This is a genomic window from Mycobacterium sp. E2699 (assembly GCF_001666745.1).
Classification (GTDB): Bacteria; Actinomycetota; Actinomycetes; order Mycobacteriales; family Mycobacteriaceae; genus Mycobacterium.
In genome coordinates this window covers 1-111,021 of the sequence record NZ_LZJH01000033.1, presented here as the reverse complement: position 1 = coordinate 111,021, position 111,021 = coordinate 1, and the positions used below count along the sequence as shown (strand labels likewise).

The window sequence follows — 111,021 nt, the reverse complement described above, 5'->3', positions numbered from 1 at the left end:
CCGCGATCAGCAGGGTGGAGACGCCCAGCGCGGTCGCCGCGCGTACCGCCTTTTTGGCCAGCACGTCGGCGACGGCCTCCTGGAAGCCGGCGGCGATGTCGGCGGTCGCGGCGTCGGGGTGGCTTTCCACGTACCGCGCGACGGCGGTCTTCAGCCCGGAGAAGCTGAAGGCGTACGCGTCGTCGCCCGGGCCGGTCATGCCGCGCGGGAACGAGATGGCGTCACGATCGCCGGTGCGGGCGAGGTCGTCGAGCACCTTGCCGCCGGGATAGCCCAGCCCCAGCAGCCGCGCCACCTTGTCGTAGGCCTCGCCGGCGGCGTCGTCGACGGTGCTGCCCAGCTCGACGATCGGTTCGCCGAGGGACCGCACGTGCAGCAGGTGGGTGTGCCCGCCCGACACCAGCAGCGCCACACACTCGGGCAACGGCCCGTGTTCGTAGACGTCGGCGGCCAGGTGTCCGCCCAGGTGGTTGACGGCGTAGAACGGCACACCCCAGGCCGCCGAATACGCCTTGGCCGCGGCGACTCCCACCAACAGGGCGCCGGCCAGCCCGGGCCCGATGGTGGCCGCGACAATGTCCGGTTTCTGGTCCGGCCCGTCCAGGCCCGCGGCCGCCAGCGCGCGGCGCATGGCGGGGCCCAGCGCCTCGAGGTGGGCGCGGGAGGCGATCTCGGGGACGACGCCGCCGAAGCGGACGTGTTCGTCGACGCTGGAGGCCACCTCGTCGGCCAGCAGCGTCACGGTTCCATCGGCGTCGAGCCGCGCGATGCCGACTCCCGTTTCGTCGCACGAGGTTTCGATGGCCAGTACGACCGTCACCGCGGCTCCCTGCGCATCGTGTACGCGTCGGCGCCGCTGACCCGGTAGTAGCGCTTGCGCAGGCCGATCTGCTCGAACCCGGTGCTGCGGTACAGCGCGATGGCGGCCTCGTTGTCGGTGCGCACCTCCAGGTACACGGCGCCCCCCTCGGCGAAGGCGAGCAGCTCGTCGAGCAGGCGGCGGCCGATGCCACGGCCCTGGTAGGCCGGGTCCACGCCGATGGTGTGCACCTCGTACTCGAACGGCGGGGTGCGGCCCAGCCGCGAGATGCCGGCATAGCCGACCAGCGTGCCGGCGACGCGCGCGCCCACGTAGTGGTTGTGCTTGCCGGCCAGTTCGCGGTTGAAGGCCACCGCGGGCCACGGGTCGTCGCCGGGGAACAGCTGGGCCTCCAGCTCGGCGCAGCGCGGTGCGTCCGCCGGCGTCAACGCGCCGATGGTCACCGACTCGCGGCAGGCCGTCATCGGGGGGCCGCCAGGGGCTTGGCGTCGGGCCGGCGCAGGTACAGCGCGACCAGGGGGAGCGGGCGCTCGGACCAGTCGGGTACCGCGGCCACCAGGCCGGCCGGCGTCGGCGAGACGGGCCCGCATACCGGCAGGCCGAACAGCGCCGCGTGCTCGGGCGAGCCGGCCACCGCGCGCGCCGGCCCGGGGTCGACGTCGGCGGGGGCGCCGACTCCGGGTCCGGCCATGCGGAACCCGTCGCGGTAGCGGGCCCAGTACACCTCGCGCCGGCGGGCGTCCGTCACCACCAGGACGTCGCCGGAGGTCCGCACCCCGATGGCGTCCAGGCTGCAGACCCCGCGCACCGGGATGCCCAGCGCGTGGCCGAACGCCGCAGCGGTGGCCATCCCGGCCCGCAGCCCGGTGAACGGGCCGGGGCCGCAGCCCACCACGACGGCGTCGAGATCGGCCATCGTCAGCGCGGCGTCGGCGAGGGCGGCCACCACGTTGGGTGTCAGCCGCTCGGCGTGCGCCCGGGCGTCGACGGTGACCCGCTCGGCCAGCACGGTGTGGACGCCACGCTCGAGCCGTACCAGGCCCGCCGTCACGGCCGGGGTGGCGGTGTCAAGGGCGAGAACGAGATTCACGGCCGCCCCCACTGCCAGGTGGCGATCCGGACGTCGGAGTGACAGACCCGCTCCAGGCGGACGTCGAGGTGCCGCTCGGAGAGGCGTTCGGCGAGGCCCTCGCCCCACTCGACCACGACGACGGCGTCCTCGAGATCGGTGTCCAGGTCGAGCGAGTCGAGCTCGCCGAGCAGGTCGGCGCCGTGATCCAGCAACCGGTACATGTCGACGTGAATCATCGCCGGCGCGCCGGGCCGCCGCGGCGGATGCACCCGGGCCAGCACGTAGGACGGCGAGGTGACGGGCCCGTCGACGTCCATCGCCGCGGCAATTCCCTTGGCCAGCACCGTCTTTCCCGCACCGAGCGGGCCGGAGAGCACCACCACGTCGCCCGCCTTGAGCTGCTCACCCAGCCGCGATCCCAGCGCGACGGTGTCCTCGACGCGCTCGCACGTGGCGGTGCCCGCGTCACCGTCAGCCACGGCGGCGCAGCCGTTGCTTGAGCCGCCGGTAGCGCAGGGCCATCTTGCCCGGGACGGCGCGGTGCACCAGCCGGACCAGCCCGTCGTTGATGGCCTCGGGTTTGTCCAGCAGCGCCAGGTGGCTCGCGCCGCTGACGATCACCAACTCCGACAACGGCAGCGAGGCCGCCATCTTGCGCGAGTATTCGTCCGGCGTGAGCAGGTCGTGGTCCCCGCAAGCGATCAGGGTGGGGACCTTCAGCAGCGTCCACAGCCCGGCGGTTTCGTCGTGCTTTTCCAGGGCGTCCAGGAAGCCGACCATGGTGGCGATCGGGGTGCCGTTCATCATCCGCTGCGAGAACGCGTCCAGGCTCCGGCTGACCTGCAGGTCGCTGTAGGACGCGGCCCGCAGGATCGGGCCGATCAGCGACCGCGACACGTTGCGGCCGCGGTGCATCAGCTTGGGCGCGGACCGGGCGGTGAACCGGAACGCTTCCAGCGCAGGGTTTTTCAGGATCTCGCCCAGCGGGGACCGCGTGACCCCTTCGGCCGCGGAGGAAATGATCGCGGCGCCGACGATCCGGCTGCCGTACTGCTCGGGGAACTGGCGCGCGTGCGACAACACCGTCATGCCGCCCATCGAGTGGCCGACCAGCAGGACAACCCCGCGCGGCGCCACCGCCCTCAGCACTGTCTGAAGGTCCTCGCCCAGTTGCGTCAGCGTGTAGGTCTCGGGCTCGCCGGCGCCCGAGCGCCCGTGTCCGCGCTGGTCGTAGAACACCATCCGCACGGGCGCACCGAGCCGGTTGGGCAGCCGGGTCCGCTGGAAATGGAAGGCGCCCATGCGCAGGCAGAATCCGTGGACGAAGACCATGGTGACCTGCGCGTCCACCGGGCCGGCCTCGCGGACCGCGAGCGCCACCCCGTCGCGGGTGGTCACCACGTAGGCGCGGTCGTCGTCGATCCGCTCGAAATCCTCGTCGGCGTAAGGGTCTTCGCGGGTGGTGGTGCGCTGGGTCATCGATCGGCGGGCCGAGGCTCCGACGATGGTGGCGACGGCGGTCATGCCGGCGCCACCCGCAAGCCAGGCCCTGCCCCGGTGGCGCCTGCGGGTTTCCTCAGGGCTCAACGGTTTCGGCCTCGCGATAGGTTCGCCTGATCCGCCCTCGGGGGCTGGTGACCACTTCGTAGTGGATGGTGCCGAGCAGGTCGGCCCAGTCCTGTGCGGTGGGTTCGCCGCGGGTTCCGGGCCCGAACAGGATGGCCTCGTCGCCCTCGGCCACGTCGACGGGCCCGGGACCCAGGTCGACGACGAACTGGTCCATGCAGATCCGGCCGGCACCGGGCCGGCGCCTGCCGTTGATCAGCACCTCCAGGCGCCCGCCCAGCGAGCGGAACACGCCGTCGGCGTAGCCGATCGGCAGCAACGCCAGGGTGGTGTCGCACCGCGCCGTCCAGGTGTGCCCATAGGACACGCTCTCGCCGGCGCGAATCGACTTCACCAGCGCGACAGGGCATTTCACCGTCATCGCCGGGATCAATCCCATGTCGCCGAGGTCGGGCACCGGGCTCAGGCCATACACCGCGATGCCGGGGCGTACCAGGTCGTAGGCCAGGTCGGGTCGCGACATCGTGGCCGATGAGTTCGCCAGATGCGCCACCTCGAACCGCACACCCTCGGCGCGCGCCTGTGCCAGCGCGTCGGAAAACCGTTGGGCCTGAACGTCGTTGATGGGGTTCTCGGGCTGATCGGCGAACACCAGGTGCGACATCAGCCCCCGCAGCCGGATGGCGTCCTCCGCGACCGCCCGGCGCAGCGTGGTCAGCATAGCCGGGTACTGCGCCGGGGCGACGCCGTTGCGGTTCAGCCCCGTGTCCACCTTGACGGTGACCGTCGCCGTCCGACCGGTTCGGCGCACCGCGTCGGCCACCTCGTCGAGCTGGCGCACCGAGGACACGCCGATCTCCACGTCGGCCAGCAGCGCCGGCCCGAAGTCCATGCCGGGCGGGTGCAGCCATGCCAGCACCGGCGCGGTGATGCCGTCGGCGCGCAGCGCCAGCGCCTCGTCGACGGTGGCGACGCCCAGCTCGGCCGCCCCGGCGGCCAGCGCCGCGCGGGCGACCGGGGTGGCACCGTGGCCGTAACCGTCGGCCTTGACGACGGCCATCACCTGCGCGGCGCCGGCGCGCTCGCGCAGCACCCGGACGTTGTGCGCAACAGCGCCCAGGTCCACCACGGCCTCGGCGAGAACACCGGGCGTCAGGGATATCGGCGTAACGACCACGGGCGCCATTCTCCCAGAACCCCGCCAAGCGTCGCCGAGCGTCGACTTGTTGCGCAGATCACGGCCCTGATTGCCCAACAAGTCGACGCTCGGCGCCAAACGCTCAGTGCGCGAAGTGCTGGGCGTCGTAGTGCCCGCCTGGCTTGAGCTTGTCCAGCGACGCGAGGGCGGCGCGCGCGTCGTCGTGCAGCGCCCGGGCCAGGTCGGCCGAGAGGCCCTCGCGCACGACGATGCGCAGCACCGAGACGTGGGTGGCGTTGTCGGGCATCGTGTAGGCGGGCACCTGCCAGCCGTAGCCGCGCAGCTCGTGGGAGACGTCGAACTCGGTGTAGCCGCGGTCCTTGGCCAGCCGGAAGCTGACCACCGGGATCGCCGAACCGTCCGAGATCAGCTCGCAGTGCTCCCCCTCGCGCAGCTGCGCACCGAGCCAGCGCGCCGTCGACGACAGGCTCTGCATGACCTTGGTGTATCCCTCGCGCCCCAGCCGCAGGAAGTTGTAGTACTGGCCGACCACCTGGTTGCCGGGGCGGGAGAAGTTCAGCGTGAAGGTCGGCATGTCGCCGCCAAGGTAGTTGACATGGAACACGAGATCCTCGGGCAGGTGCTCGGCGCTGCGCCACACCACGAACCCGACGCCCGGATACGTCAGCCCGTACTTGTGGCCGCTGACGTTGATCGAGACCACCCGCGGCAGCCGGAAGTCCCACTCCAAATCGGGGTGCAGGAACGGCACGACGAAGCCGCCGCTGGCGGCGTCGACGTGCACCGGGACGTCCACGCCCCCGCCGGCCGCGAGCTTGTCCAGCGCCGCGCAGATTTCGGCGATCGGTTCCAGTTCGCCGGTGTAGGTGGTGCCCAGGATCGCCACCACGCCGATGGTGTCCTCGTCCACGGCGTCGACGACCTGCTCGGGCGTGATGACGTAGCGCCCCTCCTCCATCGGCAGGTAGCGCGGTTCGACATCGAAGTAGCGGCAGAACTTCTCCCACACCACCTGGACGTTCGAGCCCATCACCAGGTTGGGCCGGCGGCTCTCCCAGCCCTTTCCGACCTTGGCCCGCCAGCGCCACTTCAGCGCCAGGCCGCCCAGCATCACGGCCTCGCTGGAGCCGATGGTGGACACGCCGATGGCGCTCGAGGGGTCGTCGTCCTTGAGATTTTCGGCATGGAACAGGTCGGCCACCATGCAGACGCAGCGCTGCTCGATGGCCGCGGTGGCCGGGTACTCGTCCTTGTCGATCATGTTCTTGTCGAACGTCTCGGCCATCAGCTTGCCGGCCTCGGGATCCATCCAGGTGGTGACGAACGTGGCCAGGTTGAGCCGCGAACTGCCGTCGAGCATCAGCTCGTCGTGGATGAAGCGGTACGCGGCCTCGGGATCCATGGACTCCTCGGGGAGCCGCAGCGCGGGGATCGGCGCGGTGAACATGCGGGTGGTGTAAGCGGGGGCGATCGAGTGGGCCGGCACGGACGGATGGCTGCGGGACACGGCGGATCCTTTCTCTACAGGTCTCTACAGGGCGGCTATAGCGGCCCGGATGTGCGGGATGATGCGCGACGACGACGTCGGCGCCTCGCCGGGGCCCGGGTCGGCGGCCGACATCGCGGCGGCACGGGCGTGCACGAAGGCCGCGGCCGCGGCCGCCTCGGCGGCCGGCAGCCCCGACGCCAGCAGCGCGCCGATCATCCCGGACAGCACGTCGCCCGACCCCGCCGTGGCCGCCCACGACTGCCCGGCGGGGTTCAGGTACACCGGGCCGCCGGGGTCGGCGACGATCGTGACGTTCCCCTTGAGCAGCACGGTGGCGCCGAAGCTGTCGGCCAGCTTGCGGCACGCGCCGACGCGGTCGTCCCCCGGCGGGTTACCCGCCAGCCGGGCGAATTCACCCGCGTGCGGGGTAAGCACCGTCGGGGCGGTGCGGTTGACCACCAGCTCGGGATGGGCCGCCAGGATGGTCAGCGCGTCGGCGTCCACGATCACCGGGAGGTCGGTGTCCAGCGCAAACCACAGCGCCGCCGCCCCGGTGTCGTCGGTGCCCAACCCCGGCCCGACCACCCAGGCCTGCACCCGCCCGGCCGCCGCGGGGCCGGGTGCCGCGATCACTTCGGGCCAGCGCGCCAGCACCTCCTTGTGCGCGCTGCCGGCGTAGCGGACCATGCCGGAGTGGGCGGCGACGGCCGCGCCGGTGCACAAGACGGCCGCACCCGGATAGGTCGAGGAGCCGGCCATCACCCCGGTGACGCCCTGGGTGTACTTGTCGTCGTGCGGGCCGGGCACCGGCCAGCGCGCGACGACGTCGGCGGCCTCGAAGCCGAGCACGTCCGTCTCCGGTAGGTCCAGGCCGATGTCGATCAGCTCGACGCGCCCGCAGTCGGCCAGTGCGTGCACGGGTTTGAGCCCGCCGAAGGTGACCGTCAGCGCGGCGTGTACCGCGGGCCCGGTGATCGCGCCGGTCGCCACGTCGATGCCGCTGGGGATGTCGACGGCGACCACCGGTATCTCCCCTGCGGCCGCGAACACCTGCGCCGCGGCCGGCCGCAGCGGGCCCGATCCGGAGATCCCCACCACGCCGTCGATGACGAGATCCGTTGTCGGCGAGACGCTTTCGACCACACGCCCGCCGGCCTTGCGGAACGCGGCCAGCCCCTTGCGGTGGGTGCGGTCGGGATTGAGCAGCACCGCGTCGGCGACCGCGCCGCGCCGCCGCACGAAGGTCGCCGCCCACAGCGCGTCACCGCCGTTGTCGCCGGAGCCGACGACCGCGCACACCCGGCGCCCGGCGACCCCGCCGGTGCGGGCGGTCAGCTCGGCGATGATCTCGGTGGCCAGCCCGAACGCCGCGCGGCGCATCAGAGCGCCGTCGGGCAGGCTGGCCAACAGCGGAGCTTCGGCGCCCCGGATCGCGTCGACGGAGTAGTAATGCCGCATCATCGCAAGCATTCCATGTCGGGGCGTACCCTCGCGCACGGCTCGAATCAAACGGCGGACGGGGGGCGGTTATGGCACGGACAGACAACGACACGTGGGACCTGAGCAACGGCGTCGGGGCCACGGCCACCGGCGTCGCGGTGGGGCGCGCACTGGCCAGTCGCGGCGAGGACCCGCTGATCGACGACCCGTTCGCCGAGCCGCTCGTTCGCGCCGTCGGCATCGACTTCTTCACCCGCGTCGCCGGCGGTGAGTTGGATCCGGCCGAGGTCGACGACAACGGGGACTTCGGGATGGCACGGATGGGCGCCATGATGGGCATCCGTACCCGCTTCTTCGACGACTTCTTCCTGGCCGCAGCCCGAGACGGGATCCGCCAGGCGGTGATCCTGGCCTCGGGCCTGGACGCCCGCGCCTACCGGCTGCGCTGGCCGGCGGGCACCACGGTGTTCGAGATCGACCAGGCCGCGGTCATCGACTTCAAGACCGCGACCCTGGCCGAACTGGGCGCGGCCCCGACCGCCGACCTGCGGACGGTGCCTGTCGATCTGCGCCACGACTGGCCGTCGGCGCTCCGCACGGCCGGCCTGGACCCCGCCCGCCCCACCGCTTGGAGCGCCGAGGGCCTGCTGCCGTTCCTGCCGCCGGACGCGCAGGATCGGTTGCTGGACAACATCACCGAGCTCAGCCCGCCCGGGAGCCAACTGGCCACCGAGAACTTCCGGGGGCCCGCCGATGCGGTGCAGGCAATGGCCGACCGGATGCGGGACGTCACCGACCAATGGCGCGAACACGGCTTCGACATCGAGATGACCGACCTGTGGTATGCGGGCGACCGCCACGACGTGGTCGAGTACCTGGACGGCCACGGCTGGGCGACCTCGGCCGTGAGCGTTGCGGATCTGTTTGCCGCCCAGGGCTTTCCGCTGCCCGCCGGCGCGGACCGGGAGACGGGCACCGGGTTGCACTACGTCAGCGCCAGGCGTACCTAGCCGCGGCGGGCGCGTGGTTTCGAACGCTGGACCGGCTCGTGGGCGTCGTCGGCGACGAGGTGGGCGCACGCGATGGCGTCGGGCGACGGCTGGGCGCGCGGACCGGCCGCCCCACCGCCTACCCCCCGGAACCGACTCGCCGGAAAGCGGTTCGGAGTCTCGCCGGATTCAAGGCCGGACCCTTGCGTTCCCGCGCCATCGGGTAGAAGCAGAGCCCGATCAGGATCGCGGCGAAGTGACCGATCGCGGTGAAGTTCACCCCGTGGCGACTCATCATCAGCAACGGAAAGCCGAAGATGACGAGCAGCACCCCGAGGTAACCCCACCGCCACGGCCGCGCGATGTGATAGGTCAGCACGGCCATCACGCCGACCAGGAAGTAGCTGACCCCGATGTCGCGGGCGTGCACCAGCCGTTCCGGCGCCTCGTGTTCCTCGATCGCGTAGTACAGGATGCCCTCGCTGATGTAGGTGGCCAGGATGTGAGAGGTCAAACCGATTGTGAGCCAACGCAATTGGCCGAGCCAGTGTTCGGCGGGCGCGAGGAAAAGCGTGAACAGCAGCAGGTAGGGTTCCAGGTCCTTGCCGTCGAGCCACAGCAGGCTGGAGAACAGCACGTCGAGCGGGTCGGTTCCCAGCGCGTGAATGTTGGTGGACCGGTGCAGCAGCACCCAGTGCAGCTGCCGCCCGGGCAGTTCGTTCTGGATGATCGTGGTGATCGTCAGCACGAGCAGCCAGCAGTAGGTCAGCGGCGCTCCGGTGACGAAATGCCACACCGCGAGCCAGATCCGCCGCAGCCGGGTCCCCACCGATGCGTTCGCCACAAGTTCAACTTTTGCACGCCCGGCGTTGCTACGCGACGGTGGCCGGCTCGGGTCTCAGGTGCCGCCACCAGCAGAAGATGTAGAGCAGCATCGCGTTCACCAACGCGACGATCACCCACAACGTGACGGTGACATCGACCCACGACCCGATCGGCGGCGCGTCCGGCAGGGCGTTGCGCAGCGGCATGATGGCGAAAAGCATCGCCGCGTACCACGTCGTCATCGGCGGCTGAAACTTTCGCCGGTCGAGCGCCGTCAGCACGGCGACCGAGAGTCCGATCGCGGCGATCGCGATCATCATGGCGACGATGACGGCGGCGAATGCCGCCGTGCTCGGCGACCGGCGCAATTCCACCCGGTAAGGCGCGGCGATGGGCGCGGCGATACCCGATCTGGCGCTGACCGGTATGTCGACGCGCCAGCCCGGAATGCGGTCGATGAAGGTGACCGACGCCCGTTGCGGCACCGGCGAGGCGCCGCGGAACAGATCGACCGTGATCGGCCCCGAGTGGTAGTGGTCGAAAGGCCAATCCGAAGGGTCGCCCGTGATGGTCAGCGGGACGGGAGACACGCCCGGCACCGTGCCCTTCGCCCAGCTGCGCTTGGTGGGCGTCACCGCGGAGTGGACGGCGACGGCGAGATCTTCGGTGAGGCCGCCGGTCAGCGGATCCAGCAGCTCATGCCCCGGCGAAACGGTGATATTGCCGCTCAGCCCGCCCTTGACCGACTGGAGTTCTTGGAGATCGATCGTCACCGTGGTCCCGTCGGGCGCCGGCTGGCCCTGGGTGACCTGACGCGGGCAGCCGCAGCCGGATCGGGAATACAGCCCCACCGTGATGGCGTACGTCGCGACGAAGAGAACCACCAGACCGACGATCAACACTCGCCCGGAGCGCCTGCCCCGCTGGGCCGAACCACCCGCCGACAATGCGCCTCCCCCTCGCTCGCACGACTTGACCGCCCGGAGATTGTACGGCGGAACCCATTCGGCTATTCGACGGTGACGGACTTGGCCAGGTTTCGCGGCTTGTCGACGTCGTAGCCGCGGGCCTGCGCCACCGACGCGGCGAACACCTGCAGCGGGATGGTCGACAGCAGCGGCTGCAGAAGCGTTGACACCGAAGGGATTTCGATGAGGTGATCGGCGTAGGGGCGCACGGTGTCGTCGCCCTCCTCGGCGATCACGATGGTCACCGCGCCGCGGGTCTGAATCTCACGGATGTTGGACAACAGCTTGGCGTGCAGCGTGGCCTGGCCCTTGGGCGAGGGCATCACGACGATGACGGGCAGGTCGTCTTCGATCAGCGCGATCGGGCCGTGCTTGAGCTCCCCGGCGGCGAACCCCTCGGCGTGCATGTAGGCCAGCTCCTTGAGCTTCAGGGCGCCCTCCAGCGCCACCGGGTAGCCGACGTGGCGGCCCAGGAACAGCACGGTCGAGGACTGGGCGAACCGGTGCGCCAGCGCGGCCACCGGCTCGATCATCGCCAGCACGCGGGCCACCAGGTCGGGCATCGCCTCGAGCTCGCGGTACTCGCGCTCGACCTCGTCGGGGTACTTGGTGCCGCGGGCCTGCGCCAGCGCCAGGCCGACCAGATAATTGGCGGCGATCTGCGCCAGGAAGGTCTTGGTGGAGGCCACGCCGATCTCCGGGCCGGCGCGCGTGTAGAGCACCGCGTCGCATTCGCGCGGGATCTGCGAGCCGTTGGTGTTGCAGATCGCCAGCACCTTGGCCTTCTGCTCCTTGGCGTGCCGGACCGCCTCCAGCGTGTCGGCGGTCTCCCCCGACTGCGAGATGGCCACGACCAGCGTGCTGCGGTCCAGCACCGGGTCGCGGTAGCGGAACTCGCTGGCCAGCTCCACCTCCACCGGCAGCCGGGTCCAGTGCTCGATCGCGTACTTGGCCAGCAGCCCCGAGTGGTACGCGGTGCCGCAGGCCACCACGAACACCTTGTCGATCTCGCGGAGTTCCTGGTCGGACAGGCGCTGCTCGTCGAGCACGATCCGGCCGTTGACGAAGTGCCCCAGCAGGGTGTCGGCCACCGCGATGGGCTGCTCGGCGATCTCTTTGAGCATGAAGTACGGGTAGCCGCCCTTCTCGGCGGCGGCCAGGTCCCAATCGATATGAAAAACGCGGGCACTCGCGGCGTCATCGTTGCCGTCGAAGTCGGTGATGCGGTAGCCGTCCACCGTGATCACCACCGCCTGGTCCTGGCCGAGTTCGACGGCGTCACGGGTGTGTTCGATGAACGCCGCCACGTCGGAGCCGACGAACATCTCGCCGTCGCCGATGCCGACGACCAGCGGGGTCGAGCGGCGCGCGGCCACGATGGTGCCCGGCTCGTCGGCGTTCGCGAACACCAGGGTGAAGTGGCCCTCGAGCCGGCGCAGCACCGCCAGCACCGAGGCGACGAAGTCACCCGCGGTGTCGCCGTGCCGGTAGGCCCGGGCCACCAGGTGCACCGCCACCTCGGTATCGGTGTCGCTGGCGAACTCCACGCCGGCCGCCTCCAGCTCGTGGCGCAGGGCCGGAAAATTCTCGATGATGCCGTTGTGGACGACCGCGATCTTGCCGGCGGCGTCGCGGTGCGGGTGGGCGTTGCGGTCGGTGGGGCGGCCGTGGGTGGCCCAGCGGGTGTGGCCCAGGCCGGTGGTGCCGGCGAGCGCCCCGGGCGTCGTCTGCTCGGTTTCTTCGATGGCCTCTTCCAGGTTGGCCAACCGGCCGGCGCGACGCCGGACGGTCAGTTTGCCCCGGCCGTCGACCAGCGCGATTCCCGCTGAGTCGTAGCCGCGGTACTCCATCCGGCGCAGCGCGTCCATGACGACCTCGCAGGCCGGGCGCTGCCCGACGTAGCCGACAATCCCGCACATCCTGAACAGGGTAGTGCAGCGATCGCCGCGGACCCGCCAGCACGGGCCCGACCTGCGGAACCGCGGGCGCGCCGCCACCAAGCATCCGTTGAGGATCCCTCCAGGCCGGGGCGCGACGCTGTGGTCATCGACACCGGCGCCGGGAAGGACCGCAGGGATGGATTCACACCGATTTAACAAACGATCAGGGCTTATTTCACCGGATGTATTCGTGTCGTTCCCGTTGGCTTCCGGTACCCAGCAACTGCTCGCCTTACACTGCGAAATGTGGGACCCAAGCTGGCAACAACCCACTGCTGGCGGAAGAAACGACGGGGGTGGCTCTCGCCCGATCAGGACCGGGACGAATTTGCGGCGGACTCTATCGGCAAATCAAATGGTCAGCCCCCTATTTGCCACGCCGGGGCACCGCATCAAATTCGGCCGGGAATCCTTACCACGTCACTTTAGATACAAGTCAATGTCAATAGTTCAACTATCCGTAAACCTTACGAAAATAGCCGTCTAGCAAATGTTAAAACCTAATCAGGGAATCGGAGATCTGGCCGCATTCGAATAGATCTCACGGCCCCGGTGGATCTTCCAGGAGGGAACCATGACCGCAGTTCTGATCGACGAGGTGGTGACTGTCCAGGCCGGGTCACGGCCGGCCGTTGCGCCCGCGCCGAAGCGGACCCCTCGCCCGCCGGTCGCCGGCGGCGACCCGATGGTGGACGCGGCCTCTCGTTTGCTGAGCATCCCACTGCGCCACCTGTACGCGGCGTTGTGGCGGGTGGGTCTGATCGAGGTCACTGCCTAGCGGCTCCATGCGCTAACGTCGACGGGTGGCCCGCATCCGCAAGCTCGTCGCAGCCCTCAGCCGCCGTGGCCCGCACCGGGTTTTGCGCGGTGACCTGGCCTTTGCAGGTTTGCCGGGCGTGGTGTACACGCCCGAGGCGGGGCTCAATCTGCCGGGCGTCGCGTTCGGCCACGATTGGCTCGCCGGCGCCGCTCGTTATTCCGGCCTGCTGGAGCACCTGGCGTCGTGGGGCATCGTGGCCGGGGCGCCCGACACCCAGCGGGGCCTGGCGCCGTCCGTGCTCAATTTCGCCTTCGACCTCGGCACCGCCCTCGACATCGTGGCCGGTGTGCGCCTCGGGCCGGGCAACATCAGCGTGCATCCGGCCAAGCTCGGCGTCGTGGGCCACGGGTTCGGCGGCTCGGCGGCCGTGTTCGCGGCGGCCGGCATGCCCGCCAAGCCCGCGGCCGTGGCGGCGCTCTTCCCGTCGGTCACCAGCCCCCCCGCCGAGCAACCCGCCGCGACGCTGAGGGTCCCGGGGTTGATCCTGACCGCGCCGGGGGATCCGAAATCGCTGAATTCCAACGCGCTGGCCCTGGACGCCGCGTGGGACACCGCGACCCTGCGCATCGTGCACAAGGCCGAACCCGGCGGGCTGGTCGAGGGCCGCCGGCTGACCACGGTGTTCGGGCTGGCCGGGCCGGACCGGCGCACGCAGCGCTCGGTGCGCGCGCTGCTGACCGGTTACCTGCTCAACGCGCTGGGCGGGGACAAGACCTACCGCGACTTCACCGATCCCGACGCCAAGCTGCCGCGGACCGATCCGGTGGATCCCGAGGCCGAGCCGGTCGCCCTCGAAGAGAAGGTCGTCGCGCTGCTGAAGTGACACTCCCCACAGGGGCGTGCCACCGACGCCGTGGTATCTGTCGTTGATGCGAATCGGGATCGCCCTGGACTACTCGGGCGGGTTTCACGAAGGCGTTGACCGCATCGTCGAACTCGAAAAGGCCGGCATCGACATCGCGGTGGTGGCCGAGGCATATTCCTTCGACGCCGTGAGCCAGCTCGGGTATCTGGCCGCCAAGACCAGCACCGTCGAACTCGCGTCGGGGGTGTTTCCCATCTACATCCGCACGCCGTCGCTGCTGGCGATGACCGCCGCGGGCCTGGATTTCGTGTCCGACGGGCGATTTCGGCTCGGCATCGGCACGTCCGGGCCCCAGGTGATGGAGGGGTTCCACGGCGTGGAGTTCGACGCCCCGTTGGGCCGCACCCGCGAGATTGTGGAGATCTGTCGGCAGGTCTGGCGCCGCGAGCGGGTGCAGTACGCCGGCAAGCACTACCAGATCCCGCTGCCCGCCGACCGCGGGACTGGCCTGGGCAAACCGCTGCAGCTCATCAATCACCCTGTGCGCGAACGCATTCCGATCACGATCGCGGCGCTGGGCCCGAAAAACGTCGAGCTCACCGCCGAGATCGCCGAGGGCTGGCAGCCGGTGTTCTACCTTCCGGAGAAGGCGAATCTGGTGTGGGGCGAGGCGCTGGCCGCCGGGGCCGCCAAACGCGATCCCGCCCTGGGGCCGCTCGACGTCATGGTGCACGCGTCGCTGGCCGTCGGCGACGACGTCGAGGAGCGGCTGGCCTGGGTCAAGCCGCAGCTGGCCCTCTACATCGGCGGGATGGGCGCCAAGGGCCGCAACTTCTACCACAACCTGGCCACCCGCTACGGCTTCGGCGAGGTCGCCGACCGGATCCAGGAGCTGTACCTGTCCGGCCGGAAGGCCGAGGCCATCGACCTGGTGCCCGACGAGCTGGTCCGCGGGATGTCCCTCGTCGGCCCCCGCGGGTACGTCGCCGAACGCCTGGCCGCCTTCGCCGAGGCCGGCGTGACGACCCTGTTGGTGAGCCCGCTGGCCGCCGACGCGGGCGAAGGCGTGCGCTTCGTCGAGGACGTGCTCGCGCTGCGGCCGGCCTGAGGGCATCAACTTCCCGCCTGCGGGAGCTGGTCCGCGGCGATCTCGCACGGCGTTTTCGACTCGTTGCCAACAGGCGCCGGCGGCGGGGCCGGGGCCGGCGGCAAGGCAGGGGCCGGCGGTGCGTCGACCGGTGCGGGCGGACCGTCCGGTGCGGCTGGCGCGGCGCCCGGCGCCGACGCATCGACCGGCACGGCCCGGTCGGCGGGCTTGAGCGCCTCGTCGTCGGGTGTGTGGTCGGCATCTTTCGGCTCGTCGGGTTGACCGGGCTTGTCCTCGGGGTCATCGTCGGCGTCGTCATCGGGGTGGAACGGCTCCTCGCCATCGACGGTGCCCTCCTCGCCTGATTGGTCCGCCGGACCCAACAGGGAGCCCATGGCCTCGACGATCCGGTTGGCCAGCCCGCCGAGCCCGCCCAGCCCACTCAGGCCGCCGCCCAGGTCGCCCGCCGGCATGCCGGAGGCGGTCCCCAGCTCGGGCAGTGCCGGAGCCGGGATCGCGGGGTTTGTTGCCGGCGCGGCCGAGGCCAATGTCGGCGCGGGTGCAGGATCGACCGGCGGCCCGGCAGCCGCGGCGGGCGCGGGCGCGGCCGCGGGAGCCGGCGCGCCTGCCGGGGGAGCCGGCACGGCTGCCGGGGGCGCCGCCACGCCTGCCGCCGGGCTCGGCGGGCCCGCCGGACGCGGCCGATAGTCGGGCCCGAAATCGCCGGGCACCTCGAAGCGCGCCGGTGGCGTGACCGCCATCCGGTCGATGACCATGTCGTAGGACGTGTCGACACCGTCCACCGTCGAGCGCATCGTCGTCAGCCAGTCGTCGCGAATCTCGTTGTCCACGTAGGGCTGTATCTGCTCACGGACCACCTCCTCGGCGCTCGCCCGGTCCCCCGCGCCGGACGTCACCGCGGCTGCGGCGGCCAACCACGCCGGTTGCTGGGCCCGCGTGCGATCGTCGATGGCGATGGCCGTCGCGACCTTCGAGTCGACGAGGTACCACAGGTTGTCCCGCAGGGACTCACACCGCTGAGCCGCCGCGCGGACCTCGAGGGCCACCGCGCTCGCGGCGTCGCAGTGACGCTCCAGAAACCGGGCCGCGGAGTCCCCGCCCGCGCCCGCCCACGCCGTGGCCAGCTCGGAAATCTGCGCGCGCTGGATCCGCAGCGCCTCCATGACCGCCGCGCCCGCGGCCCGCAGTTCCGCGCAGTCGCGATCGAGGGTGCGAAGGTCGAGGCCATCTTCGCTGTCGTACCAATCGCGAATCCGGAAGGGATGCGACGTCATTTCGGGGTACCGGTAACCGAGCGCGTGGCAGGCCTGCACGTAGGCCTGGGTGTGCTCGACGGCGGGCCGGCCCTCGGCGAGGCGCTCGGCGACGTCCAACCGCTCGGCCACGATCAGGCGATCCGCGCCGCGGTGTACAGTTCGGCGTCGGCGTAGCGGTCGGCGCCGGCGCGCAGCGCGGCCGCGGCCGCGGTTGCCGCCCGGGACCACTGCGTCACCTCGGCCGTCAAGCGGTCCAGCTGGACACGCAGGGCATCCCCGCGAGCGGTGTGCGCCCGGCCGGCGCTCGCCGCGCCGAAAGCCAACCGCGCCAAGTGATCTCCCACGGCACGATCGAGCAGTTCCGCGGCCGCGTCCAGCTGGTCGGAGACCCTGTACACCCCGGGGCTATCGAATTCCATGCCTAATCCGACGCCCGACACCGCGCCGGGGTTCCAGCGGAAGGATCAGCGCGCGGAGCTCACCGCTTCGGCGACACCGGCCGCGACGCGCTGCGCGATGGCCTCTTCGGGGGCCTCCACCATGACCCGGATCATCGGCTCGGTTCCCGAGGGGCGCAACAGGATTCGCCCGGTGTCACCCAGTTCGGCCTCGGCCTGCTCGACGGCGGCCCGCACCGAGGGGGCCGCCGCGGCGGTGGCCTTGTCGGCGGCCTTGACGTTGATCAGCACCTGGGGCAGCGCCCGCATCGCCGAGGCGAGGTCCGCCAGCGACGAGCCGGTCTGCACCATGCGCGTCATCAGGCGCAGCCCGGTGACGATGCCGTCGCCGGTGGAGCCCACCGCGGGCATCACGATGTGGCCGGACTGCTCGCCGCCGAGGCTGTAGTCGCCGGCCCGCAACTCCTCCAAAACGTAGCGGTCGCCGACGCCCGTGGTGCGCACGGTGATGCCGGCCGCGCGCATCGCCAGGTGCAGCCCGAGGTTGCTCATCACGGTGGTCACCAGCGTGTCGGAGGCCAGTTCGCCGGCCTCCCGCATGGCCAGCGCGAGCACGACCATGATGTGGTCGCCGTCGACGAGGTTCCCGTTGGCGTCGATGGCCAGGCAGCGGTCGGCGTCGCCGTCGTGCGCCAGGCCGAGGTCGGCGCGGTGCTCGACGACGGCCGCCTTCAGCGCATCCAGGTGCGTCGAGCCGCAGCCGTCGTTGATGTTGAGCCCGTTCGGCTCGGCGTTGATCGCGATCACCCGCGCGCCCGCGGCGCGGTAGGCGCGCGGCGCCACCGACGATGCGGCACCGTGGGCGCAGTCGACCACCACGGTCAGGCCGTCCAGCCGCAGCGTGCACGTCTTCGACAGGTGGCGCAGGTAGCGGTCGTCGGCGTCCTCGGCGTCGACAAGGCGGCCGATCCCGGCGCCGACCGGGCGCAAGCCGGGTCCCGCCGCAACCAGTTCCTCGATCTGATCCTCGGTGTCGTCGTCCAGCTTGTGGCCGCCGGGACCGAAGATCTTGATGCCGTTGTCGGGCATCGGGTTGTGCGAGGCGGAGATCATCACCCCGAAGTCGGCGTCGTAGGCACCGGTCAGGTACGCCACAGCCGGTGTCGGAAGCACCCCGACCCGCAGCGCGTCGACTCCCTGGCTGGTCAGCCCGGCGATCACGGCCGCCTCCAGCATCTCGCCGCTGGCCCGGGGGTCGCGCCCGATCACGGCGACCCGCCGGCCCGGCCCAACGGAACTCGCCAGTCGCCGCGCCGCCGCGGCGCCCAGGGCCAGCGCCAGCTCGGCGGTCAACTCGCGATTGGCGACCCCGCGAACACCGTCGGTGCCGAATAGTCGACCCATGCCGAAAAACCTCTCACAGTTGGCGGTCGTTCACCTAACGTGCCCGTTCTTTTCTGACCGAAACCATGCGTTTTGGTGCGCAGACACGCCGCTGACTTGCGCAAAAGTTGCCAAGTCGCGGCCGAAAAGCGAGCGTTGATCAGCGCTTGCTGTACTGGGGCGCCTTGCGCGCCTTCTTCAGCCCGTACTTCTTGCGCTCGGTGGCACGCGGGTCACGCGTGAGGAAGCCGGCCTTCTTCAGGGCGGGCCGGTCCTCCGGCGAGGCCAGGATCAACGCCCGGGCGATGCCCAGGCGCAGCGCGCCCGCCTGCCCCGACGGGCCGCCGCCATGCAGCAGGGCGAACACGTCGAAGCTTTCCACCCGGTCCACGGTCACCAGCGGGGCCTTGATCAGCTGCTGGTGCACCTTGTTGGGGAAGTAGTCCTCCAGGCTGCGGCCGTTGAGGTCGAACTTGCCGGTGCCGGGCACGATGCGCACCCGCACCACGGCCTCCTTGCGGCGGCCGACGGTCTGGATGGGCCGCTCGAACACGAACGACTCGGCGGGACGGGCGGCGGGAGCCTCGGCCGGGGTCTCCGGGGTCTCCGGGGTCTCCGGGGTCGCCGGGGTCTCCAAGGCCTCGGTTGTTTCGGTCACTGCGCCACCTGCTTGATCTCGTACGGCACCGGCTGCTGAGCGGTGTGGGGGTGCTCCGGGCCCGCGTAGACGCGAAGCTTGCGCTGGATCTGACGGCTGAGCTTGTTCTTGGGCAGCATGCCGACGATCGCCTTCTCCACGACGCGGGTCGGGTGCTTTTGCAGCAGCTCGCCGGTCGAGCGCTTGTGCAGACCGCCGGGATACCCCGAGTGGCGGAAAGCCATCTTCTGCTGCAGTTTGTCGCCGGACAGGGCGACCTTTTCGGCGTTGATGACGATGACGAAGTCACCGCCGTCGACATTGGGCGCGAACGTCGGCTTGTGCTTGCCGCGCAGCAGGTTGGCTGCCGCGACGGCAAGGCGGCCAAGCACCACGTCCGTGGCGTCGATGACGTACCACGACCGTGTGGTGTCACCCGCCTTTGGCGCGTAGGTGGGCACAGCGCTTACCTTCTCTTCTCGAGGTGGATCCCGGGTCGAGCCGGGTGCCGGTCAGGCGTTCACGGTGGGGTTCATCTCGGCGACCGACGTTGACCCGAGACCCCGGCGTACCGCACGCCAACCGAGCAGCTTACCGATGCGCGTCCCCGCAGGTCAAAATGACTGTGTGGTCCCGGCGGCTCTCCCCCGCCGGGACCACACAGGGGCCATCACGTTTATCGTGCCCAGACGCCGGCCGCCCGCCGGTCGGCGTTCGCCATCTCCTCCGCACCGTCGCGCACCGCATTCCCCAGCTCGACCAGGATCTCGTTCAGCGCCGTGGCCGCCTGGTGCCACTTCAACTGCTCGGCCTGGTACGCGGCGGCCGCTTCGCGGGTCCACAGCTCCCGCAGGGGCGCGACCTGCGAGTTCAACTCTTCGAGCGCCGCGTTGAAGCGGGTCGCGGTCGCGTGGATCTCCCGGCGGATCGAGTATTCGATCTCGCCGAAGTTGTAGGACAGCACCTGGTCCACGTTCCCTCCCTCACACGTTCCCGCCGGCGGCGGCGATGCGGCGGGCGTGCTCCTCGCCCGCCTCCGACAGCGCGGCCTCGTTGTGCCGGATGGTCTCGGCGATCGTGTGCAGGGCGTGGTAAAGCCGCGTCGACTCGGCATTCCAGCGGTCCACCACATCTTTGAACCGCGCGGCCGCGATCCCACCCCACACGGAGCGCGGCACGCTGCCCATGCGTCCGATGAAGGCCTGCAGCATTGCCCGGATCTCGTCGTTGCGCGCGTCCGTCGAGGCCGCCACCGTGCGCATCACGCCAAGGTCGGTGCTGAGAGTGTTCGCCATATCAGATTGGACCGCGCGGGGAGGTATTCGGTTCCGCCCGATTCGCCGACTCATCCGATCGCGTGGGCGGACCGCACCGCCTGCTCGCACGCCTCCCGAACGGCCTCCTCGCCGCCGGGGCGGCTCTGGCAGCCGACGCTGATCCGGACCGGACCGTCCAGCAGCACGGACCAGCGCACGTGGTGTGTGCCGCGCACTTCGCGGTACGTCACCGCCGGGCGGCCCGCGCTGCTCCCGGAAGGGTTGAAATCGACGAACACCCCGGTGGCCTCCGCGTCGATCGCGCGCTTCAGCCGCTCGGCGGTGGCCCCCAGCGTCTCGCCGGGCACCGGCGACTGCGTGACGTGCAACGCCACCTCGGGATCCGTCGGCGAGGTGACCTGTACCCGCGCCGACCCGGGGCCGGTCACCACCCGCTGCGCCAACCAGTTCGCGGGCACCGTCAACGCGACGCGGCCCTCGACGAGCAATGTCGTCGGCACCGGCAGCACCGTGGCCGGGGGCGGTCCGCCCCCGCGGCGGGGCGCCCCGCCCGAGATCGCCAGCGGCAACGCCGTCAGCGCGACGACGGCCGCCGCAAGCCCGGCCACGGTCCGCGCGCGGGACCGGGCGTCTCCGGTTGCGGCGCCTGCCCCGGCCTCGGGTGGGGCGGGCACCTCGTCCGGCACCGACCGAGCCAGCTCGGCGTCACCGATCTCCACCACCGCCCGCCCGCTACCGCGCACCGCCCCGGCGATCAACGCGGCGAGGGTCGGACCCCCGGCAACCGTGCCGGGCGCGTCGATCAGGACGACCGCCGACGGGTGATGGGCATCGCCGGCGATGACCGTGGCCACCTCCTCAGCAACCGAATGCTCGTCGGCAACGCGCGGTATCGCGGCGACCTCGGCGCCGGTGATCGCCACCAGCCGCTCGGCGACCTCCACGACCACCGTCGCCTCGCCGCGGGCGTCCGACGCGCGCGCCAGCAGCCACGACCGCGGACGCGCCAGCGCGTCAACCCCCGGCATGGTGGCGGCCCTGGTCACCACGTCGACACGGGCCGGCGGCCACCAGGACGGATGCACCACGAGCACGCCGTCGCAGTCCGCACACGTCAGTGATCTCAGCGCGGCGCGCCACAGCGAACCGACGGCGACCGGTCGCCCACCGACCAGTGCGACCCGATCGTCAATCGCGCCCAGCGCCACCCGCACGGTCTCCGAGACATCGCCGCCCGCCACACCACTTGTCCCACAACATAATCGGCGGATCGTTCCGGGCCCGGCCTCGATGACGGCCCGATGGCGTGTCACGGCGGCGGGACCCACGCCACCTGGACAAGCTGGTCGTCACCGGCGCGGGTCGCCAGAACGCCACGGCCCGGCGGCAGGCGCTGCGGGCGCCCGGCCCCCCACGGCGTGCTTTCGTCCGGGCGCCCGCTCATCGTCAACGTCATGCAGCCGAGGTCACGCAGCCCCGTCAACAGCGGCTCGAACAGGGCGCGCTCTGCACCGCCGCGGCGCGCCACCACGAGATGCAGCCCCAGATCCTTTGCGTACGGCAGGTAGTCGACGACGGCCCCGAGCGGGTTGCCCGCGGCCGTGGCGACCAGGTCGTGGTCGTCGATCAGGACATAGAGGTCGGGCCCGGACCACCAGGACCCGGCACTGAGCTGCGCCGGGCTGGCGTCCGACGGGGGCATCCGCCGGCGCAGGGAATCGAGCAGATCCGGCACCGTCGCGCCCAAGGCGGCCGGCGACCCGGCGTAGCCCGCGAGGTGTTCCGACTCGACGACGCCCAGCAGGGAGCGGTGGAAATCGACGATCAGCAGCTGGGCCTCCGCGACGGTCTTGGTCCGGACTATCTCATGGCACAGGGTCCGCAACGTGGCGGTCTTTCCGCACCCGGTGTCCCCGAGGATCAGGAGGTGCGCGTGGCGCCCGAAATCGACTGAAACCGGACGCAATCCGCGCTCCTGAAGGCCGAGCAGGACGCACGCACCGATCTCGGCACCCGCTCGCTGCACCACGACGTCGTGGTCGACGTGCCGGGGAAGCAGCGCTATCGGGGGCGCGGCGGGACCATCGGTACGGAACCTGTCGGTGGGCAGCGCGAGGACCATGTGCAGGCCCTCGCGGGATAGTCCGCGGCCCGGCCTGTCGAGGGGTACTTGCTGCGCCCGTTTGCGGTCGATCTCGGAATCCGCCGGGTCGCCCAGCCGCAACTCGATGCGGGTGCCGATCTGATCCCTCAGCGACGGCCTGATCTCGGCCCAGCGCGACGCCGACAACACCACATGAACGCCGAACGAAAGACCCTGGGCCGCAAGGGCGCTGACCGGCGCCTCCAGTTCCTCGAACTCGCGACGCAGGCCCGCCCAGCCGTCGACGACGAGGAAGACGTCGCTGAGGCGATCGCCGTCACCCGAGACAACATTTCGGTGCTCCTGGCGGTACCGGACGATGGCTTCGATCTCGGCGACCACCCGCCGGACCAGCTCGGGTTCGGCCCGGCCGGCGACGGCGCCGACGTGCGGCACGGTTCGCACGGAGCCCAGCGCCCCGCCGCCGAAGTCCAGGCAGTAGAACTGCGCCCGTCCCGGACCGTGGGTGGCCGCCAACGCCGTGATGAGCGTGCACAATGCCGTCGACTTGCCGGATCGGGGCGCCCCGACGAACGCGACATTGCCTGCCGCTCCGGACAATTCGGCCAACAGCGGCGCGCGGCATTGCTCGAAGGGACGGTCGACGACACCGATCGGCACGGTGAGGCCGTCCAGCGCCGGTGCGCGGTCGCGGAGCAGGTCGTCCAGTGCCGGTGCCGCCCCGAGCGGGGGCAGCCAGACTTGGTGCGCGGGCGGCCCGTGTCCGGCCACCCGGTCGAGGACGCACTCCAGCACGGTCCGCGTGCCCTCGGTCCCGACGGCGCGGGTAACCCGGCCGGCCGCCCGCGAGCTGAACACCCGCGCCGGAGGCGTCGGCGCGTGCGCGGGGCCGGTCGCCGTCAACCGCCCCGAAACGAACGCGGCCTGAAACCGAATCGACTCGCCGCTGCCGGTGCTCAAAAACCCCGCGCCCGGCGCGTTCGGCAGCTGGTATGCGTCAAGCGTTCCCAGCACCGCGCGTGATTCGCCGGCGGTCAGGGTCTTCAGGCATATCCGATAGGCCAGGTGGGCTTCCAGGCCGCGCAGGCGGCCCTCGTCGAGCCGCTGGCTGGCCAGCAACAGATGCATGCCCAGCGACCGGCCCAGCCGGCCGATCGCGACGAACATGTCGGCGAACTCGGGATGCTGGCTGAGCATTTCGGAAAACTCGTCGATGATGATCAACAGCGTCGGCAGGGCGGCCAGCTGGCCGCCGGCCCGGCGCGCGCGGTCGTATGCCGCGACGCTGGCACAGCGTGCCGCCCGGAGCAGCCGTTGCCGGCGGTCCATCTCGCCGCCCAGCGCGTCGCGCATGCGGGTGACCAGCGGCGCCTCGTCGGCGAGGTTGGTGACGACGGCGGCGACGTGCGGCGCCCGCGCCAGGTCGAGAAACGTTGCGCCCCCTTTGAAGTCGATCAGCAGCAGATTGAGCTCTTCCGGGGAGTTCCGGGCCACCATCCCCAGCGCGATGGTGCGCAGCAGCTCGGACTTGCCCGACCCGGTGGCTCCCACGCACAGCCCGTGCGGGCCCATGCCATTGTCGGCCGCCTCCTTGATGTCCAGTTCGATCGGTGTGCCGTCGAGCGCGGTGCCCAGCGGGACGCGCAACCGCTCACGGTGGTTCCGGTTGTGCCACAACGTGATCGGGTCGAAGTCGGCGAGATCTCCCAGGGCCGCCAGGTCGGACCACGCGCCGTCCGCCGCGCCCGCCCGATACGCGGCGAGCCGCCGGGCACAGGTCAGCGCGTCGACCAGTTCCATGCGGTCGGGACATGGCAACGGCTGGGGTTCGTCGTCCCGCCGAATCGTCACCGGGGCGCCGGGGCGGTGGCAACCGGCCTCGAGCAGGGTGCACCCCGTGATCGCACCGGACGTCGCCCGCTCACCCAGGTCGACGACCACGATCGCGTGGGGGACCGCATCGGCGAGCGCACGCCGCGCCTCCGGCAGGCTCGGATACACCATCCGCGCGGACCCGACCGCATCGGTGGCCGTCGGATGTTGATTGTGCGGCAGCCACTTCAGCCAGTCCCAGTGCCGCCGATTCGGATCACCGACGGCCGCTGCGATGAGCAAGCGATCCGGCGGATGCAGCACGGCCAGCTGGCAGATCATCGCGCGCAGCAGTGCACGTACCGAGGCCACATCTCCGTCGACCGTCACCGTTGCAACCCCGAACAGGGCGACCGTGACGGGCGCGTCCGCGAGGACCGCGTTGGCTGTCAGGAAGCGATGGAGTGCCGTCGCGGTGACCGGATCCGAGGCATCGCGGGCCGGCGGGTCCGGCGCTACCAACCGGGCGGCAAGCGGTAGGTTCCCGATCCCGACCCGGGCGAGGCAGAAATCCGGATCGGACGCTCTGCGCTCCCACATGCGGGGACCGCCGATCAGGGTCCACAGCGTGTCGGGGTCGGGGTGGCTCCAGCGCAGCGACAGTCGTTGCGCGGTAGCGATTTCGGTGACCGTTGCGCGGAGCCGGCTGAGATAGCCGAGGTACTCGACCCGGTCGGTGTCGATGCCGCGCCCCTGCCTGCGGCCGCGGCCCGCGGCCACCGCGACGGATGCCAGCGTCATCGCCGGGAACGCCAGGAAAATCGGATTGCGGGCGGCGGTCGACCCCGAGAAGAACACGGCCGTCATCACACCGAGACCCGCGATCGAGGCGGCAACCGGCAGCCAGCCGGGCGATCGAGGCGGCGGGGGGCTCGGCGGCGCCTCGACAGCGATGTCCGCGGTTGCGACCGCAGGCGCCGGCCGCCGCCCCACGGGCACAAAGCATTGAGTCATCTCGACCCCTTCCCACCGTCGGGCGACGGTAGCAGCGCCGAAACCGGCCGCAAGTCGGCTGTGGATAACCGGATGCCGGGAGATCGGGAGCCGCCTACGGTGCCGGTAGTCCGACCGAAGGGATCACCATTGCCCGGATCCGATCTGGCGCTGCGCCGCGTGGCGATCCACGCCGGCGCCGCCGTCGCCGACGTCGCCCTGCCGGCCGGCGTCCCGGTCGCCGTCCTGATGCCGTCGATCGTCGACATCCTCGGCGGCCGCGGGAATGAGTGTGCCGGTGAACTGGTGGCGAGGCGCTACCGGTTGTCCCGGCCCGGTGCGGCCCCGTTGGGAGGAACGTTGGCCCAGAACGGGATCCAAGACGGCGAGGTGCTCGTCTTGACCGACTCCGCTGACCCGCCGCCCGCTCCCCGTTATGCGGACCCGGCTGAGGCCGTGGCGGCGACGCTGGACTCGACGGCCCGGCCGTGGAGCCACTCCCGGCAGGCGACCCGCCTGACGGGCGCGATCGCGGCGATCGCGCTCACCGGCATCGGTGCGCTGGCGCTCATCCGAAACGCGTTCAGCGCCAATGTCACCGGCGCCACGCTCGCCGTCACGGCATCCGCGGCCCTGGGGGCACTGATCGGTGCGGCGATCGCGCACCGCACCTACGGGGATGCGTTCGCCGGGCTGGCGCTGAGCCTGATCGCCACCGCCTTCGCCGCGGTCGCCGGTTGCCTCGCGGTGCCCGGCGCCCCCGGGCTCCCCAGCGTGGTGCTGGGTGCGACGGCGGCCGTCGTCGCCTCAATGGCGGCGATGCGCGCATCGGGCTGCGGCGTCATCACATTGACCGCCGTATCGTGCGCCGCAACGATCATCGCCGCGGCGGCCCTGGCCGGCGTGATCACCGCCGCACCGCCGCGCGTCATCGGGTCGGTGTCCGCGTCGGTGTCCCTGGGTCTGCTCGGCGTGGCGGCGCGGGTGTCGATCGTTCTTGCCGGGCTGTCACCGCAGCGCCCGCCCGCCGCGGACCTCGACGCCAAGGCGATCCGTGCCGACACCTGCCTGACCAGTCTGCTCGCCGCGTTCGCGTCCGTGGCCACCGTCGGTGCGGTGGTCACCGTGCTCGGCGGCGCACCGCGGCCGCAGCACATCGCCGTCGGCGCACTCACCGGCGCGGCTCTGCTGCTGCGGGCCCGTTCGGGCAACGGGACCAGGAGGCTGGTGTTCGTCGCCTGCGGGACGGTCATTACCGCAACAACTTTCGCCGTCGTTGCCGCCGGCACGCCACATGGCGCGTGGACGGCGGCGTTGACGGCGGCGCTGGCCGCCGCGGCGATGCACCTGGGGTTCGTCGCGGCGGCCATATCGACCTCACCGTTGATACGCCGCGGTGTCGACGCGCTGGAGGGTCTGACCCTGGTCGCGATGGTGCCCGCGACGTGCTGGGTATGCGGCCTCTACAGCGCCGCTCGCGGATGGCATCTCGGGTGAGCGTGTCACGCCTCATGGCGGTGTCGGCGCTTGCGTCGCTTCCCCTGCTGGGAGTGCCTGCCGCGCAGGCGGTTTCGCCGCCTTCGATCGACGACAAGTGGCTGCCCGAGCCGGCTCTGCCCGCGCCGCCGTGGCCGACCCTGCAGCGCGAGGTTTGCGCGCCGCTGACGGCGGCCTCGGCGAAAGACGGCACCCACCTCCCCGATCTCGTCGACCTGCGCCGGGCCTGGCAGTTCACCCGCGGTGCCGGACAACGCGTGGCGGTCATCGATACCGGCGTCTCGCCCCACCCCCGGCTACCCGCCGTCGTGCCGGGCGGCGACTACGTTTCAACCGGCGACGGCGCCCAGGATTGCGACGCGCACGGCACCCTGGTGGCCGGGATCATCGCGGCTGCGCCCGATCCCGGGGCCGACGGCTTCACCGGGGTGGCGCCCGAGGCCACCGTGATCAGCATCCGCCAGTCCAGTTCCAGATTCGCCCCCGCCACCGACCGCTCCCGCGCCGGGGTCGGCGACGTCGAGACGATGGCCAAGGCCGTCCGAACGGCCGCCGATCTCGGCGCGTCGGTGATCAACATCTCCTCCGTGGCCTGCGTTCCCGTCGGCTCGGCACCCGACGATCGGGCCCTGGGCGCCGTCGCCGGTTGAAACGTAGTCGCCGCCCGGCACGACGGCGGGTAGCCGGGGGTGGGGCGAGACGCCGGTATCGATGACCGCCACGCGTTGTCCGGCACCGCGGGTGAACTGCCAGCCCGGCCTGGTCGACGACTTGGTGCTCACCGTGGGTTCCGTCAACGCCGAAGGCGCACCGTCGGCCTTCACGCTTGCCGGACCCTGGGTGGACGTCGCCGCCACCGGCGAGGCGGTGAGTGTGTTCGGCGCACAACCGGTTTCGGGCACCAGCTATGCGGCTCCGGTGGTCAGCGGGCTGGCCGCGCTGATCCGGGCCCGCTTCCCCGCGTTGACCGCGCGGCAGGTGATGCAGCGCATCGAGTCGACCGCCCACCACCCGCCCGGCGGGTGGGATCCGACGGTGGGCAACGGCGTCATCGACGTGCTGGCGGCGATGAGCACCGACTCCGGCCCGCCCGCGACCGCGATCACCACACCCACACCGGCGCCGCTTCCGGTGATCATGCCGCCGCAGCACCCGCCGGATTCGCGGGCCCGCGGCGTCGCGCTGCGTGGCGCGGCCGTCGGTCTCGTTGCGCTGCTGGGCCTCCTGGCGGCCGGACGGCTACGGGCTTCCCCCAACCGTGTCGCGCGCGACTGACGCGCTCTGCCTGCTCAGTTCCGGCCCCGGCGGCAGGGCCGCCAACACCGACCATGGCGCCGGAATAGGCGCCGGCAGACCAAGATCGCGCGCCGCGTCGTCGTCGCGGATCGCAAAGCGCACCCCGGTGTCGGTGACCAGATAGCGCGCGCCGGCTCGGTTGCCGTCCCGCACATAGGCGCTGTGGCCGGGCGGCAGGAACACCGCGTCCAGCGCCGGACCGCGACCGTCGGCCTGCGACAGGGGCACCGCAGCCCGGCCGGCCGGCACCGGCAGGCCGCTACCGATCAGGAACGCGATGTCGAAATTTCCCGATGTCCCGGGCCGCGCGGTGACGCACAGGATGCTGCCGCCGTCCAGCTCCGGCGCCCGGTCCGGGAAACCCGCCAGCGGCAACGTGTTCGCGACCGCCGCGGCGCGGATCGCATCGGGCGCGACGGTGATGGCGTTGGCGGTTTCGTGCGAATCGCCGAAGCGCAGGAGTTCGGCGGCCACCCGCCCGATCCGCTGGACTCCGACGGGCAAAACGACGTAATACTCGTCGGCATCGCCGCGCGGGACGCGCAGCACGCTGCCGACCGTGAAGCCGGGCAGCCAGGGCACCGCCGCGCCCGACGCGCGAATCCGCGGGGTCCGTATCGGCGAGCCCTCGGGCACCGCGTTCAGCAACGCCTGCGACACGAGCCGCGGCGCGCGGCCCTCCAGCCGCAGCGCGCGCACCACCGCGGCATCGGCGAGGTCCACCACCGCCCGCTGACCGTCGTAAAGCAGGTAGGCCGGCGAGTCCGGCGCGCCCGCGACGAGGAGGGCACGCCCGGAAGCCAGGCGGTGGACCGGCGATTCGGCAGCCGGCCCGACGACGACGGTCGTCGCGCCAGTCGCGTCGGCATCGCAGATCGTCCACACGGACGCGTCCGCGGGCAGCGTCTCGCCGATGAACTGCGGCGCACCCGGAATGCCCAGCAGCGGACCGCGTTTGGTGCCTGCCAAATCCGACTCCCGCACCGGTTGCGGGTTGGCGGCCGTCCCCGCGATCAACCGCGCCGAGGCCAGGTTCGGTACGGGGTGCCAGACGTCGCCCACCCGCACGTAGAGCGCCCCGGATTCCCGGCCCATGACGATCCGGGCCTGCCCGAAATCCGCCTGCGGCCGCAGCGCACCCAGCAACGCGCACCCGGCCAGCGCGACGGCCGCGACAACGCACCCGACCGCGAGCGATGCGCTCTGGGTGCGCAGCGGTTCGTCCGCGGCGTCGATGTCACGCCCCAGCAGGGCGCACTCCAGCCTGCGCAGCAGGAATCGGTAGCCGCTGACCTGCAACCGGCTCGTCGGCCGGCGCAGCTGCGAACTGTCCAAAATACCCCCGGCAAATTTGTGGAATCCGTCTCCCCGCTCCAGTCAAACCGCAGGTAGGCGCGGGCGCCCGCGGTTGTCCACAGGCCGGCGAATTTTCCCCTCTTCGCTGGTTGCGGGTACTATTCCGGCGTGTCTTCCCACCGCATCGGTCGCTGGGTGGGCCCGGGGGTTTCTGCAGTGCTCACCGCCGCCGGCCTGCTCCTGTCCCCGACGGCGACGCCGGTCGCCTCCGCCTTCGACTGCCCGGACGTCGAGGTCATCTTCGCCCGCGGCACCAACGAGCCGCCCGGCCTCGGCCGCGTCGGCGACGCCTTCGTCGACTCGCTGCGCCAGCAGACCGGCCTGAACATCCTGCCCTACGGGGTCAACTACGCGGCCAGCAAGCTGCAGCTGCACGGCGGCGACGGCGCCAACGACACCATCGACCGCGTCAAGAAAAGCGTGGAGACGTGCCCGAACACCAAGATCGTGCTGGGCGGCTACTCGCAGGGCGCCTCGGTGATGGACATCGTGGCCGGCGTTCCCATCGGCGGCATCAACTGGGGCAACTCCCTGCCGCCGCAATACGCGAACAACATCGCGGCCGTCGCCACCTTCGGCGACGTGGCCGACCGCGCCGGCGGAACGCTGCCGGCCCAGAGCGCGCTGCTGGGCTCCAAGGCGATCGACCTGTGCAATCCGCAGGACCCGATCTGCCACGCGGGTCAGGGCAACGAGTGGAGCGGCCACACCGAGGGCTACGTCCCGGCGTACACCACGCAGGCCGCCGCGTTCGTCGCATCCAGGCTGATGACCGGGACCAACCCGCAGGTGCCCGGCTACGGGCCGCAGACGCCCGGCTACCCGCCGCAAGCACCGGGTTACGGCCCGCAGGCGCCTGGTACCAGCCCGTCGGTGCCCGGTAACGTCCCGGCGCCGAACGCGCCGGGCGCGCCGGCGCCGGTGAATCCTCAAGCGCCGCTTGTCTAAATCGTTACCGGGGCTTGATCCTGGGCCCGTAGCCTCGTCGTGTGAGGCTTATCCGCTTGGGGCTGACCGCCGCATTCCTTGCGGCGGTCGCGCTTTTCGTCGTCCCGAAGCTGCTGCCGCTGGCCTCCGCGTCGTGCCCGGACGTGGAGGTGGTGTTCGCCCGGGGCACCGACGAGCCGCCGGGTGTGGGGAAGGTGGGCCAGGCCTTCGTCAACTCGTTGCGCCAGGACACCCGCAAAAGCGTTGGGGCGTACGGGGTTAACTATCCCGCCAACAAGGACTTCCTGGCCGCCACCGACGGCGCGAACGACGCCAGCAACCACATCCAGCAGATGGCCAACAACTGCCCGAAGACGAAGATGGTGCTCGGCGGGTATTCGCAGGGCGCCGCCGTCATCGACATCGTCACCGCCGCACCGCTTCCCGGGCTCGGCTTCCGTCAGCCCCTGCCCGCCGCCGCGGCCGATCACGTCGCCGCCGTCGCCCTGTTCGGAAATCCGTCCGCGCGGGCCGGCGGGCTGATGAGCGCGCTCACGCCGGATTTCGACGGCAAGACCATCGACCTGTGCAACCCCGGCGACCCGATCTGCTCGAACGGCAACAAATGGAGTGCGCACCTGGGCTACGTGCCCGGATTGACCAACCAGGCCGCAAGTTTCGTCGCGGGCAGGGTCTAGCCCCGATGGCGGCGACCCGCGTCGCCCGACTGAGCCGGGCTCCCGATCGCCTCTAGCCCGGCGTGCGGAGGTCCCTGGTGATCAGGATCCGCGCGGCCAGTTGGTCGTCGGGCGGGTAATCGACGCCGACCATCGTCAACCCGTGTGCCGGCGCGGCGGCGAAGTCGCTGGAGCGGTCCGTGGCCGAAAGCAATTCGCGGCACCAGGACACCGGGCGCCGGTGCTCGCCGACGGCCAGCAGCGCCCCGACCAGCGACCGCACCATCGACCAGCAGAACGCGTCGGCGGTGACGTGCGCGGTGACCAGGTCGTCGTCGCGTGACCAGTCCAACCGCTGCAGATCGCGGATGGTGGTGGCGTTCTCCCGCTGACGGCAGAACGCCGCGAAGTCGTGCAGCCCCACCAGGTTTCGCGACGCGACGGCCATCGCCTCGACGTCCAGGTCGCGGGGCCAGGCGGTGACGTAGCGGGCCTGCTGCGGCTGCACCCCATACGGCGCCGTCGACAGCCGGTACACGTAATGGCGTCGCAACGCCGAGAATCGGGCGTCGAAACCCGCTGGGGCGCGGGCGATGTCGAGCACGCGCACGTCGGTCGGCAGGAACCGGCCCAGCCGGCGGACCAGCGGCAGGAACTCCGGCTCACCCGTCCGGAGTGCGCGCGGGTAGGCGTTCGGCAACGCGTCGGCGGGCACGTCGACGTGGGCGACCTGCCCGGTGGCATGGACCCCGGTGTCGGTGCGCCCGGCGGCGCGGAGCCGCACCGGAACGCGGAAGACCGTCGTCAGCGCCTCGTCGAGGACGCCGGCGACGGTCCGCTGCCCGGCCTGGGCCGCCCAGCCCGCGAATTCCGTTCCGTCGTAGGCGATGTCGAGCCGCAGACGGACCTGAGAATCCGGGTCGTTAACTCTCGTCAGCCTCGTCGCTCGCCTCGGCGGCCTCGGCTTCGGCCCTCGCGGCCACAGCCTCGTCATGCTTCTCGGCGGCGGCGGCCTCGGCCTCCGTGGCCTCGCCGGCCCCGGTCTCGGCCGGCTCGACGGCCTCTTCGGCGGGCTCGGTCAGCTCGTCGGCCGTCGGGCCCTCCGCCGCCTCCGGCTCGACCGCCGCCTGCGGCGCCGCCGCGGCCGCCACCGGCGCGTCGGACGTCTTCTTCGACGCCTTCACCCGGCGCGCCCGGTCCGCCTCGGAGGTCACGGTCTTCTCCCGCACCAGCTCGATCACGGCCATCGGGGCGTTGTCGCCCTTGCGCGCCTCGACCTTGATGATGCGGGTGTAGCCGCCGTTGCGGTCGGCGAAGAACGGCCCGATCTCCTCGAACAAGGCGTGCACCACGTCCTTGTCGCGGATCTTCTTGAGCACCTCCCGACGGTTGTGCAGCGTGCCCTTCTTGGCGTGCGTGATCAGCTTCTCCGCGTACGGCCGCAGCGCACGGGCCTTGGGCTCGGTCGTCTTGATCCGGCCGTGCTCGAACAGCGACGTGGCCAGGTTGGCCAGCAGGGCCTTCTGGTGCGAAGACGACCCGCCGAGGCGAGGGCCCTTGGTGGGCTTGGGCATTGCACTATCTCCTCAGTGGGGGCCGACCCCCGTATCAGGTAGGGCCGGGACGGGATTCTGTTGTAGGCCTTTACAGCTGTTCGGTTTCCGCGTAGTCCTGGTCGTCGTAGGCGGCCTCGGTGGACCAGGTGCCGGTGGCGACGTCATAGCCGGCGACCTCCGACGGGTCGAAGGTCGCGGGGCTGTCCTTGAGCGACAGGCCCAGCTGGTGCAGCTTGACCTTCACCTCGTCGATGGACTTCTGGCCGAAGTTGCGGATGTCCAGCAGGTCGGACTCGGTGCGGCTGACCAGTTCGCCGACGGTGTGCACGCCCTCGCGCTTGAGGCAGTTGTACGACCGCACGGTCAGGTCCAGGTCGTCGATCGGCAGCGCGAACGACGCGATGTGGTCGGCCTCGGCCGGCGACGGCCCGATCTCGATGCCCTCGGCCTCGACGTTGAGTTCGCGTGCCAGGCCGAACAATTCGACCAGCGTCTTGCCGGCCGAGGCCAGCGCGTCGCGCGGGGTGATCGAGCTCTTGGTCTCCACGTCCAGGATCAGCTTGTCGAAGTCGGTGCGCTGCTCGACACGGGTGGCGTCCACCTTGTAGGTGACCTTGAGCACCGGCGAGTAGATGGAATCGACCGGGATGCGGCCGATTTCGGCGCCCGAGGCCCGGTTCTGCACCGCCGGGACGTAGCCGCGGCCGCGCTCGACGACGAGCTCGACCTCGAGCTTGCCCTTGTCGTTCAGGGTCGCGATGTGCATGTCGGGGTTGTGCACGGTCACACCGGCCGGCGGCACGATGTCACCCGCGGTGACCTCGCCGGGACCCTGCTTGCGCAGGTACATGGTGACCGGCTCGTCCTCCTCCGAGGACACGACCAGGCCCTTGAGGTTCAGGATGATGTCGGTGACGTCTTCCTTCACGCCGGGCACGGTGGTGAACTCGTGCAGCACGCCGTCGATGCGGATGCTGGTGACGGCCGCGCCGGGGATCGACGACAGCAGCGTGCGCCGCAGCGAATTGCCCAGGGTGTAACCGAATCCCGGCTCCAACGGCTCGATGACGAACTGGGACCGGGTGTCGGTGAGGACTTCCTCGGACAGTGTGGGTCGCTGTGAGATCAGCATGGTGTTTCTTCTTCTCCTTCTCGGCACCCGCTATTTGATGCCGCCGTGTTGTCCGCTCCGACCCGCCGCGCCCGGCTTCGCCGCGCTTGCGATCGTCGCAGACCTGAACCAGGTTGGTACAGGGGTCTTTACTTCGAGTAGTACTCGACGATCAGCTGCTCGGTGAGCGGCACGTCGATCTGCGCGCGGTCGGGCAGCTGGTGGATCAGGATGCGCTGCCGCTCCCCCACGACCTGCAGCCAGCCCGGGATCGGGCGGTCACCCGCGGTCTCCCGCGCGATCTGGAACGGCACCGTGTTCAGCGAGCCGTCCCGCACGTCGACGATGTCGTACTGCGACACCCGGTAGCTGGGGACGTCCACCTTCACGCCGTTGACGCTGAAGTGCCCGTGGCTCACCAGCTGGCGGGCCATCCGTCGGGTGCGCGCCAGGCCGGCGCGGTAGACGACGTTGTCCAGCCGGCTCTCGAGGATGCGCAGCAGTTCCTCACCCGTCTTGCCGGGCTGCCGGACGGCCTCCTCGTAGTAGCGGCGGAACTGCTTCTCCATCACGCCGTAGGTGAAGCGGGCCTTCTGCTTCTCCTGCAGCTGCAGCAGGTACTCGCTCTCCTTGATCCGCGCGCGGCCGTGCTGGCCGGGCGGGTAGGGACGCTTCTCGAACGCCTGGTCGCCGCCGACGAGGTCGGTGCGCAGCCGGCGCGACTTGCGCGTGATGGGTCCGGTGTAACGAGCCATGATTCTTTCCCTAGACCCTTCTGCGCTTCGGCGGACGGCATCCGTTGTGCGGCTGCGGCGTGACGTCGGAGATCGCCCCGACCTCCAGGCCCGCCGCCTGCAGCGAGCGGATCGCGGTCTCACGGCCCGAACCCGGGCCCTTCACGAACACGTCGACCTTGCGGACCCCGTGCTCCTGGGCCTTGCGGGCGGCGTTCTCCGCGGCCAGCTGCGCGGCGAACGGCGTCGACTTGCGCGAGCCCTTGAAGCCGACATGGCCCGACGACGCCCAGGCGATGACGTTGCCCTGCGGGTCGGTGATCGTCACGATCGTGTTGTTGAACGTGCTCTTGATGTGCGCGGCGCCGTGCGGGATGTTCTTCTTTTCCCGCTTCCGGGTCTTGTGCTGCCCCTTCTTGGGGGCCGAGCCGCTCGCCTTCTTCGGTGGCATTGATTACCTGGCCTTCTTCTTGCCCGCGATGGTGCGCTTCGGGCCCTTGCGGGTGCGCGCATTGGTCTTGGTCCGCTGGCCGCGCACCGGCAGGCCGCGGCGGTGCCGCAGACCCTGGTAGCAGCCGATCTCGATCTTGCGGCGGATGTCGGCCTGGACCTCCCGGCGCAGGTCACCCTCCACCTTGAGGTTGGCCTCGATGTAGTCACGCAGGTGGGTCACCTGGTCATCGGTGAGGTCCCGCGTGCGCAGGTCCTTGTCGATGCCGGTGGCGGCCAGGATTTCGTTGGCGCGGGTACGGCCGACGCCGAAGATGTACGTCAGCGCGATCTCCATCCGCTTGTCGCGTGGGAGATCGACGCCTACTAGTCGAGCCATAGGTGGCGTTTCCTCTTAATCTCGTGCGGAGGTCTGATCCCAGCCCGTTCCCGGCCCCTTCGGGGGTGGGGCCCGGCCTCCGTCCGGGCGTGGCTGAACTGGCCCATATCTGGATATGCCAGCCGTTCAGTGGTGCTGGGAGGTCATCATTTAGTTGTTCAGCAGGCGGGAGCTCTAGCCCTGGCGCTGCTTGTGGCGCGGATCGGAGCAGATCACCATGACCCGCCCATGCCGACGGATCACCCTGCACTTGTCACAGATTGGCTTGACGCTCGGGTTCACCTTCACGGCTGGTCGATCCTGTTCTTCTCGTTGTCCGAATTCGGGCTGTCACTTGTACCGGTACACGATGCGGCCCCGGGACAGGTCGTAGGGAGACAGCTCCACCACCACCCGGTCCTCGGGCAGGATGCGGATGTAGTGCTGCCGCATCTTGCCGCTGATGTGGGCGAGCACCTTGTGACCGTTCTCCAACTCAATGCGGAACATCGCATTGGGCAGGGGTTCGACCACGCGGCCCTCGACCTCGATGGCACCGTCCTTCTTGGCCATACTTGTCAGAAATCCTCGTCATTCGTTTCGTTCACGTCAGCGCCCGGATGAGCGCAACATTCGCCCGACTTGAAACGTGAGCCGGTGACAGGAAATTCCTAGGGACTGGGCACGCAAAAAGTCGGCGCGGATGCCGCACCGTTGGTCCACGATACCTGGTAATTCGCCCCCACCAAAATCGCCGGCAGCTGAATCGGCGCCGCCTCCTCGACCCGCCACACGTCGCCTGACGAGCGCATACTTGAGGCCGATGACGAATCCCGCCGCCGCCCCCCGCAAACCCGTGCTGCTGACCGTCGACGACGACCCCGCGGTCTCCCGCGCGGTGGCCCGGGACCTGCGCCGCCAATACGCTGACCGGCACCGCATCGTCCGCGCCGACTCCGGCCCCGACGCCCTGGAAACGCTCAAGGAGCTCAAGCTGCGCGGCGAGACCGTCGCGGTGCTCATCGCCGACTACCGGATGCCGCAGATGAGCGGCATCGAGTTCCTCGAGCGGGCGATGGACCTCTACCCGGCCGCCCGGCGCGTGCTGCTGACCGCCTACGCCGACACCCACGCCGCCATCGATGCGATCAACGTCGTGGACCTGGACCACTACCTGCTCAAGCCGTGGGACCCGCCGCAGGAGAAGTTCTATCCCGTCATCGACGGGCTGCTGGACGCCTGGCGGGCGGCGCCGGAACATCCCATCCCGCACACCAAGGTGATCGGGCACCGGTGGTCGGCGCGATCCTGGCAGGTGCGCGACTTCCTGGCCCGCAACGGGCTGCACTACTCGTGGTTCATGGCCGACGACCCCGACGGCGAGCGGTTGCTGAAGGCCGCCGGCGCGGATTGCCTGCGGCTTCCGGTCGTCGTCACCGAGCGCGGCGACACCCTCGTCGAACCGACCGACGCGCAGCTGGCCGACACGCTGGGCCTCACCACGACGCCGTCGCAGGAGTTCTACGACCTGATCGTCATCGGCGGCGGGCCCGCGGGCCTGGCCGCCGCGGTCTACGGCGCCTCGGAGGGCCTGCGCACGGTGCTGATCGAACGCACCGCGACTGGCGGTCAGGCCGGCCAGAGCTCGCGCATCGAGAACTACCTCGGCTTTCCCGACGGGGTCTCGGGTGGCCAGCTGGCCGAACGCGCGCGCCGGCAGGCCGAGAAGTTCGGCGCGGAGCTGATCACCGCGCGGGCCGCCACGGCGCTGGAGGTCAACGGCTCCAAGCGCACCGTGCGGTTCGCCGACGGCGGCTCCGTCGACGCGCACGCGGTCATCCTGGCCACCGGCGTCGCGTATCGCCAGCTCGGCGCCGACGGATGCAACGAGCTGACCGGCCGCGGCGTCTACTACGGCGCGGCGGTCTCCGTCGCGACGGAGTGCGCGGGCGAGGAGGTGTACGTCATCGGCGGGGCCAACTCGGCCGGCCAGGCCGCGATGTATCTGTCCCGCGAGGCGAAGTCCGTGACCATCGTGGTGCGCGCCCCGTCGCTGGACGCGTCGATGTCGTACTACCTGATCGAACAGATCAAGCAGCGACCCAACATCACCGTGCGCACCTGCACCGAGGTGCAGCGCGCCGTCGGCGCCGACCACCTGGAGAGGCTGACCCTGGTCGACAACCGGACGGGCGCCACCGAGGACGTCACCTGCGCCCGGATGTTCATCTTCATCGGCGCCGCGCCGCGCACCGAGTGGCTCGACGGGGTGGTCGCCCGCGACGACCGCGGCTTCGTCCTCACCGGACCGGACCTGCGCAACGTGTGCGGCTGGACGCTGGACCGCCCGCCGCACCACCTGGAGACCAGCGTGCCGGGCGTGTTCGCCACCGGCGACGTGCGCGCCGAGTCCGCCAAACGCGTCGCGGCCGCCGTCGGCGAGGGATCGATGGCCGTGATGCTGGTGCACCGCTACCTCGCCGAAGCATGACGGCCAAGACGCCCTGCGAGCCCGACGAGCTGCGCAGCCTGTTCCTCTTCGAGGCCCTGTCCGACGAGCAACTCGCGGTGTTGTGCGCCAACGGGCACATCGAGAACTACGAGCCCGGCCCGATCTGTGTCGAGGGTGAGCCGGCGACCTGCTTGTACGTCCTGATCGAGGGCGAGCTGGCGATGTCGAAGCTCTCCGGCGGCCAGGACATCGAGACCAATCGGACCTCGCAACGCGGGGTGTACTGCGGCGCGTGGCGGGCGTTCACCGGTCAGCTGCACCGGCAGAGCTACGACGCGTCGGTGTCGGTCACCAAGCCGTCGCGCTTCTTCGTGCTCGACGCGCCCGCGTTCGCCCAGTTCATGAAGGACCAGTTCCCGATGGCCGTCCACCTGCTCGACGGGATGGCGGTCGGCCTGGAGCGCACCCGCCGGATCATCGACAACCGGGAGAAGCTGCTCGCGTTGGGCCAGTTGTCCGCCGGGCTGACCCATCAGCTGAACAACCCGGCCGCGGCCACCGTCCGCGCGGCGTCCGAGCTGCGCGAGCGGGTCGCCGGGATGCGGCAGAAACTCGCGATGCTCGCCGACGGCACGGTCACCCCGGACGCGCTGCGCGCGCTGGTGCGCCTGCAGGAGGAGGTCGCCGCCCAGGTCGCCAAGTCCGCCTCGGGGGACATGACCGCGATCGAGACGGCCGACCTGGAGGACGCGGTCGGTGAGTGGCTCGAGGACCACGGCGTCGAGGGCGGTTGGGACATCGCACCGACCTTCGTCGAGGGCGGCATCGACACCGATTGGCTGGAACGGATAGCCGCGGCGACGGCGGAGCCCGGCGCGTCGACGTCGCTGGAGAAGGCCGTCCGCTGGCTGACCTACACCGTCGAAGGCGAACTGCTGCTGAACCAGATCCTCGAGGCGAGCAAGCGGATCTCGGCGCTGGTCGCCGACGCCAAGCAGTATTCGCAGATGGACCGGGCGCCCTTCCAGGTGGCCGATGTGCACGAACTGCTGCACAGCACGCTCACGATGTTCGCCGATCGGTTGGGCCGGGACCCGAACAAGGACAAAGCCGTCCGGGTGGTCAAGGAATTCGACCGGTCGCTTCCCCAAATCCCTTGCTATCCAGGCGATCTCAACCAGGTGTGGACGAACATCATCGACAATGCGATCGCGGCGATGCGCGACGGCGGCGGCACACTGACCATCCGCACCGGCCGGCAGGGCAACATGGCCCGAATCGAGATCTGCGACACCGGGCCGGGGATCCCCGACGACGTGCGCGAGCGCATCTTCGAACCGTTCTTCACCACCAAACCGTTCGGGGAAGGCACGGGCCTGGGGCTGGACCTCGCGTTCAACATCGTCGTCAAGAACCATCGGGGCGACCTGCGCGTGGAATCGGTTCCGGGCGACACGCGGTTCATCGTGCTGCTGCCGCTGGACGCGCCGCCGGCCCAGGAGCCGGATCTTCCGGAATAGGGGCGTCGCGGCGCGGGTTGGGGACGACCATTCCCTATCGCTGCGGCAGCGCCACGATCTTGTTGTTGTGGCCGGCCACGTAGACCGTGCCGTCGACGCCAACCGCGAGCCCCCAGGGATAGTCCAGGCTGGCGAACGGCAGGATGACTTGCTCGCTCGAGCCCGGCGGAAGCTTCAGGGCCCGATTGTGCGCACTGTCGGTGACGTACACCGCACCGTGAGTGTCCACCGTCACCCCGCCGGGAGTGGAGAGGCCGGTGAAGGGCAACGTGCTTTGGACGGTCGAGCCGCGGGCCAGTGCCAGGACCCTGTTGTTCCCGCCGTCGGCTACATAGATCGTTCCGTTGTCGGCTACCACCAAACCGGTGGGAGCGTTGAGACCGGTGAAGGGTAGGACGGTTTCCGTGGTCGAGTGGGCGGGAAGGGCAACTACCCGATTCTTTTGGGTGTCGGTGACGTAGACGGTGTGGGCGCGGTCCACGGTCAGGCCGGTCGGGTTGCCGAGGTCGTTGAACGGCAGCTGAAATTGTTTCTTCGAGCCGGCGGCGAGCACCACCACCCGCTTGTTTCCGGCGTCGTTGACGTACACGGCGCCGGTGTCGTCCGTTGTCACACCGGTCGGAAAGCTCAGGTTTTCGAACGGCAGCAAGGTCTGCTCCTTCGAACCCGCGGTCAAGCCCAGCACCCGGTTGTGCAGCGTGTCGGCGACGAACACGGTGCCGCCACGATCCACCGTGACGCCTTCGGGCTCACGCAGGCCGCTGAAGGGCAAGGCCGTCTCCAGGGGGCCGCCACCGCGCTCGCTGACGGCAACCAGAGCAACCACCACGGCAACGACGGCGAGCAGGGCGGCTACCGAGATGCGCACAGATCTGCGCACCCACCACGGGCGAGACGGCGCGACCCGCGAAGACGCCGCAGGTGCGCTCGTCGGGGACGGCCGGTCGACAGAGTTGGCGGGGTTTTCAATGTTTTCGGGGTTTTCACTGTTTTTAGTGGCTGCGTTGTGCGGGGCCGCGAGTGGCTCAACCGGGGGCGGCGAGCTCGGCGTGGTGAGGGCCTCGCGGGCGGCTGCCGCCAGCTCCGGCGCGGTGTCGTAGCGGTCGCTCGGCCTCTTGGCCATGCCCTTGGCGATAACCGCGTCGAAGCCTCGCGGCAGCGCCGGGTTGGAGTCCGACGGCCGTGGCGGCGGGGCGACCACGTGGTTGCCGATCTGTTGCTCCAGGGTATAGCCCCCGATTGCGTGCTCCGCGGTCAAGCACTCATACAGAACGCAGGCCAACGCGTAAACATCCGAGCGGGCGTCAACCGCAGGGGCGCCGGTGTCTTCGGTTTGGAACCGTTCCGGGGCCATGTAGCGGAAAGTCCCCACCATGCCGCCCGTCGTCGTCAAACCCCGCTCGTCGGCGGTGCGGACGAGCCCGAAATCGATCAGGTAGGCATAGTCCTCGTCGTCGAGCAGGATGTTCGACGGTTTCACGTCGCGGTGCAACAGCCCCACCCTGTGGGCCGCATTCAGTCCCTTGGCGATCTGCTCGATGACGTGCACCGCCCGGGCCGGCGTCAGCGGCCCGCTGTCCAAGACGGACTGCAGGTCTCGGCCCTCGACCAGCCGCATGTCCAGGAACAGCCGTCCTTCGACCTCCCCGTGGGTGTGGATCGGGACGATGTGCGGACTGTTCAGTTGCGCAACCGCATGGGCCTCGCGCCGGAACCGATGCTGAAAGACCTCATCGCGGGAAATGTCGGCGGACAATATTTTGAGCGCGACAATCCGGTCGATGACGGTGTCGTAAGCCCGCCACACCAAGCCCATGCCGCCACGACCCAGCACTTCGATGAGCTGGTAGCGCCCGAACGAAATTTCTTGCAGAACGCCTCCCGGAGCACCGTTTCAGCACCATAACGCGCCCCCGACCATGGTGGCAGGTGTTCGGCGGGTCTGCTGTGCGGGGTCGGCGGGAATTGCACCGGGATTTGCCCGACCGCGCGAATCAGACACGCGGGCAAGCCGCGCATCCGGCAAGGAATAGGGCGGGGCGGCGGGCGGGTTGGGAAAACCATGACCGACTCCGCTCCCAGTAAACCCAATCTCGGCCGGTTCGGATCGTTCGGACGCGGCGTGACGCCCCAGCAAGCCAAAGAAATCGAATCCCTGGGCTACGGCGCCGTCTGGGTGGGCGGTTCCCCGCCCGCCGAGCTGGCCTGGGTGGAGCCCCTCCTCGAGGCCACGACGACGTTGCAGGTGGCCACCGGCATCGTGAACATCTGGACGGCGGCCGCGGGGCCGGTGGCCGAGTCGTTCCACCGCATCGACAAGGCCTATCCCGGCCGCTTCCTGTTGGGCATCGGCGTCGGCCACCCCGAGGCGCACACCGAGTACCGCAAACCCGCTGATGCGCTTGCCGCGCTGGTGGGTTACCTGGACCAGCTCGACGAGTATGGTGTGCCGGCCCACCGGCGCGTGGTGGCGGCCCTGGGTCCGCGGGTGCTGAAGCTGTCGGCCGAACGCGCCGCCGGCGCCCACCCTTACCTCACCACGCCCGAGCACACCGCGCAGGCCCGCGAGCTGATCGGCGCGTCGGCGTTTTTGGCGCCCGAACACAAGGTGGTGCTCACCACCGACGCCGACCGGGCCCGCGCGGTGGGCCGGCGGGCGCTCGACATCTACTTCAACCTGGCCAATTACCGCAACAACTGGAAGCGGCTGGGCTTCGCCGACGACGAGGTCACCCGCCCGGGCAGCGACCGCCTGGTCGACTCGGTGGTCGCCTACGGCACGCCCGAGCAGATCGCCGCGCGGCTCAAACAGCACCTCGACGCGGGCGCCGACCACGTCCCCGTGCAGGTCCTGACCAAGGATGAAAACCTGGTCTCGGCGCTGGCCGAATTGGCGGGGCCGCTCGGACTGAGCTGACAGACATCGAGGGGGAGACGATGACCGAGGCAGTGGCGCTGAAACCCGATTTGGGGCGGTTCGGGGTGTGGCTGCCCACCCGGTCGATCACGCCCGAACTGGCCGCAAAGATCGAGTCGCTCGGCTACGGCGCTCTCTGGGTCGGCGGCTCGCCGGACGCGGACCTGGCCTGGGTCGACCCGGCCCTGGCGCAGACCACGTCACTGCAGCTGGCGACGGGAATCGTGAACATCTGGTCCGCGCCGGCGCCGGAGGTCGCCGAATCCTTCGCGCGCATCGAAAGCGCCCACCCGGGGCGGTTTCTGCTCGGCGTCGGGGTGGGTCACCGCGAGAGCACCGAGGAGTACACCAAGCCCTACGACGCCCTGGTCGGCTACCTCGACGCGCTCGACGCCGCGCTGGTGCCCACCAGCCGGCGGGTGCTCGCGGCACTGGGGCCGCGCGTGTTGCGGCTGGCCGCCGAACGCAGCGCCGGCGCCCACCCGTACCTGACCACGCCGGAACACACGGCCAAGGCGCGCGAACAGGTCGGCAACTCGGTGTTCCTGGCGCCCGAGCACAAGGTGGTACTCACCACCGACCCCGACGAGGCCCGCGCGATCGGCCGGCAGACGGCCGAGCGCTATCTGAGGCTGAGCAACTACGTCAACAACTGGCTGCGGCTCGGATTCACCCCGGACGACGTGCGCAGGCCCGGCAGCGACCGGCTGATCGACGCGGTGGTGGCCTACGGCACCCCGGAGGCAATCGCGCGGCGCCTCGGTGAACATTGCGAGGCCGGCGCCGACCACGTGGCGATCCAGGTGCTCGGCGCGCCGAACGAGGAGGCGCTGGTGTCGGCGCTGCGCGAGCTGGCCGGCCCGTTGGGACTAACTCCCCCAAACTGATCACCCGGCTCGGTTAGGGTGGGTGACCATGCGACTGCTGGTCACCGGTGGAGCCGGCTTCATCGGCGCGAATTTCGTGCACAGCACGGTGCGCGAGCACCCCGAGGACGCCGTGACGGTGCTCGACGCCTTCACCTACGCCGGGCGGCGCGAGTCGCTGGCCGACATCGAGGACGCCATCACGGTGGTGAAGGGCGACATCGCAGATGCCGCGCTGGTCGCCGCGCTGGTCGCCGAGTCCGACGCGGTCGTGCACTTCGCCGCGGAGACCCACGTCGACAACTCCCTGGAAGACCCGTGGACGACGCTGCAGACCAACGTGGTCGGGACCTTCGCGATCCTGCAGGCCGTGCGACGGCACGACGTCCGGCTGCACCACGTCTCCACCGACGAGGTCTACGGCGACCTGGAGCTCGACGAGCCCAGCCGGTTCACCGAGTCGACGCCCTACAACCCGTCGAGCCCGTACTCGGCGACCAAGGCCGCCAGCGACCTGCTGGTCCGGGCCTGGGTGCGGTCCTACGGCGTGCGCGCGACGATCTCCAACTGCTCGAACAACTACGGGCCGTATCAGCACGTCGAGAAGTTCATCCCGCGCCAGATCACCAACGTGCTCACCGGGCGCCGCCCCAAGCTGTACGGCGCGGGCACCAACGTTCGGGACTGGATCCACGTCGACGACCACAACAGCGCCGTCCGGCGGATCCTGGAAAAGGGTGAGAACGGCCGGACCTACCTCATCGCCGCCGAGGGCGAGCGCGACAACCTGACGGTCATGCGCGCGATCCTGCAGGCGCTGGGACGCGACCCCGACGACTTCGACCACGTCACCGACCGCGTCGGCCACGACCTGCGGTACGCGATCGACCCGACGTCGCTGTACAACGAATTGGGTTGGACGCCAAAGCATGCCAACTTCGAGGAAGGGCTGCGCGCCACCATCGACTGGTATCGCGCCAACGAGTCGTGGTGGCGACCCCTCAAGGACGCCACCGAGGGCCGCTACGAAGAACGGGGTCAGTGACATGGCGGTGCGCGAGCTCAAAGTCCCCGGCGCCTGGGAGATCACCCCGACCATCCACGGCGATTCCCGTGGCCTGTTCTTCGAATGGCTCACCGACCGCGCGTTCACCGAGTTCGCCGGCCATCGGCTCGACGTCCGGCAGGCCAACTGCTCGGTGTCCTCGGCCGGCGTGCTGCGCGGCGTGCACTTCGCGCAGGTGCCCCCGAGCCAGGCGAAATACGTGACCTGCGTGTCGGGTTCGGTCTTCGACGTCGTGGTCGACACCCGCATCGGCTCCCCGACATTCGGCCAGTGGGACTCCGTATTGCTCGACGACGAGGACCGCCGCACGGTCTACATCTCCGAGGGACTGGGCCACGGTTTCCTTGCGCTGCAAGACAATTCGACGATCATGTATCTGTGCTCGTCGGAATACAACCCGCACCGCGAGCACACCATCTGCGCGACGGATCCGGAGCTGGCCATCGACTGGCCGCTGGTCGACGGCGCCACCCCCACGCTGTCCGACCGCGACGCCGCGGCGCCCAGCTTCGAGGAAGTGCGGGCGTCCGGCCTCCTGCCCACCTGGGAGGAGACCCAGGCTTTCGTCGCCGGGTTGCGCGACAGATAGGCGAGTATTCTCTCGCCCATGGCGTCGAGCTTTCTGGGCAAGATCGCATTCGTCACCGGCGGCGCGTCCGGAATCGGCGCGGCGCTGGCGACCAGGCTGGTCGACGAGGGCGCCGAGGTCTGGATCGCCGATCGCCAGCTCGGGCCGGCACAGGAGCTGGCGGAACGCCTGGGCAGCGGTAACGCGAAGGCGCACGCGATCGAACTCGATGTGCGCGACTACCCGGCGTTCGAGAGCGCCGTCGCCGAGGCGGTGCGCCAATCCGGGCGGATCGACTACCTGTTCAACAACGCCGGCATCGGCGTGGGCGGCGAGGTCGACTCCTACGCGCTCGAGGACTGGAACGACGTGTTCGACGTCAACCTGCACGGCGTGGCGCACGGCATCCAGGCGGTGTACCCGATCATGATCCGGCAGCGCTCGGGCCACATCGTGAACACCGCCTCGATGGCCGGCCTGCTCGCCTCCCCCGGCGCCGTCAGCTACACCGCCGCCAAACACGCCGTCGTCGCGCTGTCGCGCGCGTTGCGACTGGAGGCCGGGCGCCACGGCGTCGCGGTGTCGGTGCTGTGCCCCGGGGCGATCCGGACGCCGATCCTCACCGGCGGCGTGTACGGACGGATGACCAAGACCGGCGCCGGCGACGAGGCGCTGCTCAAATTCTGGGAGCCGATGCGGCCGATGGCGCCGGAACGGTTCGCCGAACGTGTCCTTCGTGCCGTGGCGCGCGGGGACGCGATCATCATCGTGCCGGCCTGGTGGAGGGCGCTGTGGTATCTGGAGCGCCTCTCCCCGGCCGTGTCGGCGCAGGCCGCCAGGCTCACGCTGCGGCGCATGCGGAAAATGGATTCCACCGCCTCCTGAAGCGCGACCGAATCACGCTTGAAAACAAGCACTTTCGCCAACCAGCGGCGCTACTATCACGCTTGTCGCTGTAGTCGGGCCGCGACCGCTTCACGTGTGAGCCATTGCTCGGAGGGGGTCGGATGTCGTTTGTACTTGCGGTTCCGGATGTAATGGACGATGCGGCAACGCGTTTGGCGAGCATCGGCTCGGCGATCAGCGCCGCCCAGGCCGCGGCGGCCGCACCCACAACGGGGTTGCTGGCGGCGGCCGGTGATGAGGTGTCGAAAGCCGTCGCGGCCCTGTTTTCCCGGTATGCCTCGGGGTATCACGCGCTGGGTGCTCAGGCGGCGGCATTTCACACCCGGTTGGTGCAGACGCTCAACGCGAGTGCTGGCGCCTACCTCGCCGCCGACGCCGCCAATGCTTCGCCGCTGCAGACCCTCCAGGACGACCTGCTGGGCCTGATCAACGCGCCGACGAACGCGCTTTTCGGACGCCCACTGATCGGCAACGGCGCCGACGGGACGACGAACGCCCAAGGGGTGGGGACGCCCGGCGGCGCCGGCGGATTCCTGTCCGGCAACGGCGGCAACGGCGGCAACAGCACCGCCACCGGCGCGCCCGGCGGGGCGGGCGGGTCCGCCGGCCTGTGGGGAAACGGCGGGAACGGCGGGATGGGTGGGCCCGCCGCGCTTGGCGGCGCCGGCGGCCGGGGCGGCCTGTTGGGCGGTGCGGCCGGCGCCGCCGGCGCCCCCGGCATTGCCACGGTCCCAATCACGGTGCAAAACAACGACATCGTGGCGAACCTGTCGGTGGGCGGCGGACCGACCGCGTCCGTGGTGGTCGATACCGGGTCGCGGGGGCTCATTCTCCCGCCCCAGGACGTGAACACGGCGACCCTCGGCCCGCCCACCGGGAGCGGCAGCGTCGTCTACGGCGAACCCGGCAATACCTTGACCGTGAACTACAACACCTACACCACGACAGTGAATTTCGGGAATGGAATCGTGACCCGGCCGACCACCGTCGCCGTGGCCACTTCCGCGACCCAAACCATCGACTTGTTCTTTTCCAATCCAGTTCCGACTTCGCAAGTGCCGGCCATCTTGGGCGTCGGGGTCAATCCCCCCGGACCACTCGGCAGCAGCCCGGTGACGGCATTGCCCGGCAGTTTCGGTCAGGGTGTGCTGATCGATGAACCCAAGGGCGTAATGGAGTTCGGCACAAACCCGTTGCCCGCCATCGGCTCCGTGACCGGCGCCCCGTCCGCCACCCTGGACGTGCGTATCAACAACGGGGCGCTCCAACAGACTTCCGGCGCGTTCATCGATTCAGGCGGCCTGTACGGATACGTCCCGGACAATCTCAACCCTCCAAATGCCGGCGGTTACCTGCCGGCCGGAACCACCATTTCCGTCTACACCCCCGACGGGGCGACCTTGCTGTACACGACGACGGCCGGTTCGCAACAGACGTCCGTCGTGTCGAGTTTGCTGGGTGGCAACTTCAATACCGGGATCGCTCCGTTCCTACAAGATCCGATCTACCTCTCGTACAGCCCCGGAGGCACCGGGACAACAATTTTCGACGCGTGAGGTGTCGCTACCCTACCGCTTGCCGGCTACGGTGCGGCGGCACTCGCCTTCGCGCGTAGGCCCGCCGCGCTCGGGCGCGGCCACCGGACGAATGCGGCCGCCCACAGCGCCACGCACAGCACCTCGGCCACCACGGTGAGCGCCGCATGGGGCGCCGGGTCCCACCCTCGCTCGGAAAACCCGAACAGCCCCACGGTTCTCGACAGGACGAAGGCCACCAGCGAGCCGCCGGCCATCGCGGCGGCGGCCCACGAGAGCCACCACGGACCGCCCGCGGCGATCAGCAGGGCCAGCGAGAACGAGACGCTGGCCTGGACCAAGAAGGCGGTGCCGATCCGCGGAATGTGTTGGTAGCCATGAATGTACAGATAGGCGTGGCTGAAGGCGCTGACGGCCAGCGCGGCGGCCAGGCCGAGTCGCAGCAGAAGTTTCATTGCAGCGTCGTCTCCTTCAGTGCCAGGGCGGTCTGCCCCTTGGTGTAGTTGACCTCGCGAATCCCCAGGACGTCGCGCAGCTTGCCGGCCGGCAGCGTGACCGGCTTGGGCGCCGGCCCGTCGCCGGGGTGCGGCAGCGGGTAGGCGGTCGTCGTGCCGCTGTAGAACGTCACGTTGCCCTCGGTCTTGGAAAACAGTTGGTGCACATGCCCGTTGAGGCAGGTGACCGACGAGAACCGGCTCAGGTAGCTCAGCGCCTGGGCGGCGTCGTCGGTGCCCCAGCCCCAGTCCGGGTACATCGCGAACAGCGGGATGTGGCTGAACACGATGATGGGCGTGTCGTTCGACAACCCCGCGACGTCCTTCTCGACGAACGCCAGCTGATCGGTGCCCAGATGCCCGAGCTTCTTCAGGTTCAGCGTGTTCACCAGGGCGATCACGTGGACCCCGGCGATGTCGAAGCTGTACCAGCCGTCGCCGCGGGTTCCGGCGCCGAAGACGCTGCGGTACTTCTGTCCCGCGTCGTCGACCGAATCGTGTTCGCCGGGCACGGTGAAGACGTGCGGCGTCTGCAGCTTGGTCAGCATCTGCTTCACCTGGTCGAACTGCTCCGGGCTGGACAGGTGGGTGAGGTCGCCGGTGTGGATCACGAAATCGGGTGTGTAGCCGAGGTTGTTGATCTCGTCGATCGCGTGGCCGAATGTGCCGGCCACGTCCGGATTCGGCGGCCCGGAGAAGCCGATGTGGCTGTCGCTCACCTGGGCGAATCGCAGCGTCGGCCGGGCGCTTGCCCGCTCGGCGGCCGCGGTGCCGGCGACGTGTGAGATGACCTCGCCGCCCACCACGGCGAACCCGACCGCGGCGCCGAACCACGCCGAGTGCCGGATCAGCTGGCGGCGGGTCATCGTGTTGGGGTCGTTGCTCATCCCGTCACCACCACCGTGCCGTGCATCATCGGATGAATCGAGCAGACGTAGTCGAACTTCCCCGCCTTGTCGAAGGTGTGCGAATACGTTGCCCCCGTGCCCATTCCGGGCGAGTGAAACGACCCGTCGCTCGCGGCCACGGTGTGCGGTTCCTCGTCGTGGTTGGTCCACGTGACGGTGGCGCCCGCCTTGACGGTCAGGGTGGCGGGTGCGAACGCGAAGTTGTCGATGCTGACCTGGTCGCCCGCGGCGGCCGCCGGTGACCCCGTCGCCGATGCCGGGCCCGGCGTCGGGCCCGGTGCGCTGGGCATCCCGCTCATGCCCGTCATCCCCGGCGTGCCGCCGGCCCCCGGGCCGAAGGTCACCGACGGCTGCGCGGCCGGGTGCGACGACGAGCAACCGGCCAGCAACAGCACGCCCGCGGCCGGCACCGCGACCAGATGTTTTCGAAGCTTGGCGATATCCATGCCCAGAGATAGGGCGGCGGGTTACACCTCGCGGCGCGCGGGGGCGAACACCTCGATCACGCCGTTGACCTCGCGAACCATCAGCGCGGGCAGGGGCTTTGGCGAGATCGGCAGCTGGTGGGCGAGCACCTGACCGCTGGGCGAGAACGACGTCGTGTGGCAGGGGCAGCGCAGCGCCCCGTCCGGCGCGTCGAACCACAGCTTGCACCCCTGATGGGTGCAGACGCCGGATATCGCTTCGGGCTTGCCGTCGACGCGGCGCACGAAGCCGGTCACCGTTCCCAGATCGAACGGATGCATGACGCCATCGGGCACGTCCGAGCTGGCCGCGACGCGCTGCCAGCTTCCGTCGTTGGGCGTGAGTTCGCCCGCGGCGGCCGGGCTTTCGGTGGGATTCGCCATCAGCGCCCGATCTACGGACACCGCCGCCGCCGCGGCCGCCGCGGCGGCCGACGTGCCGACGATCACCATGCGGCGCGTCGTGGGATGCCTGGTCGCCGCCGGCGCGGGCGCGCCGTTCATCTGCTCGGCGAGCCGGCCGTGCAGGTCGGCGAGGAACTCCGGGCGCGGCTCGGCACCGGAATCCGAGCCCTGCCCGGCCGCCCGCAGCTCGATCGCGGTCCGGATCTGAGCCGCCTCGAAGTCGTCGGCCGCAAACGGCCTGGGCCGGCGGCCCCGCAGCAGGTCGTCGACATAGCGGCGCATTCCCCGCGCGTTCATCGCTGACCTCCATCGTTGACCTGTGCCGCCAGCCGCAGGGCCCGGTGCTGGAGCACTTTGGCGTTGGCGACGCTGATCCCCAGTTCGGCGGCGGACTCCTTGATCGAATTACCTTGCAAAAAGCGCATTTCCAAAATCCGGCGATAGCGGTCCGGCAGGTGGGCGAGAACCTTGGCCACCCGCTGGGGCGCGGTGCTGATCGCCTCCTCGCTGTCGGGAGGTTGTTCGATGTCGTCGATCGAGGTTATCTCCCGGCCCATGGTCTCCCGCCAGTGCGCGGCCAGGACCGTCCTGGCCGTGGCCCGCAGGTAGGCGCGCACCTCGCCGACGCTCGCGGTCAGGCGCAGCGGCCGCAGCGCGGCCAGAAAGACCTCCGCGGTGAGGTCCTCGGCGTCGGCGCGGTTGCCCACCCGGGCGAACAGGGTGCGGTACACCCAGGACGCGTTGTCGGAGTAGACGGCCTCCCAGTCCGGGTAGCCGTCATCGGGCACCGCGCGCAGCGGACGCGGGCCGGGTTCGCTGTGAGCCGCCACGTGCCTCCTTCACCGATAAGTATCAGCTCGGGTTACACGAGATGTCGTCGGCCGTCGGCCGATGTTCACCCGATGTCGGCCGCCGCCGCGCGGAGGTCGTCGAGCGCGGCGCGCACCAGTTCACCCAGGCTCTGGTCGCCCTTTGCCGTAACCCATTCGGCGAACGCCTCTTTGAATGCGAGCCCCCCCAACTCGGCCGCCAGGGCCGCCGCCCGGTCCGGCACGCCGCGTGCCCGCAACGCGCCCGCCATGGCGGCGGCGAGGCCCACCTGCTTGAGCGCATCGCGCTCCTGCAGCTCGGTGCTGGTGGCGATGACCGCCTTCAGCCGGGGGGCGAGCTCGCGATTGAACGGCGTCATCGAACCGGCCGCGCGCTGCAGCCCGGCGGCCACCGCGGCCAGCGGGGTGGCGCCCGTCGGCGCCGACGAGATGCCGTCGACCAGCAGCCGCGACAGGGTCTCCTGACCGGCCGCCAGCACCTCCCGCTTGTCCGGGAAATAACGGAAGAACGTGCTCCGCGTCAGCCCGGCGCGATCGGCGATCTCCGCGACCGTGGTCTTGTCGTAGCCCTGGTCGGAAAACAGCTGCAGAGCGGCCTCGACCAGCCGCAGCCGCGCATCGGGTTCCCATCGGGGCATGGGGTCATCGTAGCGATGAGACTTTTATCCCATTACCCTGCTAATGTGATAGGACATCAGTCCCATCACTCGAGGAGTTTCTCATGCGCGTTTTCGTCACGGGCGCCACCGGCGGGGTCGGCTCGGCGGTCGTCCCCGAGCTCATCGGCGCGGGCCACGAGGTCCTCGCACTGGCGCGTTCCGACGCGTCGGCGCGGGCGGCCGCGGCCATGGGGGCCGAGGTGCTGCGCGGCGACCTCAACAATCCGGAGAGCCTGGCCGAGGGCGCCACCCGGGCCGACGCGGTCATCCACCTCGCCTTCCTGCATTTCGGCGACTTCGAGGCGGCCGTCGCCCAGGAGGGCGCCGCCGTCGAGACGTTCGGCGCCGCCCTCGCCGGGAGCGGCAAGCCGTTCGTCATGGCCTCGGGCACACCCCCCATCGCGGGCCGGGTTGCCACCGAACGCGACTCGATGTCGATCGAGGGGCCCGTCGGCGGGCGCGGCCGCAACGCGCAGGCCGCGCTGGACCTGGCCGCCAAGGGAGTCCGCTCGGCGGTGGTCCGTCTCCCGCGGTCCGTGCACCGGGCCGGTGGGCCATGCGGGTTCGCGTCGCTGCTCGTCGAGGCCGCGCGCCGAACCGGGGTCTCCGGCTACGTGGGCGACGGGAGCCAGCGCTGGCCGGCCGTGCACGTCCTCGACGCCGCCCACCTCTTCCGCCTGGTGCTCGAGGGGGCCGAGCCCGGCACGGTGGCCCACGCCGTCGCCGACGAGGGCGACCCGATGCGCGCGCTCGCCGAGGCCATCGGGCGCGGGCTCAACGTCCCCACCGCGTCGGTCCCGGCGGAAAGCTTCGGATTCCTCGGCGCGGTCTTCGCGATGGACCAGCCGGCGTCGAGCGCGCTGACCCGCGAGCTGTTCGGCTGGCAGCCCACTCATCCCAGCCTGCTCGAGGACCTGGCGGCCGGAAACTACCCCGAGGCGCCCGTGGCGAGCTGGTAGGCGCCTTGCCAACCCCCGAGTGCGGTTACTAGGATATGCAAGTATCCGCTTCAGCGCGTCAACGACACTCGAGGGCCCCATGACCACACAGATCCCGCACTTCATCGATGGGAAGCGCACCGCCGGCCAGTCCACCCGCACCGCCGACGTCTTCAACCCCAGCACCGGCGAGGTGCAGGCGCGGGTGCCGATGGCCGGCACGGCCGAGGTCGACGCCGCGGTGGCCTCGGCCGTCGAAGCCCAAAAGGGTTGGGCCGCATGGAATCCGCAGCGCCGCGCCCGGGTGATGATGCGGTTCGTCGACCTGGTCAACGAGCACATCGACGAGCTGGCCGAGCTGCTGTCCCTCGAGCACGGCAAGACGGTGGCCGACTCGCGCGGCGACGTCCAGCGCGGCATCGAGGTGATCGAGTTCGCGATCGGCATCCCCCATCTGCTCAAGGGGGAATACACCGAGGGCGCCGGGCCGGGCATCGACGTGTACTCGCTGCGCCAGCCGCTGGGCGTGGTCGCCGGCATCACCCCGTTCAACTTCCCGGCCATGATCCCGCTGTGGAAGGCCGGGCCGGCGCTGGCGTGCGGAAACGCGTTCATCCTCAAGCCCAGCGAGCGTGACCCGTCGGTCCCGGTGCGGCTGGCCGAGCTCTTCATAGAGGCGGGCCTGCCGCCGGGCGTGTTCCAGGTGGTGCACGGCGATAAGGAGGCCGTCGACGCCATCCTGCACCACCGGGACATCCAGGCGGTCGGTTTCGTCGGCAGCTCCGACATCGCCCAGTACATCTACGCGACCGCCGCGGCCACCGGCAAGCGGTCGCAATGCTTCGGCGGCGCCAAGAACCACATGATCGTGATGCCCGACGCCGACCTCGACGAGGCCGTCGACGCGCTGATCGGCGCCGGGTACGGCAGCGCGGGGGAACGGTGCATGGCGATCAGCGTCGCGGTGCCGGTCGGCGAGCAGACCGCAAATCGACTGCGCGCCAGGCTCATCGACCGGATCAACAACCTGCGGGTGGGCCACAGCCTGGACCCCAAGGCCGACTACGGACCGCTGGTCACGGAGGCCGCACTGAGCCGGGTGCGCGACTACATCGGCCAGGGGGTGCAGGCGGGCGCCGAACTGGTCATCGACGGCCGGGACCGCGCCAGCGACGACCTGACCTTCGGTGACGCCAACCTCGAGGGCGGATTCTTCATCGGCCCAACGTTGTTCGACCACGTGACCCCCGACATGTCGATCTACACCGACGAGATCTTCGGGCCCGTGCTGTGCATCGTCAGGGCCAAGACCTATGAGGAAGCAGTCGCGCTCCCATCCGAGCACGAGTACGGCAACGGCGTGGCGATCTTCACCCGCGACGGCGACGCCGCTCGCGACTTCGTGTCCCGCGTGCAGGTGGGCATGGTCGGCGTCAACGTGCCGATCCCGGTCCCGGTGGCCTACCACACCTTCGGCGGATGGAAGCGCTCCGGCTTCGGCGACCTCAACCAGCACGGCCCGGCGTCGATCCAGTTCTACACCAAGGTCAAGACCGTGACGTCGCGGTGGCCGTCCGGCATCAAGGACGGCGCCGAATTCGTGATTCCGACAATGAATTAGGCGCGATGTTCACCCTCAACGAGGACGAGCGGGTCATCACCGAGACGGCGGCCGCGTTCGCCGCCAAGCGCATCGCACCGAACACCCTGGAATGGGATGCCACCAAGCATTTCCCGACCGACGTGCTGCGCGAGGCCGCCGAACTCGGCATGGCGGCGATCTACTGCAGCGAGGACGTGGGGGGCAGCGGGCTGCGCCGGCTCGACGGTGTGCGCATCTTCGAGCAGCTGGCCATCGCCTGCCCGACTATCGCGGCATTCTTATCCATCCACAACATGTGCACATGGATGATCGACAGCTACGGCACCGCCGAACAGCGCAAGTTCTGGGTGCCGCGGCTGGCCGCGATGGACGTCATCGCCAGCTACTGCCTCACCGAGCCGGGCGCCGGGTCGGACGCCAGCGCGCTGAGTACCCGCGCCGTCAAGCAGGGGGGCGACTACGTGCTCGACGGCGTCAAGCAGTTCATCTCCGGCGCCGGGGCCTCGGACGTCTACGTGGTGATGGCCAGGACCGGCGGCGATGGTCCGCGCGGCATCTCCGCGTTCGTCGTCGAAAAGGGCACCCAGGGGCTGAGTTTCGGCGCGCACGAGGAGAAGATGGGCTGGCACGCCCAACCCACCGCCCAGGTGGTCTTCGACGGCGTGCGGGTGCCCGCCGACGCGATGCTCGGCGGCGCCGACGGGGAGGGCACCGGCTTCGGCATCGCGATGAACGGCCTCAACGGCGGTCGGCTCAACATCGCCGCGTGCTCCCTGGGTGGCGCGCAGTCCGCCTTCGACAAGGCGGGTGCCTACGTGCGCGAGCGGCGGGCGTTCGGCTCCCCCCTGCTCGACGAGCCGACCATCCGGTTCGCCCTGGCCGACATGGCGACCGGCCTCGAGACCTCGCGAATGATGTTGTGGCGGGCCGCGAACGCGCTGGACACCGACGACCCGGACAAGGTCGAGCTGTGCGCGATGGCCAAGCGCTACGTCACCGACACCTGCTTCGAGGTCGCCGACAAGGCGCTGCAGCTGCACGGCGGCTATGGCTATCTGCGCGAGTATGGTCTGGAGAAGATCGTCCGCGACCTGCGTGTGCACCGAATCCTGGAAGGTACCAATGAGATCATGCGGGTGGTCATCGGCCGGGCCGAGGCAGCACGATGCCGGGCCGCTCAAGCCACCGCCTAGAAGGGTCCGGAGATGACTGAGCACTTGACGGTGGCGTTCCTGGGCCTGGGCAACATGGGCGCGCCCATGGCGGCGAATCTCGTTGCCGCCAACCATGCGGTCCGCGGATTCGATCCCGTGCCCGCGGCGCTGTCCGCCGCGACCGCCAACGGTGTCACCGGTTTCGACAGCGCCACCGCCGCGGTGGCCGACGCGGACGTGGTCATCACCATGCTGCCGAACGGCGAGCTGGTCAAACGCTGCTACGCCGAGGTGCTTCCGTCGGCGCGGGCCGGTGCGCTGTTCATCGACAGCTCCACGATCTCCGTCAACGACGCCCGCGAGGTGCACGCGCTCGCGGAATCCCGTGGGATGGCCCAGCTGGACGCCCCGGTTTCGGGCGGGGTGAAGGGCGCCGTCGCGGGGACGCTCGCGTTCATGGTGGGCGGCGACGAGGCCGCGCTGGACCGGGCCCGGCCGGTGCTGGAGCCCATGGCGGGCAAGGTCATTCACTGCGGCGCCACCGGAGCGGGCCAGGCGGCCAAGGTGTGCAACAACATGGTGCTGGCGGTGCAGCAGATCGTGATCGGCGAGGCGTTCGTGCTCGCCGAGAAGCTCGGGCTTTCGGCGCAGTCCCTGTTCGACGTCATCACCGGCGCCACCGGGAACTGCTGGGCCGTGCACACCAACTGCCCGGTGCCGGGGCCGGTGCCCACGTCGCCGGCCAACAACGACTTCAAGCCCGGTTTCGCGACCGCGCTGATGAACAAGGATCTCGGCCTGGCGATGGACGCGGTGACGTCAACCGGTTCGGCGGCGCCGCTGGGCACCCACGCCGCGGAGATCTACGCCAAGTTTGCCGCAGATCACGCGGACAAGGACTTCAGCGCGGTGATCGAGGCGCTCCGCGACGGCTGAAGCCTTTGCGTCACTGCACCTTCCGGCCGAGGAACGCCGCCAGCTGATCGGCGGGTGCGCGCTCGGCGGAGCACGACTGCTCGTGGCCGAATGGCCGGCCCGGGCCGCGGAACTCGGGCCTGACGTACACGCGCACGGCGGCCAGCTGTTCGGCCGCCAGCTCCGGGTCGAGATCGGTGGACTGATTGGTGGCGAAGGCGAGATCCCACGCGTGGGTCAGCACGTCGGAGGTGCGCATCCCGACGAAGACCTGCCCCGGGACTTCCCCGAACGGCAGTTTGTACATGCCGGTCATTCCGTCCGGTCCGGCGAAGACGTCCTGGGCGGCCAGGGCGGAGGCCCGGTGGGCCGCGACGGCGTCCCCGGGCCGGGCCGGCGGCTCCGTGGGGTTGGTCGCCCACAGCCCGACGCGCTCGTTGCCGCCGATGACGTGGTCGATCAGGTCCCCGATCGTCCACTCCGAACAGGGCGTCGGGGCGCCGAACTCGTCGGGGTCGACGCGGGCGAGGACACCGGCGAACGCCTCCTGGGCGCGCTGATGCGCAACTAATGGGTCCACTGTCCTGCCTTTCTCTCGTGTCAGTCTGAGAAGTCACCCGCGTTGCGCCGCAGCGTGTCGATGGACGACACCAGCGCTTCGGCCTCGGCGGGCCGGATTCCGATGTCCGCGAACACCTGCTCGTTCAGCGTGACGGTGGCGTCCTCGACGGTGGAGCGCCCGAGTTCGGTGATCTGCACCAGCGTGGTGCGCCCGTCGGTGGGGTGCGGCACACGCTGGACGAGCCCGTCGGCCTCCAGCCGGCGGATGGCGTGGGTCACGCTGGTCACGTGCACCTGCAGCCGGTCGGACGCCTTGGTGATCGGCAGCGCCCCGGTCCGGCTGAAGGCCAGCAGCCGCAGCAACTCGAACCGGGAGAAGCTCAAGTCGTAGGGCCGCAGCGCGTTCTCGACCCGGGCCAGCAGGATTTGGTGCGCGCGCATCACCGACGTGACCGCGACCATGCCCTGCGACACGTCGCCCCACCCGGCGCGCTCCCAGTTGGCCCTCGCCGCGGCGATCGGATCGCGCTTGGAGCTTGATGGGGCCACGCCCCTTCTTACCGCATCTGCGGCGCAACCGTGGCCTTTCCGACCGCCGAGACCACCGCCAGCGTCGACGCGCGGTTACCCACGGTGATCCGCGCGCCGCCGTCGGCGTAGTGACGGACCTGCAGGCCGCTGCCCGCGAAAACTTCGTGCCACGGCCCACCCCTCGAAGGCAGGTACACGAAGTTCGCGTGGGCGTCGGTGGTGTAGATGCCCAACGCGCTCAGCCGCATCCGCAGATAGCGACGCTCGGCGTTGATCGCCCGAATCCGTTGCAGCAGTTGCTCTTCGGCCGCGTACGAGGCGGCGACCGCGAGCAGGCCGGTGAGCGCGATCCCGAACGGCAGCTGCTGGGACCACAGGGCACCGGCCAGTTCGGGGGACGCCAGCCCGTAGCCGATGCGCAGCCCGGCCAGCCCGTACGCCTTGGAGAAGGTGCGCAACACCACGACATTGGGAAACCTCGCGAGCAGCTCGGGGACGTCGATGCGGTGCTCGGGCGCGACGAATTCGATGTAGGCCTCGTCGAGCAGCACGACGGTGTCGCGCGGCACCCGGCGCAGGAACCGCAGCACCCGGGCCGCGGGGTCCAGCACACCGGTCGGGTTGTGCGGGCGACACACCACCACCACCCGGGCGGTGGCCGCGGCGTCGGCGAGCCCGTCGAGGTCGTTGTGGCCGTGCGTATCGAGCGGCACGGTCAGCGAATTCAGCCGCGCCATCCGCGCGATGATCGGATAGCCGTCGAAGGTCGGCGAAGCCATCGCGACCGCGTCACCCGGCGTGGCCAGCGCCTGCAGGGCCTGCAACGCCACGCCCGTGGCGCCGGCGCCGAGCACCACCTGCCCGGCGGGCACGCCGGCGTGGCCGGCGATCACGCCGCGCAGCCGCTCCGGAAGGAACTCCGGATACCGGTTGACCGCGTAGATGGAGCGGATCAGCGCCGACCGCACCGCCGGCAGCGGCGGGAACGGATTCTCGTTGAGCGACAACGCAAGCGGGTCGATCGCGGTGGGAAAGGCGTCGTCGAGCTCGTCGGCGAAGGGGCCGCGCACGGGTTGCATCAGCCGCGCCCGCCCCAGCGCACCGCCGCGGCGCCGGCGAAGTCCCCGGCGTGGGCGAAGGCCGCCATCATGACCAGATCGCCGGGCTTCGCCTGACCGTCGGAGATCGCGTGATCGAGGTTGACCGGGATCCCGGCGCCGAACAGGTTGCCGCACTTGTCGAAGGTGTCCCGGTGGCGTTCGGGGGGCAGCTCGAGCGCGTCGCGCCAGTTGCGCAGAAACACCCGGTTGGGCTGGTTGGTGACGAGAACGTCGATGTCCTTGGACGACAAGCCGATCCGGTCACAGACCGCCAGCGCCACCTCGGGCACCTGGCGGTTGCCACGGGCCAGCACCTTGGTGATCTTGCTCTCGGTGAAGCCGATGCTGCCCTCGCCCGGCCCGGCCTGCCACCACTTGCGCGGCGGGTCGTAGGACAGCGTCATCTCGCCGGCGTACTCGCCGCAGGTGCGGCATTCGACGCCGAGGATGGGCGATTGGTCCGACAGCGTCACCAGACCGACCGCGGCCCCGTCGCCGGGCACCGCCGACTGTGCCTTGCGGCGGATCGTGGGCTGGTCGAAGAACTGCCCTGCGGCGTTTTGCGCGACGGCGATCAGCGCGCTGTGCCCCTCCCCCGACGACAGCAGCTTGCGGGCCACGTTGAGCGCCAACACGAACGCCGCGCACCCCCCGTTGTTCAGGTCGAGCACCCACGACGGCCGCATGCCCAGCCGGTGCGCGATGCCGCCCCCCTGCCCATAGAACGCCATGTCCGGCACCTGGGTGTGGGTGATCAGCACGTCGGCGCCCTCGACGACGTCGTGGCCGTGCCGCTCGATCAGGCCCTGCGCCGCGCGTTCGATCATGTCGATCGAGCTCTCCTCCGGCGCGACGTGATGGCGGAACGCCGGCGCGCGGAACATGAGATTGTCACGCAGGTCGTCGGATTCGGCGAATCGCGCGTAGTAGTCGGCGCCGATCGGGTCGCCGGGCAGATAGGTGGAGACGTCGATCAGGCTGACGCTCGGCTGGTTCATGGTTCACCCCATCCATTTCGGGGTCACCGGCAGACCGTTGCGGTGGCGGTACTCGGCGATGGCCTTGAGGTTCTTCAGCTCCAGCAGGTGGCCGGCGCCGAACATGTCCCAGAAGTCGCCGACCCACACCGGGCGCTGCGGCGGCGCGGTGTGCGGATAAGGGTTGCGGTCGTAGAACGGGTGATGGCAGTTCGTCCACAGCACAACGGAACCCGGCCTGTCGATGACCACTTGCGCGTCGACGACGCGCATCAGGTAGACCATCCACAGGTGCTCGCCCTGATCCCACGCGCAGTGGTAGTCGACCGTGCGGGAACGTTCGTTGGCGACGGTCCGGGTATAGATCTCGGTCTCCGAGCCGAGCCGGTCGTGGGCCACCCACAGGCCGGGCTCGCCGGTGGGGGTGAACCCGCGCAGGCTGTACGTCCACTCCTCGAGGCTGCGGGTGTCGGCCATGTACCCGTACAGGTCGTCGGGCGGACACTCGACGTAGGCGTTGACGGTGCAGTAGTCCCCGAAGACCTGGTCGTGCGGGTACACCGACCGCATCATGTCCATGATGATCGGGGTGGCCTGCTCCCGCGGGCTGGTCTCGATGCGGGTCACGCCGTCGAGGGGCGTGGGGATGTCCTCAAGCGCTGGCAACGACATCGGTCCGGTTCTCCTTGATGGTCGGGGTCAAAAACGGTGCGAACGGCGGGATCTCGTCGGCGGCGCATTCGACGCTGACGACGGCGGGGCCGCCGGTGTCCAGCGCTGCACGCATCGCGGACGCCAGGCCGTCGAGGTCGGCGACGTCGACGGAAGCCAGGCCCGGGAACATCGCCGCCAGCCCGGCGCCCAACCGGCTGGACCGGAAGCGGTTGTAGCTGTAGAGGTCGTCATAGAACAGCTGCTCGCGGGTCACGCACATCCCGTGGGCGTTGTTGTTGAACACCACGAAGGTCACCGGCAACCGGTACTGCACGGCGGTGTGCACCTCCATGCCGTGCATGAAGAACGCGCCGTCCCCGGCGATCACGACGGTGCGCCCGCGGGGGCGTCCGCTGCCGGCGCGACCGAAGGCCATCCCGATGCCGGCGCCGAAGCTGTATCCCATGCCGCCCATGCCCAGCGCGACCGCGAACCTGCCGCCCCGCCGGGCCGGCAGGTAGTGCACGGCCGCCGCTCCGGTGTTGCCCGCGTCGACGACGATGTCCGCGCCGTCGGGCAGGCAGCCGTCCAGCACCGCCATCGCGTCGCGGTAGCGCACCCCCGGCCCGTCGCACGGCGGCGGCGCCAGCTCGGTGCGCCGGACCAGGTCGGGCACCCGCACGCGCGTGGGCCGTCGCGTACCCGACAGCTCCCGGGCCAGCAGTCGCAGCGAGCCGCGCAGGTCGTCGGTGTGCACGTGCGTGCACGGGACGTACGGCGACGCCGAGCCGATCGACACCGTCGGCACGGCCGCCAGCGCGTCGTCCAGGCCGGTGCGCGCGGTGACCGACAGCCGGGTGCCGACCACCAGGCAGACGGCGCTGGCCGCCACCGCTTCGGCCACCCCCGGGTGGCCCATCACACCGGTCACCCCCAGCGCCGACGACGAACCGAGGCCCGGGGTGCCGGCGACGTCCTTGGCGTCGGGCACGGTCGCCACCCGGGCCCGCAGCACCGCACGCAGCGCCTCGAGCTCGCCGCGGGCGTCGTCGCGGGCCACCTGCTCGCCGACGATGATGGTGACCGGGCCGTCCGCGTCGCGCAGGATTCCGGCGAGCGGGGTCGGGTTACCGATGGGCCGCAAAGACTGCACGGCGTACCCGGTGCGCTCGCAGTCGAGGTAGCCCTGCTGAATGTCCTTGGGCAGCAACAACACTGCCGGACCGCCGGTACGCGCCGCCGCGATCGCCCTGGACAGCGCCGGCGGCGCGTCGGCAGGGTTGAGCACCCGCTCACACGACACCGACACCGCGGAGAACACCACCCGCGCATCCAGCGATCCGTTGACGCCACTGGTGTCCTGAAAGCCGCCCCGGCCGTCCATGGCGGTGGGCGTTTGGCCGACGAGGGCCAGCACCGGAACCCGGCTCGCCAACGACTCACCCAGGGCCGCAACGAGATTCAGTGCGCCGCCGCCCGACGTCGCCGCCACGACTCCCAGGCCGGACCCCAGTCCGGCCCCGCTGCGGCTGTACCCGTCGGCCATGGCCGCCGCGGAGAACTCGTGCTTTGCCAGCACGGCGGTGATGCCGGAGCGGAAATGCGCGGCGTCGTAGAGGTCCTCGATGTTGGCGCCGTCCACCCCGAAGATGTGGTCGACGCCGGCCGAGGCGAGCCGCTCGACGATGTGGTCGACCACCCGCTGCTTCCTGGGCATGCCTGTAACACGGCGCGCGGGTGAATTCAGTTCACCGCGCGCCATGTTGGCAGGGGTTTACAGCGAGCGCTGCAGCAGAACCTGACCGCTGTCGGCCGCAACCACCTGGATGGCGGCGATCTGGTCGACGGGCGTCGAGATGCTGCCCGCGGGGGTCGCGGTGTGGCCGGGCTCGGCCGTCCACGTCGCCAGCCGGGTCTGGCTGCCGTCGCGGCCGACCACGACCATCGCGAGCGTGTCGTGGTGGGCGTTCATCGGTGCCAGGCAGACGCACTTCAGGTTGATCGACGTCCCCCAGTGCTGGCTGGACAGCTGCACCGTGGAGGCCAGCAGGGTCGTGCCGACCTGCGCCATGGTTTGCGAGGACGCGGCCGGCTGCTGCGCGGGCGACGAGACATACCCTTGCACTCCGACCAGCACGCCGACCCCCAGCACCGCGGCCGCCGCGGACGATGCGACCCAGGTCGCCACCCGGGTGCGGCGCCGGCGCCAGCGCACCGTCGCCAACAGCGCCGGCAGCAACTCCGGTGACATCTCGGGTGTCGCCGCGCCGGCACGGCCCGGTTCGTCCATCGCGGCCACTTCGGCACGGTCAAGCTGCGACAGCAGGGCCGGCACGCCGCTCAGATCGGCGACGGCCTCCCGGCATGCGGGGCAGCCGGCCATGTGCGACTCGAATTCGCGGCGGTCGGAGGCAGACAACGACCCCAGCACGTATGCGGCATCCCACATCGCGTAGCGGTGGTCATCCCCTGTGGTCAGGCCAAACACCTCGCTGTCACCGGGCGGGCCGATGCCTGTCAGCGGCGTCCTCATCTCGTCCATCTCCTGTCACCCATCAAGTATTCGGAGTCGATGACCATGCGGATGGTCATCGCGTGACCCCAAGTTCCTGCAGAGTGAGCCGCAATGCCCGCACGGCATAGTGTAATCGCGACTTCACCGTTCCTTCGGCGATCTCCAGGTCCGCAGCAATCTGCGCGGTGGTCCAACCACGGTAGTAGGACCGTTCGATCACGGCCCGGTGTTCGGTGGACAACTGCGTCATGGCCTCGGCTATCAGCAGGCGGTCCAGGGCCGCGTTCACCTCGTCGGGTGTGGACTGCTCGGGTGCCCCCGCTTCGTCCAGCGAACCCACCACGTTGCGGTACCGCGCGCTGCGCCGGTCGTCGATGATCATGTTGCGGGCGACGGTGAACAACCACGCCCGCGCCGACCGCTCGGTGTCGCCGACGACCTCCGGATGCTGCCACGCCCGCAGCAGCGTCTCCTGGACGACGTCCTCGGCCTGGCTCGCGTCCCCGGTCAACCGGAGCGCGTAGCGCCACAAGACCGCGGCATGTTCGTCGTAGAGCGCCTTCATCAGAGCGGCCTCGGCAGCCCCGGACGCGCCCCAAGTTCCTGCAACCCGGGCCACTCGATCACCTCCGACTACTGAAACGAGTCGAATGGGCGGCTAGTTCAACTAGGCAAGTGTCAGGATGCGCGGCCCCGCGTCGGTCACCGCGACGGTGTGCTCCCAATGCGCCGCGCGCGACCCGTCGGCGGTCGTGACGGTCCAGGCGTCGTCGAGAATCAGCGTCTTGCCGGTTCCCAGCGTCAGCATCGGCTCGATGGCCAGCACCGAGCCCGGCGCCAGCAGCGGGCCGCGGCCCGGGGCACCCTCGTTGGGCAGGAACGGGTCCATGTGCATGTGCCGGCCGATGCCGTGGCCGCCGTAGCCCTCCACGATGCCGAACGCGATTCCGTACCGGGCCTGGGCCGCGCGCGTGCCGGTCTCGATCGCGTGCGCGACGTCGGTCAGCCGGTTGCCGGGGACCATCGCCGCGATGCCGGCCTGCAGCGATTCCCTGGTCGCATCGCACAGCGCCTCGTCGGCCGCGTCCAGCTTCCCGACGCCGAAGGTGATCGCGGCGTCGCCGTGCCAGCCGTCGAGCACCGCACCGCAATCGATGGACACCAGGTCCCCGGGCGCCAGGATTTCCGCGGCGGACGGGATGCCGTGCACCACCCGGTCGTTGACCGACGCGCAGATCGACGCCGGATAGCCGTGATAGCCGAGGAATGAGGGAACGGCGCCCGCCTCGCGGATCACCGACTCGGCGATCTCGTCGAGGCCCAGGGTCGACGCCCCGGCGACCGCGGCCGCGTGGACCGCCTGCAGGGCGGAGGCCACCACCGCGCCGGCCGCGGCCATCGCGTCGAGCTCACCGGGGCTGCGCTGCGGCACGACCCTGCGGCTGCGCAGCCGCGCCAGCGCGCTCATGATTACTTGCCCAGCGCCCGCAGCGCGCGGGCGAACACCTCGTCCACCGTGCCGACCGCGTCGACCGTCTTCAGCTCGCCGCTGTAGTACTCCAGCAGCGGCGCGGTCTCGTCGCGGTAGACCTTCATCCGGTTGAGGATGACGTCGTCGGTGTCGTCGGCGCGGCCGCGCCCCTTGAGCCGTTGCAGCAGCTCGTCCTGCGAGACGCGGAACTCGACCACGGCGTCGATGTCGGTGCCCCGGCGGTCGAGCATCTCGTGCAGCGCCTTGGCCTGCTCGAGCGAGCGGGGGTAGCCGTCGAGGATGAAGCCGTTGGCAGTGTCGGGATCGTCCAGCCGGTCGTCGACGAGCTGGTTGGTCAGGTCGGAGGGCACCAGGTCGCCGGCGTCCAGGTAGCGCTTGGCCTCCAGCCCGAGTTTGGTTCCGTTCTCGATGTTGTCCCGAAACAGCTCCCCGGTGGAGATTTGCGGGATCCCCAGCTTCTCGGCGAGCTTTTGGGCCTGCGTACCCTTGCCCGCCCCGGGCGGTCCCAGCAAAACCACTCTCACTTGAGGAACCCTTCGTAGTTGCGCTGCATGAGCTGGCTCTCGATTTGTTTGACCGTATCCAAACCGACGCCAATCATGATCAAAACCGCAGTTCCGCCGAACGGCAAATTCTGGACCGCTCCGCCGTTCCCGATCTGCAGGAACAGGTTGGGCAGTACCGAGATCGCGCCCAGGTAGATCGAGCCCGGCAGCGTGATCCTGCTCAGCACATAACGCAGGTAGTCGGCGGTCGGCTTGCCCGGCCGGATGCCGGGGATGAACCCGCCGAACTTCTTCATCTCGTCGGCACGCTCGTCGGGGTTGAACGTGATCGACACGTAGAAGTAGGTGAAGAAGATGATCAGGCCGAAGTAGATGCCGATGTAGACCGGGTCGCTCGGGTCGGACAGGTAGCTGCCGACGAACTTGTCCCACCAGCTGTTGCCCACGCCGCCGCTGCCGCTCCGGATCAGCTGCGTGATCAGGTGCGGGATGTAGATCAGCGACGACGCGAAGATGACCGGGATCACGCCGGCCTGGTTGACCTTCAGCGGCAGATACGTCGACGTTCCGCCGTACATGCGCCGGCCCACCATGCGCTTGGCGTACTGCACGGGGATGCGGCGCTGGCCCTGCTCGACGAACACCACGCCGACGATGATCACCAGCGCGGCGACGCAGACGGCGGCGAAGATGACCCCGCCGCGGCTGTCCAGGATGGACTTGCCCTCCGCGGGGATGCGCGCCGCGATGCCGGTGAAGATCAGCAACGACATGCCGTTGCCGATGCCGCGCTCGGTGATCAGCTCACCCATCCACATCACCAGGGCCGCGCCGGCCGTCATCACCAGGACGATGACGACCAGGGTGAAAATGCTCTGGTCGGCGATGATGTCCAGCGAGCAGCCCTGCAGCAACCCGCCGTTGGCGGCCAGCGCCACGATGCTGGTGGCCTGCAGGATGGCCAGCGCGATGGCCAGATAGCGGGTGTACTGGGTCATCTTGGCCTGGCCCGACTGGCCCTCCTTGCGGAGCTCCTCGAAGCGCGGGATGACCACGGTCAGCAACTGCACGATGATGCTGGCCGTGATGTAGGGCATCACCCCCACGGCGAACACCGTGAGCTTGAGCAGCGCGCCGCCGGAGAACAGGTTGATCAGCGAATAGATCTGTCCCGCCTCGCCGCCGCTGGCCTCCTTGATGCACTGCTGCACGTTCGGGTAGTTCACACCCGGAGACGGCAGAGCGGCGCCGACCCGATAGAGAAGGACGATGCCAAGCGTGAAGAGGATCTTCCGTCTCAGGTCGACTGTCCGCAACGATGAGATGAAAGCCGAAAGCACTCTTCCTCCTGCGTCCTGCGTCACGCGCCTAACACCCGCAGGCCAGGACGTACGGCTGCCATATATACAAGCGCGTCAAACCGTGTACGAGACTAACAGCTGAACGGGGGAGGTCCTGTCGACACCCTTTGCCGACACCGGCGAGGCGTAGAGTTTCGGTGACTCGTTGCATTTGCTAAGTAAGTGGGGGCATCATGACGCGAACCGAACAAGACACCTGGGATCTGGCCTCCAGCGTCGGCGCCACGGCCACCATGGTCGCCGCGGCCCGCGCGCTGGCCAGCGCGGAGCCGGACGCCATCATCAACGACCCGTTCGCGGCGCCGCTCGTGCGGGCGGTCGGCCTCGATTTCTTCGTCCGCCTGGTCGACGGCGACGTGCTGCCGTCGGACCCGCAAGACGGCGAACGGGACCTGCGACTGGAGACCGATTCGATCGCGGTGCGCACCCGCTTCTTCGACGATTTCTTCCTCAACGCCGCCCGCGACGGGGTCACCCAGTCGGTGATCCTGGCCGCCGGTCTGGACGCGCGCGCCTACCGGCTGGCCTGGCCGCCCGGCAGCGTCGTCTACGAGGTCGACCAGCCCAAGGTCGTCGAGTTCAAGACCGCGGCCATGGCCGACCTAGGGGCCGAGGCGACCGCGGACCGGCGCACCGTCGCCGTCGACCTGCGGGACGACTGGCCGGAAGCGTTGCGCCGCAGCGGTTTTGACCCATCGCAACCGACTTCGTGGAGCGCCGAAGGCTTGTTGATGTACCTGCCGCCCGAGGCGCAGGACCGGCTCTTCGACAACATCACCGAGCTCAGCGCGCCCGGCAGCAAGCTGGCCACCGAGTACCACGGCGACTCGGGCCGCACCATGACCGAACGCGCGCGGCAATTCAACGACCGGTGGGCCAACCTGGGGTGCGACGTCGACCTGTCGGGGCTGTTCTTCGACGGCGAGCGCAGCAATGTCGTCGACTACCTGGGCGAGCGGGGCTGGCGGGTGACCACCCGGCCGCGGCGCGAGTTCTTCGCCGATTACGGGCGCGTGTTCCCGGCCGACGAGGAATCCCAGCTGCGCAACATCATCGCCGTCACCGCCACGCTGGGCTAGGGGCTCGCGATCGCGACAGCCGACAACGCGTGTGAAATGACGGCTTTGGGTGTGCACTGGTGGCGTTGAGTGTGCGTATGGGGCGGGATTCGGGCCGGTTTTCGGCCCTGGGCTCACAGCGAAAGCCCTGGCCTCACACCGAAAGCCGTGGGCTCACACTCGACGCCGTGGCCATCGCAATCGCGGTGTCGTAGCTCAGGCGGGCCTGGCCGGCGGCGTCCGGACGACCAACGGCACGGCGGGGAAGCACCACGCCATTTCCGTGCGCGACTTGCGCAGCGCGGCCGTGCCGTAACCCTTCTTCCGGTGCTCGGGGTGGATCCAGATCCGCACGTTCACCTCGCCGGCGACCAGCTCGCCGAACACCATTCCGACCTTCTCGCCCGAGTCGACGGCCACGAACCAGGCGGCCTCCTCGTCGTCGACGCGCCCCAGCGCCGCACGAATCTCGTCGTCGAGGTTGCCGGCCGGTCCGCCGGACCCGTCGCCGGCGGCGCCCATGTCCTCGGTGCGGGCGGCGAAGATGTCCCGGTCCGCCTCGGCGGAGAAGGGCCGCAGCTCGAGGGTCTCCCCCGAACTCGCCGGGCGCTCGCCGAGCGTGAAGCTCAGCTGCTTGTTCAGGTCCTCCAGGTCGGCCTGGATCTTCTTGCGGGAATCCTTCGTGAGCAGGTCGAAGGACATGCCCATCACCGCTTCGGCGCCCGCGTGCGACGTGTCGAGCAATGCGACGATCGCCTCGACCGCGGCCGCCGTGTCCTCGGAATCCACGATGAGGTCGAGCACCTCGTGCCGACGCTCGAGGGCTTTCAGCAGGGCGTCGGCGATTTCGCGGCGGGCGGCTTTGCGGTCCTGGTCAGTCATTGCACCAGCCTAGAACGCCGCCGGGGGTATGGCGCACGATCTCTGGTTTCCCAGCTGAAGGAAGCGTTGGTAGCGGTCCGCGGTCGCCGCTGCCCACGCGGGATCGGGATCGACCGTGCGCTCGATGCGGGCCCAGCGCGCGGCGTCGGCGATCGACGTCTCCAGGCCCGCGGCCATGCGGCCCAGGAAGGCCGCGCCCAGCGCCGCCCCCTCGGCGACCGCGGACACCTCCACCTGGCGCCCGGTGGCGTCGGCGATGGCCTGCATCCACGGCGCGACCCGGGTGCCCCCGCCCGCCGCAACGATGCGCGCCACCGGCGCCCCGCTCAGTTCGATCAGCTGCTGGACGACGAAGCCCGACGCCTCGTAGGCGGCCCGCCGCAGCGCGGCGGCGTCGTGGGTGAGGTCCACCGCGTCGAGCACGGCCCGGCGATCGGGGTCGTGGAACGGGGTGCGCTCGCCGCGGATGTAGGGCGACCAGACGGGCACCCGCCGCGGATCGGCGGCACCCGGATCCGCCTGCGCCACAACGCGATCCACCCAGCCCAGGAACAGGCCGCCCGCGTTGCTGGCCCCGCCGATCTGGTTTTTGCCGGGGGTGGTGTGCGGGATGGTCCACAGGCCGGGCACCTGCCGGGCCTCGGCGATGGTGTTCCACACGATCAGGGTGGTGCCGCACAGCACCAGCACGTCGCCGTCGCGCTCGGCGCCGGCCACGATCTGTTCGCACAGCGCGTCGATGGCGCCGATGCCCAGCACGGCGCCCGTCCCGGTGACCTGCCCCGCCGCCGTCCCGATCGTCGCCACCCGCGGCATCTGCTGCACCGACGCGCCCCGCTCGGCGCACGCCGCCGCGTTCCAGCCCGTCCCGTCGAACAGCGGGAAGGCGGTGGCGGCGGTGGCGACGTCCAGCACCGCCTCGCCCGCCAGGGCATGGTTGGCCACCGCGGGCGCGGGCCAGTACCCGGCGGCGCCGGGCGCCCGGGCGGCCGTCCAGCGCAGGAACTCGGCGGCCTCGCCCAGCGCCGGCAGTGGCTGCTCGTCCGATCCCGGCACCCGTCCCCGCCCGTCGCCGTACAACAGCCCCGGCGTCAGCGGGGCGCCCGCTGCGTCGACGGCGGTCATCGACGGCACCATCGCCGCGACGGCCACCGCCCGCGCGTCCGGGCGGTCCAGCCGCGCGAGGGCGGCCACCGGCCCCCGCCGCCACGCCGCGTCGGCGTCGTGTTCGAGAAGGTCGGGCGCCGGCACCTTGAGCTGGTGGGGGATGCGCGCCCGCGCGGTCACCCGGCCGTCGGCGTCGGCGGCCACCGCCTTGACGGCGGTGCTGCCGACGTCGATGCCGATTGTGACGTCATCACGTGACACGGGCGTCACCGTACGCCAGCATTGACGTTCGTGACGCCAAGACCGCGCGCCCTGGTGACGGCGCCCCTGCGCGGGCCGGGGTTCGACAAGCTCCGGCAACTGGCCGACGTGGTGTACGACCCCTGGATCGAGCAGACCCCGCTGCGGATCTACAGCGCCGAGCAGCTGGCCGAGCGGATCGCGGCAGAGCGCGCCGATGTCGTTGTGGTGGAAAGCGACTCGGTGCGCGGCCCGGTGTTCGACCCGGGGCCACGCGCCCTGATCGCCGTGGCGTCCACCCGCGGCGACCCGAACAACGTCGACATCGACGGGGCCACCGCCGCGGGCGTCCCGGTGCTGAACACCCCCGGCCGCAACGCCGACGCGGTCGCCGAGCTGGCAGTGGCGCTGCTGCTGGCCGCCACCCGTCAGCTGCTGACCGCGGACGCGGATGTGCGGAGCGGCAACACCTTTCGCGACGGCAGCATCCCGTATCAGCGGTTCCGCGGCTGGGAGATCGCCGGGCGCACCGCCGGGCTGGTGGGCCTGGGGGCCGTCGGCCGCGCCACCCGCTGGCGACTGGAAGGGCTGGGCATGCGGGTGATCGCCCACGACCCGTACAACGACGAGGCCCGCCACGGCCTCGACGAACTCCTGGCCGAGGCCGACGTGGTGTCCCTGCACGCGCCGGTCACCGACGACACCGCCGGCATGATCGGCGCGGCGCAGTTCGCGGCGATGCGCGACGGCGTGGTGTTCCTCAACACCGCCCGGGCCCAGCTGCACGACACCGACGCGCTCGTCGACGCGCTGCGGGCCGGCAAGGTGGCCGCCGCCGGCCTGGACCACTTCGTAGGCGAGTGGCTGCCGACCGATCACCCGCTGGTCGGCATGCCCAATGTCGTGCTCACGCCCCACATCGGGGGCGCCACGTGGAACACTGAGGCCCGGCAGGCGCAGATGGTGGCCGACGACCTGGAAGCGCTGCTGGCCGGCGGCTCGCCCGCCCACATCGTCAACCCGGAGGTGCTCCGCCGTGAAACACGTTGACAACCCCGAAACGGCGGTGCTGGACGCGGCCAAGGACATGCTGCGCCGGGGCCTGGTCGAGGGAACCGCCGGCAACATCTCGGCACGCCGCTCCGACGGCAACATCGTGATCACGCCGTCGTCGGTCGATTACCGCGACATGCAACTCGACGACCTGGTGCTGATCGACCCGCAGGGTGCGGTGCTGCACGCCGCCGACGGCCGGTTCCCGTCGTCGGAGATGCAGCTGCACCTGGCGTGCTACCGGGCGTTCGACGACGTCGGCAGCGTGATCCACAGCCATCCGGTGTGGGCCACCATGTTCGCCATTGCGCACCAAGCCATTCCGGCCTGCATCGACGAGTTCGCCGTCTACTGCGGCGGGGAGGTCCGGTGCACCGAGTACGCGGCCTCCGGGACGCCCGATGTCGGCGCCAACGCGGTCACGGCGCTGGAGGGCCGGGGCGCCGCGCTGATCGCCAACCACGGGCTGGTGGCGGTGGGGCCACGGCCGGACAAGGTGCTGCACATCACCGCACTGGTCGAGCGGACCGCCCAAATCGTCTGGGGAGCAAGGGCTCTCGGTGGACCGGTGCCCATTCCCGAGGACGTGAACCGCAACTTCGCCGGCGTCTACACCTATCTGCGCGCCAACGCCTGATGCGCCGGGTCCGGTTCGGCCGCGCGACCGTGGCGCGGGTGCTGGAGCTCCAGTTCGACCTGCCGACAAGCTCGTTCCCGCACACGCCGCCATCGGGGTGGCGCGACAACGCCGACCTGCTGGTGCCGGACTTCTTCGACCCCGGCGCCGCTCAGTGGCACATCGCGATCCAGAGCTGGGTCATCGAGGTCGACGGGCTGACCGTCGTCGTGGACACGGGCGTGGGCAACGACCGCGAGCGCCCGCACATGCCGCCCCTGGACCACCTCAGCACCGATTTCCTGGCGGCCCTGCGGTCGGCGGGCATCGACCGCCACGCGGTGGACGTCGTGGTCAACACCCACATCCACTCCGACCACGTCGGATGGAACACCATGGCGGACAAGGACTCCCGGGACAGCTGGGTCCCGACGTTCCCCAACGCGCGCTACCTGGTGCCGGCCGCCGACTACCGCCACTTCTCACCCGACGGGCCCGCCGGCGGGCAGCCCGGTGACCGGCTCGTGTTCGCCGACAGCGTGCTACCGATCGATGAGGCCGGCCAGCTCGTCGGATGGTCCGAGGATTTCCAGATCAGTCCGTCGCTGCGGCTGCGGGCCGCCCCCGGGCACACCCCGGGCTCCTCGGTGCTGTGGCTGGACGCCGGTCAGCCGGCGGTCTTCGTCGGCGACCTCACCCACAGCCCCCTGCAGCTGCGCCGGCCCGGCGACGCCTGCGCGTTCGACGTGGACGCCACCGCCGCCGCCGTGACCCGCCGCCGGATCTTCACCGAGGCCGCCCGGGCGAAGGCCGCCGTGATCCCCGCCCACTACCCCGGCCGGGGCGGCGCGACGATCCGCGCCGTCGACGAGCGGTTCGAGGTCGACGACTGGCTGGACATCGATACGGTGTGACCATGACGTACCGAGTGGTCCAGTGGTCGACCGGCAACATCGGCACACGGGCGCTCGGCGCCCTGCTGGAGCGCGACGACTTCGACGTCGTGGGCGTCCACGCCTTCGGTGCGGACAAGGTGGGCCGTGACGCCGGCGAGCTCGCGGGCCAGGCCCCGGTCGGCGTTGTGGCAACTGGCGATGTCGACGCGTTGATCGCGCTCGAGCCGGACTGTGTCAACTACATGCCCCGCGCCATCGACTACGACCTGGTGATCAGGATGCTGCGCTGCGGCATCAACGTCGTCACCACCGGAGATTTCGTGACCGGTACCCATCACCCGGCCGAGCTCCCGGCGCTGCAGGAGGCGGCCCGGCAGGGCGGTGCGACCTTCCTGGGGACGGGGTTCGAACCGGGCTTCATCAACGTCGTCGCCGGCTTCCTCACCGGCGCCTGCCGAAGAGTCCGCAGCGTCAAGCTCGTCGAAACGCTGGACTGCACCACCTATCCCGTCCAGGACGTGTGGAAGGTGCTCGGATTCGGGAAGCCGCCCCGTGAGCGGGTGACCCACCTCGACCCCGCGACGCAGCGATACGGCCTCGGCTACTTCGAGACGCTGGACATGATCGCCACCATGCTGGGCACCGAGCTCGACACCAAGGAGGCATTCGTCGAGCCCGCGGTGTTGACCCGGGATCTGAATCTGGGCTGGGTGCACTACGCCGCAGGCACCGCCGGGGGCCAGCGCCGCACCTATCGCGGCTATCGCGGCGGGCGGCCGTTGATCGAGCTGGCCATCTGCTGGACCATGAGCGACGACGCGCTCGACCCGACATGGACCGACCCCAAGGGTTTCAGCGTGGTGATCGAGGGCGACCCACGCGTCGACGCAACGATCCGGTTCGGCAACCCCGGAGAGGACGTGATGACCGTGTTGATGGACAGCACGGCCATCGCGGCGGTCAACGCCATCCCGTTCCTGTGCGAGGCGCCGCCGGGTGTCATCACCCCGATCGACCTGCCCGTCGCCGGATCCCAAGGGGCACTAGCGGTTTGAACCGCGCCACGCGCGGGGCGAGGTGCCATGCGTGCGGCCGAACAGCCGGCTGAAATAGCCCGGGTCGCCGATCCCCACACGCCCGGCGACCTCCGCGACCGGAAGATCCGTCTCGGCCAGCAACGTCCGGGCCTCGGCCATGCGGCGTTCGATGATCCACTCCTGCACGGTGCGCCCGGTGCGGCGCCGCACCACGGTGGTCAGGTGCCCGGGCGTGATGCCGAGTTCGCCGGCCACGTCGCGCAGCGACAACGGTTCGGCGTGCCGCCGGTCGATCACCTCGAATACCTCGGCCAGCAGCGGTTCGCCGCTGCGCCGCAGGTCGCCGACCACGTCGACGGCCAGCCGCGCGAGGTCGATCAGCAGCAGCGTGAGATGCGCCAGCACCGCCTGCTGGTAGCCGTCTTGGCGCCCCGTCAGTTCGGTGTCGATCGACGCGATCGCGCCCTCCCACGCCGACCGCCGCTCCGCGGGCACTTCCAGGCGCAGCAGCCCGCCGGACCGCCCGTGCAAAAACGGGAACAGCAGCGGATGCGCCCGCCACGCCGGCCACGGCGATCGGCCGTCCTCGCCCAGCGCGGCGGGATCGAAGAAGACCCCCACCCCGCCGGCGATATCGCTCACGCCGGCGGGGTCGATGACCTCGCCCGGCGCCACCACATACACATGACCGGCGGCGGGGATGTACCACAAGGCCGGGAAGTCGTGAATGTGGCGGCCATGCGCGAGCACGTCCTGGCGATCCGCCCACTGCACCGACACCGTCGGAGTGTCCGGGTCGCTCCGGTACTGGTAGACGGGCACACCGCCGCGATGGCTGGCCAACCGGGTTGCCACACTCATTGCACCAAAGATAGTCCTACTTTTACCGATAATCACCTAATTATATGCCGCCCCAGCGGTTCACCATGGAGGCGTGACAAAACATCATCCACATGACTACCTGCCCGCCGCGGGGCACGACGCGCTGCTGCCCTGCTACGACCTGTTCGCCCGGCTGCTGGGAATGCGGAAGGTCTATGCCGCCCTCATCGCGCAGGCCGAGATCGCCGATGGCCAGCGCGTCCTGGAAATCGGCTGCGGCACCGGCAATCTCACCACCCGAGTCAAGCGCGCCCACCCCGGCGCCGACGTCACGGGATCCGACCCCGACCCCCGGGCACTCGACCGGGCGCGGCGCAAGTCGAACGACATTCGTTTCGAACAGGGCTACGCCGAGCGGCTGCCCTACGCCGACGGCGAATTCGACCGGGTGCTGTCGTCGATGATGCTGCACCACATCAATGGCGATGCGAAAACCGCTGCGGCGGCGGAGATCTTCCGGGTCCTGCGGCCCGGCGGGCGGCTGCACCTCGTCGACATCGGCGGCGAGGCGGCCGCCGACCACGGCCCGACGGCGCGGCTGATCCGGCGCAACCCCCACGCGGCCGGCAACCTCGGCGACGCGATCCCCCGACTGCTGACGGCGGCGGGATTCGACTGCACCGAGGTCGCATCGACGCGACACCGCGTTCTCGGGAGATTGAACTACTATCGCGCCACCCGCCCGTGATCGATCAGGGGCAGCTCGAAGGCCGCGAAACAGTCGCATGCGATGGAGATTGATCCGGTAGAACAGGCCCGGAAACCGGCGGTAAAAGTGCCAAATGACCTGAACTGCGGCGGGAAACACAATCAGCGGCCGGTTCCGGTCCACGCCGCGCAGTATCGCGCGGGCCGCGGCCTCTGCGCTCATCTGAGGCGTCAGATAGTGGGTGCGCCGGCTCAACGTCGCCACCCGCTCGCGCGGCATGTTGACCACGACCATGTTGTCGTAGATCTTCGTCTTCATGTCGCCGGGGGCAGGCCGCGGTGACTTTTACGCCGAGGTCCGCTCCCTCGGCCCGCAGCGAAAGCGAAAGCCCTACGATGCCATGCTTGCTCGTGCAGTAGGGGGCATTGCCCGGCTGGGGAACCAGCCCGCTGAGCGACGAGATGTTGAATGAACCACGCCCAGCAAGTCGACATCGATCGGCCTAGCGCTGGTCGAACGCGACCTTGACGGCGCCGCTGTCGGCCTGGTTGGCGATGGCCAGGAAGGCGTCGCGCCACTGCTCGAGTGCAAACGTGTGGGTCAGCATGGGGCGCAGGTCAATCCGGTCGGCGGCGGCCAGCTCCAGGTAGTGGGCGATGGCGTGCCGGCGCCGGCCCTCGACGTCCTCGACCCCGAACGCGTTCGAGCCCACGAGCGCGATCTCCTTGAAATACAAGGGACTCCACTCCCAGCGGCCGGGCGCGTGCACGCCCGCCTTGACCAGCGTCCCGCGGGCGCGCAGGACCCGGACGCCGACCTCGAAGGTCTCCGGCTTGCCGACGGTGTCGTACACGACGTCGACCGCCCCCGGGTAGGCCATCGGCAGGCCCAGCAGCGGCTGCCGCAGCCGGCCGCCGCCCCACGCGGCCAGTCGCTCGATGACGGCCAGCCGCGGTTCGTGCTCCAGCACCAATTCGGCCCCGAATCCGCGGGCCAGCTCGTGCTGCGCCGCGAACCGCGCGACCACCGCGACGGCCACCTCGGGATACAGCGCCCGCAGGATCGCGACCGCGCACAACCCCAGCGAACCGGCCCCGTACACCAGCACCCGGCCCGAGGGCGGCGGCGGGTGACGCGTGATCGCGTGCAGGGACACCGAAAACGGGTCGGCGAACACCGCCAGCTCGTCGGGCACCGAATCCGGGACGGCGAACAGCATGCTGTCGTGGGCCGGCATCAGCTCGGCGTAGCCGCCCGTCACGTCGGCCGAGACCCCGGTGTGGATGCCGGGCTTGATGTCGCCGTCGGCGAAGCTCCAGCACAGGCTGTAGTCGCCGCTTTCGCAGGCGGGACAGGGCGGTGAGATGCCGCGCGGCCCGCACGACAGCCACGGGTTCAGCACGACCCGCTGGCCGATCTGGATCCCGCGGGCCTTGGGGCCCGTCGCGACCACGTCGGCGACCACCTCGTGTCCCATGACTTGCGGGAAGGAGCAGAAGGCTGACATCGCATTGTCGGCGTCGGCCTCGCCGAAATCCATCAGGATCTGCTTGGAGTCCGACCCGCAGATGCCGGTCAGCCGCGGCCGGGTGAGCACCCAATCGTCATGCGGCAGCACCGGATCCGGCACCTCGCGCAGCGCGGTCGGGGTGCGGGCGAGGTTCTGGGTCAGCGTGTTGGCTGTCCCATCGTCCAAACCGGGTGCCTCGTACGGCTCAGGCGGGACGCCGTAGACGAGGGCCTTCATCGCGGCGCCATCGTCGCCGCGCCGGCGATGAACGCGTCGAGGTCGGCGTTCTTGGCGTCGACTACATTTTTCAACGGCATCTGTCGTGGGACGTAGTGCTCGAACCGCTCGGTGCCCAGCGCCTCGATGATCCCCTCGGCCACCTCGTCGGCGGGCACCTTGGGGCCCTGATAGAGCGGCTCCTCGCTGCCCGGGTGGTCCCAGATCTCGGTGTCGACGGGCCCCGGTTCGATCAGCTTCACCGCGACACCGCTGCCGTGCAGGTCCACAGCCATCGCCTCGCTCCACCCGCACAGCGCGAACTTGCTCGCGCAGTAGGCGCTTTCGTGAATGATCCCGAGCCGGCCGCCCACGCTGGACACGTTGACGATCAGGCCGGAGCCCCGCTCGAGCATCCGCGGCAACAGGGCCAGCGTCAGGCGCATCGGCGCGAAGAAGTTGAGCCGCATGACGTCCTCCACCTCGCTGGGCTGCAGGGCGGTGACGGGCCGGCGCTTCGGGACCGCGGCGTTGTTGACCAGCACGTCGACGCCGCCCAGCCCCTCCCATGCGCGCACCGCCAGCTCGCCCAGTGCCGGGGTGTCCGCGAGGTCGGCCACCCACATCGCCGATTCGGGCGAGGCCTGCCGGCAATCGCCCAGCACCCCGGCCAGCCGATCCCGCCGGCGGGCGACCAGCCCCACTACCGCCCCCCGCTCGGCCAATCGCCTGGCCAGGGCCGCCCCCAGCCCCGACGAGGCGCCCGTGATGAGCACCCGTTTGCCGGCGGCGGCGTACGTCATCCGTCAAGGTTGCCGCGAAACCCGGCACGCGTACAGTGGTAGAAGCTTGTTATATCGGCTAAATATTAGATTAACTAGATCCGAACAGGGGCAAACATGACTTCCACCAGGTATGAGGGCGACACCTGGGACCTGGCGTCCAGCGTCGGGGTGACCGCGACCATGGTCGCGGCGGCCCGTGCCGTGGCGTCCCGCGCCGACCGTCCGCTGATCGACGACCCGTTCGCCGAGCCGCTGGTCCGGGCCGTCGGCGTGGACCTGCTCACCCGGCTGGCCACCGGCGAGGTGAATCCGGACGACCTGAACGACGTGCACGACGGCGCCGGGGCGTCCACCGGCGCGATGTCCCGGATGGCCGACAACATGGCGGTGCGGACCAAGTTCTTCGACGAGTTCTTCCTGGGGGCGACGCAGGCGGGCATCACGCAGGTCGTGATCCTGGCGTCCGGCCTGGACTCCCGGGCGTACCGCCTGGCCTGGCCCACCGGAACCGTGGTCTACGAGGTCGACCAGCCGCAGGTCATCGAGTTCAAGTCCCGCACGCTGGCCCAGCTGGGCGCGGCACCCACCGCCGAACGGCGGGTGGTGGCCGTCGACCTGCGCGACGACTGGCCCGCCGCCCTGCGCGCCGCGGGATTCGACCCGGCCCGCCCGACCGCGTGGAGCGCCGAGGGTCTGCTCGGCTACCTGCCCCCGGAGGCGCAGGACCGCCTGCTGGACACCATCACCCAACTCAGCGCGCCGGGCAGCCGGTTGGCCACCGAAAGCGCGCCCAACCCCGAGCCCGGGGAGGAGGACAAGATGAAACAGCGCATGCAGACCATCTCCGAACGCTGGCGGGCGCACGGGTTCGACCTGGACATGGCGGGGCTGGTCTACTTCGGCGAGCGCAACGAGGCCGCCCCCTACCTGAGGGAGCGCGGCTGGGCGATGGACGGCATCAGCATCCGGGACCTGTTCACCGCCAACGGCCTTCCGCCGCTGGCCGACGACGACATGCGGATGGGCGATGTGCTCTACGTGAGCGGCAGCCATGAGTAAGGGGCGCACCGACGGGGACAGCTGGGGCCCGGCGTCCAGCGTGGGGGCGACGGCCACGATGGTCGCGGCATCGCGCGCGGTGGCGTCGCAGGGCCCCGACCCGCTGCTCGACGATCCGCTGGCCGATCCGTTGGTGCGCGCCGTCGGGTTGGATCCCTTCATCCGGATCATCGACGGGGAGCTCGATTTCGAGGACGACCCGCTGTTCAACCGCAAAGCGCGGGCGCAGCAGATCACGGTGCGTACCCGGTTCTTCGACGACTTCTTTCTCGGCGCCACCGCGGGCGGCGTGCGGCAGGCGGTGATCCTGGCGTCCGGCCTGGACACCCGGGCCTACCGGTTGCGGTGGCCGGCCGGCACGGTGGTCTACGAGATCGACCAGCCACAGGTCATCGCGTTCAAGACCGAGACCCTGGCCAACATCGGCGCCGAACCGACCGCGGAGCGCCGCGCGATCGCCATCGACCTGCGTGACGACTGGCCGGCGGCGTTGCGCGAAGGCGGTTTTGACGTCGCGCTGCCGACCGCATGGAGCGCCGAGGGGCTGCTGCCCTACCTGCCGCCCGAGGCGCAGGACCGGCTGTTCGACAACATCACCGCGCTCAGCGCGCCCGGCAGCCGGCTGGCCACCGAGCACGTGCCCGACCCGAACGCGTTCTCCGACGAACGCCTGCAGCGCATCTCCGAGCGCTGGCAGCGCTTCGGTTTCGACCTCAACGCGGCCGACCTGTTCTACCGCGGCGAGCGCAACGTCGTCGTCGACTACCTGACCACGCACGGCTGGGAAGTGACCCCCCACCCCGCCAGGGAGTTGTACGCGCGCAACGGGTTTGACTTCCCCGAGGACGAGATGGCGGCCACGTTCGGTGAGCTGAGCTACGTCGCCGCGACCCTCAAGTAGGGTTGCGCGTATGCCACGCGCTCACGACGACAACTGGGATCTGGCGTCCAGCGTGGGCGTGACCGCGACCATGGTCGCGGCCGCCCGCGCCATGGCGACCAGGGATCCCCGCGGCCTGATCAACGACCCGTTCGCCGAGCCGCTGGTGCGCGCCGTCGGCGTCGATCTCTTCACCAAGCTGATGGACGGCGAAATCGACCTCGACGCCATCGAGAACGCGTCGCCCGCGCGCATGCAGGCGATGAGCGACGGAATGGCCGTGCGCACCAAGTACTTCGACGACTACTTCCTTGACGCCACCGGCACCGGGGTGCGCCAGGCGGTGATCCTGGCGGCCGGCCTGGACTCGCGCGCCTTCCGGTTGCCGTGGCCGGACGGCACGGTGGTCTACGAGCTCGACCAGCCCCGGGTGATCGAGTTCAAGACGACCACGCTGGCCGGCATCGGCGCCGAACCGACCGCCACCCGGCGCACCATCGCGATCGACCTGCGCGGCGACTGGCCGGCCGCGCTGAAGGCGGCCGGGTGGGACGCGACCGCGCCGACCGCGTGGCTGGCGGAGGGCCTGCTGATCTACCTGCCGCCGGAGGCGCAGGACCGGCTGTTCGACAACATCACCGACCTCAGCGCGCCCGGCAGCACCATCGCCACCGAATTCGTGCCGGGCATCATCGATTTCGACGCCAGCCGGGTGCAGGACATGTCCGGCGTGTTCCGGGAGCACGGCGTCGACATCGACATGGCGTCGCTGGTCTACACCGGAGAGCGCAGCCATGTCGTCGACTATCTGCGGTCCAAGGGATGGGACGTCGACGGCATCACGCGAACCGAACTGTTCCGGCGCAACGACATCGAGGTGCCCGCGCCCGAACACGACGACCCGCTCGGCGAGATCATCTTCATCAGCGGCAGGCTTCCTGACTCAAAACCTTGAATTTCCCGGCCACAGCGCGCTGGCGCCGCTCAGTGTCTGTTCGGCACTGTCCAAGATTCCGGCGATCGAGCGACCGAGCAGTGCGCCCAGCGCATCCGGGAGCGACGCCGCGGCCGGCTGTGACGAGGCCCGGGGTCGCACCAGGTCGAGCAGCGACGAGCTCGGATAGCCTACGAGACGGACCTCGGCGTCCTCGTCCAGGCCCGCGAGGGCCTTGGCGCGCCGCACGGCCTCCCGGAAGCCGCCGAGTTCGTCGACCAGTCCACGCTCGGCGGCGTCGGCACCGGTCCAGACCCGTCCCCGGGCAACGACTTCCACGGCCTCGGTGCTCAGCTTGCGGCCCTCGGCGACCCGTTCGACGAAGTCGGTGTACATCAGGTCCGCCTCCGCCTCGCGATGCGCCCGCTGCTCCGGCGTGAACGGCGCGTCGGCCGACCAGGCGTCGGCATTTGCGTTGGTGCGCACCGTATCCGACGCGACGCCCAGGCGGCCCTTCAGGTCACGAACCACCAGCTTCCCGGTGATCACGCCGATCGAGCCGGTGATCGTGCCCGGATTGGCCAGGATCGCGTCGGCGGCCATCGCCACGTAGTAGCCGCCGGACGCGGCGACCGCACCCATCGACGCCACCACCGGCTTGCCGCGTTCGCGTGCCATCTTCACCTCGCGCCAAATGGTTTCGGACGCGGTAACCGACCCTCCCGGGCTGTTCACCCGCAGCACGATCGCGGACACCGAATCGTCGGCGGCGGCCTCGCGCAGTGCGGCCGCGATGGTGTCGGCGCCCGCGGTGGGCGTGCCGATCGGCAGGAATTGCGGGCCCCCGCGCCCGCCGACGATGTTCCCGTCGACGGTGACCACGGCGAACGTCGGCTTGGATCGGCGGCCGGGCACCGACGGCACGGGCGGGTTCAGTCGCGGCCGGGCCGCACCGGCGTAGCGCGCCAGGTAGAGCCTCGGCGGCTCCTTGTCATCCGAAATATCCTCGGGGTCAACACGTTCCGCGATCCGGGCGTATGCTTCGTCGCGGAACCCGATGCGGTCGACCAGGCCGGCGGCGACCGCGTCGTCGCGCAACAGCGGGCCCCGGTCGGCGATCGCGTCGAGCGCCGCCGGCTCGACCTTGCGTGATTCGCCGACCGCCCGCCACACCTGGTCCTGCAGGCTCTCCAGCATCCGGGTGACGGCCTCGCGGTGCGCCTCGGTGAAGCCGTGTTCGGTGAAAAGGTTTGCCGCCGACTTGTATTCGCCGCGCGTGATGATCTGGGCTTCGATCCCCGCCTTGTCGAACGCGTCACGCAGGAACATCGCGTTGCTGGCGAACCCGACGAGCCCGACGCTGCCCGCGGGCTGCATCCAGATCTCACCGAACGCCGAGGCCAGATAGTAGGACAGCGTGCCGGGGTAGGTCTCGGCCCACGCCAGTGACGGCTTGACAGCGCTGAAAGCCGCGATCGCCGCCCGCAACTCCTGCACCGCCGCTGGGGCCGACGCCCCCAGCTGCACGCGGGCGATCAGCCCGGCAACCCGGGGATCCTCGGCGGCGCGATGGATCGCCGCGACGCCGTCGCGCAACGCCATGGGCCGGCCGCCCCCGGTGATGATGGCCACCGGGTCGAAGCCCGTCGTCTCCGGCGGCATCGAGCGCAGGTCCAGCTCGAGCACGCAGCCATTGGGCACGCCGTGGTGGCGGGCGGTGTCGACGCGGCCCGCCAGCGCACGGACCTCGTCGATCCCCGGAATGGAGGGCAGAAAACCAAACATACTGTGCAGGGTACCGATCGGCCGCCGTACGGTGGTCGGGTGAGGCTTTCCATCGCCATCCCCCAATTCGACTACGACGGCTTCGACGCATCCGGCATGCGCTCCTACCTCGCCCGCGCCGAGGAGCTCGGGTTCGAGGGCGGCTGGGTGCTCGAGCAGACCGTCGGCGCCGCCCCGCTGCTGGCGCCGCTGGAGCTGCTGGCGTATTGCGCCGCCTGCACGGAGCGCCTGCGGCTGGGGGTCGCCGTCCTGGTGACCTCGCTGCACGACCCGCTCCAGCTCGCCTCGGCCGCGACGGCCGTCGACCGGCTCAGCCACGGACGGCTGGACCTCGGCGTGGGAACCGGCGGCGGCTTTCGCCGATTCGACGCATTCGGCGTCGACAAGGCAACGTACATCTCGTATTTCACCGAGGGCCTGGAGCTGATGAAGGCGGCCTGGTCGGACGAGCCCCGGGTGACGTTCCACGGCCGGTTCCGCGATGTCGACGACGTGCCTATCGCACCCAAGCCGGTGCAGCGGCCGCACCCGCCGATCTGGTTCGGTGGGCTGGCCCCCAAGGCGCTGGCCCGGGCGGTGCGGCACGGGGACTCGTTCCTGGGTGCCGGCTCGTCGACCACCGAAGCCTTCGCCGGCGCCGTCACCGTGGTGCGCCGCGAACTCGAGGCGCAGCGGAAAGACCCGGCGCACTTCACCATTGGCAAACGCGTGTACCTGATGGTCGACGACGACCCGGTGCGGGCGCGCGAGCGGGTGCTGGGCGGGCTGCACCGCATCTACGGCGACATGCCCGGCGTCGAGGACGTGCCGGTGTCGGGCACACCTGACGACGTGGCGCGCGGGCTGCGCGACGTGATCGCCGCCGGGGCCGAATATCTGCTGCTCAACCCCGTCGGCGTCGATGTCCCGGAGAACCGCGAGCAGATGGAACGCCTTGCCGCGGAAGTGATTCCGCAGCTGAGCTGACTACAGCTCGGTGACCGAGCCGCCCGCGGCGGTGATCTTCTCGCGCGCGCTGCCGCTGAACTTGTGCGCGGACACCTCGACCTTGGCGGTCAGCTTGCCGTCGCCGAGGACCTTGACCAGAGCGTTCTTGCGAACCGCACCCTTGGCCACCAGTTCGTCCACGCCGACGGCACCGCCCTGCGGGAACAGCCGGTTGAGGTCGCCGACGTTGACGATCTCGTATTCGGTGCGGAACCGGTTCCGGAATCCCTTCAGCTTGGGCAGGCGCATGTGGATCGGCATCTGGCCGCCCTCGAAGGTGGCCGGCACGTTCTTGCGGGCCTTGGTGCCCTTGGTGCCCCGGCCCGCCGACTTGCCCTTGGAGCCCTCGCCGCGACCGACCCGGGTGCGCGCCGTCTTCGACCCGGGCGCGGGCTTCAGATCATGCAGCTTGATGGTCACTGTGTTTTCCCTTCGGGCGCCGACTCCACCTCGACCAGGTGGCTCACCACCGCGATCAGGCCGCGGGTCTGTGGGTTGTCCTCACGGATCACCGAGTGGCGAATCCGCCGCAGGCCCAGGGTGCGCAGGCTCTCGCGCTGCTTCCAGCGCGCACCGATGGTGCTGCGCACCTGGGTGATCTTGAGCTGACTCATGGCTACGCCGTCCCCTCCCGGACCGCCGCACCCGCGGGCAGGCTGGCGAGCGCGTCGCTCTCGCGTCGCGCCTTCAACATCCCGGCCGGGGCAACGTCCTCGATGGGCAGCCCGCGACGCGCGGCCACCTCCTCGGGACGCTGCAGCAGCTTGAGCGCGGCCACGGTGGCGTGCACCACGTTGATCGCGTTGTCGCTGCCCAACGACTTGGCCAGGATGTCGTGCACCCCGGCGCATTCCAGCACCGCGCGCGCCGCGCCGCCGGCGATCACACCGGTACCCGGGCTGGCGGGTCGCAACAGCACCACGCCCGCGGCGGCCTCACCCTGCACCGGGTGCGTGATGGTGCCGCCGATCAGCGGGACGCGGAAGAAGCCCTTGCGGGCCTCCTCGACGCCCTTGGCGATCGCGGCTGGGACCTCCTTGGCCTTGCCGTAGCCGACGCCGACCATGCCGGCGCCGTCACCGACGATGACCAGCGCGGTGAAGCTGAATCGCCGACCACCCTTGACCACCTTGGAGACGCGGTTGATGGCGACGACCCGTTCCAGGTAGTTGCTCTTCTCGCCGTCGCGGTCGCGATCGCGGCCTCCGCGGCCGCCGTCGCGCCGGCCGCGGCTGTCGCGGTTGTCACCGCGCGAGTCGCGGTTGTCGCCGCGGGCCTCGGGGCCGCCGGCTGACTGTTCCGCCATTATGCGGTCCTTCCAGTTGTCATCAGAATTGCAATCCGTTCTCGCGCGCGGCATCGGCCAGCGCCGCGATCCGTCCGCCGTAGGTGTATCCGCCACGGTCGAAGACCACGGAGTCGACGCCGGCGGCCTTGGCGCGCTCGGCGATCAGCTGACCCACCCGGATGCTGCGGGCTTTCTTGTCGCCATCCAGGCCGCGCACGTCGGCCTCGATCGACGAAGCGGCCGCCAGCGTGGTGCCGTTCTCGTCGTTGACCACCTGCACGTGAATGTGCCGAGCCGACCGGTGCACCACCAGCCGCGGACGCTGCGGAGTGCCCGCGATCTTCTTGCGCAGCCGCGCGTGCCTGCGCAGCCGTGAGACCCGCCGGGTGGCGGATACGTTCTGCCCCACCGGCTTTCGCGCGGCCGCGTCTGTCTTCGTTTGCGCCATGACTACTTACCCGTCTTTCCGACCTTGCGGCGGATCTGCTCACCCTCGTAGCGCACGCCCTTGCCCTTGTACGGGTCGGGACGGCGCAGGCGGCGGATGTTCGCCGAGATCTGGCCGACCTTTTGCTTGTCGATCCCCGACACCGTGAACTTCGTCGGCGACTGGACCGCGAACGTGATGCCCTCGGGCGCCTCGATCACCACGGGGTGGCTGTAGCCCAGGGCGAACTCGAGGTTGGAGCCCTTGAGCTGCACGCGGTAGCCGACCCCGAAGATCTCCATCTTGACGGTGTAACCCTCCGTCACACCGGTCACGAGGTTGGACACCAGGGTCCGCGACAGCCCGTGCAGCGAGCGGTTGCGCCGCTCGTCGTTGGGCCGGGTGACCACGATGGCGCCGTCGTCGTTCCGGGCCACCGTAATCGGCTCGGCGACAGTCAGATTCAGGCTGCCCTTGGGACCCTTGACCGACACGTTCTGGCCCTCGATCGTTACGTCGACTCCGGTGGGTACCGGAACCGGCTGCTTACCAATGCGCGACATTGTCTTTCCTTACCTCCGGGCCCCTCACCACACGTACGCGAGGACTTCGCCGCCCACGCCCTGTCGGGCCGCCTGACGGTCGGTGAGCAGACCCGACGACGTGGAGATGATCGCCACGCCCAGGCCGCCGAGCACCCGCGGCAGGTTGGTCGATTTCGCGTACACCCGCAAACCGGGCTTCGACACCCGGCGCAAGCCGGCGATGCTGCGCTCCCGGCTCGGGCCGTACTTCAGCTGGATCACCAGCGACTTGCCGACCCGAGCGTCCTCGGTCCGGAAGTCGTTGATGTAGCCCTCGGCCTTGAGGATCTGGGCGATGTTCGCCTTGAGCTTGGAGTGCGGCAGGCTCACCTCGTCGTGGTAGGCCGAATTGGCGTTGCGCAGACGCGTCAAGAAGTCCGCGATCGGGTCCGTCATCGTCATATCGTCAGTCCCCTGTCACCAACTGCTCTTCTGCACGCCGGGCAGCTCGCCCGCATGCGCCATCTCGCGCAGGCAGATCCGGCAGAGCCCGAACTTGCGGAACACCGCGCGCGGACGGCCGCACTTGCTGCAGCGGGTGTAGCCGCGCACCGCGAACTTGGGTTTGCGTGCGGCCTTGTTGACCAGTGCCTTCTTCGCCATTTAGTCAGTTCTCCTTGAACGGAAAGCCGAGGGCCCGCAACAGCGCTCGCCCTTCGTCGTCGGTCGTCGCCGATGTGACGACGTTGATGTCCATGCCGCGGACCCGGTCGATCTTGTCCACGTCGATCTCGTGGAACACCGACTGCTCGGCCAGTCCGAACGTGTAGTTGCCGACGCCGTCGAACTGCTTGGGCGAAAGGCCCCGGAAGTCCCGGATACGCGGCAGCGCGATCGAGGTGAGCCGGTCGAGGAACTCCCACATCCGGTCCCCGCGCAGCGTCACCCGGGCGCCGATCGGCATGCCCTCGCGCAATTTGAACTGTGCGATGGACTTGCGCGCCTTGCGGATCTCGGGCTTCTGACCGGTGATCAGCGCCAGGTCGTTCACCGCGCCGTTGATCAGCTTGGCGTCGCGGGCGGCGTCGCCGACGCCCATGTTGACGACGACCTTGGTCACGGTCGGGATCTGCATGACGTTGCCGTAGTTGAACTGCTTCTGCAGCGCATCGCGGATCTCGTTGGCGTAGCGCTGCTTGAGCCGCGGCTGGGTCTTCTCTGCGGTGCTCATCAGATGTCCTTGCCGTTGCGCTTGGAGATGCGGACGCGCTTGCCGGTTTCCTCGTCCACCCGGTAACCGATCCGGGTGGGCTGGCCGTCCGAGTCGACCACCATCACGTTGGAGACGTGAATCGGCGCCTCCTGCGTGACGATGCCACCCGAGCGCGCGCCGCGCTGGTTGGTCGAAATCGCGGTGTGCTTCTTGATCCGGTTGACGCCCTCGACAAGCACGCGGTTGCGTTCCGGGTACGCCTGCAGCACCTTGCCCTTGGCGCCCTTGTCCTTGCCCGCGATGACCAGGACGGTGTCGCCTTTGTGGACCTTCATCTACAACACCTCCGGGGCGAGCGAGATGATCTTCATGAATCGCTTCTCGCGCAGTTCGCGGCCAACCGGCCCGAAGATGCGCGTGCCGCGCGGGTCGTTGTCGGGCTTGATGATCACCGCCGCATTCTCGTCGAACTTGATGTAGCTGCCGTCGGGACGCCTGCGCTCCTTCACCGTGCGCACCACGACGGCCTTGACGACGTCGCCGCGCTTGACGTTGCCGCCGGGAATGGCGTCCTTGACGGTGGCGACGATGACGTCACCGATGCCGGCGTATCGTCGCGACGAACCGCCGAGCACCCGGATGCACAAGATCTCCTTGGCGCCGGTGTTGTCGGCGACCTTCAGCCGCGATTCCTGCTGAATCACTCGATCTCCTGACCTGGTTCACGTGCACGGCAGGAGGCAGGCAAAACCCACCCTGACATGCGCGGTCTTGAAACACTTTTGTCACCGAAGGGCACGCGGGGCCGATTCGCACCGGCCGAGGTCTGCCCAAGGCAACCCCTAGAGTCTAGGGGACGACCAGCTCAGAGCCAAATCTGCGGATGTCGGCGACATGATGGACGCCTTCGTGCATCGCCTGGCGCACCAGCCAGCGCGCGGTGCGGCGCTCGCCCGGCAATCGGCTGCCGATGCGATCCCAGTCCTGCGTGCGGCTGACCTCGTCGCGGAACCCGGCGGTGCCGGCCGCCAGCTCGTCGAGCGTGGCGTCGATGTCGCAGTCGTTGTACCGGAAGCGGCGGGCCCGCAGGTCGTTGAACATCGGCTCGAAGGCGGGTTCCTGCTCGATGCGGGTGCGGTGCAGCCGGATGGTGAAGCTGACGTAGACGTCGCGAACGTGGCAGAGGTACTCCGCAACCGACCACACGCCGGGAGCCGGCCGCAGCCGGCGCGCGTCGGGCGCAATCGCGCCGATCGCCTCGCGGATCGCATTGGGCAGGCCCGCGATGACGGCGACGGCATCGTCGATCCGCGTGTCCGGGTAAGCGACCGCGCAGGTCTCGCAGACGTGGTCCTCGGCGGCAAGCGGCGGTAATGGCGCGGGCATACACAAATCCTGCACCCCGACCGGTGGCGGAGCCTCATGGCCGTGACAGCCGGCGCAAATAACGCCCGATCAGTCCCCTTGCCGGACCCAGGCGAAAATGTACAGGCTCATGGCCGTCACGAGGGCGATCAGCACCCACTGCACGATGGCCTGGTCTATCCAGGAACCGGGCGGCGGGGCGCCCGGAAGGATGTTGCGCAACGGGACGATCGCGAAGAGGTTCGCGGCGTACCACGTCGCAAAGGGCGGCAAGAACTTCCTCCTGCCCAGCGCCATCGGGATGGCGACCATCAGCGCCAAGGTGGGCAGGCTGATGAGGACCAGGCAGATACCCAGGTCGAAGATCAGCGGGCCCTTGGCTCTCTTGAACGTGATGACGACGTTCCCGTTGTCGCTGCCACGCTGGGTCGGGAGCGCGGCGGGATCGTGCAGCCGCTGGACGCTCACGTCCCAACCGTCCAATTCCCCGGTGACCTCGACGCGAGCGGGTACCTTCTTGATGTTGTCGCCGGACCCGACGAACGCGTCCGCGGAGATCGGTTCGGTCCGGTAGGAGTCGAAGGGCCAGTTACCGGGATCGCCGTGCGCCTCGATGGTGGTGCTGAGTTGCGCCGGCGCCTTCCCCTTCGGATAGTGCAGGTCCCCCAGGTCGCTCGTCGGGTACAGTCGCACGCCAACGTCGGTGCCCAGTACGTCGAAGCGATTGTCGTAGGCCGAAATCCCTGGATAGACAAGCACATTCACCGTGAGACGATTCGCGACGGTCTTCAGCTCCTCGAGGCGCAGCTGCACGATCGTCGCATCGCCCCCGCCCTGGCTGAGGTCCAGTGGGGGAAGCGGGGCCTCTGCTTCCTGCAGCTGGTGCACGCCGAACAGGGACAGGGCGTAGGCGGCGACGACGGCGAGCAGGATGGTCACCCCGATGGCGATTCGGGGTTTCCGGTACTGTTTGCCCGACGGCGGCGGTGGCGTCGGCGGCGTGTCCGAGGGTGGTGGCGGAGCCGGCGTCGTCTGCGCCTCAGCGGTCATTGCTGACCCGCGCGGACAGTCGAAATCGGCGGGCTGAAACTCACTGGCGAAATCCGGCTCGTCTGGGGCAACACTGATCAGATGCTAGCGAACTCGCGCGAGCGTCGCGCGACGACGAAGGCCCTGTCACTCGCCGTCCATCCGGCGGTAACCCGCCGGTCGTTTTTGCTGTCGGGCGTGCGGGGCGGCGGGCACCGGCCGAGCCGGCGCGCGACGATCTAACCCGACGCGGAATTTGCCACGCAGCGAAATCCGATGTGGGTTGTCGCCGTGTCCTGTGACTGCGGCGACCGCGCGGCCGGACGGTAGCGGTTGCAATACTCCGGCGCGCAGAGATGCGAACCGCCCTTCAACGTCTGGCTGACGGACGGATCCGCCGGACCCGTTGGCGCGCAACAGGCTTTCGGGGGTTGATCGAGCCGGTGGTGTGCGGAGAACTCGGTGGTGGTCCATTCCCAGACGTTGCCGATCATGTCGAGCAGACCGAACCCGTTGGGCGGGAAGGTCCCCACAGGCGAGGTGCCCACCCACCCGAGCGCCCCGTCGTTGCGATACGGGAATCGTCCCTGCCACGTGTTGGCCATCAGCCTGCCATCGGGATTCGGCTCGTCCCCCCACGAGTAGGTCGTCGCGGTTCCGGCGCGGGCGGCATACTCCCACTCGGCCTCGGTCGGGAGCCGCCGACCGGCCCAGCACGCGTACGCCGCCGCGTCGGGGTACGCCACCTGCACCACCGGGTGATCGGCCCTGCCCTCGAGATCGCTGCCGGGTCCGAACGGATTTCGCCAGTTGGCGCCCGGTACCCAGTCCCACCATTGCCGCCAGTCACGCAGGTCCACCGGGCCGGGCGTCGGACGGAAGACCATGGCGCCCGGACAAAGGTCGTCGGGATCGGCCCCCGGGTAGAGTGCCGGGTCGATCGGCTGCTCGGCGACGGTCACATAGCCCGTGTCGGTGACGAATTCGGCGAACTGCGCGTTGGTCACCGGATGGCGCTCCATCGCGAAGGCCGCCACCGTCACCGTATGGATCGGTGCCTCCTCGGGATAAAAGCTCGTCGAGCCCATGCGGAACGATCCGCCCGGCAGGTCGACCAACTCGGTGAGCACCGCTCCAGCGTATTAGTCCGTTTGTCGGTACCAGGTGACGAAGAAAAGGATCATCGCCACCACCAACGCGATCAGCACCCAGAGCACCAAGGCCTGGTCGACCCAGGCGCCCGCCGGCGGGGAGCCGGGTAAGAAGTTGCGGATGGGGATCACGGCGAAGAGCACCGCGGCGAACCACGTGACGAACGGTGGCAGGAACTTGCGCTTCCCCGTCACCATCAGGATGGCGATCGTCAATGCCAGTGCGGGTAGGGCGAACAGGACCAGGCAGATGCCCGCGTCGAAGATCAGTGTGCCCTTTGACCTGTGCAACGTGATGATCACGTTGTCGGGGCGCTCCGATTCCTGACTGGCTTCGCCCACGCGCCGGACGCTGACATCCCAGCCGTCCAGCTGCCCGGTCACCTCCACCCGGGCGGGGATGTATTGGCGCGCATCGCCCTGGCCGACGAGCACCTCCGCGGAGAGGGTGTCAGTGCTGTAAGAGTCGAACGGCCAGTTGTTGGGATTACCGTGCGCCTCGATCGTGGTGGCGACCTGGGCCGGCGACTTCCCGGCCGGGTAGATCAGGTCGCCCAGGTCGTTCGGCGGATCCATGCGCACCGCGGTGTCGGTCGTGAGGACATCCAGGCGCTTGTCGAACATCTTGTCCTGGGGGATGACAAGAACCTTCACCGTCAGGCGGTTTGCGGCGGTGTCCAGCTTTTCGAGGCGCACCAGCACGACGGTGTCGTCGGTTGCGCTGAGGTCCGGCGGCTTGATCGGTTGCGCCGCATTGAAGAGCAGGTGGACGCCGAACAGCGACAGCCCGTAGACGATGAGGAAGACCATGAGGGCGCCGAGGCCGACCACCATGCCTCGTCGGCCCCGCTTGGTCGGCGCTGCGGCCGGCGGTTCCGGGTTCGTCGGGGTCGTCGGGGGCGGTGGTGCTGGGGGAGCCTGATGCGTCATCGGTCAACACCTCCTGGGTGTGCGGAAGCTCAGCGGGCAAGCACACGAGGATTAGATCGTAGCGAACCGACGCCGTCCACGCCTATATCGAAATTTCCTCTCCTCAGTAGGCAATTTGCGTCAACCCGCCGAACACGCGTTCGCCACCCAGCGAAACGCGGCGCGACGTCGGCGAGGCGGCCAGTTCATCCGTTGTTGGTTTGCCTGTTAATTCGATGGCTGTAAACAACGACGTGTATCCCTACACTCAGCTCGCCGCCGACGCCGGGCGCCAGCATCGCCTGGAGGCATCAACATGAAGCACAAGCGCTCCACCGCCGCCGTCAGCTCTCTGGCCGTGGCGGCCCTGGTGCTCTCGGCGTGCAGCAATGCCCACGCAACCCTGGCCTATGCCGTCGGGGCGAAGGTGGACTGCGGCGGCAAGCAGACCCTCATCGCCAGCGGCTCGACCGCGCAGGCCAACGCCGTGACCAAGTTCATCGACGCATACCACAAGGCCTGCCCCGGACAGACCCTCAATTACACCGCGAATGGCTCGGGCGCCGGGATCAGCGAATTCCTCTCCGGCAAAACCGATTTCGGCGGATCAGACATACCGCTGTCGGGTGACCAATACGCCGCCGCCAAGCAGCGGTGCGGCGGGGCCGATGCATGGAACCTGCCGGTCGTGTTCGGCCCGCTGGCCATCACCTACAACCTCGGCGCCGTCGATTCGTTGGTGCTGGACGCTCCGACCATGGCCAAGATCTTCAACGGCACCATCACGCGCTGGGACGACCCGGCCCTCACCGCTCTCAATGCCTCCATGCCGGCCGAGGACATCCGCGTCATCTACCGCAGCGACGCGTCGGGCACCACCGAGAACTTCCAGTCCTACCTGCAGGCCGCGTCCGGCGGAGCGTGGAACAAGGGCACCGGGAAGATGTTCAACGGTGGGGTCGGAATCGGCGCCGCGGGGAACAAGGGCACCTCGGAGCTGGTGAAGGCCACCGAGGGCGCGATCAGCTACAACGAACTTTCATTCGCGCTCCAGCAAGGGCTTTACGCCGCCGAGATCAAGACTCCGGCGAGCCGCAGGTCGCTGCGGCCGGTACGGATCGGCACCGACACGGTCGGCAAGACGATCACCGGCGCCAAGATCACCGGCGCGGGTAACGATCTCGTCCTTGACATCTCGTCGTTCTACAACCCCGCCCAGCCCGACGTCTACCCGATCGTGCTGGCCACGTACGAGATCGTCTGCTCGAAATACCCGAGCGCCGATGTGGGGCGGGCGGTCAAGGCGTTCCTCCAGGCCGCGATCGGCCCCGGCCAGCTCGAACTCGCCAGAAATGGCTACATCCCGCTGTCGCCCGCGTTTCAGTCAAGGGTGTCGAGCGCCGTCGACGCCATCAGCTACGCGGGGGCGGCCGAAGCGGAATAGGTCAGGCCTTTTTCGGCTGCCTTCGGTCGCGTTGCTGCCACCAGCCGAACAGGAACAAGGCCATCGCGGTGACGAGGCCGATCAGCACCCAGAGCACAACGGCCTGGTCGATCCACGAACCGTAGGGCGGGCTGCCCGGCAGGATGTTGCGCAGCGGGACGATGGCGAACAGCATCGCGCCGTACCACGTCGTCATAGGCGGCAGGAATGACGTCTTGCCGAGCGCCACCGGGATCGCCACCCACAGCGCCAACACCGGCAGCGCGATCAGCACCAGGCAGATGCCGATATCGAAGATCAGCGGGCCCTTGGCCCGGTGCAGGGTGATGGTGACGTCGTCCTGGATGTCCGGGTTGGAGTCTGCGGGGTCGTGGACGCGCGTGGCGGTGGCGTCCCAACCGTCGAGCTTCCCGGTCACTTCGACGCGGGCGGGCACCTTTTCGCGGTTTTGGCCGGAGCCGGTGAACACGTCCGCCGCGATCACCTGGGTCTTGTAGGTGTCGAACGGCCAGTTACCCGGGTCGCCCTGCGCCTCGATGGTGGTGCTGACCTGCGCCGGCGCCTTGCCCACCGGATATTGCAGGTCTCCCAGGTCGTTCTCCGGGTAGAGGCGCACGGCCGCGTCCGTCGTGAGCACGCCCAGGTTCTTGTCGTACAGCGAATCCTTCGGGTAGACAAGCACATTCACCGTCAACCGGTTCGCTAAGGTATCCAGCTTCTCGAGGCGCACCTGCACCACGCTGTCATCGGCCTCGACCTTGCTGAAGTCCACCGCGGGCAGCGGAGGGGCCGACTTGGCCAGCAGGTGCACGGCAATCAGGGACAGCACGTAGATGACGATGATGGCGACGACGACGCCGAACGCGATCGCAAGGCGAGGTCCTCGGGCGGGGGGCGCCTGCGGTGGCGGCGCTTCGGTTGTCATTGCGGCATCACGGGGCCAGATGCTACCGCCCGCTTGCGCCGAAATGCGGTCTTTTCAGGGGATGACGACGGCGAATTGCTGCATGGCCGTGAATTTCGCCGCGTCGAAGCCGGGCGCGCCGCCCGGCACCGGCTCGGCCGGATCCGACCGCCTGGGCGCGGCGGAGCTCGTCGACGGGGCCCTCCCCCCGTTGCGGACAGCGGTGCCACCGGTCGTCCTCTCGCAGCCCACCACCGCCCCCACCCGCAGCAGGGCAGCCACGCCGATCGTCAGCTCAGTCGCGCGAAAAGGCAAACGCGAGTTCCCTTTCCACGTCCTCATACGGCCTGCCCGAGAGGTCGACGGTGACCTGGGCGATGGTGCCGCCGGTGAACGTGAACGGCGCCTTATAGCGGCTGGACACTCCCGACCCGCCATTGTGCCCGACGGTGATCCCGGCCCCCGCCAGGCCGAACGTCCCGGGGTGGGTCGTCACGTCGGGCAGCGTTGCGACCACCTCGTCATCGACGAAGAGCGCGAGGTCGCCCAGCGGGGTATGGCTGTTCGCAACCGTCCCGGTCCGCGCGTAGCGGACACCGAACATGTGGCGCCCCAGCGGGACCGGGCCGGACGAGGACACCAGCTGCTGGCGCTCACCGAGGAAGTTGTAGACGTAGTGCAGCCGCCCGTCCTGGATGAACAGGACGTGCCCGCCGTGCGCGCCGCCCTGCTTGAACAGCACGCCCTCGGCGCCGGCGGTGTCCACGGTCACGTCGGCCAGAACGGCGAACGAGCGGCCACGAATCTCGGCGGCCGCGCCGATGCCCACGTCCGCGCAGTGCGGGTAGTACGTGTAGCTGTCCCGTTCGCCGACCAGGTAGGGCCGCGTTCGCATCATCGTCTCGACGATGTTCAGGTCCGACAGCGGCAGGCCGTTGTACTTGGCGGCCTCGGAAAACCACAGCGCCTTGAGCTCTTCCAGCTTCTCGGGTTGGTCGGCGGCCAGGTCGTGGCACTGGCTGCGGTCGGCCTCGATGTGGTACAGCTCCCATCGGTCGGCGTCGAAATGCGACCAACCGGCCGGCGTCGCGGCATGGACGGTGTTGGCGAACCAGCCCTCATGCCAGATCCCCCGGGTGCCCAGCATGGTGTAGAACTGGGTCTTCTTCCCGGTGCCGGCGGCCGCATCGTCAAGGGCCGCTTTGAAACTCACCCCGTCCAGTGGTTTCTGTGCGATGCCCTTGACGGTCTCGGGCGGCTCCATGCCCAGCAGGTCGAGGACGGTCGGCGTGATGTCGCAGACGTTGACATAGGTGTCGCGCACCTCGCCGTGCGCCGCAATGCCGTTGGGCCAGGAGACGATTGCCGTGTCGGCGATGCCGCCCTCGTGGGACGCGTAGCGCTTGTACAGCTTGTAGGGCGTGTTGAAGGCCATCGCCCACCCGATCGGGTAGTGGTTGTAGGTCTCCGGGCCGCCGAGGTGGTCGAAGAGCTTCATGCTCTCCTCGACGGTGTCGATGTACCCGTTGAAGAACTTGCCCTCGTTGACCGACCCGTTGGGGCCGCCCTCGCCGCTGGCGCCGTTGTCGGAGATCACCACGATGATGGTGTTGTCCAGCTGGCCGGACTCCTCGAGATAGTCCAGGATGCGCCCGATCTGGGCGTCGGTGTAGCTGAGGAAGCCGGCGAACACCTCGGCCATCCGGCAGAACAGCTTGCGCTCTTCGTCGTTCAGCGAGTCCCACGGCCGCACCGTGTCCTGCAGCGGCCAGGGCTCGCCCTGCGGGCCCTTGACGTCCGAATACGGGTTGACCGGTGACAGTTCGGTGTCCGGTGGCACGATCCCGAGCGACTTCTGCTTTTCCAGCACGACCTCGCGGTACTTTTCGTAGCCCATGTCGAATCGGCCGGCGTAGCGGTCCGCCCACTCCTTGAAGACGTGGTGCGGCGCGTGCCCGGCGCCCGGGCACACGTAGCTGAACCACGGCTTGTCCGGCGCGATCACCTTGGCGTCGCGGATGAACTCGATCGTCTTGTCCGCGAGGTCCTTCGACAGGTGGTAGCCGTCCTCCGGTGTCCCCGGCGGGCTGACCGGATGGTTGTCGTAGACCAGGTCGGGGTACCACTGGTCGGTCTCGCCGCCCATGAATCCGTAGAACCGCTCGAAGCCGCGCGAGGTGGGCCAGTGCCGTTTCGTCGACGCCAGATTGGACTCCTCGAGCGGCGTCAGGTGCCACTTGCCGACGCAGTACGTGTTGTAGCCCCGCTCGGCGAGCATCTCGGAGAGCAGCGCGGTGTCCGCGGGAATGCGCCCGTTGCAGTTGGGGAACCCGTCGGTGAATTCCTCGATGGTGGCCATGCCCACGGTGGTCGCGTTGCGCCCGGTCAGCAGCGACGCCCGGGTCGGCGAGCACAGCGCGGTGGTGTGGAACTGCGACAGCCGCACGCCGCGCTCGGCGATCCGCGTCATCGCCGGCATCTCGACCAGGCCGCCGAAGCAGTCCCACGTCGCGATGCCCGTGTCGTCCCACACCAGATACAGGATGTTCGGTGAATTCTCCGGTGCCGTCGGCGCCGCGTACGGACCCCAGTCCGGCTCCGAATCCCGGATGTCGAGCTCGATCTTGCCGTGAAACTCGCGCGAGTCAGTGGACATGCGCCGAGCGTAACGCCACCGCGATTATTCCGGCCTTCTTTCGCAGTGCGGTTACGCTCGGCAACACAAACGCCCGAGACCGCGGGGGTCTCGGGCGTTTCTGCGTTGCCTGCGGGCTACTTGGCCTTCTCGAGGATTTCAACCAGCCGCCAGCGCTTGGTCGCCGACATGGGTCGCGTCTCCATCAGCGAGACGCGGTCGCCGATGCCGGCGGTGCTGTTCTCGTCGTGCGCCTTGACCTTCTTGGTGGTCCGGATGATCTTGCCGTACAGCGGGTGCCGCATGCGGTCTTCCAGCTCGACCACGATGGTCTTCTGCATCTTGTCGCTGACCACATAGCCGATGCGCACCTTGCGCCGGCCACGCGTTTTCGGGTTGGCCGGAGTGTGCTTGGGGCCCTTGTCTTTCGGCTCGGCGTCGGTTGCCGCGGCCTTCTTCGGGGCGGCCTTCGCGGGCGCCTTCTTAGCTTCTGCCATCACGAATCCTTACCATCGGGCCCGCTGGCCAGGCCCAGTTCTCGTTCGCGCAGCACCGTGTAGACGCGCGCGATTTCCTGACGCACGGTGCGGAGCCGGCGGTTGTTGGTGAGCTGTCCGGTCGCCATCTGGAAGCGCAGGTTGAACAGCTCCTCCTTGGACTCGCGCACGCGCTCGGCGAGTTCTTCGTCGGTGAGCTCGCGCAGTTCGCCAGGCGAAATTCCCAGTGCCATCAGAACTGATCCTCTCGGGTCACGATGCGTGCCTTGATCGGCAGCTTGTGGATTGCGCGGGTGAGCGCCGCCCGGGCCACCTGCTCGTTGGGGTAGCTGAGCTCGAACAGCACCCGGCCCGGCTTGACGTTGACGACCCACCACTCCGGGGAGCCCTTACCCGAACCCATCCGGGTCTCGGCGGGCTTCTTGGTCAGCGGGCGGTCGGGGAAGACGTTGATCCACACCTTGCCGCCACGCTTGATGTGCCGGTTGATCGCGATACGGGCCGACTCGATCTGGCGGTTGGTGACGTAGGCGTGCTCGAGGGCCTGGATGCCGTAGTCGCCGAAGTTCACCGCCGTGCCGCCGCTGGCGATGCCGCGCTGACGGGGGTGGTGCTGCTTGCGGTGCTTGACCTTGCGGGGAATCAACATGATTCAGCTCTCCGTGCTCTGTGGTTCGAGGGGAGGCGCGGCTTCGGTCGGGGTCGCCACGGCGCTGTCCTCGGCGCCCGCCGCGCGGCCGGCCTCGGTGCTGGTCGCGGTGGTGCCCGACGCGCCGCTACGCCGCGGACGCGTGCCCGACGGCCGCTCGCGGCGCGGACGCTCGGCGCCGGCCGGGGCCCCCACTCCCGAGGCGGCCAATTCGCGCTTGCCGCCGACGATGTCGCCCTTGTAGATCCACACCTTCACGCCGATCCGGCCGAAGGTGGTCTTGGCCTCGTACAGGCCGTAGTCGATGTCGGCGCGCAGGGTGTGCAGCGGCACCCGGCCCTCGCGGTAGAACTCCGAGCGGCTCATCTCCGCGCCGCCCAGGCGGCCGGAGCACTGGACCCGGATGCCCTTGACGTTGGGCTGCCGCATCGCCGACTGGATGGCCTTGCGCATCGCGCGGCGGAACGCCACCCGGTTGCTCAACTGCTCGGCGACGCCCTGGGCCACCAGTTGCGCCTGGGACTCGGGGTTTTTGACCTCGAGAATGTTGAGCTGAACCTGCTTGCCGGTCAGCTTCTCCAAATCCGCGCGGATCCGGTCGGCCTCGGTGCCGCGGCGCCCGATGACGATGCCGGGGCGGGCGGTGTGGATGTCGACCCGCACCCGGTCGCGGGTGCGCTCGATCTCGACGTCGGCGATGCCGGCGCGCTCCAAGCCCGTGGACAGCAGCCGCCGGATCGCGACGTCTTCCTTGACGTAATCGGCGTATTGCTTGTCGGCGTACCAGCGGGACTTCCAGTCCGTCGTGATGCCCAGCCGGAAGCCGTGCGGATTGATCTTCTGGCCCACTAGTCTGAGCCTCCCTTCGCGTCAGAAGCCTCAGAAGCCTTGGCCGGGGCCTTCTTTGCCGGCGCCTTCTTCGCGGCCGGCGCTTTCTTGGCGGGTGCCTTCTTGGCGCCCGAACCAGGACCAGCCTTCGCCGCGGCCTTGCTTGCCTCGGCGCGACGGGCCCGCGTCGACTTCGCCGAACCCTGATCCTTGGCCGGCCGGCTTTCCACCACCACGGTGATGTGGCTGGTGCGCCTGCGGATTCGGAACGCGCGGCCCTGGGCGCGCGGACGGATGCGCTTGGCGGTGGGGCCCTCGTCGGCGTAGACCGTGGCGACCACGAGGGTCGCCGGGTCCAGGCCGTTGTTGTTCTGCGCGTTGGCCGCCGCGCTCGCGATCACCTTGGCCACCGGTTCGCTCGCGGCCTGCGGCGCCCAGCGCAGGATGTCCAGCGCATCGTTCACCGACTTGCCGCGGACCAGGTCGATCACCCGGCGCGCCTTGGTCGGCGACACCCGGACGAACCGGGCCTTCGCGACCGCCGACGGGAATTCAGTTGTGGTCATCGCCGCTTGGCCTTCCGATCATCCTTGATGTGCCCCTTGAAGGTGCGCGTCGGGGCGAACTCGCCGAGCTTGTGACCCACCATCGCCTCGGTGACGAACACGGGGACGTGCTTGCGCCCGTCGTGCACGGCAAAGGTGTGGCCGATGAAGTCCGGAATGATCGTCGACCGGCGCGACCAGGTCTTGATGACCTGCTTGGTGTTCTTCTCGTTCTGGACGTCGACCTTCTTGAGCAGATGGCCGTCGACGAACGGGCCCTTCTTCAGGCTGCGTGGCATGTCTGGCTGCTCCTACCGCGAATGCTTCTTGCCGGTGCGCCGGCGTCGGACGATGAGCTTGTTGCTCTGCTTGTTCGGGTGGCGGGTGCGGCCTTCCGGCTTGCCCCACGGGCTGACCGGGTGGCGACCGCCGGAGGTCTTGCCCTCACCACCGCCGTGCGGGTGGTCCACCGGGTTCATGACGACACCGCGGACCGACGGGCGCTTGCCCTTCCACCGCATGCGGCCGGCCTTGCCCCAGTTGATGTTCGCCTGCTCGGCGTTGCCCACCTCGCCGACGGTGGCGCGGCAACGCACGTCGACGCGGCGGATTTCGCCGCTGGGCATGCGCAGCGACGCGTAGCTGCCTTCCTTGCCGAGCAACTGGATGCTCGACCCCGCCGAGCGCGCGAGCTTGGCGCCGCCGCCCGGCCGCAGCTCCACGGCGTGCACCAGGGTGCCGGCCGGGATGTTGCGCAGCGGCAGGTTGTTGCCCGGCTTGATGTCGGCGTTGGCACCCGACTCCACCACGTCGCCCTGCGAGAGGCCAAGCGGGGCAATGATGTAGCGCTTCTCGCCGTCCAGGTAGTGCAGCAGCGCGATGTTGGCGGTGCGGTTCGGGTCGTACTCGATGTGCGCGACCTTGGCGTTGACGCCGTCCTTGTCGTTGCGGCGGAAGTCGATCACCCGGTAGGCGCGCTTGTGCCCACCCCCCTTGTGGCGGGTGGTGATCCGGCCGTGCGCGTTGCGACCGCCGTGCCCGTGCAGCGGACGCACCAGCGACTTCTCCGGCTCCGCGCGGGTGATCTCGGCGAAATCGGACACGCTGGCACCGCGGCGACCCGGGGTCGTCGGCTTGTACTTACGAATTGCCATGTCTAGTCAGGTCTTTCTCTCGTCGCCGCGCTAGCTCGGTGCGCCGAAGAGGTCGATCGGCTTGCTGCCCGGCGCCAGCGTGACGATGGCCCGCTTGGTGCTCTTGCGCTTGCCGTATCCGGTCCGGGTGCGCTTGCGCTTGCCCTGTCGGTTCGCGGTGTTCACCGAGGCGACCTTCACCGAGAAGATCTTCTCGACAGCGATCTTGATCTGCGTCTTGTTCGAGTCGGGATGCACCACGAACGTGTAGACGTTCTCATCGAGCAGCCCGTAGGACTTCTCGGAGATGACCGGCGCCAGGATGATGTCCCGGGGGTCAGCGATGGTCGCCATCAGGCCGAAACCTCCTCGGCAGAACTGGTTTTGGCCGTGTTGGCCGCGATGTAGGCATTGAGCGCCTCGACGCTGAACACCACGTCGTCGGAGCGCAGCACGTCGTAGGTGTTGAGCTGGTCGGGCGTCAGGACGTGCACGCCCGGCAGGTTGCGCACGCTTTTCGCACCGGTCTCGTCGGTGCGGCCGATGACGAGCAGCACCTGCTTGCGCTCGGTCAGCGTGCTCAGAAATGCCCGGGCGCTCTTGGTGGAGGGGGTTTGGCCCGTGACCAGCTCGGTGACTGCATGGATGCGGCCGTTGCGCGCCCGGTCGGACAGCGCCCCACGCAACGCCGCGGCGATCATCTTCTTGGGCGTGCGCTGGCTGTAGTCGCGCGGCTTGGGACCGTGCACGACGCCACCGCCGGTGAACTGCGGGGCCCGCGTCGAACCCTGCCGCGCACGGCCGGTGCCCTTCTGCCGGTACGGCTTGCGCCCACCGCCGCTGACCTCGCCGCGGGTCTTGGTCGAGTGCGTGCCCTGGCGGGCGGCCGCCCGCTGGGCGGTGACCACCTGGTGCATGAGCGCGATGTTGGCCTCGACGTCAAACAATTCGGCGGGCAGCTCCACGGAGCCGTCGACCTTGCCGTCGGGCGTCTTCACGTCAATCTTCTGCGCCGCCATTACTTCTCACCTCGTTTGATCGCGCTGCGGACCATCACGAGTCCACCCGTGCGGCCGGGGACCGCGCCCTTGATGAGCAGCACGCCGTTCTCGGTATCGACCTTGTGCACCACCAGGTTCTGCACGGTCACCCGGTCGTTGCCCATCCGGCCGGCCATCCGGGTGCCCTTGAACACCCGCGCCGGGGTGGCGCAGCCGCCGATGGAGCCCGGCCGGCGGTGCACCGCCTGGGCCCCGTGGCTGGCGCCCTGACCGCGGAAGCCATGCCGCTTCATCGTTCCGGCGAAGCCCTTGCCCTTGGAGGTGCCGGTCACGTCGACATAGGCGCCGTCGGCGAAGATCTCGGCCGTCAGTTCCTGGCCGACCTCGTATTCGGCGGCGGCGTCCGGATTGTCCAGACGCAGCTCGGCCAGGTACCGGCGCGGGTTGACCCCCGCCGCGGTGTACTGGCCGGTCACCGGCTTGTTGACCTTGCGCGGGCTGATCTCGCCGTATGCCAACTGCACGGCGCTGTAGCCGTCGCGCTCCGGCGTGCGGATGCGGGTCACCACGTTGGGGCCGGCCTTGACCACCGTCACCGGCACAACCCTGTTGTTCTCGTCGAACACCTGCGTCATGCCCAGCTTGGTACCCAGAATGCCTTTGCGTGCCATGAGTCTGGATCTCCTACTGGATGTTGACGTCGACGCTGGCCGGAAGGTCGATGCGCATCAGCGCGTCGACGGTCTTCGGCGTCGGATCGAGGATGTCAATCAACCGCTTGTGCGTGCGCATCTCGAAGTGCTCCCGCGAGTCCTTGTACTTGTGCGGGGAGCGGATGACGCAATACACGTTCTTTTCGGTCGGCAGCGGCACCGGACCTACGACGCTGGCACCCGTGCGGACGACGGTCTCGACGATCTTGCGCGCCGATGCGTCAATAGCCTCATGGTCGTAGGCCTTAAGCCTGATGCGGATCTTCTGTCCCGCCACGCTTCTCCTACCCTCACTCCTACTTGAAGCCCGTCGTCCGGGCTTACGTCCATGTCTCAGTGCCCCCCGGAGCGCCGATCGACCGCCCAATCCTGGGCCGGTCGAGCGTCGCGCCGGATACTGCGCCGCTGTTTACCTGTCGTGGTCCACCGGCCCCCGCGGTCGGGTGTGTCACCCTTACGCAGCCTCTTCCGCGGCCAAAATTAGTCGCGTTCCGAGGATGGGACCGGACGCGCCCGTTTGGGCGCTGGTCGTATGCCCGGCCAGGCGCAGAACCTGGCGAAAGGCAACCCGAACAGTATGCCCTAGATCGCGGCGCGGACAAAATTTCGGCGCCGGCGGCGACGCCTCAGGCACCTGCCGATTCGATACTCGCCGCGGCGGCCCGCTGCTGTGCGCGCTGAACGTGCAGGAAACCGTCGACGGCCGCCCGCGCACACTCGCGATAGTCGAAGTCGGGGAGGGTGGACAGGCGCCCCAGCACCAGCGGGCCGATCAGCAGGGCGATCGCCCGCGACCGGTCGACCTCGCCCAGCTCGGCGGCCGCCTCCGGGCTGTCGAACACCGCGTCGAACGGCGCGGCGTACTGCTGGGCGATGCGTTCCCGCAACGAGGTGATCGAACAGCTGTCGGCGTCCGCGTCGCGCGGTTCGGGCAACCCTTCCAGGTCCGGTCCCAGGGCCAGCCAGGACATGGCGGTCAGCAGCGCCGGGGCCTGCGCCACGGCTTCGGCCTGGGCCAGCACCAACGCGACGAGCCGATCGCGCAGCGACCCTTCTGCCGGGGGCGTCGGCGAGGGGGGTATCAGGCTGTTGAACGCCGCCGCCAGCAAATCATTTCCACTCGGGAAGTGGCGATACAGGGTAGCCCTCGCTACGTTGGCGGTACGGGTGACCGCATCGACGGTCACCGCGCTGGGACCACCGGAACGCAGAAGCGCGGCAGCGGCTTCGAGCAGGCGGGCCCGGGACCGCGCCGGCCGGGGATCGGTACTACCGCCGGTAATTGTGAGCCACCTCTCCGTTTGGAAACAAGACTATCGGTCTACCTACAAGACTATCGGTCTCAAAACTTCCCCGCCCCCCGTTAGGAGGCGCTTTCGTATGGTCGAAACGCTGGTACGGCCTGATAAGCGTACTGATTCGGCAACCATCGGCGGTAGCCCCCGTGCCCGAAACTGGACCCTGACGGTCGCCTGCATGGGCGTCGCGCTGGTCGTCGGGTCGATGACGGCGCTGAACACCGCGCTGGGGGATCTCGCGGTGGCGACATCCGCGACGCAGACGCAGCTGACCTGGATCGTCGACGGTTATACCTTGGCGCTGGCGTGCCTGCTGCTACCCGCCGGGGCCATCGGTGACCGCTATGGCCGGCGGGGCGCGCTGCTGACCGGTCTGGTGGTTTTCGCACTGGGCTCGGCCACACCGGCGATCCTCCATAACCCTCTGGAGATCATCGCGGGACGGGCGGTGGCCGGTGTCGGCGCCGCCTTTGTGATGCCCGCGACGCTGTCGCTGCTGACCGTCGCCTATCCGAAACAAGATCGGATGAAGGCCGTCGGCATCTGGGCCGGCACGGCCGGTTCCGGTGGGGTCATCGGAATGCTCGGATCCGGCCTGCTGCTTCGCTTTTGGGACTGGCACGCGATCTTCTGGTCACTGGGCGTAGCCGGGATGGTGATCTTCGCCCTGGGGTGCACCATCGCATCGTCGCGCGAGGCCGACGCTCCCCGCATCGACTGGCTCGGTGCGGTCCTCATCGCCGGGGCCGTCGCGATCGCGGTGTTCGCCATCCTCGAAGCGCCCGACCGTGGTTGGACCGACTCGCTGGTCTGGGGCGGCCTGGTCGCGGGTGCTGTCATCGCCGTCGCGTTCGGCGTCGTGGAGTTCCGGCGGCGGCAACCGCTGCTGGACGTCCGGTTGTTTGCCGACCCCAATTTCGCCACCGGGGTGGCGGCGATCGTCATGCTGTTCGGCGCAACGTTTGGCTTCTTCTACATCGGCATGCAATACGTCCAGCAGATCATGGGTTACTCGCCGCTGACGACGGCGATCGCCTTCGGTCCATTCATGGTTCCGCTGGGCATTTTCTCGGCGCTGTCGTTCTGGTATGTGCCGAAGCTGGGCCTGCGACTGGTGCTGTTCGTCGGCACGCTGTTCATGGCCGCCGGCTTTGCGTGCATGTACGGACTCGGCCTGCATTCGACGTATTCGCAGTTCGCCTGGCCGACGTTGATACTCGCCACCGGCATCGGAATGTGCACGGCGCCTACGACTTCGGCGATCATGAGCGCGGTTCCCGACGAAAAGCAGGGCGTTGCCTCCGCGGTGAACGACACATCTCGCGAAATGGGCGGGGCACTGGGAATCGCCGTCGCGGGTTCGATCCTGGCCGGGCGCTACTCACACGAGCTCGCGCCGAAGCTTTCCGGCTTTCCGGACCCGGTTCGCGGACCGGCCACCGATTCGCTGGCCAAGGCCGTCGAGGTAGCCGGCAAGCTCGGACCGCAGGGGCGCCAGTTGGCCGAACTCAGCAAAGCCGCATTCCTGACGGCCCTCCATGCTTCGACCATCACGATGGCCGTGATCGTCGCCATCGCGGCAGTGCTCATCGGATTGTGGGCTCCGGGGCCCGACGGGCGACAGCTGAGGCTGGTGCGCCGGATCGCGACCGCCGGGGGTTCGCGCGGAGCCGCTAAGCCGGAGTAAATCCAGATTGGCCGCGTGAGCCCAAAGTTCACCTGAAAACGCCTCGGCCGCCTCGCGAAGGGCGCTAGCATCCGCAGAAGCGGAGTCCGTTATGGGGGTGCGGACGCCGTCGAGGCTACCCGGGGGAGCGGAATGTCCTATGTGATCGCAGCGCCGCAGTACGTGGCGGCCGCCGCAGTCGATCTGGCGAACATCGCATCCATGGTCAGCGACGCCAACTCCGCCGCGCTGGGCCCCGTGTCGAGCGTGCTGCCCGCAGGCGCCGACGAGGTGTCGGCCAGCATCGCCAGCCTGTTCGACGCGCACGCCCAGGTGTACCAGGCGCTCAGCGCCGCGGCGCAGGCGTTCCACACGCAATTCGTCCAGCTGATGAGCGCGGGCGCCGAGCAGTACGCCCTGACCGAGGCCGCCAACGCAAGTCCCCTGCAAACCGTCGAGAGCATGGTGACCGGCAATACGCCCGGCCAGGCGCTGTCGACCGCGCAGCCGCTGATGGGCACCGCGGCCTCGGCGGGTTCGGCGGCCGCGGGGGTGCCGGCGTCCATGGCCGGCCTGGCCGGTGGCGCCGCGCCGGCCCACGCGGTCCCCGCGGCGGCGGTCACGCCGGCTCCGGTGACTCCCGTCGCGCTGGCACCGACGGCTACGCCGCTGGCGGCGGCGCCGCTCGCCGCGCCGATGGCATCGACGCCGTTGGCCCCGGCCGCCGCGCCCGCGGCCGCGATGTCGGCGGCTTCGCCGGTGGCGGAGGTTTCTCCCCTGGCGCCGGTGTCAACCGCGGCTCCGGTGGCGGCCGTCGAGGCCGAAGCACCGGTGTTCTCCCCCGCCACCGCGGCGCAGGCGCTGCCGATCACCACGCCGCTCAACACCGCGCCCGCGGCGACGCCGAACTATTCTCCGGCGACGCCGGCCTACTCCCCGGCGGCGGCGGGATCCCACGAGGAGCAACCGGCGGCGACGGGCGTGCCGATCGAGATGCAGCCTTACCAAGCCTGATTCGGGCTTCGGCGGCACTCAGTCGACGAATTCCGCGGCCCGGTGCCCAAGCATCACGATGGTCGCGTGCGGTCCGCGGCTGGTGATCGCCGGCAGGATGGAACCGTCTATGACCCAAAGGTTTTCGAGGCCATAGACCCGACAGCGCGGGTCAACCACGGCGCCCATCGGCGCGGTGCCGCACAGGTGTTGGGACGTCGACCACACGGGCGGCCCGACGGACGCTGCGGCACCGGCTAATTCGCGGGCGAGTTCACTGCCCTCCCGCAGCGCGGCGACGTCGTCGGGCTCGCTGTCGTAGCGGTGCTCGATCCGTGGCGGCACGGCGGGATCGGCCGAGACCAGCGTGACGCGTCCGCGCGACCGCGGGCGCATCAGCGCCACCCCGATGTGCGGCCAGTCGGGATGTCCGGCGGTGCCGTCACCGGTCATCGCGACGAAGCCGCCGGTGTAGGGCCTGACCTCGAGGCCGTCGGCGGTGCCGAGCACGACCTCGAGCACGGGCCGGCCGGGGGCCACCGTCCAATTGGTCGGCAACACCCATTCGGGGTGGTCGCTGCACGACGTGCCCACCGGCAGCGGCGCCAGCACCGGCACGCCGGCCGCGCGCAGCGTGGCCTCGTCGCCGACCCCGGACAACATCAGCAGGTGCGCGGACTGAATCGCCCCGGCGGACAGGACTATCCGGTCCGCGGACAACTCCATCGGGCCGTGCGGGCCGATCGCGTCGACGCCGACCGCGCGGGTGCCGGAGAAACGCAGCCGAACCGCCCGGGTGCGCTCCAGCAGGGTCAGGTTGGGCCGCGCGAGCGCCGGCAGGAGGTAGGCGGCGCCGGGTCCGGTGCGGACGCCATCGACGATGTTCAGCGGAACCGCGCCCAGCCCCGAAATCGGTTCGGGCCCGGAGTCGTTGAGGTCCTCGATCCAGCGAAATCCGGCCCGCCCGGCGGCCGCAATGAAAGTTTCTGTGCTACCGGTCATTTCGAGGGTCCGGCGCACCGCGATCGGGCCGGTCCTGCCGTGGGCGAGGCCGTTGAAATCGAGGTCCGTCTCGATGGCCCGGAAGTGCTCGAGCACGTCCGACCATGCCCAACCGGGCAGCGCTGCCCGGTCGAAGTCACTGGCGAGCGCCCGGCAGAAATAGCCGCCGTTGACGGCGCCCGACCCACCCACCGTCTTCCCGCGCACGATCGGAAGCTTCAGGTCATGCCGATCGGTGAGGTGGGTCAGGTACCGCTCGGCCACCGGGCTGCCGACCCCGATCGGCAGCTGCGAACCGTTGGCGGTCAACGCCAGCAGGTCCGGATCGGCGAGACCGGGGCCCGCCTCGAGGACGGTCACGGTACGGCGTGGATCGCTGGAAAGCCGTTCGGCGACAACCGATCCGGCGCTCCCGGCGCCGACGATCAGCACGTCGCTGCGCGGGACGGCCGCGGTCAAGGCGTCTTCAAAACCGTTATGTGCGGATCTGTGGCTTGAGCGCCCGCGCGTTGCGTTCGCGCGCGACGCCCCACCACAGCCCGAGGCCGTAGGCCAGGTCGTCGATGCGCTTGAGCAGCAGGTAGGTCAGCAGCCCGATCGGTTCGGCCTCGTCGCCGGTGGCATCGCGGCGGCGCAGCCAGTCCACCACGCCGTCCATCACGGCGGCGACCAGCACCACCCGTCTGCAGTGCCGCGACAGGACGGCCGCGACGAGCGCCACCGGCCAGTAGTGCCGGCAGACGGCCGACGCCAGCTGCAGCGCCGCCGCCCACAGGCCGCGGGTCGCGATCGCGGCCACGTCCCACAGCGAGGTCTCGGCGCTGCGCATCGCCCTGGCGATCCGCCGGCCCGTTACCAGGGCGACGACGATCGAGGCGAGCTGGCTGAGGCTGGTGCCCAGCGCCATCAGGGTCCAGGCCATCAGCGCCCAGCCGGAGATCACCACCGGCGCGGTCTTGTCCGGGTGACGCACCGACAGCGGGGCGGCCGAGCCGCCATAGAATGCCTTGCGCGCAAGCCAGTCCCGCAATTCGGTGCGGTGGTCGTGCGCGACCTGCGCGATCGGCTCGTAGCGCAGGCGGTTGCCCGCCTCGATGAGCCGCCAGCACAAGTCGACGTCCTCCCCGGACTGCATCGTCTCGTCGAACCCGCCCACGTCGCGGATGGCCGAGCGGCGACAGATGATGGCCGCGCTGGGGACGTAGGACACCGTGCTGTGCGGCAGCACCGGCGCCTCGCGCTCCCCCAGGTCCAGCGACGAGTGCACCGCCTCGTAGCGCGCCACCACGTTCTCGCTGTGCGACAAACCGACGATGCGCGGCGCCACCAGGGCGACGGTGGGATCACAGAAGTGACCGAGCAGGGCCTCCAGCCATCCCCGGCGCGGCGTCACGTCGGAGTCCAGGAACGCGACGAAGTCGGTCGCGCAGGCGGCCAGCCCGGTGTTGCGCGCCGCGGCCGGGCCCTTGCTGTACGAGTGGCGCAGCACCTCGACGTCGCAGTGTGCGCCGAGGAAGTCTTCGGGTTCGATGGGCGGGAACGAGCCGTCGTCGACCACCACGACCCGCAGCCCGCGCAACGAGCTCACCAGGCGCCGAACGCCGGAAACGTTGTCGCGCACCGGGATTACCACGGTCACGTCGCGGTGCGACGGCCCGCCCGCGGGCCGGGGGTGGGCCACGGTGGCGTCGAGCAGTGTGCGCGCCAGTTGCGCGCTGACGTCGTCGCGGACCTTCAGCCGGCCGTCGGACAGCATGCTCTGGGCGGCCGGGGCCAACTTCAGCAGACGTGTCGGCGAGCCGCCCAGCAGTGCCGAACCGTCGCCGAGCACCCGCACGCGGCGATCGACCTGGACGGCGAACCCGTCGGGCAGCCGCGTCGCCGGCGCGGTCATGTCAGCATCCCGTCGCGCCCGGGCGACCACCGGGCGACCCGGCGGACGCAGTCGTCGACCATCTCGGCGAAGATGCGCTTGCCCTCCGCGGCGGTCGCCGTCGTCGGGTCCCCCAAGACCCCGACCGGGCTGACCGCCGCGACTCCCCCGCGACGCATCGAGGGCAGCAAGTCGGCCAGGGGCGCCCGGTTGCCGGCGAGCCACCTGTCGGTCAGCACCTCGGTCGGCGAGATATGCAGCAATACGGATGTTTCGGTATGGCCGGCGTGGGCGTCCCCGCCGGCGGCGACGCACGGGCACCACCCGGCGTCCCGGCCTTCGCCGCGCAGCCGCGCGACCGCACCGCTCAGCGCGGCGGCGTTGCCGCCGTGGCCGTTGACGAAGAGCAGCCGCGGGGCCCAGCAGGCGGCTGACCTGCCGTACTCCACCAGGAGCGACGCCAGGGCATCGGTGCCGATGGAGATCGTGCCGGCGAAGTCCTGGTGCTCGCCACTGGCGCCGTAGGCGATGGCCGGCGCCACCAGCCAGGGTTCGCCGAGGCGGGCCCGGGCCCCACGGGCGACGGCGGCCGCGATACGGGTGTCGGTGTCCAACGGCAGGTGCGGACCATGTTGTTCGGTCGATCCCAGCGGGACAATTATCGACGGCGAGGTGCTTAATAGCTGGCTTGACGTCGCCGTTGCTAATTCGCCGAGTACGGGCACTGGCTGATGGTAGGACGAATTCACCTGGCGTGCACCAATTGTTGACCCTCCAAAATATTTTTTTTCTGGCTTGTTCACCTGGCGGTCGAATTCGACGGCTCGTCCGTCACGGTTACCTCGCGAGCACCACAATTGTTGCCGCTGTCGAATGAGGCTAAAAGGGCTTTCCGAAGGCCAACTGAAAACGGCTCAGCTCAAATCCCGGCTAAAGTGCCCAACGTGCCCGAATTTAGGCGGGCGGCACGCCGAGCGTCCGCGTGAAACCCGCCGGCACCAGGATGTCGTCCGGGCCGAGGTCGTGAACCGACGAGCGCCCCAGACCCATCAGCGCCGAGTCGATGCCGCCGCGCAAGATGTCGAGGACGTTCTCCACCCCCGCCTGCCCGGCCGCGGCCAGGCCCCACAGGTATGCCCGGCCGATCATCACCGCGCGCGCGCCCAGCGCGACCGCCTTGACGACGTCGCTCCCGCGCCGGATGCCGCCGTCGAGCAGCACCTCGACCTGATCGCCGACCGCCGCCGCGACCGCGGGCAGGGCGCGGATCGACGCCGGGGTGCAGTCCAGGTTGTTGCCACCGTGGTTGGATACCGAGATCGCCGAAACCCCGGCGTCCACAGCCCTTTTGGCGTCATCGACGCGCATCACGCCCTTGAGCATGAAGGGTCCGCCCCACAGCTCGCGCAGCCAGGCGATGTCCTCCCAGGTCGGCGGCGGCGTCCCCATCCACTCGCCGTAGGCGGCGAAGAAGGGCGGCCCGGGTTCGCCGCGGCGGCCCTGGTTGGGCACCCGCAGGTCCGGCGGGCGCAGCGTCTTGCCGTACTTCCACAACCAGCGGGGCTTGAAGACCGCCTCCGGGGACTGCCGCAGAACGGTCCGCAGGTTCATCTGCTCGGGGATCTTCGGGCTGCCCCAGTCGCGCCCGTGGGAGAACGACCAGTCGGTGGTGACGATGAGACCGACCGCGCCGGCCTGCCGCGCCCGCTCCACCCGCTCGGCAATCGCGTCGCGCCCACCCAGCCAGTACACCTGAAAGAACACTTTCGGGTTTGCGGCGATGACCTCCTCGATGGGCTTGCTGGCGAAGGACGACAGGCCCATCGCGGTTCCCCGCGCCGCCGCGGCCCGCGCTACCGCCACCTCACCGTCCGGATCGACCGCCTGCACGCCGGTCGGCGAGATCAGCACGGGCATGGAAATGTCTTGCCCCATAACGGTGGTCGATTGGTCCCGCTTCTCCGGCGCACCGACGACGTGCGGCGCAAATCCCAGTTCGCTGAACGCCTCGACGTTGTTGGCGACGGTGATCCCCTTTTCGCTGCCCGCGACCAGCGCCGAGTAGACGGATTTCGGGAGCCGCCGCTTCGCGCGCTGCTGGGCGATGGCCACCGTTTCGAACCATTGGCCGGCCACGGTTACACCGGGCTTTCGTTGCAGAGGCGCGCCGGCGGTCGCGACAGCGTCAGGGGGATCGGCCCGGCCTTGCGTGAGTGGTCGGCGCGCGGCCGCGGCTTGTGTCGCTGTAAGGCCAGCGCGGGCTCTCCGTGCCCCTGGACGCATTCGGGATCCGGGCCGTCCATCGGCAGGCCGGTGAAGAATTTGGCCGCCATGCAGCCGCCCCGGCAGGCGTCGTAGTGCCCGCAGCTGCCGCAGGCGCCGGCCGACTGCGGTTCGCGCAGCTCGCGAAACAGCGGGGCGTTCTTCCAGACGTTGTCGAATCCCTTGTCCGACAGGATGTTTCCGGCCAGGAATCGGTCGTGGATGGCGAACGGGCAGGCGTACACGTCGCCCACCGGGTCGATCAGGCACACCACCCGGCCGGCCCCGCACATGTTCAGGCCGGCCAGGGCGCCGGAGGAGCCGAGCGGCGCCAGGTGGAAGAAGGAGTCGCCGGTGAGCACCCGCTCGCCCTTGGCGACCAGCCAGTCGTAGAGCTGAACCTGCTGGGCGGCGGTGGGGTGCAGGTCTTCCCACACGTCGGCGCCCCGACCGGAGGGGCGCAGCCGGGTGATTCGCAGCGTGGCACCGTACCGGCTTGCCAGCATTGCGAACTCGTCGAGCTGGTCGACGTTGTGCCGGGTCACGACGACGGAGATCTTCGCGTCCTTGAAGCCCGCACCGGCCAGGTTCTCCAGCGCGCGCACCGCCATCGCGAACGAACCGGCGCCGCGGACGGCGTCGTTGACCTCGGCCGTGGCGCCGTCGAGGGAGATCTGGACGTCGACGTAGTCGCTGGCGGCCAGCCGCGCGGCTACCTCCGGCGTGATCCGGACGCCGTTGGTGGAGAACTTCACGCCGACGTGGTGCGCGGTGGCGTAGTCGACCAGCTCCCAGAAGTCCGGGCGGACCGTGGGCTCACCGCCGCCGATGTTGACGTAGAACACCTGCATGCGTTCCAGCTCGTCGATGATGTCCATGCACTGGCGCGTGGACAATTCCCGCGGGTCGCGCTTGCCCGACGACGAAAGGCAGTGCACGCAAGCCAGATTGCAGGCGTACGTCAGCTCCCACGTCAGGCAGATGGGCGCGTCCAGCCCGCGCTCGAACTGCTCGATGAGCCGCGGAACCATGACCGTCATGTGGGAGCCTCCTGGGGTACCAACATCTTCGATTCGGCCAGCACGCCCAGCGCGTGCAGGTAGGGCCCCTGCCCCGGGTCGTCCACGCCCGCGGCGCGGCAGGCCGACCGGACGTCGGGGTGGTCGGCCAGCGACCGCACCACCGCCAGGATGGTGCGGTTCTTCAGGAAGGACAGCTTGCGGGTGCCGAAGTGGTAGAGCAGCGCGCCGAACGGCTCGGGGCGAACCGCCACCTGCGGGTGCAACCGCCAGCCGCGATCGGGATCGAACACGCGGGTCAGTAGACCCCGCACATCCCGTCGATCGACACCTCTTCCACCAGGGTCTCGGTGACGAGTTCGGTCGCGGTCTCGGTTTCCTGGTCCATGTGGATATCCTCCCGGTGGGGCTCGACAACGACGGATCGTTCTGGCCACAATATGGCATCGAGTGCCGCAATGGAAGGGCGGGTCTGATGATGCCGCAGTCGCGGGTGGGCCGGCGCCGCTCGACGACACCCGGGCACATCACCGACGTCGCCCTCGAACTGTTCGCCGCCCGCGGGTTCGCCGACGTGAGCGTCGACGACGTCGCCCAGGCCGCCGGCATCGCCCGGCGCACCCTCTTCCGCTATTACGCGTCGAAGAACGCCATCCTGTGGGGCGATTTCGACGCCCACCTCGCCCACCTGCAAGAGCTGCTCGACACCGTCGACCCGCGGGTGCCGCTGGGCGACGCGCTGCGCGCGGCGCTGTTGGCGTTCAACACCTTTGACGAGTGCGAGACCGTCCGGCACCGCCAACGCATGCGGGTCATCCTGGAAACCGCGGAGTTGCAGGCCTATTCGATGACGATGTACGCCGGCTGGCGCGAGGTGATGGCGGGCTTCGTGGCCCACCGGTTGGGCCTCAAGACAACCGACCCGCTACCCCGGACGGTCGCGTGGACGATGCTGGGGGTGGCGCTGAGCGCCTACGAGCACTGGCTGTCCGACGAGTCAGTCCCGCTGCCCGTCGCGCTCGGCGACGCGTTCGACGTCGTCGGCGCCGGGCTGGGAAGCCTGGGCCGATGAGCGCCGGCGTCGAGCACCTGCTACACATGCTGCGCTCGCAGGGACGGTTCTGCGCGGGCTCCGGATCCCCGATGTACGGGGAGCTCTTCGAGTTGGTGGCGTCCGACGTCGAGGCGGACGGCGTCTTCGCGGCCATCCTGTCCGGCCACGAGGACGACCCCTCGCGCCTCGCGGTGCCGCTTCGGCTACTCGGCGGGCTCCACCGGTTGGTGCTCGACGGCCGGGCACCGGCCCTGCGGCGCTGGTATCCCAGCACCGGCGGCACGTGGGACGCGCAGGAAGCCT

Annotated in this window: 125 protein-coding genes and 2 pseudogenes (1 of these 127 only partly in view); 36 read left to right on the top strand and 91 right to left on the bottom strand. The window is 69.8% G+C overall.

Going from position 1 to position 111,021, the window contains the following annotated elements; genetic code table 11:
• From tsaD to A5696_RS03710, 8 genes are all read right to left on the bottom strand, one after another.
• Positions 1–820 carry the 5' portion of a tRNA (adenosine(37)-N6)-threonylcarbamoyltransferase complex transferase subunit TsaD gene (tsaD, locus tag A5696_RS03745; RefSeq protein ID WP_067873600.1) on the bottom strand. The gene continues 218 nt to the left of window position 1, outside the view, so 820 of the gene's 1,038 nt are visible here — the first part of the coding sequence; the start codon lies at positions 818–820; its stop codon lies beyond the left edge, outside the window.
• Positions 817–1,284 (bottom strand): ribosomal protein S18-alanine N-acetyltransferase, encoded by a 468-nt coding sequence (rimI, locus tag A5696_RS03740; RefSeq protein WP_067873597.1) that lies wholly within the window; start codon positions 1,282–1,284, stop codon positions 817–819. The genes tsaD and rimI overlap by 4 nt, the downstream gene beginning before the upstream one ends.
• Positions 1,281–1,910 (bottom strand): tRNA (adenosine(37)-N6)-threonylcarbamoyltransferase complex dimerization subunit type 1 TsaB, encoded by a 630-nt coding sequence (gene tsaB, locus A5696_RS03735; RefSeq protein WP_067873810.1) that lies wholly within the window; start codon positions 1,908–1,910, stop codon positions 1,281–1,283. The genes rimI and tsaB overlap by 4 nt, the downstream gene beginning before the upstream one ends.
• Entirely contained in the window at positions 1,907–2,371 is a 465-nt protein-coding gene (gene tsaE / locus A5696_RS03730) for a tRNA (adenosine(37)-N6)-threonylcarbamoyltransferase complex ATPase subunit type 1 TsaE (protein ID WP_067873594.1), read from the bottom strand. The genes tsaB and tsaE overlap by 4 nt, the downstream gene beginning before the upstream one ends.
• Entirely contained in the window at positions 2,364–3,416 is a 1,053-nt protein-coding gene (locus A5696_RS03725; RefSeq protein ID WP_197516878.1) for an alpha/beta fold hydrolase, read from the bottom strand. The genes tsaE and A5696_RS03725 overlap by 8 nt, the downstream gene beginning before the upstream one ends.
• 52 nt (positions 3,417–3,468) lie before the next feature.
• Entirely contained in the window at positions 3,469–4,635 is a 1,167-nt protein-coding gene (alr, locus tag A5696_RS03720; protein WP_197516877.1) for an alanine racemase, read from the bottom strand.
• Between the two features lie 103 nt (positions 4,636–4,738).
• Positions 4,739–6,124 carry a glutamate decarboxylase gene (locus A5696_RS03715; RefSeq protein WP_067873585.1) on the bottom strand — a complete coding sequence of 462 codons (1,386 nt, stop codon included), beginning with the start codon at positions 6,122–6,124 and terminating at the stop codon, positions 4,739–4,741.
• A 24-nt stretch (positions 6,125–6,148) separates the two neighbouring features.
• Positions 6,149–7,564, bottom strand: a complete 1,416-nt coding sequence (locus tag A5696_RS03710) for an NAD(P)H-hydrate dehydratase (protein WP_067873807.1) — start codon at positions 7,562–7,564, stop codon at positions 6,149–6,151.
• Positions 7,565–7,635: 71 nt separating this feature from the next.
• On the opposite strand from A5696_RS03710, the gene A5696_RS03705 reads away from it, so the two are divergent.
• Positions 7,636–8,556: a class I SAM-dependent methyltransferase gene (locus A5696_RS03705; RefSeq protein WP_067873582.1), complete on the top strand. Its 921-nt coding sequence runs from the start codon at positions 7,636–7,638 to the stop codon at positions 8,554–8,556.
• A gap of 118 nt (positions 8,557–8,674) precedes the next feature.
• On the opposite strand, the gene A5696_RS03700 is transcribed toward A5696_RS03705, so the two are convergent.
• The 3 genes from A5696_RS03700 to glmS all read right to left on the bottom strand — a co-directional run bounded on the left by A5696_RS03700 (position 8,675) and on the right by glmS (position 12,247).
• The gene (locus A5696_RS03700) at positions 8,675–9,379 is read right to left on the bottom strand and encodes a rhomboid-like protein (protein ID WP_156738232.1); all 705 of its coding nucleotides are present in this window, start codon (positions 9,377–9,379) and stop codon (positions 8,675–8,677) included.
• 28 nt (positions 9,380–9,407) lie between these two features.
• Positions 9,408–10,307, bottom strand: a complete 900-nt coding sequence (locus A5696_RS03695; protein WP_082968897.1) for a DUF4436 domain-containing protein — start codon at positions 10,305–10,307, stop codon at positions 9,408–9,410.
• A 62-nt stretch (positions 10,308–10,369) separates the two neighbouring features.
• Positions 10,370–12,247: a glutamine--fructose-6-phosphate transaminase (isomerizing) gene (gene glmS / locus A5696_RS03690; RefSeq protein WP_067873577.1), complete on the bottom strand. Its 1,878-nt coding sequence runs from the start codon at positions 12,245–12,247 to the stop codon at positions 10,370–10,372.
• 595 nt (positions 12,248–12,842) lie between these two features.
• Here glmS and A5696_RS03685 point away from each other — a divergent pair.
• The 3 genes from A5696_RS03685 to A5696_RS03675 are packed head-to-tail and all read left to right on the top strand — an operon-like array spanning position 12,843 to position 15,001.
• Positions 12,843–13,046 (top strand): Rv1535 family protein, encoded by a 204-nt coding sequence (locus tag A5696_RS03685; RefSeq protein WP_067873575.1) that lies wholly within the window; start codon positions 12,843–12,845, stop codon positions 13,044–13,046.
• Positions 13,047–13,071: 25 nt separating this feature from the next.
• Positions 13,072–13,911 (top strand): dienelactone hydrolase family protein, encoded by an 840-nt coding sequence (locus A5696_RS03680; protein WP_067873572.1) that lies wholly within the window; start codon positions 13,072–13,074, stop codon positions 13,909–13,911.
• 46 nt (positions 13,912–13,957) lie between these two features.
• On the top strand, positions 13,958–15,001 hold the full coding sequence (locus tag A5696_RS03675) for an LLM class F420-dependent oxidoreductase (protein ID WP_067873569.1): 1,044 nt from the start codon (positions 13,958–13,960) through the stop codon (positions 14,999–15,001).
• A gap of 5 nt (positions 15,002–15,006) precedes the next feature.
• Here the strand turns inward: A5696_RS03675 and A5696_RS03670 are convergent, their stop codons facing one another.
• The 9 genes from A5696_RS03670 to eccCa form a co-directional block, all read right to left on the bottom strand.
• Positions 15,007–16,386, bottom strand: a complete 1,380-nt coding sequence (locus tag A5696_RS03670; protein WP_067873566.1) for a hypothetical protein — start codon at positions 16,384–16,386, stop codon at positions 15,007–15,009.
• Between the two features lie 2 nt (positions 16,387–16,388).
• On the bottom strand, positions 16,389–16,676 hold the full coding sequence (locus tag A5696_RS03665; RefSeq protein WP_067873564.1) for a hypothetical protein: 288 nt from the start codon (positions 16,674–16,676) through the stop codon (positions 16,389–16,391).
• Between the two features lie 45 nt (positions 16,677–16,721).
• The gene (glmM, locus tag A5696_RS03660; protein WP_067873561.1) at positions 16,722–18,059 is read right to left on the bottom strand and encodes a phosphoglucosamine mutase; all 1,338 of its coding nucleotides are present in this window, start codon (positions 18,057–18,059) and stop codon (positions 16,722–16,724) included.
• 139 nt (positions 18,060–18,198) lie between these two features.
• On the bottom strand, positions 18,199–18,696 hold the full coding sequence (rpsI, locus tag A5696_RS03655) for a 30S ribosomal protein S9 (protein WP_082956425.1): 498 nt from the start codon (positions 18,694–18,696) through the stop codon (positions 18,199–18,201).
• Positions 18,693–19,136: a 50S ribosomal protein L13 gene (rplM, locus tag A5696_RS03650; RefSeq protein WP_067873559.1), complete on the bottom strand. Its 444-nt coding sequence runs from the start codon at positions 19,134–19,136 to the stop codon at positions 18,693–18,695. The genes rpsI and rplM overlap by 4 nt, the downstream gene beginning before the upstream one ends.
• Positions 19,137–19,351: 215 nt before the next feature.
• The gene (locus A5696_RS03645; RefSeq protein WP_067873556.1) at positions 19,352–19,648 is read right to left on the bottom strand and encodes a WXG100 family type VII secretion target; all 297 of its coding nucleotides are present in this window, start codon (positions 19,646–19,648) and stop codon (positions 19,352–19,354) included.
• Between the two features lie 10 nt (positions 19,649–19,658).
• Positions 19,659–19,970, bottom strand: coding sequence for a WXG100 family type VII secretion target (locus A5696_RS03640; RefSeq protein WP_082956424.1), 312 nt, complete (start codon positions 19,968–19,970; stop codon positions 19,659–19,661).
• A 50-nt stretch (positions 19,971–20,020) separates the two neighbouring features.
• Complete coding sequence (locus tag A5696_RS03635) at positions 20,021–21,265, bottom strand: type VII secretion-associated protein (RefSeq protein WP_067873798.1); 1,245 nt, start codon at positions 21,263–21,265, stop codon at positions 20,021–20,023.
• Positions 21,262–24,882 carry a type VII secretion protein EccCa gene (gene eccCa / locus A5696_RS03630; RefSeq protein ID WP_067873551.1) on the bottom strand — a complete coding sequence of 1,207 codons (3,621 nt, stop codon included), beginning with the start codon at positions 24,880–24,882 and terminating at the stop codon, positions 21,262–21,264. The genes A5696_RS03635 and eccCa overlap by 4 nt, the downstream gene beginning before the upstream one ends.
• 129 nt (positions 24,883–25,011) lie before the next feature.
• Between eccCa and eccD the strand changes: the two genes are divergently transcribed.
• Together eccD and mycP are read left to right on the top strand one after the other, a co-directional pair.
• On the top strand, positions 25,012–26,358 hold the full coding sequence (gene eccD, locus A5696_RS03625) for a type VII secretion integral membrane protein EccD (RefSeq protein WP_231964217.1): 1,347 nt from the start codon (positions 25,012–25,014) through the stop codon (positions 26,356–26,358).
• A pseudogene (gene mycP, locus A5696_RS29065) lies at positions 26,343–27,633 on the top strand (type VII secretion-associated serine protease mycosin). Before eccD ends, mycP begins: the two are co-directional and overlap by 16 nt.
• Here the strand turns inward: mycP and eccB are convergent.
• Positions 27,598–28,989 carry a type VII secretion protein EccB gene (gene eccB / locus A5696_RS03615; protein ID WP_304442245.1) on the bottom strand — a complete coding sequence of 464 codons (1,392 nt, stop codon included), beginning with the start codon at positions 28,987–28,989 and terminating at the stop codon, positions 27,598–27,600. The pseudogene mycP and the gene eccB overlap by 36 nt on opposite strands.
• A gap of 129 nt (positions 28,990–29,118) precedes the next feature.
• Between eccB and A5696_RS03610 the strand changes: the two genes are divergently transcribed.
• Positions 29,119–29,958 carry a cutinase family protein gene (locus tag A5696_RS03610; protein ID WP_067873544.1) on the top strand — a complete coding sequence of 280 codons (840 nt, stop codon included), beginning with the start codon at positions 29,119–29,121 and terminating at the stop codon, positions 29,956–29,958.
• A gap of 50 nt (positions 29,959–30,008) precedes the next feature.
• On the top strand, positions 30,009–30,635 hold the full coding sequence (locus A5696_RS03605) for a cutinase family protein (RefSeq protein ID WP_369803284.1): 627 nt from the start codon (positions 30,009–30,011) through the stop codon (positions 30,633–30,635).
• A 52-nt stretch (positions 30,636–30,687) separates the two neighbouring features.
• Here A5696_RS03605 and truA read toward each other — a convergent pair whose 3' ends face one another.
• From truA to infA, 8 genes are all read right to left on the bottom strand, one after another.
• The gene (gene truA / locus A5696_RS03600) at positions 30,688–31,608 is read right to left on the bottom strand and encodes a tRNA pseudouridine(38-40) synthase TruA (protein ID WP_082956422.1); all 921 of its coding nucleotides are present in this window, start codon (positions 31,606–31,608) and stop codon (positions 30,688–30,690) included.
• Complete coding sequence (rplQ, locus tag A5696_RS03595; RefSeq protein WP_067873535.1) at positions 31,538–32,188, bottom strand: 50S ribosomal protein L17; 651 nt, start codon at positions 32,186–32,188, stop codon at positions 31,538–31,540. Before rplQ ends, truA begins: the two co-directional genes overlap by 71 nt.
• A gap of 70 nt (positions 32,189–32,258) precedes the next feature.
• On the bottom strand, positions 32,259–33,302 hold the full coding sequence (locus A5696_RS03590; protein WP_067873533.1) for a DNA-directed RNA polymerase subunit alpha: 1,044 nt from the start codon (positions 33,300–33,302) through the stop codon (positions 32,259–32,261).
• A 128-nt stretch (positions 33,303–33,430) separates the two neighbouring features.
• Entirely contained in the window at positions 33,431–34,036 is a 606-nt protein-coding gene (gene rpsD / locus A5696_RS03585) for a 30S ribosomal protein S4 (RefSeq protein WP_067873530.1), read from the bottom strand.
• Between the two features lie 10 nt (positions 34,037–34,046).
• Positions 34,047–34,466 (bottom strand): 30S ribosomal protein S11, encoded by a 420-nt coding sequence (gene rpsK, locus A5696_RS03580; RefSeq protein ID WP_067873528.1) that lies wholly within the window; start codon positions 34,464–34,466, stop codon positions 34,047–34,049.
• A gap of 3 nt (positions 34,467–34,469) precedes the next feature.
• The gene (rpsM, locus tag A5696_RS03575) at positions 34,470–34,844 is read right to left on the bottom strand and encodes a 30S ribosomal protein S13 (RefSeq protein WP_066907568.1); all 375 of its coding nucleotides are present in this window, start codon (positions 34,842–34,844) and stop codon (positions 34,470–34,472) included.
• Between the two features lie 174 nt (positions 34,845–35,018).
• Positions 35,019–35,132: a 50S ribosomal protein L36 gene (gene rpmJ / locus A5696_RS26870; protein WP_003879483.1), complete on the bottom strand. Its 114-nt coding sequence runs from the start codon at positions 35,130–35,132 to the stop codon at positions 35,019–35,021.
• A 42-nt stretch (positions 35,133–35,174) separates the two neighbouring features.
• Positions 35,175–35,396, bottom strand: a complete 222-nt coding sequence (infA, locus tag A5696_RS03570) for a translation initiation factor IF-1 (RefSeq protein WP_003418601.1) — start codon at positions 35,394–35,396, stop codon at positions 35,175–35,177.
• A gap of 250 nt (positions 35,397–35,646) precedes the next feature.
• Here infA and A5696_RS03565 point away from each other — a divergent pair, with 250 nt between their 5' ends.
• Both A5696_RS03565 and A5696_RS03560 read left to right on the top strand, forming a co-directional pair.
• On the top strand, positions 35,647–37,314 hold the full coding sequence (locus A5696_RS03565; RefSeq protein ID WP_067873522.1) for an FAD-dependent oxidoreductase: 1,668 nt from the start codon (positions 35,647–35,649) through the stop codon (positions 37,312–37,314).
• On the top strand, positions 37,311–38,795 hold the full coding sequence (locus tag A5696_RS03560; protein WP_067873519.1) for an ATP-binding protein: 1,485 nt from the start codon (positions 37,311–37,313) through the stop codon (positions 38,793–38,795). The genes A5696_RS03565 and A5696_RS03560 overlap by 4 nt, the downstream gene beginning before the upstream one ends.
• A 34-nt stretch (positions 38,796–38,829) precedes the next feature.
• Here the strand turns inward: A5696_RS03560 and A5696_RS03555 are convergent, their stop codons facing one another.
• Positions 38,830–40,635, bottom strand: coding sequence for a serine/threonine-protein kinase PknD (locus A5696_RS03555; RefSeq protein ID WP_255380944.1), 1,806 nt, complete (start codon positions 40,633–40,635; stop codon positions 38,830–38,832).
• A gap of 222 nt (positions 40,636–40,857) precedes the next feature.
• Here A5696_RS03555 and A5696_RS03550 point away from each other — a divergent pair, with 222 nt between their 5' ends.
• The 6 genes from A5696_RS03550 to A5696_RS03525 all read left to right on the top strand — a co-directional run bounded on the left by A5696_RS03550 (position 40,858) and on the right by A5696_RS03525 (position 46,674).
• Positions 40,858–41,712 (top strand): LLM class F420-dependent oxidoreductase, encoded by an 855-nt coding sequence (locus A5696_RS03550; RefSeq protein ID WP_067873513.1) that lies wholly within the window; start codon positions 40,858–40,860, stop codon positions 41,710–41,712.
• A 20-nt stretch (positions 41,713–41,732) separates the two neighbouring features.
• On the top strand, positions 41,733–42,599 hold the full coding sequence (locus A5696_RS03545) for an LLM class F420-dependent oxidoreductase (RefSeq protein WP_067873510.1): 867 nt from the start codon (positions 41,733–41,735) through the stop codon (positions 42,597–42,599).
• Between the two features lie 28 nt (positions 42,600–42,627).
• Positions 42,628–43,623 carry a dTDP-glucose 4,6-dehydratase gene (gene rfbB / locus A5696_RS03540; protein ID WP_067873792.1) on the top strand — a complete coding sequence of 332 codons (996 nt, stop codon included), beginning with the start codon at positions 42,628–42,630 and terminating at the stop codon, positions 43,621–43,623.
• 1 nt (position 43,624) lies between these two features.
• Positions 43,625–44,233, top strand: coding sequence for a dTDP-4-dehydrorhamnose 3,5-epimerase (gene rfbC / locus A5696_RS03535; protein WP_067873509.1), 609 nt, complete (start codon positions 43,625–43,627; stop codon positions 44,231–44,233).
• Between the two features lie 18 nt (positions 44,234–44,251).
• Positions 44,252–45,097, top strand: coding sequence for an SDR family oxidoreductase (locus A5696_RS03530; protein ID WP_067873502.1), 846 nt, complete (start codon positions 44,252–44,254; stop codon positions 45,095–45,097).
• A 122-nt stretch (positions 45,098–45,219) separates the two neighbouring features.
• Positions 45,220–46,674 carry a PecA family PE domain-processing aspartic protease gene (locus tag A5696_RS03525; protein ID WP_067873499.1) on the top strand — a complete coding sequence of 485 codons (1,455 nt, stop codon included), beginning with the start codon at positions 45,220–45,222 and terminating at the stop codon, positions 46,672–46,674.
• A gap of 26 nt (positions 46,675–46,700) precedes the next feature.
• Here the strand turns inward: A5696_RS03525 and A5696_RS03520 are convergent, their stop codons facing one another.
• From A5696_RS03520 to A5696_RS03495, 6 genes are all read right to left on the bottom strand, one after another.
• Positions 46,701–47,108, bottom strand: a complete 408-nt coding sequence (locus tag A5696_RS03520; RefSeq protein ID WP_067873497.1) for a hypothetical protein — start codon at positions 47,106–47,108, stop codon at positions 46,701–46,703.
• Complete coding sequence (locus tag A5696_RS03515; protein ID WP_067873494.1) at positions 47,105–48,034, bottom strand: metallophosphoesterase; 930 nt, start codon at positions 48,032–48,034, stop codon at positions 47,105–47,107. Before A5696_RS03515 ends, A5696_RS03520 begins: the two co-directional genes overlap by 4 nt.
• Complete coding sequence (locus A5696_RS03510) at positions 48,031–48,507, bottom strand: cupredoxin family copper-binding protein (RefSeq protein ID WP_067873491.1); 477 nt, start codon at positions 48,505–48,507, stop codon at positions 48,031–48,033. Before A5696_RS03510 ends, A5696_RS03515 begins: the two co-directional genes overlap by 4 nt.
• A 15-nt stretch (positions 48,508–48,522) precedes the next feature.
• Positions 48,523–49,221, bottom strand: coding sequence for a Rieske (2Fe-2S) protein (locus tag A5696_RS03505; protein ID WP_067873489.1), 699 nt, complete (start codon positions 49,219–49,221; stop codon positions 48,523–48,525).
• On the bottom strand, positions 49,218–49,754 hold the full coding sequence (locus A5696_RS03500) for an RNA polymerase sigma factor (protein ID WP_067873485.1): 537 nt from the start codon (positions 49,752–49,754) through the stop codon (positions 49,218–49,220). The genes A5696_RS03505 and A5696_RS03500 overlap by 4 nt, the downstream gene beginning before the upstream one ends.
• A gap of 65 nt (positions 49,755–49,819) precedes the next feature.
• On the bottom strand, positions 49,820–50,392 hold the full coding sequence (locus tag A5696_RS03495) for a TetR/AcrR family transcriptional regulator (RefSeq protein ID WP_067873482.1): 573 nt from the start codon (positions 50,390–50,392) through the stop codon (positions 49,820–49,822).
• Between the two features lie 83 nt (positions 50,393–50,475).
• Between A5696_RS03495 and A5696_RS03490 the strand changes: the two genes are divergently transcribed.
• The 4 genes from A5696_RS03490 to mmsB all read left to right on the top strand — a co-directional run bounded on the left by A5696_RS03490 (position 50,476) and on the right by mmsB (position 55,044).
• Positions 50,476–51,372 carry an SDR family oxidoreductase gene (locus tag A5696_RS03490; RefSeq protein ID WP_067873479.1) on the top strand — a complete coding sequence of 299 codons (897 nt, stop codon included), beginning with the start codon at positions 50,476–50,478 and terminating at the stop codon, positions 51,370–51,372.
• A 79-nt stretch (positions 51,373–51,451) separates the two neighbouring features.
• Complete coding sequence (locus A5696_RS03485; RefSeq protein WP_067873475.1) at positions 51,452–52,972, top strand: CoA-acylating methylmalonate-semialdehyde dehydrogenase; 1,521 nt, start codon at positions 51,452–51,454, stop codon at positions 52,970–52,972.
• A gap of 5 nt (positions 52,973–52,977) precedes the next feature.
• Positions 52,978–54,147, top strand: coding sequence for an acyl-CoA dehydrogenase family protein (locus A5696_RS03480; protein ID WP_067873472.1), 1,170 nt, complete (start codon positions 52,978–52,980; stop codon positions 54,145–54,147).
• Between the two features lie 12 nt (positions 54,148–54,159).
• The gene (gene mmsB, locus A5696_RS03475) at positions 54,160–55,044 is read left to right on the top strand and encodes a 3-hydroxyisobutyrate dehydrogenase (RefSeq protein WP_067873469.1); all 885 of its coding nucleotides are present in this window, start codon (positions 54,160–54,162) and stop codon (positions 55,042–55,044) included.
• 10 nt (positions 55,045–55,054) lie between these two features.
• Here mmsB and A5696_RS03470 read toward each other — a convergent pair whose 3' ends face one another.
• From A5696_RS03470 to secY, 11 genes are read right to left on the bottom strand one after another with little or no spacing between them, the layout of a single operon-like run.
• On the bottom strand, positions 55,055–55,603 hold the full coding sequence (locus A5696_RS03470) for a TIGR03086 family metal-binding protein (protein WP_067873466.1): 549 nt from the start codon (positions 55,601–55,603) through the stop codon (positions 55,055–55,057).
• A gap of 20 nt (positions 55,604–55,623) precedes the next feature.
• On the bottom strand, positions 55,624–56,133 hold the full coding sequence (locus A5696_RS03465) for a MarR family winged helix-turn-helix transcriptional regulator (RefSeq protein WP_067873463.1): 510 nt from the start codon (positions 56,131–56,133) through the stop codon (positions 55,624–55,626).
• Between the two features lie 8 nt (positions 56,134–56,141).
• Positions 56,142–57,194 carry a histidinol-phosphate transaminase gene (locus A5696_RS03460; RefSeq protein ID WP_067873462.1) on the bottom strand — a complete coding sequence of 351 codons (1,053 nt, stop codon included), beginning with the start codon at positions 57,192–57,194 and terminating at the stop codon, positions 56,142–56,144.
• Entirely contained in the window at positions 57,194–58,213 is a 1,020-nt protein-coding gene (locus A5696_RS03455) for a 3-oxoacyl-ACP synthase III family protein (protein WP_067873459.1), read from the bottom strand. Before A5696_RS03455 ends, A5696_RS03460 begins: the two co-directional genes overlap by 1 nt.
• A gap of 3 nt (positions 58,214–58,216) precedes the next feature.
• A complete protein-coding gene (locus tag A5696_RS03450; RefSeq protein ID WP_067873457.1) occupies positions 58,217–58,864 on the bottom strand; it encodes a hypothetical protein in 648 nt (215 codons plus the stop codon).
• Complete coding sequence (locus tag A5696_RS03445; RefSeq protein WP_156738231.1) at positions 58,845–60,563, bottom strand: thiamine pyrophosphate-binding protein; 1,719 nt, start codon at positions 60,561–60,563, stop codon at positions 58,845–58,847. Before A5696_RS03445 ends, A5696_RS03450 begins: the two co-directional genes overlap by 20 nt.
• Before the next feature lie 57 nt (positions 60,564–60,620).
• Entirely contained in the window at positions 60,621–61,388 is a 768-nt protein-coding gene (locus A5696_RS03440; RefSeq protein WP_067873454.1) for an anti-sigma factor, read from the bottom strand.
• A 46-nt stretch (positions 61,389–61,434) separates the two neighbouring features.
• Complete coding sequence (locus A5696_RS03435; RefSeq protein ID WP_082956421.1) at positions 61,435–61,980, bottom strand: sigma-70 family RNA polymerase sigma factor; 546 nt, start codon at positions 61,978–61,980, stop codon at positions 61,435–61,437.
• Positions 61,981–62,028: 48 nt separating this feature from the next.
• Positions 62,029–62,829, bottom strand: a complete 801-nt coding sequence (gene map, locus A5696_RS03430) for a type I methionyl aminopeptidase (RefSeq protein WP_067873448.1) — start codon at positions 62,827–62,829, stop codon at positions 62,029–62,031.
• A gap of 2 nt (positions 62,830–62,831) precedes the next feature.
• Positions 62,832–63,377 (bottom strand): adenylate kinase, encoded by a 546-nt coding sequence (locus A5696_RS03425; RefSeq protein ID WP_067873444.1) that lies wholly within the window; start codon positions 63,375–63,377, stop codon positions 62,832–62,834.
• Positions 63,374–64,699: a preprotein translocase subunit SecY gene (gene secY, locus A5696_RS03420; RefSeq protein ID WP_067873441.1), complete on the bottom strand. Its 1,326-nt coding sequence runs from the start codon at positions 64,697–64,699 to the stop codon at positions 63,374–63,376. The genes A5696_RS03425 and secY overlap by 4 nt, the downstream gene beginning before the upstream one ends.
• Before the next feature lie 194 nt (positions 64,700–64,893).
• On the opposite strand from secY, the gene A5696_RS03415 reads away from it, so the two are divergent.
• Positions 64,894–65,799 carry a class I SAM-dependent methyltransferase gene (locus A5696_RS03415; RefSeq protein ID WP_067873438.1) on the top strand — a complete coding sequence of 302 codons (906 nt, stop codon included), beginning with the start codon at positions 64,894–64,896 and terminating at the stop codon, positions 65,797–65,799.
• Between the two features lie 195 nt (positions 65,800–65,994).
• On the opposite strand, the gene A5696_RS03410 is transcribed toward A5696_RS03415, so the two are convergent.
• A complete protein-coding gene (locus tag A5696_RS03410; RefSeq protein ID WP_067873435.1) occupies positions 65,995–66,660 on the bottom strand; it encodes a GNAT family N-acetyltransferase in 666 nt (221 codons plus the stop codon).
• Positions 66,661–66,669: 9 nt separating this feature from the next.
• The gene (locus A5696_RS03405) at positions 66,670–68,028 is read right to left on the bottom strand and encodes an FGGY-family carbohydrate kinase (protein WP_067873432.1); all 1,359 of its coding nucleotides are present in this window, start codon (positions 68,026–68,028) and stop codon (positions 66,670–66,672) included.
• Positions 68,029–68,058: 30 nt separating this feature from the next.
• On the opposite strand from A5696_RS03405, the gene A5696_RS03400 reads away from it, so the two are divergent.
• From A5696_RS03400 to A5696_RS03385, 4 genes are read left to right on the top strand one after another with little or no spacing between them, the layout of a single operon-like run.
• Positions 68,059–69,057 carry an NAD(P)-dependent oxidoreductase gene (locus A5696_RS03400; RefSeq protein ID WP_067873429.1) on the top strand — a complete coding sequence of 333 codons (999 nt, stop codon included), beginning with the start codon at positions 68,059–68,061 and terminating at the stop codon, positions 69,055–69,057.
• Positions 69,044–69,697, top strand: coding sequence for an L-fuculose-phosphate aldolase (locus A5696_RS03395; protein WP_067873426.1), 654 nt, complete (start codon positions 69,044–69,046; stop codon positions 69,695–69,697). The genes A5696_RS03400 and A5696_RS03395 overlap by 14 nt, the downstream gene beginning before the upstream one ends.
• Entirely contained in the window at positions 69,697–70,590 is an 894-nt protein-coding gene (locus A5696_RS03390) for an MBL fold metallo-hydrolase (RefSeq protein ID WP_067873422.1), read from the top strand. Before A5696_RS03395 ends, A5696_RS03390 begins: the two co-directional genes overlap by 1 nt.
• A gap of 2 nt (positions 70,591–70,592) precedes the next feature.
• On the top strand, positions 70,593–71,627 hold the full coding sequence (locus A5696_RS03385) for a dihydrodipicolinate reductase (protein ID WP_067873419.1): 1,035 nt from the start codon (positions 70,593–70,595) through the stop codon (positions 71,625–71,627).
• Here A5696_RS03385 and A5696_RS03380 read toward each other — a convergent pair.
• Entirely contained in the window at positions 71,616–72,470 is an 855-nt protein-coding gene (locus tag A5696_RS03380) for an AraC family transcriptional regulator (RefSeq protein WP_067873417.1), read from the bottom strand. The genes A5696_RS03385 and A5696_RS03380 overlap by 12 nt on opposite strands.
• Positions 72,471–72,543: 73 nt before the next feature.
• On the opposite strand from A5696_RS03380, the gene A5696_RS03375 reads away from it, so the two are divergent.
• Complete coding sequence (locus A5696_RS03375; protein ID WP_067873413.1) at positions 72,544–73,179, top strand: class I SAM-dependent methyltransferase; 636 nt, start codon at positions 72,544–72,546, stop codon at positions 73,177–73,179.
• Positions 73,180–73,183: 4 nt separating this feature from the next.
• Here A5696_RS03375 and A5696_RS29060 read toward each other — a convergent pair whose 3' ends face one another.
• The 3 genes from A5696_RS29060 to A5696_RS03365 are packed head-to-tail and all read right to left on the bottom strand — an operon-like array spanning position 73,184 to position 75,669.
• Positions 73,184–73,603: an SDR family NAD(P)-dependent oxidoreductase gene (locus A5696_RS29060; RefSeq protein ID WP_156738237.1), complete on the bottom strand. Its 420-nt coding sequence runs from the start codon at positions 73,601–73,603 to the stop codon at positions 73,184–73,186.
• A 39-nt stretch (positions 73,604–73,642) separates the two neighbouring features.
• On the bottom strand, positions 73,643–74,887 hold the full coding sequence (locus A5696_RS03370) for a zinc-binding dehydrogenase (protein ID WP_067873410.1): 1,245 nt from the start codon (positions 74,885–74,887) through the stop codon (positions 73,643–73,645).
• Positions 74,884–75,669, bottom strand: coding sequence for an SDR family oxidoreductase (locus A5696_RS03365; RefSeq protein WP_067873406.1), 786 nt, complete (start codon positions 75,667–75,669; stop codon positions 74,884–74,886). The genes A5696_RS03370 and A5696_RS03365 overlap by 4 nt, the downstream gene beginning before the upstream one ends.
• Positions 75,670–75,765: 96 nt before the next feature.
• On the opposite strand from A5696_RS03365, the gene A5696_RS03360 reads away from it, so the two are divergent.
• Genes A5696_RS03360 through A5696_RS03350 form a run of 3 tightly spaced genes read left to right on the top strand, consistent with a single transcriptional unit; the run spans position 75,766 to position 78,545 of the window.
• Positions 75,766–76,710, top strand: a complete 945-nt coding sequence (locus A5696_RS03360; protein ID WP_067873403.1) for a class I SAM-dependent methyltransferase — start codon at positions 75,766–75,768, stop codon at positions 76,708–76,710.
• Positions 76,703–77,611 carry a class I SAM-dependent methyltransferase gene (locus A5696_RS03355; RefSeq protein ID WP_067873400.1) on the top strand — a complete coding sequence of 303 codons (909 nt, stop codon included), beginning with the start codon at positions 76,703–76,705 and terminating at the stop codon, positions 77,609–77,611. Before A5696_RS03360 ends, A5696_RS03355 begins: the two co-directional genes overlap by 8 nt.
• 10 nt (positions 77,612–77,621) lie before the next feature.
• A complete protein-coding gene (locus A5696_RS03350) occupies positions 77,622–78,545 on the top strand; it encodes a class I SAM-dependent methyltransferase (RefSeq protein ID WP_067873397.1) in 924 nt (307 codons plus the stop codon).
• On the opposite strand, the gene sppA is transcribed toward A5696_RS03350, so the two are convergent.
• Positions 78,534–80,309: a signal peptide peptidase SppA gene (sppA, locus tag A5696_RS03345; RefSeq protein ID WP_067873393.1), complete on the bottom strand. Its 1,776-nt coding sequence runs from the start codon at positions 80,307–80,309 to the stop codon at positions 78,534–78,536. The genes A5696_RS03350 and sppA overlap by 12 nt on opposite strands.
• A 39-nt stretch (positions 80,310–80,348) precedes the next feature.
• Between sppA and A5696_RS03340 the strand changes: the two genes are divergently transcribed.
• Positions 80,349–81,275, top strand: a complete 927-nt coding sequence (locus A5696_RS03340; RefSeq protein ID WP_067873391.1) for an LLM class flavin-dependent oxidoreductase — start codon at positions 80,349–80,351, stop codon at positions 81,273–81,275.
• Here the strand turns inward: A5696_RS03340 and rplO are convergent, their stop codons facing one another.
• From rplO to A5696_RS28640, 15 genes are all read right to left on the bottom strand, one after another.
• On the bottom strand, positions 81,276–81,716 hold the full coding sequence (gene rplO / locus A5696_RS03335; protein ID WP_067873388.1) for a 50S ribosomal protein L15: 441 nt from the start codon (positions 81,714–81,716) through the stop codon (positions 81,276–81,278).
• Positions 81,713–81,910: a 50S ribosomal protein L30 gene (gene rpmD / locus A5696_RS03330; protein ID WP_067873386.1), complete on the bottom strand. Its 198-nt coding sequence runs from the start codon at positions 81,908–81,910 to the stop codon at positions 81,713–81,715. Before rpmD ends, rplO begins: the two co-directional genes overlap by 4 nt.
• A gap of 2 nt (positions 81,911–81,912) precedes the next feature.
• A complete protein-coding gene (gene rpsE / locus A5696_RS03325; protein WP_067873383.1) occupies positions 81,913–82,602 on the bottom strand; it encodes a 30S ribosomal protein S5 in 690 nt (229 codons plus the stop codon).
• Positions 82,603–82,624: 22 nt separating this feature from the next.
• Entirely contained in the window at positions 82,625–82,993 is a 369-nt protein-coding gene (gene rplR, locus A5696_RS03320) for a 50S ribosomal protein L18 (RefSeq protein WP_197516881.1), read from the bottom strand.
• A 41-nt stretch (positions 82,994–83,034) separates the two neighbouring features.
• Positions 83,035–83,574: a 50S ribosomal protein L6 gene (gene rplF, locus A5696_RS03315; RefSeq protein WP_066907413.1), complete on the bottom strand. Its 540-nt coding sequence runs from the start codon at positions 83,572–83,574 to the stop codon at positions 83,035–83,037.
• A 24-nt stretch (positions 83,575–83,598) separates the two neighbouring features.
• Positions 83,599–83,997, bottom strand: coding sequence for a 30S ribosomal protein S8 (gene rpsH, locus A5696_RS03310; RefSeq protein ID WP_066907410.1), 399 nt, complete (start codon positions 83,995–83,997; stop codon positions 83,599–83,601).
• 15 nt (positions 83,998–84,012) lie between these two features.
• Positions 84,013–84,198, bottom strand: a complete 186-nt coding sequence (locus A5696_RS03305; RefSeq protein WP_011739072.1) for a type Z 30S ribosomal protein S14 — start codon at positions 84,196–84,198, stop codon at positions 84,013–84,015.
• Positions 84,199–84,202: 4 nt separating this feature from the next.
• Positions 84,203–84,766, bottom strand: a complete 564-nt coding sequence (rplE, locus tag A5696_RS03300; RefSeq protein WP_067873377.1) for a 50S ribosomal protein L5 — start codon at positions 84,764–84,766, stop codon at positions 84,203–84,205.
• Positions 84,766–85,083 carry a 50S ribosomal protein L24 gene (gene rplX, locus A5696_RS03295; RefSeq protein ID WP_067873374.1) on the bottom strand — a complete coding sequence of 106 codons (318 nt, stop codon included), beginning with the start codon at positions 85,081–85,083 and terminating at the stop codon, positions 84,766–84,768. The genes rplE and rplX overlap by 1 nt, the downstream gene beginning before the upstream one ends.
• Positions 85,084–85,452, bottom strand: a complete 369-nt coding sequence (rplN, locus tag A5696_RS03290; RefSeq protein WP_003403649.1) for a 50S ribosomal protein L14 — start codon at positions 85,450–85,452, stop codon at positions 85,084–85,086.
• A gap of 145 nt (positions 85,453–85,597) precedes the next feature.
• Complete coding sequence (locus A5696_RS03285) at positions 85,598–86,134, bottom strand: DinB family protein (RefSeq protein ID WP_067873372.1); 537 nt, start codon at positions 86,132–86,134, stop codon at positions 85,598–85,600.
• 69 nt (positions 86,135–86,203) lie between these two features.
• Complete coding sequence (locus A5696_RS03280) at positions 86,204–87,163, bottom strand: DUF4436 domain-containing protein (RefSeq protein WP_067873369.1); 960 nt, start codon at positions 87,161–87,163, stop codon at positions 86,204–86,206.
• Positions 87,164–87,381: 218 nt separating this feature from the next.
• The gene (locus A5696_RS03275) at positions 87,382–88,272 is read right to left on the bottom strand and encodes a formylglycine-generating enzyme family protein (protein WP_067873366.1); all 891 of its coding nucleotides are present in this window, start codon (positions 88,270–88,272) and stop codon (positions 87,382–87,384) included.
• A 12-nt stretch (positions 88,273–88,284) separates the two neighbouring features.
• The gene (locus A5696_RS03270; RefSeq protein WP_067873363.1) at positions 88,285–89,223 is read right to left on the bottom strand and encodes a DUF4436 domain-containing protein; all 939 of its coding nucleotides are present in this window, start codon (positions 89,221–89,223) and stop codon (positions 88,285–88,287) included.
• Positions 89,224–89,326: 103 nt separating this feature from the next.
• A complete protein-coding gene (locus tag A5696_RS28640) occupies positions 89,327–89,452 on the bottom strand; it encodes a hypothetical protein (RefSeq protein ID WP_255380933.1) in 126 nt (41 codons plus the stop codon).
• A 66-nt stretch (positions 89,453–89,518) separates the two neighbouring features.
• On the opposite strand from A5696_RS28640, the gene pstS reads away from it, so the two are divergent.
• Complete coding sequence (gene pstS / locus A5696_RS03265) at positions 89,519–90,646, top strand: phosphate ABC transporter substrate-binding protein PstS (RefSeq protein ID WP_067873360.1); 1,128 nt, start codon at positions 89,519–89,521, stop codon at positions 90,644–90,646.
• A 1-nt stretch (position 90,647) separates the two neighbouring features.
• Here the strand turns inward: pstS and A5696_RS03260 are convergent, their stop codons facing one another.
• From A5696_RS03260 to rpsJ, 14 genes are all read right to left on the bottom strand, one after another.
• Complete coding sequence (locus A5696_RS03260) at positions 90,648–91,571, bottom strand: DUF4436 domain-containing protein (RefSeq protein WP_067873357.1); 924 nt, start codon at positions 91,569–91,571, stop codon at positions 90,648–90,650.
• Between the two features lie 54 nt (positions 91,572–91,625).
• Entirely contained in the window at positions 91,626–91,832 is a 207-nt protein-coding gene (locus tag A5696_RS03255; protein WP_067873354.1) for a hypothetical protein, read from the bottom strand.
• Positions 91,833–91,845: 13 nt separating this feature from the next.
• Positions 91,846–94,206: an arylsulfatase gene (locus A5696_RS03250; RefSeq protein WP_067873351.1), complete on the bottom strand. Its 2,361-nt coding sequence runs from the start codon at positions 94,204–94,206 to the stop codon at positions 91,846–91,848.
• A 116-nt stretch (positions 94,207–94,322) separates the two neighbouring features.
• Positions 94,323–94,685: a 30S ribosomal protein S17 gene (gene rpsQ / locus A5696_RS03245; RefSeq protein ID WP_369803280.1), complete on the bottom strand. Its 363-nt coding sequence runs from the start codon at positions 94,683–94,685 to the stop codon at positions 94,323–94,325.
• On the bottom strand, positions 94,682–94,915 hold the full coding sequence (gene rpmC, locus A5696_RS03240; protein ID WP_067873346.1) for a 50S ribosomal protein L29: 234 nt from the start codon (positions 94,913–94,915) through the stop codon (positions 94,682–94,684). The genes rpsQ and rpmC overlap by 4 nt, the downstream gene beginning before the upstream one ends.
• On the bottom strand, positions 94,915–95,331 hold the full coding sequence (gene rplP / locus A5696_RS03235) for a 50S ribosomal protein L16 (protein WP_066907369.1): 417 nt from the start codon (positions 95,329–95,331) through the stop codon (positions 94,915–94,917). The genes rpmC and rplP overlap by 1 nt, the downstream gene beginning before the upstream one ends.
• 3 nt (positions 95,332–95,334) lie before the next feature.
• The gene (gene rpsC / locus A5696_RS03230; protein WP_067873343.1) at positions 95,335–96,180 is read right to left on the bottom strand and encodes a 30S ribosomal protein S3; all 846 of its coding nucleotides are present in this window, start codon (positions 96,178–96,180) and stop codon (positions 95,335–95,337) included.
• Positions 96,180–96,725 (bottom strand): 50S ribosomal protein L22, encoded by a 546-nt coding sequence (gene rplV / locus A5696_RS03225; protein WP_067873341.1) that lies wholly within the window; start codon positions 96,723–96,725, stop codon positions 96,180–96,182. Before rplV ends, rpsC begins: the two co-directional genes overlap by 1 nt.
• Positions 96,722–97,003, bottom strand: coding sequence for a 30S ribosomal protein S19 (gene rpsS / locus A5696_RS03220; RefSeq protein WP_066907363.1), 282 nt, complete (start codon positions 97,001–97,003; stop codon positions 96,722–96,724). The genes rplV and rpsS overlap by 4 nt, the downstream gene beginning before the upstream one ends.
• Positions 97,004–97,015: 12 nt before the next feature.
• Positions 97,016–97,858: a 50S ribosomal protein L2 gene (rplB, locus tag A5696_RS03215; protein WP_067873338.1), complete on the bottom strand. Its 843-nt coding sequence runs from the start codon at positions 97,856–97,858 to the stop codon at positions 97,016–97,018.
• 30 nt (positions 97,859–97,888) lie between these two features.
• Entirely contained in the window at positions 97,889–98,191 is a 303-nt protein-coding gene (gene rplW, locus A5696_RS03210; RefSeq protein ID WP_067873335.1) for a 50S ribosomal protein L23, read from the bottom strand.
• Positions 98,191–98,856, bottom strand: a complete 666-nt coding sequence (rplD, locus tag A5696_RS03205; RefSeq protein ID WP_067873330.1) for a 50S ribosomal protein L4 — start codon at positions 98,854–98,856, stop codon at positions 98,191–98,193. Before rplD ends, rplW begins: the two co-directional genes overlap by 1 nt.
• Positions 98,856–99,509 carry a 50S ribosomal protein L3 gene (rplC, locus tag A5696_RS03200; protein ID WP_066907347.1) on the bottom strand — a complete coding sequence of 218 codons (654 nt, stop codon included), beginning with the start codon at positions 99,507–99,509 and terminating at the stop codon, positions 98,856–98,858. The genes rplD and rplC overlap by 1 nt, the downstream gene beginning before the upstream one ends.
• A gap of 13 nt (positions 99,510–99,522) precedes the next feature.
• The gene (gene rpsJ / locus A5696_RS03195; protein ID WP_003873519.1) at positions 99,523–99,828 is read right to left on the bottom strand and encodes a 30S ribosomal protein S10; all 306 of its coding nucleotides are present in this window, start codon (positions 99,826–99,828) and stop codon (positions 99,523–99,525) included.
• Between the two features lie 51 nt (positions 99,829–99,879).
• Here rpsJ and A5696_RS29055 point away from each other — a divergent pair.
• Positions 99,880–100,134, top strand: a pseudogene (locus tag A5696_RS29055) (hypothetical protein); the annotation flags it as partial.
• Between the two features lie 43 nt (positions 100,135–100,177).
• Here the strand turns inward: A5696_RS29055 and A5696_RS03190 are convergent.
• Entirely contained in the window at positions 100,178–100,786 is a 609-nt protein-coding gene (locus A5696_RS03190) for a TetR/AcrR family transcriptional regulator (RefSeq protein ID WP_255380943.1), read from the bottom strand.
• Between the two features lie 241 nt (positions 100,787–101,027).
• Here A5696_RS03190 and A5696_RS03185 point away from each other — a divergent pair, with 241 nt between their 5' ends.
• Both A5696_RS03185 and A5696_RS26860 read left to right on the top strand, forming a co-directional pair.
• Positions 101,028–102,536: an MFS transporter gene (locus A5696_RS03185; protein ID WP_231964214.1), complete on the top strand. Its 1,509-nt coding sequence runs from the start codon at positions 101,028–101,030 to the stop codon at positions 102,534–102,536.
• A gap of 132 nt (positions 102,537–102,668) precedes the next feature.
• A complete protein-coding gene (locus tag A5696_RS26860) occupies positions 102,669–103,529 on the top strand; it encodes a PE family protein (protein WP_082956420.1) in 861 nt (286 codons plus the stop codon).
• 18 nt (positions 103,530–103,547) lie between these two features.
• On the opposite strand, the gene mftG is transcribed toward A5696_RS26860, so the two are convergent.
• The 7 genes from mftG to mftA all read right to left on the bottom strand — a co-directional run bounded on the left by mftG (position 103,548) and on the right by mftA (position 110,052).
• Entirely contained in the window at positions 103,548–104,969 is a 1,422-nt protein-coding gene (gene mftG, locus A5696_RS03175; RefSeq protein WP_067873321.1) for a mycofactocin system GMC family oxidoreductase MftG, read from the bottom strand.
• A 16-nt stretch (positions 104,970–104,985) separates the two neighbouring features.
• Positions 104,986–106,404, bottom strand: a complete 1,419-nt coding sequence (mftF, locus tag A5696_RS03170) for a mycofactocin biosynthesis glycosyltransferase MftF (RefSeq protein WP_067873317.1) — start codon at positions 106,402–106,404, stop codon at positions 104,986–104,988.
• On the bottom strand, positions 106,401–107,132 hold the full coding sequence (gene mftE, locus A5696_RS03165) for a mycofactocin biosynthesis peptidyl-dipeptidase MftE (protein WP_067873314.1): 732 nt from the start codon (positions 107,130–107,132) through the stop codon (positions 106,401–106,403). The genes mftF and mftE overlap by 4 nt, the downstream gene beginning before the upstream one ends.
• Positions 107,133–107,337: 205 nt before the next feature.
• On the bottom strand, positions 107,338–108,519 hold the full coding sequence (gene mftD / locus A5696_RS03160; protein WP_067873312.1) for a pre-mycofactocin synthase MftD: 1,182 nt from the start codon (positions 108,517–108,519) through the stop codon (positions 107,338–107,340).
• A gap of 2 nt (positions 108,520–108,521) precedes the next feature.
• Positions 108,522–109,685 carry a mycofactocin radical SAM maturase gene (gene mftC, locus A5696_RS03155; protein ID WP_067873309.1) on the bottom strand — a complete coding sequence of 388 codons (1,164 nt, stop codon included), beginning with the start codon at positions 109,683–109,685 and terminating at the stop codon, positions 108,522–108,524.
• The gene (gene mftB, locus A5696_RS03150) at positions 109,682–109,957 is read right to left on the bottom strand and encodes a mycofactocin biosynthesis chaperone MftB (protein ID WP_231964213.1); all 276 of its coding nucleotides are present in this window, start codon (positions 109,955–109,957) and stop codon (positions 109,682–109,684) included. Before mftB ends, mftC begins: the two co-directional genes overlap by 4 nt.
• 5 nt (positions 109,958–109,962) lie before the next feature.
• Positions 109,963–110,052, bottom strand: a complete 90-nt coding sequence (gene mftA / locus A5696_RS03145) for a mycofactocin precursor MftA (RefSeq protein WP_067873302.1) — start codon at positions 110,050–110,052, stop codon at positions 109,963–109,965.
• An 87-nt stretch (positions 110,053–110,139) separates the two neighbouring features.
• Here mftA and mftR point away from each other — a divergent pair, with 87 nt between their 5' ends.
• On the top strand, positions 110,140–110,736 hold the full coding sequence (mftR, locus tag A5696_RS03140; RefSeq protein WP_197516880.1) for a mycofactocin system transcriptional regulator: 597 nt from the start codon (positions 110,140–110,142) through the stop codon (positions 110,734–110,736).
• Positions 110,733–111,021 (top strand): DUF2332 family protein (locus tag A5696_RS03135; protein WP_156738230.1); only part of this gene is annotated, 289 nt, incomplete at its 3' end. The genes mftR and A5696_RS03135, both read left to right, overlap by 4 nt.

Bases quoted from the DNA above. Each gene is read 5' to 3' on its own strand.
- rimI (WP_067873597.1), bottom strand. From the start codon at position 1,284: ATGACGGCCTGCCGCGAGTCGGTGACCATCGGCGCGTTGACGCCGGCG.
- A5696_RS03725 (WP_197516878.1), bottom strand. From the start codon at position 3,416: ATGACCGCCGTCGCCACCATCGTCGGAGCCTCGGCCCGCCGATCGATG.
- A5696_RS03710 (WP_067873807.1), bottom strand. From the start codon at position 7,564: ATGCGGCATTACTACTCCGTCGACGCGATCCGGGGCGCCGAAGCTCCG.
- A5696_RS03705 (WP_067873582.1), top strand. From the start codon at position 7,636: ATGGCACGGACAGACAACGACACGTGGGACCTGAGCAACGGCGTCGGG.
- glmS (WP_067873577.1), bottom strand. From the start codon at position 12,247: ATGTGCGGGATTGTCGGCTACGTCGGGCAGCGCCCGGCCTGCGAGGTC.
- A5696_RS03685 (WP_067873575.1), top strand. From the start codon at position 12,843: ATGACCGCAGTTCTGATCGACGAGGTGGTGACTGTCCAGGCCGGGTCA.
- A5696_RS03675 (WP_067873569.1), top strand. From the start codon at position 13,958: ATGCGAATCGGGATCGCCCTGGACTACTCGGGCGGGTTTCACGAAGGC.
- A5696_RS03665 (WP_067873564.1), bottom strand. From the start codon at position 16,676: ATGGAATTCGATAGCCCCGGGGTGTACAGGGTCTCCGACCAGCTGGAC.
- glmM (WP_067873561.1), bottom strand. From the start codon at position 18,059: ATGGGTCGACTATTCGGCACCGACGGTGTTCGCGGGGTCGCCAATCGC.
- A5696_RS03640 (WP_082956424.1), bottom strand. From the start codon at position 19,970: ATGGCGAACACTCTCAGCACCGACCTTGGCGTGATGCGCACGGTGGCG.
- eccCa (WP_067873551.1), bottom strand. From the start codon at position 24,882: ATGACTCAATGCTTTGTGCCCGTGGGGCGGCGGCCGGCGCCTGCGGTC.
- truA (WP_082956422.1), bottom strand. From the start codon at position 31,608: ATGACGAGGCTGTGGCCGCGAGGGCCGAAGCCGAGGCCGCCGAGGCGA.
- rplQ (WP_067873535.1), bottom strand. From the start codon at position 32,188: ATGCCCAAGCCCACCAAGGGCCCTCGCCTCGGCGGGTCGTCTTCGCAC.
- A5696_RS03590 (WP_067873533.1), bottom strand. From the start codon at position 33,302: ATGCTGATCTCACAGCGACCCACACTGTCCGAGGAAGTCCTCACCGAC.
- rpsD (WP_067873530.1), bottom strand. From the start codon at position 34,036: ATGGCTCGTTACACCGGACCCATCACGCGCAAGTCGCGCCGGCTGCGC.
- rpsK (WP_067873528.1), bottom strand. From the start codon at position 34,466: ATGCCACCGAAGAAGGCGAGCGGCTCGGCCCCCAAGAAGGGGCAGCAC.
- rpsM (WP_066907568.1), bottom strand. From the start codon at position 34,844: ATGGCTCGACTAGTAGGCGTCGATCTCCCACGCGACAAGCGGATGGAG.
- infA (WP_003418601.1), bottom strand. From the start codon at position 35,396: ATGGCCAAGAAGGACGGTGCCATCGAGGTCGAGGGCCGCGTGGTCGAA.
- A5696_RS03565 (WP_067873522.1), top strand. From the start codon at position 35,647: ATGACGAATCCCGCCGCCGCCCCCCGCAAACCCGTGCTGCTGACCGTC.
- A5696_RS03560 (WP_067873519.1), top strand. From the start codon at position 37,311: ATGACGGCCAAGACGCCCTGCGAGCCCGACGAGCTGCGCAGCCTGTTC.
- A5696_RS03550 (WP_067873513.1), top strand. From the start codon at position 40,858: ATGACCGACTCCGCTCCCAGTAAACCCAATCTCGGCCGGTTCGGATCG.
- A5696_RS03545 (WP_067873510.1), top strand. From the start codon at position 41,733: ATGACCGAGGCAGTGGCGCTGAAACCCGATTTGGGGCGGTTCGGGGTG.
- rfbB (WP_067873792.1), top strand. From the start codon at position 42,628: ATGCGACTGCTGGTCACCGGTGGAGCCGGCTTCATCGGCGCGAATTTC.
- rfbC (WP_067873509.1), top strand. From the start codon at position 43,625: ATGGCGGTGCGCGAGCTCAAAGTCCCCGGCGCCTGGGAGATCACCCCG.
- A5696_RS03530 (WP_067873502.1), top strand. From the start codon at position 44,252: ATGGCGTCGAGCTTTCTGGGCAAGATCGCATTCGTCACCGGCGGCGCG.
- A5696_RS03525 (WP_067873499.1), top strand. From the start codon at position 45,220: ATGTCGTTTGTACTTGCGGTTCCGGATGTAATGGACGATGCGGCAACG.
- A5696_RS03520 (WP_067873497.1), bottom strand. From the start codon at position 47,108: ATGAAACTTCTGCTGCGACTCGGCCTGGCCGCCGCGCTGGCCGTCAGC.
- A5696_RS03515 (WP_067873494.1), bottom strand. From the start codon at position 48,034: ATGAGCAACGACCCCAACACGATGACCCGCCGCCAGCTGATCCGGCAC.
- A5696_RS03505 (WP_067873489.1), bottom strand. From the start codon at position 49,221: ATGAACGCGCGGGGAATGCGCCGCTATGTCGACGACCTGCTGCGGGGC.
- A5696_RS03495 (WP_067873482.1), bottom strand. From the start codon at position 50,392: ATGCCCCGATGGGAACCCGATGCGCGGCTGCGGCTGGTCGAGGCCGCT.
- A5696_RS03490 (WP_067873479.1), top strand. From the start codon at position 50,476: ATGCGCGTTTTCGTCACGGGCGCCACCGGCGGGGTCGGCTCGGCGGTC.
- A5696_RS03485 (WP_067873475.1), top strand. From the start codon at position 51,452: ATGACCACACAGATCCCGCACTTCATCGATGGGAAGCGCACCGCCGGC.
- A5696_RS03480 (WP_067873472.1), top strand. From the start codon at position 52,978: ATGTTCACCCTCAACGAGGACGAGCGGGTCATCACCGAGACGGCGGCC.
- mmsB (WP_067873469.1), top strand. From the start codon at position 54,160: ATGACTGAGCACTTGACGGTGGCGTTCCTGGGCCTGGGCAACATGGGC.
- A5696_RS03460 (WP_067873462.1), bottom strand. From the start codon at position 57,194: ATGCAACCCGTGCGCGGCCCCTTCGCCGACGAGCTCGACGACGCCTTT.
- A5696_RS03455 (WP_067873459.1), bottom strand. From the start codon at position 58,213: ATGAACCAGCCGAGCGTCAGCCTGATCGACGTCTCCACCTATCTGCCC.
- A5696_RS03450 (WP_067873457.1), bottom strand. From the start codon at position 58,864: ATGTCGTTGCCAGCGCTTGAGGACATCCCCACGCCCCTCGACGGCGTG.
- A5696_RS03445 (WP_156738231.1), bottom strand. From the start codon at position 60,563: ATGCCCAGGAAGCAGCGGGTGGTCGACCACATCGTCGAGCGGCTCGCC.
- A5696_RS03440 (WP_067873454.1), bottom strand. From the start codon at position 61,388: ATGGACGAGATGAGGACGCCGCTGACAGGCATCGGCCCGCCCGGTGAC.
- map (WP_067873448.1), bottom strand. From the start codon at position 62,829: ATGAGCGCGCTGGCGCGGCTGCGCAGCCGCAGGGTCGTGCCGCAGCGC.
- A5696_RS03415 (WP_067873438.1), top strand. From the start codon at position 64,894: ATGACGCGAACCGAACAAGACACCTGGGATCTGGCCTCCAGCGTCGGC.
- A5696_RS03410 (WP_067873435.1), bottom strand. From the start codon at position 66,660: ATGACTGACCAGGACCGCAAAGCCGCCCGCCGCGAAATCGCCGACGCC.
- A5696_RS03390 (WP_067873422.1), top strand. From the start codon at position 69,697: ATGCGCCGGGTCCGGTTCGGCCGCGCGACCGTGGCGCGGGTGCTGGAG.
- A5696_RS03385 (WP_067873419.1), top strand. From the start codon at position 70,593: ATGACGTACCGAGTGGTCCAGTGGTCGACCGGCAACATCGGCACACGG.
- A5696_RS03380 (WP_067873417.1), bottom strand. From the start codon at position 72,470: ATGAGTGTGGCAACCCGGTTGGCCAGCCATCGCGGCGGTGTGCCCGTC.
- A5696_RS03370 (WP_067873410.1), bottom strand. From the start codon at position 74,887: ATGAAGGCCCTCGTCTACGGCGTCCCGCCTGAGCCGTACGAGGCACCC.
- A5696_RS03365 (WP_067873406.1), bottom strand. From the start codon at position 75,669: ATGACGTACGCCGCCGCCGGCAAACGGGTGCTCATCACGGGCGCCTCG.
- A5696_RS03360 (WP_067873403.1), top strand. From the start codon at position 75,766: ATGACTTCCACCAGGTATGAGGGCGACACCTGGGACCTGGCGTCCAGC.
- A5696_RS03355 (WP_067873400.1), top strand. From the start codon at position 76,703: ATGAGTAAGGGGCGCACCGACGGGGACAGCTGGGGCCCGGCGTCCAGC.
- A5696_RS03350 (WP_067873397.1), top strand. From the start codon at position 77,622: ATGCCACGCGCTCACGACGACAACTGGGATCTGGCGTCCAGCGTGGGC.
- sppA (WP_067873393.1), bottom strand. From the start codon at position 80,309: ATGTTTGGTTTTCTGCCCTCCATTCCGGGGATCGACGAGGTCCGTGCG.
- rpmD (WP_067873386.1), bottom strand. From the start codon at position 81,910: ATGAGTCAGCTCAAGATCACCCAGGTGCGCAGCACCATCGGTGCGCGC.
- rpsE (WP_067873383.1), bottom strand. From the start codon at position 82,602: ATGGCGGAACAGTCAGCCGGCGGCCCCGAGGCCCGCGGCGACAACCGC.
- rplF (WP_066907413.1), bottom strand. From the start codon at position 83,574: ATGTCGCGCATTGGTAAGCAGCCGGTTCCGGTACCCACCGGAGTCGAC.
- rpsH (WP_066907410.1), bottom strand. From the start codon at position 83,997: ATGACGATGACGGACCCGATCGCGGACTTCTTGACGCGTCTGCGCAAC.
- A5696_RS03305 (WP_011739072.1), bottom strand. From the start codon at position 84,198: ATGGCGAAGAAGGCACTGGTCAACAAGGCCGCACGCAAACCCAAGTTC.
- rplE (WP_067873377.1), bottom strand. From the start codon at position 84,766: ATGAGCACCGCAGAGAAGACCCAGCCGCGGCTCAAGCAGCGCTACGCC.
- rplX (WP_067873374.1), bottom strand. From the start codon at position 85,083: ATGAAGGTCCACAAAGGCGACACCGTCCTGGTCATCGCGGGCAAGGAC.
- A5696_RS03285 (WP_067873372.1), bottom strand. From the start codon at position 86,134: ATGCCCGCGCCATTACCGCCGCTTGCCGCCGAGGACCACGTCTGCGAG.
- A5696_RS03280 (WP_067873369.1), bottom strand. From the start codon at position 87,163: ATGACCGCTGAGGCGCAGACGACGCCGGCTCCGCCACCACCCTCGGAC.
- A5696_RS03270 (WP_067873363.1), bottom strand. From the start codon at position 89,223: ATGACGCATCAGGCTCCCCCAGCACCACCGCCCCCGACGACCCCGACG.
- pstS (WP_067873360.1), top strand. From the start codon at position 89,519: ATGAAGCACAAGCGCTCCACCGCCGCCGTCAGCTCTCTGGCCGTGGCG.
- A5696_RS03260 (WP_067873357.1), bottom strand. From the start codon at position 91,571: ATGACAACCGAAGCGCCGCCACCGCAGGCGCCCCCCGCCCGAGGACCT.
- A5696_RS03250 (WP_067873351.1), bottom strand. From the start codon at position 94,206: ATGTCCACTGACTCGCGCGAGTTTCACGGCAAGATCGAGCTCGACATC.
- rpmC (WP_067873346.1), bottom strand. From the start codon at position 94,915: ATGGCACTGGGAATTTCGCCTGGCGAACTGCGCGAGCTCACCGACGAA.
- rplP (WP_066907369.1), bottom strand. From the start codon at position 95,331: ATGTTGATTCCCCGCAAGGTCAAGCACCGCAAGCAGCACCACCCCCGT.
- rplV (WP_067873341.1), bottom strand. From the start codon at position 96,725: ATGACCACAACTGAATTCCCGTCGGCGGTCGCGAAGGCCCGGTTCGTC.
- rpsS (WP_066907363.1), bottom strand. From the start codon at position 97,003: ATGCCACGCAGCCTGAAGAAGGGCCCGTTCGTCGACGGCCATCTGCTC.
- rplB (WP_067873338.1), bottom strand. From the start codon at position 97,858: ATGGCAATTCGTAAGTACAAGCCGACGACCCCGGGTCGCCGCGGTGCC.
- rplW (WP_067873335.1), bottom strand. From the start codon at position 98,191: ATGGCGACCATCGCTGACCCCCGGGACATCATCCTGGCGCCGGTCATC.
- rplD (WP_067873330.1), bottom strand. From the start codon at position 98,856: ATGGCGGCGCAGAAGATTGACGTGAAGACGCCCGACGGCAAGGTCGAC.
- rplC (WP_066907347.1), bottom strand. From the start codon at position 99,509: ATGGCACGCAAAGGCATTCTGGGTACCAAGCTGGGCATGACGCAGGTG.
- A5696_RS03185 (WP_231964214.1), top strand. From the start codon at position 101,028: ATGGGCGTCGCGCTGGTCGTCGGGTCGATGACGGCGCTGAACACCGCG.
- A5696_RS26860 (WP_082956420.1), top strand. From the start codon at position 102,669: ATGTCCTATGTGATCGCAGCGCCGCAGTACGTGGCGGCCGCCGCAGTC.
- mftF (WP_067873317.1), bottom strand. From the start codon at position 106,404: ATGACCGCGCCGGCGACGCGGCTGCCCGACGGGTTCGCCGTCCAGGTC.
- mftC (WP_067873309.1), bottom strand. From the start codon at position 109,685: ATGACGGTCATGGTTCCGCGGCTCATCGAGCAGTTCGAGCGCGGGCTG.
- mftA (WP_067873302.1), bottom strand. From the start codon at position 110,052: ATGGACCAGGAAACCGAGACCGCGACCGAACTCGTCACCGAGACCCTG.
- mftR (WP_197516880.1), top strand. From the start codon at position 110,140: ATGATGCCGCAGTCGCGGGTGGGCCGGCGCCGCTCGACGACACCCGGG.